This window comes from Rahnella laticis (assembly GCF_015644585.1).
Lineage (GTDB): Bacteria > Pseudomonadota > Gammaproteobacteria > Enterobacterales > Enterobacteriaceae > Rahnella > Rahnella laticis.
In genome coordinates, this window is sequence record NZ_JADOBI010000012.1 from 57,672 (window position 1) to 156,661 (window position 98,990).

86 protein-coding genes and 1 other RNA gene (1 of these 87 only partly in view) are annotated in these 98,990 nt (G+C 54.2%); 45 read left to right on the forward strand and 42 right to left on the reverse strand.

Features of this window, described 5'->3' with window-relative positions:
* Positions 1 to 558, forward strand: the 3' portion of a protein-coding gene (locus IV433_RS21270; RefSeq protein WP_195815815.1) for a LysR family transcriptional regulator. It extends 348 nt beyond the left edge of the window; only the last 558 of its 906 coding nucleotides appear in the window; its start codon lies beyond the left edge, outside the window; it ends in the stop codon at positions 556 to 558.
* A 795-nt stretch (positions 559 to 1,353) separates the two neighbouring features.
* On the opposite strand, the gene IV433_RS21275 is transcribed toward IV433_RS21270, so the two are convergent.
* The 6 genes from IV433_RS21275 to IV433_RS21300 form a co-directional block, all read right to left on the reverse strand.
* Positions 1,354 to 2,445: an iron-containing alcohol dehydrogenase family protein gene (locus IV433_RS21275; protein ID WP_195815816.1), complete on the reverse strand. Its 1,092-nt coding sequence runs from the start codon at positions 2,443 to 2,445 to the stop codon at positions 1,354 to 1,356.
* A 74-nt stretch (positions 2,446 to 2,519) separates the two neighbouring features.
* The gene (locus IV433_RS21280) at positions 2,520 to 3,368 is read right to left on the reverse strand and encodes a MurR/RpiR family transcriptional regulator (RefSeq protein WP_195815817.1); all 849 of its coding nucleotides are present in this window, start codon (positions 3,366 to 3,368) and stop codon (positions 2,520 to 2,522) included.
* A gap of 3 nt (positions 3,369 to 3,371) precedes the next feature.
* Positions 3,372 to 4,691, reverse strand: coding sequence for an MFS transporter (locus IV433_RS21285; RefSeq protein WP_195815889.1), 1,320 nt, complete (start codon positions 4,689 to 4,691; stop codon positions 3,372 to 3,374).
* Positions 4,692 to 4,902: 211 nt separating this feature from the next.
* Positions 4,903 to 5,241 carry a hypothetical protein gene (locus IV433_RS21290; protein ID WP_104922154.1) on the reverse strand — a complete coding sequence of 113 codons (339 nt, stop codon included), beginning with the start codon at positions 5,239 to 5,241 and terminating at the stop codon, positions 4,903 to 4,905.
* Positions 5,242 to 5,357: 116 nt separating this feature from the next.
* On the reverse strand, positions 5,358 to 6,122 hold the full coding sequence (fhuF, locus tag IV433_RS21295) for a siderophore-iron reductase FhuF (RefSeq protein WP_195815818.1): 765 nt from the start codon (positions 6,120 to 6,122) through the stop codon (positions 5,358 to 5,360).
* Between the two features lie 138 nt (positions 6,123 to 6,260).
* On the reverse strand, positions 6,261 to 7,169 hold the full coding sequence (locus IV433_RS21300; RefSeq protein ID WP_195815819.1) for a dihydrodipicolinate synthase family protein: 909 nt from the start codon (positions 7,167 to 7,169) through the stop codon (positions 6,261 to 6,263).
* On the opposite strand from IV433_RS21300, the gene IV433_RS21305 reads away from it, so the two are divergent.
* Complete coding sequence (locus IV433_RS21305) at positions 7,149 to 7,676, forward strand: hypothetical protein (RefSeq protein ID WP_195815820.1); 528 nt, start codon at positions 7,149 to 7,151, stop codon at positions 7,674 to 7,676. The two genes, IV433_RS21300 and IV433_RS21305, sit on opposite strands and share 21 nt — an antisense overlap.
* Positions 7,677 to 8,006: 330 nt before the next feature.
* On the opposite strand, the gene IV433_RS21310 is transcribed toward IV433_RS21305, so the two are convergent.
* The 4 genes from IV433_RS21310 to IV433_RS21325 all read right to left on the reverse strand — a co-directional run bounded on the left by IV433_RS21310 (position 8,007) and on the right by IV433_RS21325 (position 14,287).
* The gene (locus IV433_RS21310) at positions 8,007 to 9,614 is read right to left on the reverse strand and encodes a gamma-glutamyltransferase family protein (RefSeq protein ID WP_195815821.1); all 1,608 of its coding nucleotides are present in this window, start codon (positions 9,612 to 9,614) and stop codon (positions 8,007 to 8,009) included.
* A 785-nt stretch (positions 9,615 to 10,399) separates the two neighbouring features.
* Positions 10,400 to 12,484 (reverse strand): sensor domain-containing protein, encoded by a 2,085-nt coding sequence (locus tag IV433_RS21315; RefSeq protein WP_195815822.1) that lies wholly within the window; start codon positions 12,482 to 12,484, stop codon positions 10,400 to 10,402.
* A 351-nt stretch (positions 12,485 to 12,835) separates the two neighbouring features.
* Positions 12,836 to 13,069: a hypothetical protein gene (locus tag IV433_RS21320; protein WP_195815823.1), complete on the reverse strand. Its 234-nt coding sequence runs from the start codon at positions 13,067 to 13,069 to the stop codon at positions 12,836 to 12,838.
* Positions 13,070 to 13,264: 195 nt separating this feature from the next.
* Positions 13,265 to 14,287 (reverse strand): LacI family DNA-binding transcriptional regulator, encoded by a 1,023-nt coding sequence (locus tag IV433_RS21325; protein WP_195815824.1) that lies wholly within the window; start codon positions 14,285 to 14,287, stop codon positions 13,265 to 13,267.
* 260 nt (positions 14,288 to 14,547) lie between these two features.
* On the opposite strand from IV433_RS21325, the gene ascF reads away from it, so the two are divergent.
* Positions 14,548 to 16,023 (forward strand): PTS cellobiose/arbutin/salicin transporter subunit IIBC, encoded by a 1,476-nt coding sequence (ascF, locus tag IV433_RS21330; RefSeq protein ID WP_195815825.1) that lies wholly within the window; start codon positions 14,548 to 14,550, stop codon positions 16,021 to 16,023.
* 14 nt (positions 16,024 to 16,037) lie between these two features.
* Positions 16,038 to 17,468: a 6-phospho-beta-glucosidase gene (locus IV433_RS21335; protein WP_195815826.1), complete on the forward strand. Its 1,431-nt coding sequence runs from the start codon at positions 16,038 to 16,040 to the stop codon at positions 17,466 to 17,468.
* 26 nt (positions 17,469 to 17,494) lie between these two features.
* Here the strand turns inward: IV433_RS21335 and IV433_RS21340 are convergent, their stop codons facing one another.
* The gene (locus IV433_RS21340) at positions 17,495 to 18,502 is read right to left on the reverse strand and encodes a LacI family DNA-binding transcriptional regulator (RefSeq protein WP_195815890.1); all 1,008 of its coding nucleotides are present in this window, start codon (positions 18,500 to 18,502) and stop codon (positions 17,495 to 17,497) included.
* Between the two features lie 200 nt (positions 18,503 to 18,702).
* Here IV433_RS21340 and IV433_RS21345 point away from each other — a divergent pair, with 200 nt between their 5' ends.
* From IV433_RS21345 to IV433_RS21370, 6 genes are all read left to right on the forward strand, one after another.
* Entirely contained in the window at positions 18,703 to 19,782 is a 1,080-nt protein-coding gene (locus IV433_RS21345; RefSeq protein WP_195815827.1) for a cellulase family glycosylhydrolase, read from the forward strand.
* Positions 19,783 to 19,824: 42 nt separating this feature from the next.
* Positions 19,825 to 21,222, forward strand: coding sequence for an MFS transporter (locus tag IV433_RS21350; protein WP_195815828.1), 1,398 nt, complete (start codon positions 19,825 to 19,827; stop codon positions 21,220 to 21,222).
* A gap of 938 nt (positions 21,223 to 22,160) precedes the next feature.
* Complete coding sequence (locus IV433_RS21355) at positions 22,161 to 23,003, forward strand: ABC transporter substrate-binding protein (RefSeq protein WP_195815829.1); 843 nt, start codon at positions 22,161 to 22,163, stop codon at positions 23,001 to 23,003.
* A gap of 24 nt (positions 23,004 to 23,027) precedes the next feature.
* A complete protein-coding gene (locus IV433_RS21360; protein ID WP_195815830.1) occupies positions 23,028 to 23,858 on the forward strand; it encodes an amino acid ABC transporter ATP-binding protein in 831 nt (276 codons plus the stop codon).
* A complete protein-coding gene (locus IV433_RS21365; RefSeq protein ID WP_195815831.1) occupies positions 23,855 to 24,628 on the forward strand; it encodes an amino acid ABC transporter permease in 774 nt (257 codons plus the stop codon). Before IV433_RS21360 ends, IV433_RS21365 begins: the two co-directional genes overlap by 4 nt.
* Positions 24,618 to 25,310 carry an amino acid ABC transporter permease gene (locus tag IV433_RS21370; protein WP_195815832.1) on the forward strand — a complete coding sequence of 231 codons (693 nt, stop codon included), beginning with the start codon at positions 24,618 to 24,620 and terminating at the stop codon, positions 25,308 to 25,310. Before IV433_RS21365 ends, IV433_RS21370 begins: the two co-directional genes overlap by 11 nt.
* A gap of 26 nt (positions 25,311 to 25,336) precedes the next feature.
* Here the strand turns inward: IV433_RS21370 and arsH are convergent, their stop codons facing one another.
* Positions 25,337 to 26,041, reverse strand: coding sequence for an arsenical resistance protein ArsH (arsH, locus tag IV433_RS21375; protein WP_195815833.1), 705 nt, complete (start codon positions 26,039 to 26,041; stop codon positions 25,337 to 25,339).
* Between the two features lie 85 nt (positions 26,042 to 26,126).
* On the opposite strand from arsH, the gene IV433_RS21380 reads away from it, so the two are divergent.
* From IV433_RS21380 to arsC, 3 genes are read left to right on the forward strand one after another with little or no spacing between them, the layout of a single operon-like run.
* Positions 26,127 to 26,450 carry a metalloregulator ArsR/SmtB family transcription factor gene (locus IV433_RS21380; RefSeq protein WP_101076593.1) on the forward strand — a complete coding sequence of 108 codons (324 nt, stop codon included), beginning with the start codon at positions 26,127 to 26,129 and terminating at the stop codon, positions 26,448 to 26,450.
* A 41-nt stretch (positions 26,451 to 26,491) separates the two neighbouring features.
* A complete protein-coding gene (locus IV433_RS21385; RefSeq protein ID WP_195815834.1) occupies positions 26,492 to 27,784 on the forward strand; it encodes an arsenic transporter in 1,293 nt (430 codons plus the stop codon).
* Between the two features lie 10 nt (positions 27,785 to 27,794).
* A complete protein-coding gene (gene arsC / locus IV433_RS21390) occupies positions 27,795 to 28,220 on the forward strand; it encodes an arsenate reductase (glutaredoxin) (protein WP_195815835.1) in 426 nt (141 codons plus the stop codon).
* 7 nt (positions 28,221 to 28,227) lie between these two features.
* Here arsC and IV433_RS21395 read toward each other — a convergent pair whose 3' ends face one another.
* From IV433_RS21395 to IV433_RS21410, 4 genes are read right to left on the reverse strand one after another with little or no spacing between them, the layout of a single operon-like run.
* Positions 28,228 to 29,859 (reverse strand): dipeptide ABC transporter ATP-binding protein, encoded by a 1,632-nt coding sequence (locus IV433_RS21395; protein WP_195815836.1) that lies wholly within the window; start codon positions 29,857 to 29,859, stop codon positions 28,228 to 28,230.
* Positions 29,856 to 30,695, reverse strand: a complete 840-nt coding sequence (locus IV433_RS21400) for an ABC transporter permease (RefSeq protein WP_101076589.1) — start codon at positions 30,693 to 30,695, stop codon at positions 29,856 to 29,858. The genes IV433_RS21395 and IV433_RS21400 overlap by 4 nt, the downstream gene beginning before the upstream one ends.
* Positions 30,692 to 31,687 (reverse strand): ABC transporter permease, encoded by a 996-nt coding sequence (locus IV433_RS21405; RefSeq protein ID WP_195815837.1) that lies wholly within the window; start codon positions 31,685 to 31,687, stop codon positions 30,692 to 30,694. Before IV433_RS21405 ends, IV433_RS21400 begins: the two co-directional genes overlap by 4 nt.
* Before the next feature lie 21 nt (positions 31,688 to 31,708).
* Positions 31,709 to 33,331: an ABC transporter substrate-binding protein gene (locus tag IV433_RS21410; protein WP_195815838.1), complete on the reverse strand. Its 1,623-nt coding sequence runs from the start codon at positions 33,329 to 33,331 to the stop codon at positions 31,709 to 31,711.
* A gap of 310 nt (positions 33,332 to 33,641) precedes the next feature.
* Here IV433_RS21410 and IV433_RS21415 point away from each other — a divergent pair, with 310 nt between their 5' ends.
* On the forward strand, positions 33,642 to 34,934 hold the full coding sequence (locus IV433_RS21415; protein ID WP_195815839.1) for an NtaA/DmoA family FMN-dependent monooxygenase: 1,293 nt from the start codon (positions 33,642 to 33,644) through the stop codon (positions 34,932 to 34,934).
* Positions 34,935 to 35,780: 846 nt separating this feature from the next.
* Here the strand turns inward: IV433_RS21415 and IV433_RS21420 are convergent.
* The 3 genes from IV433_RS21420 to IV433_RS21430 all read right to left on the reverse strand — a co-directional run bounded on the left by IV433_RS21420 (position 35,781) and on the right by IV433_RS21430 (position 38,759).
* Positions 35,781 to 37,121 carry an LLM class flavin-dependent oxidoreductase gene (locus tag IV433_RS21420; protein WP_195815840.1) on the reverse strand — a complete coding sequence of 447 codons (1,341 nt, stop codon included), beginning with the start codon at positions 37,119 to 37,121 and terminating at the stop codon, positions 35,781 to 35,783.
* 68 nt (positions 37,122 to 37,189) lie between these two features.
* Positions 37,190 to 37,750, reverse strand: a complete 561-nt coding sequence (locus tag IV433_RS21425) for a GNAT family N-acetyltransferase (RefSeq protein ID WP_195815841.1) — start codon at positions 37,748 to 37,750, stop codon at positions 37,190 to 37,192.
* A gap of 10 nt (positions 37,751 to 37,760) precedes the next feature.
* Positions 37,761 to 38,759 (reverse strand): LLM class flavin-dependent oxidoreductase, encoded by a 999-nt coding sequence (locus IV433_RS21430; RefSeq protein WP_195815842.1) that lies wholly within the window; start codon positions 38,757 to 38,759, stop codon positions 37,761 to 37,763.
* A 483-nt stretch (positions 38,760 to 39,242) separates the two neighbouring features.
* Here IV433_RS21430 and IV433_RS21435 point away from each other — a divergent pair, with 483 nt between their 5' ends.
* The 7 genes from IV433_RS21435 (at position 39,243) to IV433_RS21465 (ending at position 47,329) form a co-directional block, all read left to right on the forward strand.
* A complete protein-coding gene (locus IV433_RS21435; RefSeq protein ID WP_195815843.1) occupies positions 39,243 to 40,676 on the forward strand; it encodes a hypothetical protein in 1,434 nt (477 codons plus the stop codon).
* A 9-nt stretch (positions 40,677 to 40,685) separates the two neighbouring features.
* Positions 40,686 to 41,501, forward strand: coding sequence for a hypothetical protein (locus tag IV433_RS21440; protein ID WP_195815844.1), 816 nt, complete (start codon positions 40,686 to 40,688; stop codon positions 41,499 to 41,501).
* On the forward strand, positions 41,502 to 43,004 hold the full coding sequence (locus IV433_RS21445; protein ID WP_195815845.1) for a hypothetical protein: 1,503 nt from the start codon (positions 41,502 to 41,504) through the stop codon (positions 43,002 to 43,004).
* A complete protein-coding gene (locus IV433_RS21450; RefSeq protein WP_195815846.1) occupies positions 43,004 to 44,056 on the forward strand; it encodes a hypothetical protein in 1,053 nt (350 codons plus the stop codon). Before IV433_RS21445 ends, IV433_RS21450 begins: the two co-directional genes overlap by 1 nt.
* A 687-nt stretch (positions 44,057 to 44,743) precedes the next feature.
* On the forward strand, positions 44,744 to 45,640 hold the full coding sequence (locus IV433_RS21455; RefSeq protein ID WP_195815847.1) for an ABC transporter substrate-binding protein: 897 nt from the start codon (positions 44,744 to 44,746) through the stop codon (positions 45,638 to 45,640).
* Positions 45,637 to 46,575 carry an amino acid ABC transporter permease gene (locus IV433_RS21460; RefSeq protein ID WP_228389045.1) on the forward strand — a complete coding sequence of 313 codons (939 nt, stop codon included), beginning with the start codon at positions 45,637 to 45,639 and terminating at the stop codon, positions 46,573 to 46,575. Before IV433_RS21455 ends, IV433_RS21460 begins: the two co-directional genes overlap by 4 nt.
* Positions 46,568 to 47,329 carry an amino acid ABC transporter ATP-binding protein gene (locus IV433_RS21465; RefSeq protein WP_195815848.1) on the forward strand — a complete coding sequence of 254 codons (762 nt, stop codon included), beginning with the start codon at positions 46,568 to 46,570 and terminating at the stop codon, positions 47,327 to 47,329. The genes IV433_RS21460 and IV433_RS21465 overlap by 8 nt, the downstream gene beginning before the upstream one ends.
* Here IV433_RS21465 and IV433_RS21470 read toward each other — a convergent pair.
* From IV433_RS21470 to purB, 4 genes are read right to left on the reverse strand one after another with little or no spacing between them, the layout of a single operon-like run.
* Complete coding sequence (locus IV433_RS21470; protein ID WP_195815849.1) at positions 47,316 to 48,653, reverse strand: MmgE/PrpD family protein; 1,338 nt, start codon at positions 48,651 to 48,653, stop codon at positions 47,316 to 47,318. The two genes, IV433_RS21465 and IV433_RS21470, sit on opposite strands and share 14 nt — an antisense overlap.
* Positions 48,654 to 48,667: 14 nt before the next feature.
* A complete protein-coding gene (locus tag IV433_RS21475) occupies positions 48,668 to 49,831 on the reverse strand; it encodes an amidohydrolase (protein WP_195815850.1) in 1,164 nt (387 codons plus the stop codon).
* Between the two features lie 10 nt (positions 49,832 to 49,841).
* The gene (locus IV433_RS21480) at positions 49,842 to 50,369 is read right to left on the reverse strand and encodes a GNAT family N-acetyltransferase (protein WP_195815851.1); all 528 of its coding nucleotides are present in this window, start codon (positions 50,367 to 50,369) and stop codon (positions 49,842 to 49,844) included.
* Positions 50,366 to 51,748 (reverse strand): adenylosuccinate lyase, encoded by a 1,383-nt coding sequence (purB, locus tag IV433_RS21485; RefSeq protein ID WP_195815852.1) that lies wholly within the window; start codon positions 51,746 to 51,748, stop codon positions 50,366 to 50,368. The genes IV433_RS21480 and purB overlap by 4 nt, the downstream gene beginning before the upstream one ends.
* Positions 51,749 to 52,094: 346 nt before the next feature.
* On the opposite strand from purB, the gene IV433_RS21490 reads away from it, so the two are divergent.
* The 8 genes from IV433_RS21490 (at position 52,095) to IV433_RS21525 (ending at position 61,743) form a co-directional block, all read left to right on the forward strand.
* Positions 52,095 to 53,174: an iron-containing alcohol dehydrogenase family protein gene (locus IV433_RS21490; RefSeq protein WP_195815853.1), complete on the forward strand. Its 1,080-nt coding sequence runs from the start codon at positions 52,095 to 52,097 to the stop codon at positions 53,172 to 53,174.
* Between the two features lie 9 nt (positions 53,175 to 53,183).
* Positions 53,184 to 54,488, forward strand: coding sequence for an LLM class flavin-dependent oxidoreductase (locus IV433_RS21495; protein ID WP_195815854.1), 1,305 nt, complete (start codon positions 53,184 to 53,186; stop codon positions 54,486 to 54,488).
* Positions 54,489 to 54,503: 15 nt separating this feature from the next.
* Complete coding sequence (locus IV433_RS21500) at positions 54,504 to 55,715, forward strand: aminotransferase class I/II-fold pyridoxal phosphate-dependent enzyme (RefSeq protein ID WP_195815855.1); 1,212 nt, start codon at positions 54,504 to 54,506, stop codon at positions 55,713 to 55,715.
* 841 nt (positions 55,716 to 56,556) lie between these two features.
* Entirely contained in the window at positions 56,557 to 57,660 is a 1,104-nt protein-coding gene (locus IV433_RS21505; RefSeq protein WP_195815856.1) for an ABC transporter ATP-binding protein, read from the forward strand.
* A gap of 64 nt (positions 57,661 to 57,724) precedes the next feature.
* Positions 57,725 to 59,005: an ABC transporter substrate-binding protein gene (locus IV433_RS21510; RefSeq protein WP_195815857.1), complete on the forward strand. Its 1,281-nt coding sequence runs from the start codon at positions 57,725 to 57,727 to the stop codon at positions 59,003 to 59,005.
* 9 nt (positions 59,006 to 59,014) lie between these two features.
* On the forward strand, positions 59,015 to 59,938 hold the full coding sequence (locus IV433_RS21515; RefSeq protein ID WP_195815858.1) for a carbohydrate ABC transporter permease: 924 nt from the start codon (positions 59,015 to 59,017) through the stop codon (positions 59,936 to 59,938).
* Positions 59,935 to 60,780, forward strand: a complete 846-nt coding sequence (locus IV433_RS21520) for a carbohydrate ABC transporter permease (protein WP_195815859.1) — start codon at positions 59,935 to 59,937, stop codon at positions 60,778 to 60,780. The genes IV433_RS21515 and IV433_RS21520 overlap by 4 nt, the downstream gene beginning before the upstream one ends.
* An 18-nt stretch (positions 60,781 to 60,798) precedes the next feature.
* On the forward strand, positions 60,799 to 61,743 hold the full coding sequence (locus tag IV433_RS21525) for a metallophosphoesterase (protein WP_195815860.1): 945 nt from the start codon (positions 60,799 to 60,801) through the stop codon (positions 61,741 to 61,743).
* A 45-nt stretch (positions 61,744 to 61,788) separates the two neighbouring features.
* On the opposite strand, the gene IV433_RS21530 is transcribed toward IV433_RS21525, so the two are convergent.
* Positions 61,789 to 62,781, reverse strand: a complete 993-nt coding sequence (locus IV433_RS21530) for a 2-hydroxyacid dehydrogenase (RefSeq protein WP_195815861.1) — start codon at positions 62,779 to 62,781, stop codon at positions 61,789 to 61,791.
* A gap of 237 nt (positions 62,782 to 63,018) precedes the next feature.
* Here IV433_RS21530 and IV433_RS21535 point away from each other — a divergent pair, with 237 nt between their 5' ends.
* From IV433_RS21535 to IV433_RS21545, 3 genes are read left to right on the forward strand one after another with little or no spacing between them, the layout of a single operon-like run.
* Complete coding sequence (locus tag IV433_RS21535) at positions 63,019 to 65,745, forward strand: YdbH family protein (protein WP_195815862.1); 2,727 nt, start codon at positions 63,019 to 63,021, stop codon at positions 65,743 to 65,745.
* On the forward strand, positions 65,742 to 65,936 hold the full coding sequence (locus IV433_RS21540; protein ID WP_152326108.1) for a YnbE family lipoprotein: 195 nt from the start codon (positions 65,742 to 65,744) through the stop codon (positions 65,934 to 65,936). The genes IV433_RS21535 and IV433_RS21540 overlap by 4 nt, the downstream gene beginning before the upstream one ends.
* Before the next feature lie 8 nt (positions 65,937 to 65,944).
* Positions 65,945 to 66,283, forward strand: a complete 339-nt coding sequence (locus IV433_RS21545) for a YdbL family protein (RefSeq protein ID WP_229893614.1) — start codon at positions 65,945 to 65,947, stop codon at positions 66,281 to 66,283.
* A gap of 121 nt (positions 66,284 to 66,404) precedes the next feature.
* Here IV433_RS21545 and IV433_RS21550 read toward each other — a convergent pair whose 3' ends face one another.
* The gene (locus IV433_RS21550; RefSeq protein ID WP_195815863.1) at positions 66,405 to 67,022 is read right to left on the reverse strand and encodes an FMN-dependent NADH-azoreductase; all 618 of its coding nucleotides are present in this window, start codon (positions 67,020 to 67,022) and stop codon (positions 66,405 to 66,407) included.
* Positions 67,023 to 67,446: 424 nt separating this feature from the next.
* Here IV433_RS21550 and hrpA point away from each other — a divergent pair, with 424 nt between their 5' ends.
* Together hrpA and IV433_RS21560 are read left to right on the forward strand one after the other, a co-directional pair.
* Positions 67,447 to 71,340, forward strand: a complete 3,894-nt coding sequence (gene hrpA / locus IV433_RS21555; RefSeq protein WP_195815864.1) for an ATP-dependent RNA helicase HrpA — start codon at positions 67,447 to 67,449, stop codon at positions 71,338 to 71,340.
* 140 nt (positions 71,341 to 71,480) lie between these two features.
* Positions 71,481 to 71,678 carry a hypothetical protein gene (locus IV433_RS21560; RefSeq protein WP_195815865.1) on the forward strand — a complete coding sequence of 66 codons (198 nt, stop codon included), beginning with the start codon at positions 71,481 to 71,483 and terminating at the stop codon, positions 71,676 to 71,678.
* A 218-nt stretch (positions 71,679 to 71,896) separates the two neighbouring features.
* Here the strand turns inward: IV433_RS21560 and IV433_RS21565 are convergent, their stop codons facing one another.
* From IV433_RS21565 to rstA, 7 genes are all read right to left on the reverse strand, one after another.
* On the reverse strand, positions 71,897 to 72,778 hold the full coding sequence (locus IV433_RS21565; RefSeq protein WP_195815866.1) for a trypsin-like serine peptidase: 882 nt from the start codon (positions 72,776 to 72,778) through the stop codon (positions 71,897 to 71,899).
* 150 nt (positions 72,779 to 72,928) lie between these two features.
* Complete coding sequence (ydgU, locus tag IV433_RS26480; protein ID WP_455567028.1) at positions 72,929 to 73,009, reverse strand: small membrane protein YdgU; 81 nt, start codon at positions 73,007 to 73,009, stop codon at positions 72,929 to 72,931.
* 116 nt (positions 73,010 to 73,125) lie between these two features.
* On the reverse strand, positions 73,126 to 73,605 hold the full coding sequence (gene asr / locus IV433_RS21570) for an acid resistance repetitive basic protein Asr (RefSeq protein ID WP_195815867.1): 480 nt from the start codon (positions 73,603 to 73,605) through the stop codon (positions 73,126 to 73,128).
* A 369-nt stretch (positions 73,606 to 73,974) separates the two neighbouring features.
* A non-coding RNA gene (locus IV433_RS21575) (RtT sRNA) lies at positions 73,975 to 74,055 on the reverse strand.
* A gap of 399 nt (positions 74,056 to 74,454) precedes the next feature.
* Positions 74,455 to 75,936, reverse strand: coding sequence for a carboxypeptidase M32 (locus IV433_RS21580; protein WP_195815868.1), 1,482 nt, complete (start codon positions 75,934 to 75,936; stop codon positions 74,455 to 74,457).
* A gap of 2 nt (positions 75,937 to 75,938) precedes the next feature.
* Complete coding sequence (gene rstB / locus IV433_RS21585; RefSeq protein ID WP_195815869.1) at positions 75,939 to 77,264, reverse strand: two-component system sensor histidine kinase RstB; 1,326 nt, start codon at positions 77,262 to 77,264, stop codon at positions 75,939 to 75,941.
* On the reverse strand, positions 77,261 to 77,992 hold the full coding sequence (gene rstA / locus IV433_RS21590) for a two-component system response regulator RstA (protein WP_152326119.1): 732 nt from the start codon (positions 77,990 to 77,992) through the stop codon (positions 77,261 to 77,263). The genes rstB and rstA overlap by 4 nt, the downstream gene beginning before the upstream one ends.
* A 360-nt stretch (positions 77,993 to 78,352) precedes the next feature.
* On the opposite strand from rstA, the gene IV433_RS21595 reads away from it, so the two are divergent.
* Complete coding sequence (locus IV433_RS21595) at positions 78,353 to 78,772, forward strand: hypothetical protein (RefSeq protein WP_104922006.1); 420 nt, start codon at positions 78,353 to 78,355, stop codon at positions 78,770 to 78,772.
* Between the two features lie 78 nt (positions 78,773 to 78,850).
* Here IV433_RS21595 and IV433_RS21600 read toward each other — a convergent pair whose 3' ends face one another.
* Genes IV433_RS21600 through IV433_RS21610 form a run of 3 tightly spaced genes read right to left on the reverse strand, consistent with a single transcriptional unit; the run spans position 78,851 to position 82,611 of the window.
* A complete protein-coding gene (locus tag IV433_RS21600; RefSeq protein WP_195815870.1) occupies positions 78,851 to 80,086 on the reverse strand; it encodes a cytochrome c in 1,236 nt (411 codons plus the stop codon).
* On the reverse strand, positions 80,083 to 81,846 hold the full coding sequence (locus IV433_RS21605) for a GMC family oxidoreductase (RefSeq protein ID WP_165057389.1): 1,764 nt from the start codon (positions 81,844 to 81,846) through the stop codon (positions 80,083 to 80,085). Before IV433_RS21605 ends, IV433_RS21600 begins: the two co-directional genes overlap by 4 nt.
* 15 nt (positions 81,847 to 81,861) lie before the next feature.
* Complete coding sequence (locus IV433_RS21610; protein ID WP_195815871.1) at positions 81,862 to 82,611, reverse strand: gluconate 2-dehydrogenase subunit 3 family protein; 750 nt, start codon at positions 82,609 to 82,611, stop codon at positions 81,862 to 81,864.
* A gap of 543 nt (positions 82,612 to 83,154) precedes the next feature.
* Between IV433_RS21610 and IV433_RS21615 the strand changes: the two genes are divergently transcribed.
* Positions 83,155 to 84,588 carry a YchO/YchP family invasin gene (locus IV433_RS21615; RefSeq protein WP_229893618.1) on the forward strand — a complete coding sequence of 478 codons (1,434 nt, stop codon included), beginning with the start codon at positions 83,155 to 83,157 and terminating at the stop codon, positions 84,586 to 84,588.
* A 3-nt stretch (positions 84,589 to 84,591) separates the two neighbouring features.
* Here IV433_RS21615 and narL read toward each other — a convergent pair whose 3' ends face one another.
* Entirely contained in the window at positions 84,592 to 85,242 is a 651-nt protein-coding gene (gene narL, locus IV433_RS21620; protein WP_195815873.1) for a two-component system response regulator NarL, read from the reverse strand.
* Positions 85,239 to 87,029, reverse strand: a complete 1,791-nt coding sequence (gene narX, locus IV433_RS21625) for a nitrate/nitrite two-component system sensor histidine kinase NarX (RefSeq protein ID WP_195815874.1) — start codon at positions 87,027 to 87,029, stop codon at positions 85,239 to 85,241. The genes narL and narX overlap by 4 nt, the downstream gene beginning before the upstream one ends.
* Positions 87,030 to 87,391: 362 nt before the next feature.
* Between narX and IV433_RS21630 the strand changes: the two genes are divergently transcribed.
* Positions 87,392 to 88,810 carry a NarK family nitrate/nitrite MFS transporter gene (locus IV433_RS21630; RefSeq protein WP_195815875.1) on the forward strand — a complete coding sequence of 473 codons (1,419 nt, stop codon included), beginning with the start codon at positions 87,392 to 87,394 and terminating at the stop codon, positions 88,808 to 88,810.
* Positions 88,811 to 88,865: 55 nt separating this feature from the next.
* On the opposite strand, the gene rcnR is transcribed toward IV433_RS21630, so the two are convergent.
* A complete protein-coding gene (rcnR, locus tag IV433_RS21635) occupies positions 88,866 to 89,138 on the reverse strand; it encodes a Ni(II)/Co(II)-binding transcriptional repressor RcnR (RefSeq protein ID WP_195815876.1) in 273 nt (90 codons plus the stop codon).
* A 169-nt stretch (positions 89,139 to 89,307) separates the two neighbouring features.
* On the opposite strand from rcnR, the gene IV433_RS21640 reads away from it, so the two are divergent.
* A complete protein-coding gene (locus tag IV433_RS21640; RefSeq protein WP_370530274.1) occupies positions 89,308 to 90,174 on the forward strand; it encodes a nickel/cobalt efflux transporter in 867 nt (288 codons plus the stop codon).
* A 96-nt stretch (positions 90,175 to 90,270) separates the two neighbouring features.
* On the opposite strand, the gene IV433_RS21645 is transcribed toward IV433_RS21640, so the two are convergent.
* The 3 genes from IV433_RS21645 to IV433_RS21655 all read right to left on the reverse strand — a co-directional run bounded on the left by IV433_RS21645 (position 90,271) and on the right by IV433_RS21655 (position 92,522).
* Entirely contained in the window at positions 90,271 to 90,543 is a 273-nt protein-coding gene (locus tag IV433_RS21645) for a DUF883 family protein (protein ID WP_101078878.1), read from the reverse strand.
* 114 nt (positions 90,544 to 90,657) lie between these two features.
* Entirely contained in the window at positions 90,658 to 91,461 is an 804-nt protein-coding gene (locus tag IV433_RS21650; protein ID WP_195815877.1) for a DeoR/GlpR family DNA-binding transcription regulator, read from the reverse strand.
* A 23-nt stretch (positions 91,462 to 91,484) separates the two neighbouring features.
* The gene (locus IV433_RS21655) at positions 91,485 to 92,522 is read right to left on the reverse strand and encodes an alcohol dehydrogenase catalytic domain-containing protein (RefSeq protein WP_195815878.1); all 1,038 of its coding nucleotides are present in this window, start codon (positions 92,520 to 92,522) and stop codon (positions 91,485 to 91,487) included.
* Between the two features lie 190 nt (positions 92,523 to 92,712).
* Here IV433_RS21655 and IV433_RS21660 point away from each other — a divergent pair, with 190 nt between their 5' ends.
* The 7 genes from IV433_RS21660 (at position 92,713) to IV433_RS21690 (ending at position 98,575) form a co-directional block, all read left to right on the forward strand.
* Positions 92,713 to 93,168, forward strand: coding sequence for a PTS sugar transporter subunit IIA (locus IV433_RS21660; RefSeq protein WP_195815879.1), 456 nt, complete (start codon positions 92,713 to 92,715; stop codon positions 93,166 to 93,168).
* A gap of 118 nt (positions 93,169 to 93,286) precedes the next feature.
* Positions 93,287 to 94,711, forward strand: a complete 1,425-nt coding sequence (locus IV433_RS21665) for a PTS fructose transporter subunit IIC (protein ID WP_195815880.1) — start codon at positions 93,287 to 93,289, stop codon at positions 94,709 to 94,711.
* Positions 94,712 to 94,737: 26 nt separating this feature from the next.
* On the forward strand, positions 94,738 to 95,007 hold the full coding sequence (locus IV433_RS21670) for an HPr family phosphocarrier protein (RefSeq protein WP_195815881.1): 270 nt from the start codon (positions 94,738 to 94,740) through the stop codon (positions 95,005 to 95,007).
* An 80-nt stretch (positions 95,008 to 95,087) separates the two neighbouring features.
* A complete protein-coding gene (gene deoC, locus IV433_RS21675) occupies positions 95,088 to 95,765 on the forward strand; it encodes a deoxyribose-phosphate aldolase (protein ID WP_195815882.1) in 678 nt (225 codons plus the stop codon).
* Positions 95,766 to 95,831: 66 nt separating this feature from the next.
* A complete protein-coding gene (locus IV433_RS21680; RefSeq protein WP_195815883.1) occupies positions 95,832 to 96,851 on the forward strand; it encodes a Gfo/Idh/MocA family oxidoreductase in 1,020 nt (339 codons plus the stop codon).
* A gap of 199 nt (positions 96,852 to 97,050) precedes the next feature.
* Positions 97,051 to 97,980 carry a LysR family transcriptional regulator gene (locus IV433_RS21685; RefSeq protein WP_195815884.1) on the forward strand — a complete coding sequence of 310 codons (930 nt, stop codon included), beginning with the start codon at positions 97,051 to 97,053 and terminating at the stop codon, positions 97,978 to 97,980.
* Positions 97,981 to 98,080: 100 nt separating this feature from the next.
* The gene (locus IV433_RS21690) at positions 98,081 to 98,575 is read left to right on the forward strand and encodes a DUF2501 domain-containing protein (protein WP_195815885.1); all 495 of its coding nucleotides are present in this window, start codon (positions 98,081 to 98,083) and stop codon (positions 98,573 to 98,575) included.
* Positions 98,576 to 98,775: 200 nt separating this feature from the next.
* Here the strand turns inward: IV433_RS21690 and IV433_RS26225 are convergent.
* Positions 98,776 to 98,990, reverse strand: a 215-nt coding sequence (locus tag IV433_RS26225) for a hypothetical protein (protein WP_229893620.1), incomplete at its 5' end; no start/stop codon positions are given.

Here is a 98,990-nt window from a genome sequence, read left to right on the forward strand (position 1 = left end):
ACGCCCGGCGGCAGCGTCGAACTGGTGACCGGGCATTTCAACACGCTGAGTCAGGATCTGCTGCAATACAAAATGGATTTCGCGCTGGCGTTCGGCGAGCAGGCCACGCAGGAACTGGTCGCCGAGTCGATTTATCAGGCCAACATGGTGGCGTTATTACCGAAGAATGCCGAAGTCGAAGGCCCGGTGTCGCTGGCGTGGCTGTGTGAAAACGATTTGCTGATGCTCCAGCAACAGGATCCGCTCGGGCAGGTGCTCAACCGCGTCCTGCGCGAGAATGGCCTGATGCCACATTCCGCGTTGTTCATCAAAACCTATTCCGTGATTGCCGACATGGTGCTGGCAGGCGGTGGTGTTGGCGTTGTTGATACGTTCACCGCCCGGCGGTACGTCGATCAGCTGAAGATTGTGCCCGTCGTGGAGGCATTGCCGTTTGAGGTGATCCTGCTGAGCAGGAAGGATCAGCCTGCTTCGCAGGCGGCGTTAAAGCTTAAGCAGCTGATTCGGAGGAAATTGTGGGAGTTGGGGGAGGACAAAAGGGGGCTTTTGAATCCCTGATTCGGAGTCGGCTTCAAATTCAAATTCAAATTCAAATTCAAATTCAAGGTCGTGGGCGTCGGCCCACACCGACCAAAGACCCGGTAACGCGCGGGTCTCTGGACTCTGCGCTTTTTTAACTGCGCGCTGCCGCTCGCTGGCTATGTTTCAGGTGCCACAGCTATTGCCGCAAAATCCCGCCGCTGCGCGGTTCCCTCCACTCGGGTTACAAACCGCGCGAACAGATACGCGGTTTTCCACCTCTCGCTTTGGCGCGATTTTTGAAAGCGGCCAGAAGCTATGTAATTCAAAAGATTGATGCTGGCTGGTTTTGATTTGCTCCTTCCCCTCTCACGAGGGGAAGGCCGGGATGGGGTGTTGGTTTTAGCGGCTCAGTTGCCTGCTAAACCCCCTCCCGGCCTCCCCCTTCGCAGGGGGAGGAGCAAACCAAACCACTGTAATAGGGTGAAAAAGCCTCCGGCCGCTTTCAGAAAGCTTGCTGAATGAGTGTTTCGAGACCGAAAGGCTCGAAGACCGAAATGAAGGTACCGCGCAGCGGCAAGTTTTCGCGGCAATAGCTGTGGCACCTGAAACATAGCCAGCCAGCGATAGCGCGTGTTGTAAAAAGACGCGGAGAGTCCAGAGAGGGCCCGTCCTGGCCCTCTCTGTTCGGTTTCGGCGCCAGCCGCTGAGTGATAGCTGTTATTGAAAAACCGAAATTTACTCGGTCAGCGGTCAGCCATCACGGCGAGTGAAAAACCGAAACTGTCTCGATCCCGTCAAAAACGAAGTCCCGTTTCGGTGACAACCCAAAATTTATCGACCCGTTTGGGCGGCGAGCCCTTCCACTCTCTCAATTGCACTTCTCACATCTGCGAAACAGACATCCCCCGGCATGTTCGCCATGTCCGGCGTGCTCAGACTCCGGTCGATAATCACTGCCAGATCCTGCTCCGTCAGGCCCGTCGCGATGTGCGAAAGCTGCGTCGGGACAGCGCTGGCACGCGCCAGGGCTAAGGCTATGTGCAGCTCTTCATCGCTGCGGCCTTCGAGTGCCAGCAGGCACAGATTCCCGTAGCCGACCAGCAAACCGTGGGCGACGTGGCGGGTTTTGGCGCAGGCGGTGAAACCTTCGTATAACGCGTGGGACGCGCCGGTGTGTGCGCCGTTGCTCATAATGGATGTCAGTCCTGCGTAGAGGAAAATCGCATCGAGAACCTGTTCGAGCGCGTTGTTGGCTTTGCCGTCCTGCACTGCGAAACAGGCGTCGGCGGCGAAGTGTTCGATGAGCGTATAGCAAAGTTCACTGTTGGTTCTCGCAACACCGGCAAGGCCGGTGAGCTGGGTCAGATCACTGATGGCGCGGTATTCGTACCATTTTGCCAGCGTGTCGCCGATACCGGCTGAGAGCCACGCCAGCGGAGAAGCGGCGAGCAAATCAGCGTCGATCACCGCCGCCGCCGGGCCGCAGGGGAGCGGAACCATGTCGCGGAACTCGCCGTCCTCATGATAACGAAACGCCAGCGAGGTGACGGCAGAGCAGGTACCCGCGATGCTCGGCAATGTGACGACCGGAATATTACAGGCGACGCCCGCCGCTTTGGCGGTATCCAGCGCCTTTCCGCCGCCGGTGGCGATAATCACTTCAACGCCCTGCGTGCGGAAAACGTCCGCCAGCCGGTTGATTTCCTGCTGGCAACATTCGCCGCTGAAGATTTCACTGCCAAGATAACTGACCATCTGTTGTTCGAGCTGATCGGCGACTTTGGCTTCCACGCTGGCAATTGCCCGTTTACCGCCGACCAATAACGCCCGCTGGCCGAGACGGCCGCACATTGCGCCTAAATGTTTAATCGCTCCGCGTCCGCGAAGTACGCTGGCAGGAAAAACCAAACGGTGGGTGAACATGGCTGCCCTCAGATAAACGCATAAAACGGAGTGTTTTATGAAGTATAGAAGGCGCGTTGTGAAGTGCCGGAATATCAGCGGCGGCGCTGGCGCACGGCGTCATGGGTTTTGCGTAAGGCATCCCGCGCGCCCGGAAAACGCTGCGCAACGCCGATATACAGGCAATCGATAATCAGTAACTGGCTGGTGCGGCTCGCCATCGCGGCGGCGCGAAAACCCAGTTCGCGGCTGCTGGTGAGCAGCACAATGTCGGCTTTGCGCGCCAGCGGTGACCGGCCACTGGCGGTGATGGCAAGCGTTGCCGCACCGGCATTTTTCGCGTGCAGGAGTGCATCCAGCACGCCCGCCGTTTCGCCGGAATGGGAAATCGCCAGCGCGACATCCGCCGCCGTTAACTGACAGGCGCTGACCAGGCTTTCATCGGTGCTGCCGAACGTCTGAGCGACAAAGCCGATGCGGCGCAGTTTCTGGCAAAAATCCTGTGCCACCAGCGAAGACGCGCCTGCGCCGTAGACGTCAATCCGACGCGCCTGAGCCAGCGCCGCAACGGCTTCTTCCAGCGATTCGCCTTTCAGCAACTGCGCCGTCGCCGTCGCGCCTTCCACCTCAAACGCCAGCAGTTTATGCAGGATTTGCTTCGGGGAGTCGGCTTCATTAATGTCTGCCGCCAGCGGCGATTCAGCGGGCGGCAGCGCAAGGGGCAATTCTGCCGCCAGCGCCAGCCGCAGCGCGGGATACCCCTCAAACCCTAACCGTTTGCTGGTTCGCACCACGGTGGCGGTGCTGGTTTCGGCAAGTTTCGCCAGTGCGGTGACGCTCAGTTTCGCGACATCCGGCGGGCTCAGCATGATGAGCGTAATAATCCGCTTTTCAGCCGGCGAAAAGCTGCCCTGCAAAGCCTGTAAGCGCGATTGCAGATTCATCGGTTATTTTTCCAGTTCGCGAAGATGGTCGTCTTTGCGCAGCGTCATCAGCGCAAACAAACTGACTACGCAGGTTGCCACCACGTAGTACGCCGGAATATCCAGATTCCCGGTTTCTTTAATAAGGCCGGTGATAATCAGCCCTGCGCAGCCGGAGAACACGGCGTTTGACAGCGAATACGACAGCCCGAGACCGGTATACCGCACGCGGGTCGGGAACATTTCCGCCAGCATTGCCGGGCCGGGGCCTGCAATCATGCCGATGGTTGCACCGGCAATCAGCACGGCGACGCCTTTTGCCAGCAGGCTGCTGTCCGGGTTTTGCAGCAGATGCAGCAGCGGGAAGCTGAGAATAATCACCGCCAGCACGGCAATCATCATCACTTTTTTGCGGCCGATTTTGTCACTCAGCCAGCCCGATGGCAGGATCGCAATCGCGAAACCGACGTTCGCCAGCACGGTCGCGACCAGTGCCTGTAAAAACGTGGCGTGAAGCGAGGTTTGCAGATAAGACGGCATCACCACCAGGAAGGTGTAACCGCCCGCCGACCAGCCCATCATGCGGCCAATCCCCAGCGTGATAGCTTTGGCGGTCGCCAGCGCTGAGGCTTTTTCTTCCGCCGTGCGCGGCGCGTTTTTTTCCGGTTTCTGGCTGGCAATAAAGGTCGGCGTTTCGTCGAGTTTCAGACGCAGATAAAGTGCCACCAGCCCCATCGGCAGGGCCAGCAGGAACGGAATGCGCCAACCCCAGGCTTTCATTTCAGTTTCCGGCAGCCACTGCACCAGAATGGCCACCAGCGCCACGCCGGTCAGCAGGCCGAGTGACACGGTGAACGACTGCCACGCGCCGTAAATTCCGCGTTTACCTTTCGGGGCGAATTCCGTCATCAGCGAAACCGCGCCGCCAAATTCACCGCCTGCAAACAGGCCCTGGAACATGCGCATCAGCGTCAGTAACAGCGGCGCGGCGACGCCAATTTGTGCGTAAGTCGGCAGGATACCGATGATGGCGGTGGCGATCGTCATCAGCAATACCACGGCAATCAGCGTGGGCTTACGGCCAATGCGGTCGCCGATGCGGCCAAAGATAATGGCGCCAATCGGGCGGCAGAAAAAGGCCAGCGCGAACGACGCGTACGTCAGAAGTAAACCGGTCATGCCGGTCTGGCCTTCGAGGGTGAAAAAGTTACCGGCGATCAGTGTCGCCAGATAGCCGTAAACGCCAAATTCGTACCATTCGATAAAGTTGCCCACCGAACCGGCGATTAACGCGCGGCGTGACTGGCTGGCAGAGGCAGGGGAAAGCTGTCCGGTGCGGGTCATCATTAACCTCATAAAAAGGAAAGAAACGGTGGGAATAAAATGTAAATAATTTTCTAAATTCAGGTGATTATTATGTCAATAATTTTCATGTGTTGAGCAAAATAAAAGCGAAATCTGTGGGGTAAGGCAGATTTTTTGGCAGAAACGGCAGAGTTCAGGGCATAAAAAAGGCTGCGCCCGTGAAGGTGCAGCCTGTTTAAAGAAGAGGGCGTTACAGCGTGTGGATATCGATACCGTCGCCGATATTACTTTTCTGGTAATAAGCCCGCGGGACTTCTACCTGATACTGTTTATCGGCGTAGGCGACTTCCAGAATAAAACGTTCGTTTTCATAAGATTCCACCGGAATAAACCCGAAGAACCCTTCCGTTACGCTGATGGTGCGGGTAGACGGAATCGCATAACGATGAACAATCCTTGCTCTGAGCGGCTGCTGATTGCCGGTTAACGTGTTCCATACGCGGTTAACGGGTTGCGCCAGAGTATCAATCACCTCTGAGGCCAGCGAGTTAAGAGCGGATGGCCAGCTCTTAGGTTTTTTCATAGTCATGATGAATGCCTCGTTGGTCTATATAACGTAATTCTTATAATTATATGAGACTAAGATCCAATCATTTTTTACGCTTAACTTATTACCGTTTGGTAAGTGGCTGGCGCATCAGCAAATTACTCCGCGACGGTTTTGCGTCTTTTGCCGGATTTACGCTCTGCTAGCAATAACGGGCAGGAAGGGCACATTGCGTGGTCTTCCAGATCGTAACGCAGGCAGCACTGTTTACGGTATTGCGGGCTGTCGGGATCCGCGGGGTTTTCTGCACGCATCGGCTGAAACAACGGATTTTTGCCACCGTAACGCAGCTCGCGCGATTCCATCAGCGTCATGCCGTCAGAAATATCAGCATCAACCAGTTCGGCCTGTTTCACACCCCAGCCGACGCGGATGGCCGCATTGCTCCAGTAAATACCCGGTTTCAGGCCGGAGAATTCTGCCAGTGCTTCGCAAATCGGGCGCAGCTGTTGTTCGATCATCACGTCAAACCGCGCCATCGGTTCCTGTGAAATCAGCGCTTCGCCTTCGCCATCCAGATAAATCTGCGCCGGTAAACCTTCTTCCTGCATGCAGAGGTAGACGTTTTCAGCCGCGATCGGCAGTTGCCAGCCGTGGCGCAACGACACAATCACCCAGCTTGGCAGCAGGGTGGCGAAATACCATTGTGACCACATCGAAATGCGCGCGCGGCGTTTGTCGCACTGCGCCGCGTCAGCGGCATTGGCATCCAGATAGCGTTTCAGCACGAGGCCACAGCCCTCGGCGGTGGTCAGCTGTGACATCGGCACCGCGTTGGTGACCAGCGGCGTCAGCGGCTTAAATGTATCGGCCACCCAGCTCACGGGCGTATCGCGGAAACTGTCGAGAAGTGTTTGCATCATGACGTTATGAAAGAGATTCGGTTCGGTAAATCATGCGGATAGAGTAGCGAATATTAAAGCGGAATAGTAATGATTTCGATTTAGATCTGTCAGGCGTTTTCCTCCCTCGTTGCGGAGGGAGGATGGCGGGGCGTGCAATCAGTTCAGGACGCCTGCCTGCCTGAGGATTTCACGGACGATCTTCTGTTTATCATTACTCAGCGGCAACGCCGGTTTCAGCGAATAAACAGGTACGTCGATACCGACCTGCGAGATGGCGTATTTGATGACGTTGTAAATCGGCGTATCCAGCGAATACAGCGGCGGCAGGAACGACAGGCGCTGTTGCAGTTCAATGGCGGTAGCGAAATCTTTCTCTCTGAACGCGCGGTAAATGCCGCAGGTGAGCTGTGGCGCAAAGTTCGCGCTGGCGGGGATAGCGCCGTCACCGCCGAGGATCAGCGTGCCGAACAGGTATTCGTCATAGCCGGAAAACACGGCGAAATCAGGTCGCAACGGCTTCACCGCCGCCAGCGTTTCGCGGATATGGTTCAGGCTGTCTACGGTATCTTTCAGGCCGACAATATTCGGGCAATCCACCGCCAGACGTTTAATCAGACTCACGGGGATCGGCTGACCGGTCAGCCCCGGATAGTTGTACATCACCACCGGCAGCCCGGCGTTTTCGGCAATGGTTTTGTAATGAAGATACAGCGCTTCTTCCGTGATCGGGTTGTAATACGGATTCACCACCACCACGCCGTCCGCGCCGACACTTCTGGCGTGCCGGGCAAACGCCAGCGTTTCTGCCGTGCCGGGATGCGCCGCGCCAATCAGCACCGGCACGCGTCCGGCGACGTGTCTGGTGCAGAATTCGGCGACTTCATACCGCAGTTCGCGGGACATATGCGCAAATTCCCCCGCGCTGCCGAGGAAAAACAGCCCGTTAACGCCGCCTTCAATGGCGAAATCAATCAGACGCGCCATTCCCTGGCGATCAAGCTGCTCATTCTCATTCAGGATGGTAGAAACCGGCGGGATCACGCCATGAAACAGTGGACGGCTCATAGATTTGTTCTCCATATGAAAGTGCGAAAAACTCAACACTCCATTTATAGAACGGTGTTTCAAATTTTTAAACGACCTGAGTCGAATTACATTTTTTTAGGTGAAATTTGGAAGGGGTGTCACAGAGGATGTGGGATGAAGGGGGAAATTCAACTTCAACTTCAACTTCAACTTCAACTCCAACTTCAAGGTCGTGGGCGTCGGCCCACACCGCTAAAACCTTGGGTTGCCACCCAAACTGGCTTCAAGGAGCGCCTATCGCCGCGCCCCTTGAAAATCCCGGGCTCTTTCACTGCGCGCTATCGCTTGCTGGCTATGTTTCAGCAGCCACATCTATTGCCGCAAAATCCCGCCGCTGCGCGGTTCCCTTCACTCGGGTTACAAACCGCGCGAACAGATACGCGGTTTTCCACCTCTCCTTACAGCGTGATTTTTGAAAGCGGCCATAGCCTGTTAGTTCACAACCTGGCCATACCATTCATTATTTTGAAAAACGAAGAAGCATGAATATTGATTCTCTTGAATGGTGGGATGGCGCGCTCAGAAATTTTGCTGACCGAGGGTTCGAGACCGCAAGGCTCGAAGCCCGTAGGGAAGGTACCGCGCAGCGGCGAGATTTCGCGCCACCCGCGGATGTGGCGGAACATGTCCATCGTCCCAGCGATAGCGCGCAGTAAAAGAGCCCGGGGGTCTTGGGGGCGGCGGCGATATGCCGCCCCCAAGTCGGTGTGGGCCGACGCCCACGACCTTGAATTTTATTTTGACCTGAGGACCGTTTGGGTGGCAACCCAAGGTGTTGACTTATATGAGCTCCTCACGGTAAGTGAAAAACTCAAATCACATCACCAGCGCCTGACCGTCTTTCCTTGATTCTGTCCCCGCCAGATATCCGCCCGCCGGATTCACGACAATCACCTGCGCGCCGCCGAACGAATGGCCGCCAAGCGGATCTTCGACAATCAGCTCATGCCCCATTGCGCGCAGTGCCGCCAGCGTATTGTGGTCGTAAGTGGCTTCCATCGCGACCTGACGGCCACCGTCAATCCGCCAGCGCGGCGCATCGATGGCGGCCTGCGGATTCTGTTTGTACAGCATAATGCGCAGCGCCAGTTGCAAATGCCCCTGCGCCTGCATCGGGCCGCCCATCAGGCCGAAGGACATCAGCGGTTTGCCTTCGCCGTCCTGCGCAAACGCCGGAATAATGGTGTGCAGCGTGCGTTTATTGGGCGCGACACAGTTGGCGTGCTGCGGATCGAGCGTGAAGCCGCAACCCCGGTTTTGCATACTGATACCGGTTCCCGGTACGACAACGCCGGAACCGAAACCCATGTAGTTAGACTGTATAAACGACACCATCATGCCGCTGGAATCGGCGGCGGTGAGGTAAACCGTGCCGCCCGGACGAGGTGCGCCGTAAGTCACGTCGCTGGCTTTCGCGCGGTCAATCAGGCGCGCACGTGCTTCCAGATACGCATCGTTCAGGAACAGTTGCGGGTCGAACTGCATATGGTCGTTGTCGGTGACGTGCTGATCCAAATCGGCCAGCGCCAGTTTCATTGCTTCGATGCACAGATGCGTGGTTTCGACGGAATCCACCGGTTTATCGCCGATATTAAGCTTCCCGAGAATGCCCAGCGCAATCAGCGTGGCGATGCCCTGACCGTTTGGCGGCAGTTCGTGAACCGAACCGCCAGCGAAGGATTGTTGCAGAGTTTCCACCCAGTCGGCTTTATGATTTGCGAGGTCATCGTGCGTCATCGCACCGCCAAATTCCCGGCTGTGAGCGATCATTTTATCGGCCAGTTCGCCGCGGTAGAACGCTTCGCCTTCGGTTCTGGCGATCAGCTCCAGCGTGTCGGCCAGCTGAGGATTACGGAAGAATTCGCCGGTTTTAGGCGCACGGCCTTCAGGCGCGAAACATGCGCTGAAACCCGGCTGATTGCTCAATTTTTTCACCGCGATTTCCCACAGGCGGCCAATCAGCGGCGACACCGGGAAACCGTTGCGGGCGTAATCGATCGCCGGTTGTGCCAGCGTAGTCAGTGGCAGGGTGCCAAAACGTTTTGCCACCGCCACCCAGCCTGAGACTGCGCCGGGCACGGTGACGGCGTCCCAGCCATAGGTCGGCACGGCTTCATGGCCTTTGGAGGCGAAATATTCCGGCGTCCACGCCGCCGGTGAGCGGCCCGACGCGTTCAGACCGTGGGCTTTCTTACCGTCCCAGATAATCGCAAAAGCGTCGCTCCCCACGCCGTTACCGCTGGGTTCCAGCACGGTCAGCGCGATGGCGGTGGCGATGGCCGCATCGGCCGCGTTTCCGCCGAGCATCAGCATTTTCATCCCGGCCTGCGCCGCCAGCGGTTGGGAAGCGCAGACCGCGTTGGCCCCCATCATCGTCGGGCGCAGGGTAGGATAAGCGACGTTAAAATCGTAATTCTCAGACATCTTTATTCCTTAAGAAGCGGTGAACGCATTACGCCCTCGCGGCGCCAGGCATTTTTGAACTCATTCAGACATTTGGAACATTCGGGAATGTCTTTGTCAAATTCAAAAAATGGGATGCGTTTGCCGCACGGGTCAAGACCTTGGGTTGCCACCCAAACCGGCCTTAAGGAGCGCCTGTAGCCGCGCCCCTTAAGAATCTCGGGCTCTTTCACTGCGCGCTATCGCTGGCTGGCACTGTTTCAGCAACGCCGGTTATTGCCGCAAAATCCCGCCGCTGCGCGGTGCCCTTCACCTCGGGTTACAAACCGCGCGAAAAGAGACGCGGTTTTCCACCTCTCGCTATGGCGTGATTTTTGAAAGCGGCCAATAACATTTTTAATTCAAAAGCGAGTGGGTTTTTATCTTTCAAATAGGTGAGATGGCGCGCTAAAAATACAGCTGAACGGAGCGGCTTCGAGACCCATGGCTCGAAGACCGAGTGAAGGCAGCACGAAGTGCCTGGATTTGCGCCACCCGGAGAAGCGACAGAAAACGTTCATCGAACCAGCGGCAGCGCGCAGTAAAAAAGACGCGGAGATTCAAAAGAGGGCTCGTCATAGCCCTCTTTTGTCGGTTTCGGCACAGCGAGTTATGTGAACGCTGCGATTGAGAAACCGAAATATTCTCGGTCAGATGTCAGATGTCCGCCTTCACGGCCAGTAAAAAACCCATCGCCAGAATTAGCCCAATAATGAAACCCTTATCCCCCGATTACTCCCCCCGCGAATCGTGTCTAATACCTATCATCAGAGAGGTGTAAACCCGGTCAGGCGAGATTCTGAGGGCTGAGGCCGTCCAAAATAATATCCCTGGAACAAACTACAACCTTCTTCTTTCAGACGCCTGAACTGCTCGGGGGTTTCGACGCCTTCTGCGGTGGTCTGAATATCCAGACTGCGGCTCATGCCGGTGATGGCGCGGATGATCGCCAGCGCTTCGCGGCTGTCCTGCATATCGTTGATGAACGACCGGTCGATTTTGATTTTGTCGAACGGGAACGAGCGCAGATAGCTCAGCGACGAATAGCCGGTGCCGAAATCATCCAGCGCGATACGCACGCCCAGCGCCTTCAGTTTTCGCAGGGTATCGATATTGCCCAGCGTATTGTCGAGCAGCACGGACTCGGTGATTTCCACTTCCAGCCGTGACGGATCCAGCCCGGACGCTTCCAGTGCGGATTCCACCACAGAAACCAGTCCGCTGTTTTTGAACTGAATCGGTGAGAGGTTCACGGCGACGGTCTGCGAGCCGGTCCAGGTTGTGGCTTCGCGGCAGGCTTCGTGCAGCGCAAAGGATCCAAGGCTGTGGATCAGGCCCGTTTCTTCGGCGATAGGGATGAAATCCACCGGCATAATCAGCCCGTTTTGCGGGTGATGCCAGCGCATCAGCGCCTCATAGCCGATGACCGCATCGTGTTTGGCGTCGGTAATTGGCTGGTAGTAAAGACGCAGCTGATTGCAGGTAATTGCGTCGCGCAAGTCCATTTCGACCACGCGGCGTTTACGGGCGGCGGCGTCCATTTCAATACGGAAATCTTCGTACCGGTTGCGGCCATTACGTTTGGCTTCGTAGAGCGCCATGTCCGCGCAACGCAGCAGCTGATCCGGTGTGTTCTCGATGGAATCCGCCAGCGCGATGCCGATACTCAGGCCGACCGAAAGCGAGTGACCGTCGATAATGACCGGCGGACGCACGGATTCAATCAGGCGTTTGGAAATCTGATGCGCAGCGGAGATATCTTTCAGGCCGGGCAGCACGACGGCAAACTCGTCGCCACCGATGCGCGCCAGCGTGTCGTCATCGCGCAGTGTCATCCGCAGACGTTTGGAAATCGCCCGCAGCAGCTCATCGCCGACCTGATGACCCAGCGCGTCATTCACGTTTTTGAAGTTATCCAGATCCAGGCACAACGTGGCAGTGTGGCTGTGCGTATAGCTGTCGCGCTGCAACGCTTCATTAAGGCGCTGGCTGAAAAGAATGCGGTTGGGCAGGCTGGTCAGATTATCGTGGTGCGCCATGTGATGAATGCGCGCATGCGCAGCCTGCTGATCGGTCACGTCATCAGCAATCATCATCACGTAACTGGTTTGCGGATCGTGTCCGCGGATCACCGAACTGGTGGTTTGCAGCGTACGGTCGCCGATGGCCGTCAGCAGCTGTTGCTCGCTTTTATGTACACCTTCAGCGCGCAGGCATTCGTCCGACTGCTTATTAATAAAGTTGCTGAGCCCGAATCCCATGCAATCCTGCGGGCGTTTGCCGAGCATTTTCTCGCGCGAAATCCCCAGCAGGCGTTCGGCCTGACGGTTCACCAGCAGAATTTCCCGCGAAACGGCATTTTCGACGATCACGGAAGAGGGAATATTTGCGATCACCGTGTTCAGAAATTGCGATAAAGAGGAGAGCTGTTCGCTGTTGGATTCGGCCAGTTCTTTGGCCTTCAGCAACTCCTTTTCAGTTTCACGCCTTTGCGTTACGTCACGGGTGATCTTGGCAAAACCAATGATTTCACCGGCTTCGCGCAGGGCTTCAATAATGATGTGCGCCCAAAAACGCGAGCCATCTTTGCGCTGTCGCCAGCCCTCAGATTCATAGCGGCCCGTTGAACGCGCGGTCTCCAGACCGTGCTGCGGCCAGCCACTCTTTTTGTCTTCTTCCGTGTAAAAGCATGAAAAATGCTTCCCCACGACTTCTTCAGGCGTATAGCCTTTTGCCCGCTGCGCACCGGCATTCCAGTTCGCAATGGTGCCGTCCGGTGTCAGCATATAGATGGCGTAATCTTCTACGCGTTGGACCAGCAACCGATACAGTACATCAGAATCTTCGCTCATTTTTTTTGCCTGGTAGCCTGCCGTCTCTGCCCGGATTCCGTCCAAATCAGAGTGCGGCTAAATAGTGCGCCTGTCCCGACGCATTTTTGCTGTGATGTGCTCATGAAACGTTAGCATAAGATAATTCTTAGTTCGCCAAATTTTGCTTCTAACATGCTTAAAATTAAGCGTTTTTAGCTAAAAGATCGGACTTAAGTTAAATTGCACTTTTGAGTTTTAGTGACCAAATCCGTTATCGGCACGGTAGGAATGAAACTTTAGTGGAATGGCATAAAAAGCTAAGGGAAATATGAGGGGATCCAATGTGTTAAATAAACAGGCCGCAAATTATTGCGGCCTGTTAAATTTTGGTTACGGACGCTGCGGTTTGGGTTCGTGCTTCACCGGTGGTTTTGGCTTCGCTTTATGATGAACCGGCGCAGGTTTAACCTGATGATGCGGTTTTTCGTGTTTCACGACAGGCTTGTGAACTTTATGAACCGGCTGCGGCTGAGTGACCGGCCCATTGTGCGGACCATCAGCGTAAGCACTCAGGCTGGCGGTCGCCAGCAACGCACACAGAACAACCATTCCTGACTTAATCATTGTATTCCTCGTTCCCGTTTTGACGGTGTTTTCTGATAACACACAGACTTTGCGGGGCAAACGGGAAAACGACAATTCGGATAAGGCTTAATAGAGGGGTTTTAACGGAAAATTTAAACTGCGTTTACGTAAAGCTGAGGGAAATGCAGGGCGCTTACGGTATTTCCTGTAAGCGCGCCGGAATATTCCTGTGAATTACTGCACAACTTTATAAGGGCCGTCGGTCACAGAATCGCGCAGAATAAGATCGGATGAAAATTTGTTCTGACCGGATAAATAACCGCCATCAAGCATGGCGATAATCTGGTTGATCACCTCGCTGACCATATCGCTCACCGGATCTTTCACGCTCGACAGTGCCGGAATAAGAAACGGTGCGGTCGGAATATTATCAAACCCGATCACCGAAACCTGCGCAGGCACGGCAATTCCGGCGGTGCTGAGCTGCTTCATTGCCCCAATCGCCATTTCGTCGTTACTGGTAAGCAGGGCGCTGAAAGGTTGCCCGGACGACAACAACGTTTCCACCGCCGCCGCACCGCTGGCCGGCGACCATTTTCCCTGCACGATCAGCGATTCCTTGACCGGCAAACCGGATGCCGTCAGCGCGTCGCGATAGCCGGAAAGCCGCTCAATGGCGGTCGGGGAATCCATCGACCCGGTGATAAACGCAATATCCCGATGTCCGCGTTCAATAAGCGCCTGCGTGGCATTAAAACTCGACCCTTTGTGATCGCAATAAATACAATGGCTCTGATGTTTGCGTAATTTGCGGTTCACGACCATCACCGGTTTCTTATATTTATCGATGAGCAAATCCATTTCATCGACCGATAAAAAGCGCGGATAAATAATAATGCCGTCGCAGCGCAAATCGTGCAAAAACTGAATGGCGTCCTGTTCTTCTTCGGCGCTGTGTTTGCCATCCACCAGAATCAGCTGGCGTCCGTTGGCGTCGAGTTTTTTCGCGGCCTGAGAAATTAACTCGCTGAAATAATGCCCGTTATACAGCGTATTCGTCACCACCAGCCCGATGCACATCGATTTGCTGGTCGCCAGATTTCTTGCCAGTAAATTGGGCCGGTAACCCGCTTCCTCAATGGCTTTATAGACCTGATCTTTGGTTTCCTGGCTTACATAACCCTTGCCGGAAAGCACACGGGAAACCGTGGCTTTCGAGACGCCCGCTTTGGCTGCCACTTCCTGCATTGTCGACATCAGGCACCTTCTGGATGAGAAAAATTATTCGTCATTCTACACATTCCACGCGTCCTGAGATGATTTCACTGCGCAGGGAGATCGTCATCACAAAAATGAAACGGTGTTGTATTTATTTGTTGAAGTCAGAAGAAGAACTGAACATTCTCGTGTGAAACCGGTTACCTACTGTTTCGGAAAAAGCCCGCTACGTTTCATAAAAAAGGCTCCCCGAAAAGATAATTATTCATAACCCTATGAATCCGAGAGAGTTATCACTCATGGCTAAGAATTTTGCAGCAATTTCCAGGTCAATCGTCGATGCCATCGGCGGCGCGGGCAACGTGGTTGCGGTGACGCATTGCATGACGCGCCTGCGCTTCGTGCTGAACGACGAATCCGTCGTGGACGCGGCGACGCTGAAATCCATCACCGGCGTGATGGGCGTGGTGCGCAATGAAAAACAGTGCCAGGTGATCATCGGCAATAACGTGTCGCAGGCTTACGCCGAAGTGCTGAAACTGCTGCCGGAAGGCTTTGCAGCGGCCAGCGATACCCCCGCCAAAAACAAAATTACGCTCAAACGGATTGGTGCAGGAATCCTCGATGCGCTGATTGGCACCATGTCGCCGCTGATCCCGGCGATTATCGGCGGTTCGATGGTCAAACTGCTGGCGATGATTCTGGATATGACCGGCGTGTTTGAAAAGGGCGCTTCCACGCTGGTGATCCTCAACACCATCGGCGACGGCGCGTTCTTCTTCCTGCCGGTGATGGTGGCCGCGTCGGCGGCGGTGAAATTCAAAACCAATATGTCGCTGGCGATTGCGATTGCCGGGATCCTGGTGCATCCGGCGTTTATCGACCTGATGGCGAAAGCCGCGCAGGGGCAGAAAGTCGAGTTCATCGGCATTTCCGTCACGGCGGTGAAATACACCTACACCGTGATCCCCGCATTGTGCATGACGTGGCTGCTGTCCTACATCGAAAAATGGGTGGATCGCATTACGCCGGTCGTCACCAAAAACTTCCTCAAGCCGATGCTGATCATGCTGATTGCGGCACCGATCGCCATCGTGCTGATCGGGCCGCTGGGCATCTGGATTGGTACCGGTATTTCCGCCGTGGTGTACACCGTTCACAGCTATCTCGGCTGGCTGTCGGTGGCGATTATGGGCGCGGCCTGGCCGCTGCTGGTGATGACCGGCATGCACCGTGTGTTCACGCCAACCATTATTCAGACCATTGCTGAAACCGGAAAAGAAGGCATGGTGATGCCGTCAGAAATCGGCGCAAACCTGTCGCTGGGCGGTTCATCGCTGGCGGTGGCGTGGCGGACGAAAAACCCGGAACTGCGCCAGACCGCACTGGCTGCGGCGGCTTCCGCGATTGTGGCCGGGATTTCAGAACCTGCGCTATACGGCGTGGCGCTGCGGCTTAAACGTCCGCTCATCGCCTGCTTAATCAGCGGTTTTATCTGCGGCGGTATTGCCGGTTTAGGCGGCCTCGCCAGCCATTCGATGGCGTCGCCGGGGCTGTTTACCAGCGTCCAATTCTTCGACCCGTCCAATCCGATGACCCTTGTCTGGGTGGCGGGCGTCATGATCCTCGCGGTGGTGCTTTCGTTTGTCATCACCCTGTTACTCGGATTTGAAGATATTCCCGTGGAAATCGTGACGCCGAAAGAGGGCAAAACGGCAGAGATCACCACGCCTGCGCCGTTGCCGGTGGCAGCCGACGCAGCGCGTTCACATTAAAGGAGACGTAATTCATGGCAGCATCTTTATTTCCTGACGGCTTTTTATGGGGCGGCGCGATTGCCGCAAACCAGGCCGAAGGTGCCAGTTTTGAAGGCGGCAAAGGCCTGACGACGGTCGACATGATCCCGCACGGCGCGCACCGTCTGGCGGTAAAAACCGGTCAGGAAAAGCGCTTCCGGCTCGATGCAACAGAGTTTTACCCGAGTCATCAGGCGATTGATTTCTATCATCGTTATAAAGAAGACATCGCGCTGATGGCCGAAATGGGCTTCACCGTATTCCGCACTTCAATCGCCTGGAGCCGTCTGTATCCCAACGGCGATGAGTTAACGCCGAATGCAGAGGGCATCGCGTTCTACCGTGACGTTTTTGCCGAGTGCAAAAAATACGGCATCGAACCGCTGGTTACGCTGTGCCATTTCGATGTGCCGATGCATCTGGTGATTGAATACGGTTCGTGGCGTAACCGCAAAATGGTCGAGTTTTTCGCCCGTTATGCGCGCACCTGTTTTGAGGCGTTCGACGGGCTGGTGAAATACTGGCTGACCTTTAATGAAATCAATATCCTGCTGCACAGCCCGTTCTCCGGCGCGGGTTTAGTGTTCGAAGAGGGCGAAAATCAGGAGCAGGTCAAATATCAGGCCGCGCATCATGAGCTGATTGCCAGCGCGCTGGCGACGAAAATTGCCCATGAAGTGAACCCGGAAAATCAGGTCGGCTGCATGCTGGCGGGCGGCAATTTCTATCCGCGCACCTGCAAGCCGGAAGATGTCTGGGCAGCGCTGCAAAAAGACCGCGAAAACTTGTTCTTCATCGACGTTCAGGCGCGCGGAGCTTATCCGTCCTACACCCGCCGCGTATTCGCTGAAAAAGGTATTGTCATCGATAAACAGCCGGGCGATGACGACATTCTTAAAAACACCGTCGATTTTGTGTCCTTCAGTTATTACGCCTCGCGCTGTGCGTCCGCTGACATGAACGACAACAACAGCAGCGCGGCGAACATCGTAAAATCACTGAAAAACCCGCATATTGAAGCCAGCGAATGGGGCTGGGGCATTGACCCGCTTGGCCTGCGCATCACCATGAACATGATGTACGACCGCTACCAGAAACCGTTATTCCTGGTGGAAAACGGCCTCGGCGCAAAAGATGAAATCAACGCGCAGGGCGAAATTGTCGATGATTACCGCATCAGTTATTTGCGTGAACACATCAAAGCAATGGGCGAAGCCATCGCCGACGGCATCCCGGTCATCGGCTACACCTCATGGGGCTGCATCGATCTGGTTTCCGCCTCCACCGGCGAAATGAGCAAGCGCTACGGCTTCGTCTACGTCGACCGCGACGACAGCGGCAACGGCACGCTGGAAAGAACCCGTAAGAAATCGTTTTACTGGTACAAAAAAGTAATAGCCAGTAACGGGGGGGATTTGGCGTAGTTTGTATTCAGGGCGGTCAGGTTGTATTACCTGACCGTACTCGCCCGAACCTTCAGTTTCCCCGCCATAATGACCCGCGTGGCGGCATCTTCGCCGGAGCACAAATATTCCACTGCCATCCGGCCTAATTCGTTATAGGGCAACTGGACGCTGGTGAGTTTTGGCGTCATCTGATCGGCGATGCGCTGATCGTCGTATCCGGCGACCAGAATGTCCTGCGGAATTCGCAGATGCAGTTCGGTCAGCGCCTGATAACAACCGATGGTCATCCAGTCGCTGGAGCAGAAAATCGCATCCGGCGGCTCGGGCTGATCCATCAGCTGTAACGTCGCGCGGTAGGTTTCATTGAGTGACCAGTTGGTGGCCTGCACCAGCTTGTCATCGGGCATCATTCCCGCCTGCGTCAGGGCTTCGCGGTAACCTTCGAGACGCTTTTCACATGCTTCCATCCAGTTATCACCCATGATGTGCGCAATTCGCGTCGCACCCTGATCGATAAGATGACGGGTAATTTGCAACGCATTTGCCCGGTCGTCAGGCAGGAAAGTGGGCAGCAGCGGATACGCGCGGTCGTACACATTCAGCAGAACGACAGGCAACGTGGTCTGGTTAACAAAAGGCGAGAAATCAATGGACTGAGTGACCGGCGACGCAATAATTATGCCTGCACAACGCCGCTGATTGAGTTGTGCGATGATCCGCACGGCAAGTTCGGCGTCGTCGCCGTAATCGTAGATCGTCAGAAGCGTATCATGCCGCCACGCTGCTTCCCGGGCTTCGCTGAGGGCATCAACAAACGGGTCATAGCTGGGCATCCCGTTGATCAGCAATGCAATTTCTTCCTGACCGTTGTCCCGGTGTGGAGCTGGCATTTTTTTGTAACCCAGCGAGAGCGCGGTATTGAACACGCGTTCACGGGTTTCTTCGCTGAGTTTAACGGAACGTGAATTGTTTAAAATCAGTGAAACGGTTGCCTGTGAAACCCCGGCTTCCCGCGCAATATCACTCATCGTGACTTTGTTTTTCTTCTCCATTTCCCTTTTCCCGTCTGCCATTTATCTCTCCTTTTTCACTATATCACAGCGATCTTTTTTGCCCGACCACCCCGCAGTCTGGCTAAAAAGAGTGTGATCTCACCAGCAGAACCCGCATGACGGATTTGCAGCAATGTCAGTCAGGTAATAAAAATTAGCTAATAATATTAGTCAATGAGCGATAACGCGAGGAGAAAACGATGAAAGAGCAATGGAATGAACAGCAGGCGGCACAGTGGAGCAAACAGCAGGGATGGATCTGCGGATTCAACTACTTACCGCGCACGGCGGTGAACTGGACGGAACTCTGGCAGCGTGAAACATTCGATGCGCCGACTATCGATCAGGAGCTGGGCTGGGCGCATGACGCCGGTTACAACCAGCTGCGCATTAATTTGCCGTTTATTGTCTGGCAGGTTGACCGCGAGGGTTTGCTGGCGCGTATCGGTCAGTTCCTGAGTATCGCGGCACGTCATCAGATTAAAGTGATGCTGACGCTGATGGACGATTGCGGTTTTTCCGGCGACGAGCCGTATCTCGGGCCGCAAAAAGCGCCTGAGCCGGGAAAACATAACAGCCAGGCGGCGGCAAGTCCGGGGCGCGATGTGGTGTGCAACCGCGAAATGTGGCCGCAGGTTGAGGATTATGTGCGCGACATCATCCGCCATTTCCGCACGGACGCGCGCATCGCTATCTGGGATTTGTACAACGAGCCGGGGAATCGCGGCACGTTTGCGACCGGGCTGGAAGAAGTGCTGTATGACGAAAAGCTGGAAGTTTTCGCGCTGGAACTGATGCAAAAGGCGTTTGTCTGGGCGCGTGAGGAAGACCCGCAGCAACCGCTGACCGTCGGTGCGTGGCATTTCTCGCAGGATCCGGATCAGCCGGAAAGTGAGTTTTTCACGCACCCGATTGATGTAGCAGCGGCAAAACTGTCTGATGTCATCAGCTTTCACGCCTACGTCGCCACACCAAAACTTTTGCAGGCGCTGCGTTTCTGGCAGAAATTCAACCGCCCGATGCTCTGTACCGAATGGCTGGCGCGTCACGTCGGCAGCGTTTTCGAAGAACAACTGCCGCTGTTCAGCGCGTTCAACGCCGGGTGCTATCAGTGGGGGCTGGTGCGCGGAAAAACCCAGACCACGCTGCCGTGGCCGGTAGTGCGCAAGGGCAATCATGATTACGCCCATTTGTGGTTCCACGATGTGCTGGACGAATACGGTATTCCGTTCCGTCGCGCTGAAATGGATCTGGTCCGCCGTTTAACGCGTATGAAATAACCCTTCAACATGCTGCACAGGGAAGTGCGAGGCTGAATAAAAATGACGATTTCAATGAAAATCCCGTCCAGGGAATTGTGGTCTTATTTTGGTTACGGGCTGGGGCAATGCTTCAGTTTCGGATTAGTGGGTTCATTTATTAACTATTTCTACACCGACGTATTGGGTATTTCCGCGCTGGCGGCGAGTACGATATTTCTGGTCGCCCGCGCGTGGGATGCCATACACGATCCGTTATTTGCCAGCGTCATGGATACCATCCAGACCCGCTTCGGGAAATTCCGTCACTTTATGTTGCTGGCGCCTTTCCTGATTACGCTGGTCACGCTGGCGTCGTTTTATAATATTGATGCGCCGATGGGGACGAAAATTCTTTATGCCGGGGCAACGTATATATTGTGGGGCACGCTGTACGCCATTTCGGATATTCCTTTCTGGTCGATGAGTTCGGTGATGAGTTCAGAGCCGAAAGAGCGTACCAAAGCGGTCACCGCCGCCGTGCTGGGCGTGAACGCCGGTATCGCGTGTGCGTCGATCTTCTTCCCGCGTCTGACGGCATTTTTCGCGCCGGGCTCCGGCGATCACGGTTACTTTATGGCGACCGTGGTGATGATGGTGATCGGGTTACTGCTGATGATTAACGGGTTCTGGAATATCAAAGAACGCGTACCGCCCAGCAGTGAAAAAGTCACCATGCGCGATACGTTCCATAACCTGAAAAATAACCGGCCACTGTTCTTTGTTCTGGCGGCATTCTTTTTCTGTGTCCTGCACAATATCGCCAACGGCATTTACATCTATTTCTTTATTTATAATATGGGCGATGGCGCATTACAGGCAGCGATTGGTGTAATGGGGATATTAGCGGCGATTGCCTGTCTGACCGCACCGTTATTAACGCGTCGATATAAAAAACGTTCTCTGTTTATTGTGCTTTGTATGCTGGATATTGTGGTGCGCGTTATCTTGTGGTTCAGCGGATATCACAATATGACCTGGCTGTTTATTCTGCTGGGGCTGAGCACGGTATTTGTCATGATGAGCAACCTGTTTACCTCGGCGATGATTGTCGACACCATCGAATATGCCGAATACAAAACCAATAAACGCTGTGCGGCGATCACGTTCTCCGGCCAGACGTTTACCGGGAAGATGTCCGTTGCGGTCGGCGGCGGGCTGGTCGGGATATTCCTGACCGCAATTCATTACGTCCCGCAGGCCGCCCACCAGACGGAAAGCGTGATGAACGGCTTGTTCTTCGGTATCAGCCTGTTGCCCGCCATCGGCTCATTAATCCGCATTGGCTTCATGTGGTTCTTTGATTTCACCGAAGATAAACACGCCGAGGTGCTGGCCATTCTCGAGCAGCGCCGCAAATCCGGTGAAGTGTTCGAAGAGCCGCAGCAGCCGGGGGAATTATTGCCTTCCGGCAGGGCATAACGGACATTTTTGGTGCAAAAAATCACCAGTATGAAAGTGTCTTCTGGCTAAGGTTCTGAATTTGTTATAGCTGTGAAGTTGGCATACAAGCTGCATTAGCTTTTATGACATGAGTGAAATACGTCAGTACAGAGAGATTACGGATGAAGGCGTCCGTTAGCGTTCAGGTTGCTGAGCGCTAACAGGACGCTTTTTTTTTGGTTTGTGGCCAACCAAACTGGCCTTCGGTCAAAATCAAGGTCGTGGGTGTCGGCCCACACCGACCAAAGACCCGGTAACGCGCGGGTCTCTGGACTCTGCGCTTTTCTAACTGCGCGCTGTCGCTCGCTGGCACTATTTCAGAGACTCCGGTTATTGCCGCAAAATCCCGCCGCTGCGCGGTTCCCTGCACTCGGGTTACAAACCACGCGAACAGATACGCGGTTTTCCACCTCTCGCTTTGGCGTGATTTTTGAAAGCGGCCAATAACTTTCTAATTCGTAACCTCACCACTAATTGTTATTCAAAATGCCTTTGAATTTAGATAAGCCTCCGGCCGCTTTCAAAATATAATTACGGTTTGGTGTGCTCCTCCCCCTGCGAAGGGGGAGGTCGGGAGGGGGTTTAGCAGACAACTCACCTTCAAAGTTGCCATTTCGAACCCCATCCCAGCCTTCCCCTTGCCAAGGGGAAGGAGCAAAAATACCAGCCTTCCGAATTACACAACCTCTGGGCCAGTTTGGCTGGCGAGCCCAAGCTTTGACCAGAGATGCGCCCCCGCATCCTGCCACTCAGATCCAACCCTTATGCATTAATCATCCATCTATATCCTTTTTTGTTAGTGGCAGCCGCCCGTTCCTATATGCAATTCTCTGACCTACAAAACAAAAACGTTATTTACCTGCCAGATTAAAAATTTAGGGCGCGAGCCTTCTTAAGATGACTTATAAGGAAAAACTATGGCTGCTTCTTCAGTAATCAAAAATAAATTCAATAAAAGCGTTGTTTCCGCCGGTCTGTTTTTGGCGCTCAGCGCAGTCTCAACTTTTGCAGCCCATGCAGATCAGCTGGCTGATATCAAGAAAGCCGGCGTGGTGAAAGTGGCCACGTTTGATTCCAATCCACCGTTCGGTTCTGTGGATGCCAAAACGCACGATATCGTCGGTTATGACGTTGATTTTGCGAAAGCGCTGGCGAAAACGCTGGGCGTGAAACTGCAACTGGTGCCGACGAATCCGGCGAACCGTATTCCGTTATTGCAGTCCGGAAAAGCCGATCTGATTGTGGCGGATATCACCATCACGCCGGAACGCGCGAAAGTGATCGATTTCTCCATACCTTATTTCGTGACCGGCCAGCAGTTCCTGGTGCCGGCCAATTCACCGGATAAACTCGACGCCTACGCCACGGCGCGTATCGGCGCAGTGAAAGGCACCACCGGCGAGCAGGAATTGCATAACCGCTTCCCGCAATCTCGCGTGTTGTCTTACGACGATATTCCTCTGGCGCTTTCTGCGCTGCGTAACGGCAACGTGCAGGCGATTACACAGGACAGCACCATTCTGGCCGGTTTGCTGGATGGCGCGCCGGACAAGGCAAAATACAAAGTTTTGCCTGAATTACTGAGCAAAGAAGAGATTGGCGTTGGCGTGAAAAAAGGCGAAACCAGCCTGCTGAAAGTGGTGAATGACGAGCTGCTGAATCTGGAGAAAAACGGTCAGGCGGTGAGCATTTATAACGTCTGGTTTGGCCCGCAGACAAAATCTCCGCAGCCACGTCTGTTCAAGATTGAAGCCAAATAATCCGCTTTATGCAAGGTAATGCACATGCAGCAAGACACCTTATCAACCGCAGCGACGTCTGCGGTTTTTTCGCATTCAAACGCCGCGAAAACCACGGCGGTCGAGTTTCGTCAGGTCAGTAAATCTTTCGGTCATCACCTTGTGATCCGGAATGTCAGTCTGAGCGTCGCCAGCGGTGATGTGGTGGCGGTCTGCGGGCCGTCCGGCTCAGGGAAATCCACGCTCATCCGCCTGATTAATCAGCTGGAAACCGTCACGGATGGCGAAATTCTAATTCACAACAAACCGACGCGGGGCCTGAACGGACCGGCGCTACGCGAGTTACGTACGCACATCGGTTTTGTGTTTCAGCAGTTCAACCTGTACGCCCATCTGACCGCGCAGGACAACGTCAGCCTCGCGCTGATTAAAGTCCACGGCTGGAAGAAAAGTGATGCGAGCGAGAAGGCGCTGGCGCTGCTGACCCGCGTCGGTTTGCAGGACAAAGCGCAGCATTATCCCGAGCAGCTTTCCGGCGGACAGCAGCAGCGCGTGGCGATTGCCCGGGCGCTGGTGACGGATCCGGACATCATTTTGTTCGATGAACCGACGTCGGCGCTGGATCCGGAGATGATTGGCGAAGTCCTGCTGGTGATGCAGGAACTGGCGAAAAGCGGCATCACGATGATTGTCGTGACGCACGAAATGAGTTTTGCCCGTGAAATTGCCGACCGGGTGATTTTCATGGACGGCGGCGAGGTCCTGGAACAGGCGGAACCGGAGGATTTCTTCCTGCGGCCGCAGCATCCGCGTGCGCAGCGTTTTCTGCAAAAAGTCCTGTTCCCGCTGCATCCTGAAACAGGAGCGGGGCAATGATCTGGCATCCCGACTGGGCTGGCGTGCTCACCGGCCAGCCTTTGCAGTGGATTATTTCCGGCTTTCTCACCACGCTTTACGTCAGTATTGCGGGCAGTGTGCTGGCGACGCTTCTGGTGGTGTTACTGATCGCGCTGCGCCTGAGTCAGTCGCGTCTGGCACGCGGTGCGGTAGCGGCGTTTGTGTCGGTTTTCCGCAACACGCCGCTGCTGGTTCAGCTGCTTTTCTGGTATTTCGCCGCGTACGGCGCGCTGCCGCAAAGCTGGCGTTTTTACATCGGCGATACCCACGCGTGGGCGGTTTTCCCCGGCAATATCGCGTGGCTCACACCGGAATTTCTGTGCGCTGCCTGGGGGCTGGGATTATTCACTGCCGCGTTTCTGGTGGAAGAAGTGCAGGCGGGGCTGAATTCGGTGCCGAAAGGCCAGACCGAAGCCGCGATTTCACAGGGTTTCAGCCGCAAAACGCTGCTGCTTTCGATCCTGTTACCGCAGGCGCTGACCAACGCGTGGCAGCCGATCACCGGGCAATATCTCAACCTGATGAAGCTTTCCTCACTGGCGACAGGCATCGGATTTTCCGAGCTGACGTATCAGGTCAGTCAGATTGAAAGTTACAACGCGCACGCCTTTGAAGGTTTTGCGGTCGGCACGTTGCTGTATCTGGCGCTGGGGATGATCCTTGGCGGGCTGATGACAATATTTGGTCCGAAACGCCCGCAGCAAAGGCCGCAGGCCGCGCAGAAGGCAGAGGTGAACGATGGAATTTGACTGGTCGGTTCTGCACGATAACTTCACCTACATGCTGTGGGGAAGGCTGGCCGACGGCGAACCGGGCGGCGTTTTACTTACGCTGATCATGGCCGTTTCTGCTGGCGTGCTGGCGTTAGTGCTGGGCGTCGCAATGGCGGCATTAGCCTGGCGTTTCGGTGGCTGGACGCGAAAATTACTTTTTCTGTGGGCGTCGTTTATACGCGGCATCCCGCTGATTTTTGTGATTTTCTGGCTGTATTTCCTGCTGCCGGTGGTGTTTGGCGGCTCGATCCCCGGCCCGCTGACGGTGATTATCGCACTTGCCTGGTTTACCTCGGCCGCGGTGATGCACTCCACGCTGGCCGGGCTGGAGTCACTGCCGCGCGGGCAAACCGAAGCGGGGATTGCGTCCGGCATGAGTTACAGCCAGGTTTTGCTCAATGTCCTGCTGCCGCAGGCGTGGCCGAACCTGTTGCCGTCGTACCTCGGGTTGCTGATCTCGCTGGTGAAAGACACCTCGCTGGCGTTTATCGTCAATGTGCCGGAGCTGACCACCGTCGCGGGGCAGGTGAATAACCGGGTGCAAATCTACCCGGCGGAAATCTTCCTGTTTATCGGCCTGATGTATTACCTGCTGTGCGCAACGCTGGCGTATGTTGCGGGCAAATCGATTAAACGCCGTCAGGCATTGCGGGCGTAACAGGCCATAAAGCCATCTGTGAAATCTCAGATTTTCGCCTGATTCACACGGGCAGAGAGTTCCTGATGGCTTTCCTTTCTTTCGCTGTAACGGTCAGCCAGATACGCCGTATGGGGTTTCAGAATTAACGTTATTTTGAACAACTCCTCGGTGATATCCACAATCCGGTCGTAAAGGGCAGAGGGCTTCATCCGGCCTGCATCGTCAAACTCCTGCCAGGCTTTGGGGACGGAGGACTGATTCGCAATAGTGAACATCCGCATCCAGCGACCCAGGATCCGCATCTGATTGACCGCATTGAAAGATTGCGAACCGCCGGAAACCTGCATAACGGCCAGTGTTTTCCCCTGAGACGGACGAACCGCGCCTTCACTCAACGGGAGCCAGTCTATCTGCGCCTTCATCACCGAACTCATGGCGCCATGTCTTTCCGGCGAACTCCAGATCATGCCATCACACCACCTCACCAGCTCGCGTAACTCCAGCACTTTGGGGTGCGTATCAGGTGCATCGTCCGGCAACGGCAAGCCGGAAGGGTTAAAAATTTTCACCTCTGCGCCCATTTTCGTCAGCAAACGACCGGCTTCCACTGCGGCAAACCGGCTGTAAGAACGCTCACGCACGGATCCATACAGGATCAGAAAACGTGGCATTGGCGAGGCGCCCTCCGAAAGATTACTGGCAATAGCATCATCGAAGTATTCGGGGTTAACCGCAGGTAAATCAGACATGGTGTTCATCCGTTGTAAAGAGGGAGATTGATTTAGATCATATATGAATTATCATATGTGTTGTCAATCACTATCGGAGTCACTGATGCAGCATCCTGTTCAGCTTTTTAAACTGCTCGCCGACGAAACCCGCTCAACCATTGTGATGCTGTTGAGAGAGGCCGGGGAGATGTGTATTTGCGATCTCTGCGCAGTAACGCAGGAGTCTCAGCCTAAAATATCCCGCCACATGGCGCTGTTACGCGAAGCAGAGCTGGTTATTGACCGCCGAGAAGGCAAATGGGTGTACTACCGTTTATCTCCGCATATGCCCGCCTGGGCAGCGGCTGTCATCGACACCGCGTGGAACTGCGAGCGTGAAGATATCCGGATTTCACTGAACAACAGTAAACTCTCGTCTTGTTCATGACAGAGATATATTCACCAATTCGAATGTGATTGAGGTGTGGAATGCTTCTGGCAGGGTCGATTTTTTTACTCACGCTTATTCTGGTCATCTGGCAGCCTCGCGGATTGAGCATTGGCTGGAGTGCCGGCGCTGGCGCTCTGTTAGCGCTTCTGAGCGGAGTCATTCATTTCAGTGATATTCCTGTCGTGTGGAATATTGTCTGGAACGCCACGGGGGCATTTATTGCGGTCATCATCATCAGCCTTTTGCTTGATGAGTCCGGCTTTTTCGAGTGGTGTGCCCTTCACGTTGCCCGCTGGGGTAAAGGTAACGGCAGGGTGCTTTTTACCTTCATTATTCTGCTTGGCGCTGCGGTTGCGGCTCTGTTTGCCAATGACGGCGCCGCGCTGATCCTGACGCCGATCGTCATCGCGATGCTGGTTGCCATGGGTTTCAGCCCGGCAACGACGCTGGCATTTATTATGGCAGCCGGATTTATCGCCGACTCCTCAAGCCTGCCGCTGGTGGTATCGAATCTGGTGAATATTGTTTCGGCAGACTATTTCAGCATCGGTTTTGACCGGTATGCAGCGGTGATGCTCCCGGTCAATCTGGCGGCAGTGGCCGCCTCGCTGGGGGTGCTGCATCTCTATTTCAGAAAGGATATTCCGACACGCTACGATATTACGAAAGTGAAAGAACCCGCGGGTGCGATTAAAGATCTGCTGACATTTCGTATCGGCTGGGGTGTCCTGATTTTGCTGCTCGCAGGCTTCTTCATTCTTGAACCTGCGGGCGTTCCTGTCAGTGCAATTGCTGCGGCCGGGGCGGTTGTTCTCCTGATTGCGGCAAGAAAAGGCCGGGTGATCAATGTCAGAAAAGTGATCAAAGGCGCACCGTGGCAGATTGTCGTATTTTCACTGGGGATGTATCTGGTGGTATACGGCCTGCGCAATGCCGGATTAACCAATGCCCTGACGGAGCTGCTCAATGTTTTTGCCGTTCAGGGGCTGTGGGCGGCAACGCTGGGAACGGGGCTGGTGACCGGTTTTCTTTCTTCCGTGATGAACAACATGCCCACCGTTCTGATTGGCGCGTTGTCCATTGATGCAAGTACGGCGCAGGGTGTTGTCAGGGAAGCGATGATTTATGCCAATATTATCGGTTGCGATCTGGGGCCGAAAATAACGCCAATCGGTAGTCTGGCGACCTTGTTGTGGCTGCACGTTTTGTCGCAAAAAAATATCAATATCGGATGGGGATATTATTTCCGCACAGGAATTGTATTGACCCTGCCGGTTCTGTTTATCACGCTCAGCGCGCTGGCGTTGCGTTTGTCGATTACTCTCCAATGAGTCCTGAAAAATGAGCAATATAACGATCTACCATAATCCGGCTTGCGGCACATCGCGTAATACGCTGGAACTGATCCGCAACAGCGGCGCTGAGCCTGAAATCATTTTGTATCTGGAAACATCGCCTTCGCGTGAAGAACTGGTGAAACTGATTGCCGCGATGGGCATTTCTGTCAGGGAACTGCTGCGCGTTAACACCGCGCCTTACGGCGAACTCGGGCTGGATAATCCGGACTTCACCGATGCGCAGCTTATTGACGCGATACTTTTGTATCCAATCCTGATGAACCGCCCGGTCGTGGTGACGCCGCTCGGGGCCGCGCTGTGCCGCCCGTCAGAGAAGGTTCTGGATATTCTTCCGGATGCGCAGAAAGGCGCGTTCACCAAAGAAGACGGCGAACGCGTGGTGGATAAAGACGGCAAGCGGCTTGTCTGAACGGTGTTTAAAACGCTGCCGCCGTTTGCCGGTTTGAACTCACCACCGGCAGGGCATTAATCAGCTTTTGGGTCCACGGATGAGCAGGGCGGTGGAAGACGTCATCGACCTGCCCGTGTTCGACCACGCTGCCGTCTTTCATCACCATCACCCTGTCCGCCAGGTGATGGACTACGCCGAGATCGTGCGAAATAAACAGCAGCGCGGTACGGTGTTCGGCCTGCATTTCGGCCAGCAGATCCAGCACCTGCGCCTGTACGGAAACGTCCAGCGCGCTCACCGGCTCGTCGGCCACGAGTAATGCAGGATTCGGGGCAAAAGCGCGGGCGATCGCAACACGCTGGCGCTGGCCGCCGGAAAGTTCACGCGGGTACCGCCGTAAAAATCCTTCGCCGAGCTGCACTTCATCGAGCAACTGAAGAATGCGGCGACGTCGTTCATCGCCAAAAATGCCCACGCTGTCGAGGCTTTCCCCGATGATTTTTTCCACGTTATAACGCGGATCAAAAGAGCTGAGCGGATCTTGAGCGATCAGCTGAATCCCGCGGCGTTGCAGCCTGCGGACGGATTCGTGGATCTGACACCAGCGCTGCCCCTGAATAGTAATCGTGCCGGAACCGGGTTCAGTCAGGCCGAGCACCATTCTGGCCAGCGTGGTTTTCCCCGAGCCGGACTCACCCACAATCCCCAACGTTTCGCCCGCCGCCAGCGTCAGGCTGACGTGGTTAACCACGGCTTTGTCCGCGTAATGCTTGCTCAGGTTGCGCACGTCCAGCACCGGTTCGCCAGTGGCGATATTTTTGGCAGGCAGCGGCCTGCCGCTCTCGCCGGAGAGTTTCAGCCCGCGCGTGGCAGGGCCGGGAATGGCGGCGAGCAGCTGGCGGGTATACGGGTGATCGGGCGTGCTCAGCAGTTTTTCGCCGGAGCCTTCTTCCACCACTTTGCCCTGATGCATAACCAGGATCCGGTCGGCGAGTTGCCCGACCACGGAAAGGTCGTGGCTGATCAGCAGCAGGCTTTCGCCCCGGTCGCGGCGCTGTTGCAGCAGATCCAGAATCTGCTTCTGCACCGTCATATCCAGCGCCGTGGTCGGTTCATCGGCAATCAGCAAACCGGGTTTCCCGGCCAGCGCGGTGGCAATCAGCACACGCTGACGAAGCCCGCCGGAAAGCTGATGCGGATACGCCGTCAGCCGGTTTTCAGCATCAGGAATACCCACCGATTTGAGCAACAAAATGCTTTGCGGATGCAGCTCGTGCGCATTACCGGCGCGGTTAGCCTGTAACGCATCGCGTAGCTGCTGGCTGATGCGGCGCAACGGGTCAAGCGACACCAGCGCATCCTGCAAGACATAGCCAATTTTGCTGCCACGAATTTTACGCCAGCGGCGCTGGCTGGCGCCGAGCATATTCTGCCCGTCGATCACAAAACGGTCGGCGGTGATACGCGCCTTGGCGTCCTGTAGCCCCAGCAAGCTGCGGGCGGTCACGGTTTTCCCTGAGCCGGATTCCCCGACGAACGCGATGGATTCCCCGCGTTTAAGCTGTAAGTTCAGGCCGCTGACGGCCGGTTTTTCGCCGTCGGCTGAGGGAAAGGAGATCGAAAGATTGCGGATATCAATAAACAGTTCGTCGCTCATGGCTGTTTCCCTTCAAAAGTGGCCTGCCAGTAGCGGCCAAGCGTGTTCACAGAAATTACCGTCAGGGTGATCGCCACGCCCGGCCAGACGCCAATCCACCACGCATTGCGCAGATAATTACGGCCTTCGGCCAGCATCAGCCCCCATTCAGCGGTCGGCGGTTGCGGCCCCATGCCGAGAAAACTTAAACCTGCCGTGCCGATAATTGCGGTGCCCAGCCCGAGCGTAGCCAGCGCCGGAACGTGCGCGATAGCGTGCGGAAGCACATGCCGCCAGACCAGAACGTGGCGTTTGAGGCCCAGAGTGCGCGCCTGCTCCACGTAACCGGAGGACATGACTACAAAAGTTTGCGCCCGCACCACGCGGGTGAATCGCGGCACGGAAGCGACGCCGAGCGCAAAGATCAGATTGGTGGTGCCGGGGCCGGTGAACGCAATCAGCATCAGTGCGAGCAGTAAATCCGGGAACGCGGAAACCACGTCCACGGCGCGGCTGATCAGTTCATCGAGCGGGCCTTTGAATAATCCGGCGAGTAAACCGAGCAGGCTGCCTATGCTGACCGCCACGGCCATCGCCGCGAGGCTGATCAGCAGGGAATACCGGCTGCCGTAAATGATGCGCGCCAGCACGTCGCGCCCCAGCTGGTCGGTCCCCAGCCAGTGTTCAGACGAAGGCGGAAGTTGCGCGTTAACCGGATCGGCGTTCAGCGGGTCGAAATGCGTCAGCCACGCGGGGAAAATCACCGCCAACGCGACCAGCAGCAAATACACGGCTGCGAGAATATAACCGGTGGAAAACCGGCGCTTCACGCCGCCTGAGATCAGTAACTGACTCATGCATTCTCTCCGTCATTCTGGCCGTTATCCCGCAGGCGCGGGTCGATAAACAGATACAAAATATCCACCAGCGTACTCAGCACGACGTACACCAGCGCGGAGAAAATCGCCACCGCCAGCACCACCGGCAGGTCTTTACCCAAAACCGCGTCGACGGTGATTTTGCCCAAACCCGGGCGGCCAAATACCTGCTCGGTGATCACCGCGCCGCTGAGCAAACCGCCAATCAGCCAGCCGGTCAGGGTGACGGCGGGCAGGGCGGCGTGGCGCAGCGCGTGGCGTAAACGGATAATGCGGTTGCCCAGCCCCCATGCGCGCAGCGTCAGCACAAAAGGTTCGTCGAGCGCATCTTCCAGTCCGCGCCGCAATACCTGAGAAACCACCGCGCCCTGCGCCAGTCCGAGGGATAACGCCGGTAAAACCAGCGAGGAAAAACTGCGGTCGCCCGCCACCGGGAACCAGCGCAGCGTAAAGCTGAAGATAAACAGCAGCACGATGCCGAGCCAGAAAGAGGGCGTCGAGGCCAGAATCAGCTCGATGCCGCCCGCAATGCGTTGCCCCCAACGACGGTGCGCGGTCGCGACGGCCATCACCACGGCAAATACCAGGCTGACGACCAGCGCCAGACCGGTGAGTTTAAGCGTTGGCCACAGCTGCGATAACACCAGCGAACTGACGTCGGTATTGAGCATATAAGAACGGCCAAAATCACCGTGCAAAACGCGCCAGAGATAGTGCAGATATTGCATGTACAGGGGCTGATCCAGCCCCCATTCCGCGCGGATCGCCGCTTCAATCGCCGGTGTTTGTACCTGTTCGCCCATCAGCAAACTGACGATATCGCCCGGCGCGAGATACACGCTGATAAAAGACAGCGTGACCGCGGCCCACAGCACCAGCACGCCGCTCAGCAACCGCCGGACAACGCGACCGCGCCATGACGGCGCTGACTTAGGCCGCTGCGGGGGAATAAAGGTACTTTCAGCCGACATAATAAAGCTCCTTACTTCTGATTAATGCTTGCTCAGCCAGACGTCGTAGGCGTTTTCCGGCATCTGTTTGAACGGCCTGAAACCGACGCCGTGAACGTAAGACGCCGCCGCAATCTGGTCTTCCGGCTCGTAAAGCGGGATCGCCAGCGCCTGCTGCAACACGGCAAAGTTCTGCAACTGGCCGTAGTAGGTTTTGCGTTCTGCGTTATCCAGCGTTTGCGACGCCCCTTTCAGCAGCGGAATAATTTCCGGTGCATCGGTGCGGCTGTAGTTGATCGCGCCACCGGCGTTGACCGGCAGGTAATGGTTCTCGATATCGATGCCGTCGGTGTCGGTATTGGAGTTGGCAATTGAGCCAAACTGACCGGTTTTTCTGACTTCGGTATAGGTCCCGGAATCGACGTAACGGATTTTCAGATCCACGCCCAGCCGCTGCCGTGCCTGTGCCTGCAAGGCCTGCAACAGGACATCACGCTGATCGCGCACGGTGGCCTGTGCCTGAATAATTTCGATGCTCAGCGGCTTGCCGTCTTTGGTGCGGATGCCGTCAGCGCCTTTGGTTTTCCAGCCTGCTTCGTCCAGAAGCTGGTTCGCAAGCTTTGGATTATTGCCGTATTTGCCGGTCAGGCTGGCGTCATACAGCGGGTCAACCGGCGACGTAATGCCCCAGACGCGCGTGCGTTCGCCGCGATAAATCGATTGCAGAATCGGAGAAATATCCAGCCCCTGTAAAATCGCCTGCCGCACTTTCACTTCCTGCGTCGGGCCATATTTCACATTCAGGAACAGCGAATACGGTGTGCCGGTGTTCAGCGCGTGCTGATAGCTGAAATCCGCGTTCTCCTTGAATTCGCCCGCATCGTTGCCGGACACGCCTTCTATCACATCCACCTGACCGGAAAGCAGCGCGCCGGTTCGCACGGAAGATTCCGGCAGGAAACGGTACGTTACGCTTTCGAGATACGCCGGGCCCTGATGTTTCGCATTCGCCGACGCCCAGTGATAATCCGGGTTGCGCACATATTCAATCTGCTGGCCTTTCTCATAACGCTTGAGAATGAACGGGCCGGTGCCTGCGATATCTGTGCCACCGGCTTTCAGCTGCGGCGATGTCCACGACGACGGTGAGATCAGTTTCAGGCCGGAAGCAAACGAGAGGAACGGGCTGTAAACCTGCTTCAGCGTGAGGATAACCGTGTGCTCGTCCGGTGTGGCGATGGTATCGATTCGCCCGGCCAGCGCACAAATACTCGAACCCGCGCAATACGCCGGGTCTTGTGCATGACGGAAGTTTTCTGCCACGGCGGCGGACGTCAGTTTTTCCCCGTTAGAAAACTTCACGTCATCGCGCAGGGTAAAGGTGTAAGTTTTGCCGTCATCGGAAACGTGATAACCGGTCGCCAGCCACGGGATATACGCGCCGTCCGGCTTGCGCGCCAGTAGTGATTCATAGGCAACACGCAGGATAAGCTCGGCTTTAGATTGCCCGTTTAACTGCGGATTCAGCGTATTGGGCTCGGTTTCGACGCCCCACGTCAGGCTTCCGCCTTGCTGAGGTTGTTCAGCGGCATACAGCGACTGCCCGGAGGAAAGCACCAGAAGTGTTAAAGCAGAAAGAGAACGCACACCAGCAAAAGATTTCATACATTTCCCGTCAGGTCATTAATCATGAATTATTTGAATAAGCGCATAAATAATAAGGATGCCGCGCTATTAACCGGCGGCTGAAAGGAATTATTAAGGGCTGGTTACTAAGTTGTAAAATCACAATATTTGCTTATCAGCGAAAATAAATGACTTAGCGGAAAATTATTTTTTTGATCAGTCACGGAATAATCAGGAAAACCCGGCTTATCTATATTCAGGGTTATGAAATGCTTTTTTCTTCGTGGCTTAATCACTTCTGTTCTCTATTTTTAACGCAGGTTTATCTTTCCCGTTAAAGGAGATCAGTTTGACCAGTTCATCCCGCAGACGTTTAAAAACCCTGGCCGGAGCAGGGAGCGCGATCTATGCCTCTGATGATCCGCGCCCGGATACCGGTATTTCCCGCGCTGTAGCGCTGGCCAAAAAAGCGGAGAAAGAGAAATTCACCGCGCTTTTTACCGCGGATTTATTGCAGGCGGATCCCGACGGGCTTTCCGGTTCAACCGGCAGTCAGGATCCGATTGTCACACTCGCCGCGCTCAGCCAGGTGACGTCACAAATCGGGCTAATCGCCACCGTTTCAACCACCTATCAGCATCCGTACAATCTGGCGCGACTGATTGGCATGCTTGATCACGTCAGCGGTGGTCGCGCGGGCTGGAACGCCGTGACGTCCTCGGTGGGTGAGGAAAACTTCGGTGACATACAGCTTCCGGCGCCGGAAGTGCGTTACGCCCGCGCGACGGAATTTATTCAGGTCATCAATGCTTTATTTGACGCCAATCAGCCGGACGCGGTGACGCGCGGTAAGAACGGTTCGGTGAAAATTGACCCGCGTAAACTGCACCCGATTAATCATCACGGGGATTTTTTCCGCGTACAGGGCCCGCTGAACGTACCGCCGCCGCCACAGCGCAGGCCGGTACAATTTCAGGCCGGGCAATCCGAAGAAGGCCTGAAACTCGGTGCGAAATACGCCGAAGTGATCTACACCTCGCAGCCGACGCTGGAAGATGCCAAAGCCTTTGTTGAGCGCGTGCATCATCACGCCGATGCGTCTGGCCGCCGCGAAAACCGGCCGCTGATCATGAACTCGTTCCATTCGATCATCGGCGAAAGCCCGTCAGACGTGGCGCGCCGTCTGTTCGAAAAGCACGAGCGGATTGATTATCAGCAGGGGCGGCTCAAGGTTGCGGACATGCTGGGCGGTGAAATAGACCTGCGCGATTCCCCGCTGGATCAGCCGATCCCGCTGCGGTTACTGCCGGACGTCGAACAGGTCAACCGCCGTCGCGGGCGTGCGGAAATCTTCAAACGTTTCGCCTTACAGGGGCTGACGCTGCGTGAACTGATCATCCAGGCACAGGAAACCGGCCACTGGTTTGTCGCCGGAACGCCGGAATCGCTGGCGGACGCCATAGAAGAGCGCTACCGCGCGGGTGTGCTGGATGTGATTTCATTGCATGGACTGGGGCAGGCGGATCAGGAGGATTTACTTCTGAACGGGTTATTACCGGAGTTGCGGAAACGGGAGCTAATCGACCGTGATTACAACGGGGGGGATTTTCGGGCAAATCTTGGTTTGCCCGGGCCGCTTTAAAACGGTTTTTCACTTGCAGTGAGGGGCTGACAGCTGATCGAGAAGATTTCGGTTTTTCACTTGCAGTGAGGGCTGGATCTAGATCGAGAAGATTTCGGTTTTTCAATAACTGTGATCACTTAACTCACTGCGCCGAAACCGACCAAGAGAGGGAAGTGCTTTCCCTCTCTTGGATCTCTCCCCGCTTTTTCAACAAGCGCTATCGCTCGCTGGCTATGTTTCAGATGCCGCAGCTATTGCCGCGAAAACTTGCCGCTGCGCGGTTCCCTTTCTCGGTTTCGAGCCACAGGTCTCGAAACACTTCGTTCGGCAAGCTTTCTGAAAGCGGCTGGAGGCTTTCTAAATGTGCAAACATTTGCGAACGGTTGGTTTGCTCCTCCCCCTGCGAAGGGGGAGGCCGGGAGGGGGTTTCGCAGGCCACCGAGTCGCTAAAACCAACACCCCATCCCGGCCTTCCCCTCGTGAGAGGGGAAGGAGAAAATCAACAATCAGCCTGCATCTATCTTCCGAATTACATAGCCTGTGGCCGCTTTCAAAATGACGGCGAGTGAGGAGTGAGAAACGGCGAGAGTCTGTTTTCTAGCAGGTTCGAACCCGAGGCGAGAGAACCGCGCAGCGGCGGCGTTTGCGGCACTAGCCGGAGTTGCTGAAACATAGCCAGCGAGCGGAGCGCTTGTTGAAAAAGACGCGGAGATTCCAAAGTGGGCTCGTCATAGCCCTCTTTGGTCGGTTTCGGCGCCAGCCGCTGAGCGATCACTGCAATTGAGAAACCGAAACTTTCTCGATCAATTTATTGCCCCTCACTGCAAGTGAAAAACCACCTTTTGCTGCGGTCTCAGCAAAAATTTAAACCGTCAGGGCATCGGCATGCACTACCTCAGCGAACTGATTCTCCGGCTCCCGTAACCCCAGATTCCCGCGAAGCGTCCCGTCTTCGTACTCGGTACGATACAACCCGCGTGCCTGCAAAATTGGAATGACGGAATCAATAAAGTCATCAAACGCCGTCGGCGTGCCGCCCCGCACGATAAAACCGTCTGTTGCGCCTGACGTAAACCAGTGCTCCAGCCCGTCGGCGACGTGCTCGGCGGTGCCGAAAAATGTCGGGCGCGGCGTGGCGGCTTCCAGCGCGGCTTGCCGTAATGTCAGCCCGTGCTCTTTAGCATTCCGTTTGATTTCATCGGTCGTGCTGCGGAAGCTGTTCTGGCCTAAATCGCCGATGTCCGGGAACGGCGCATCCGGGTCGTATTGCGCGAAATCGTGATGCTCAAAGTAACGGCCCAGATAATCGAGCGCGCTTTCCAGCGTTACCAGTTGCGCGGTTTCCTGGTATTTACGCTCGGCATCCGTGACGGTGTCACCGATAATCACGCTGATGCCCTGGAAGAGGCGGATGTCGTCAGCATTACGCCCATTTTCGACCAGCTGACGGCGGACGTCTTCGCGGAATTCGCGTGCCAGCTCCGGCGTTTCCTGACGGGTGTAAATCGCGTCGGCGGCTTCTGCTGCAAAGGCTTTTCCCTGTTCGGAAGCACCGGCCTGGAAGACGACCGGACGCCCCTGCGGAGAACGGCCGACGTTCAGCGGGCCCTGTACCGAGAAATATTTGCCGTGGTGATTAAGCGTATGCAGTTTGTCCGGCGCAAAGAACTGGCCGGTGGCTTTGTTGCGTACAAACGCATCTTTTTCCCAGGAATCCCATAAGCCTTTGACCACGCTGACGTATTCGCTGGCAATGCGGTAACGCTCGTCGTGTTCCGGGTGTTTGTCGCGTGAGAAGTTTTTGGCAGAACCTTCCAGCGGAGAAGTCACGACGTTCCAGCCTGCGCGGCCGCCGCTGAGATGATCGAGGCTGGCGAACTGGCGCGCGACGGTGAACGGCTCGCTGTACGAGGTGGAAAGCGTGGCGACCAGCCCGATTTTTTGTGTCACCAGCGACAGCGCGGAAAGCAGCGTAATCGGTTCAAAACGGTTAAGAAAATGCGGGATCGATTTCTCAGTAATAAACAAACCGTCGGCCACAAATAAAAAATCAAATTTAGCCTGTTCAGCTCTTTGCGCTAATTGCTGGCAGAACTGAATATTAATACTGGCGTCGGCAATGGCATCCGGGTGTCGCCATGCGGACATATTTCCCGATGCGCCCTGAATAATAGCGCCAAGACGTATCTTTTGTTTTTGAGTCATTTTCTTTCCCTTTAATGGACGGCTCTCAGAAATAAAGCATTCGTGAATTAAATAGCGCTGAAGCGTGGTCAAACCAGCGTGCGTAATTCCGCGATGGATCGCACCAGCGGGGCCTGTTCCTGCGCGTCGAAAGCCTGCTGAATCAGCACTTTTCGCAGATAAACCAGCTCGACGCCCAGCGGATTAGTCGCGGTATGAAACGGCTCGTAACCCCGGCGCTGATACAAATCCGTCAGCCACGGGTGTTTGATGGCGGTCGCCAGATACACGGCGGGGGATTTCAGCGTGTCGCGCAAAAACGTCTCTTCGACATAACGGATAATCTCGCCGCCAAAACCTTGCCCTTTGGCGTGTTCCGCCACGGCAAACCAGTGAACGAAAGGCCAGGGCGCGAGATGATTTTTCGCCGGTGTCCACAGAAAACGGGTGGTCAGCGTGGCCGTCAGCTCGCCGTCTTTTTCCAGCACATACGTGGTTTCATTGCGGATCACATCCCGCACATCCTCCACGCTGGCGCGGGTGATGGTGAAATGGATGCCGTGTTCGAGCAGCGGTTCATAGGCTTTTTGCAGCAGCGAATGCAGCGCAGCGGCTTCAGATTCCTGGGCAAGGCGGATCAGATGACTCATGTTCGGTTCCTTATGCCAGCGCCACGCTGGACGCGGCTAACAGTTCAAGTGAACGCAGGCGCGCCTTTGGCTGAGAGACCGGTGTGTCGATAATGAATTCTTCCACGCCGTAGCGGGCCTGCAACGCTTCCAGCTGGCGGTGAACGTCCTCGCCGGTGCCGTGCAACACGTCCGACTGGCGTTCTTCAATCTGATGAGACGCCGCGCCGGATTGCCGGATATACGTTTCTGCCTGTTCAAGACTGCCGACGTTTACGCTCTGGCCGTCGCTGCCGGTCACACGGTAACGCTGGGTGTTATCCACCAGCCGTGCGGCCTGAGCGGCGGTGTCGGCCACAATCACCGGCACGGCGAGCAGCGCGCGTCTGCCGTTGCTGTCGTAGGAATAAGCGGAAAGGGCGCTGGAAATATCGCGTTCGTCGGCATTAAGGTGCGCGGCAAAAACAAATTCCCAGCCGAGACTGGCCGCCAGCCGGGCGCTTTGTTCGCTCGCGCCAAGCAGAAAGCGTGATGCCGACTGCGGCGGTTGTGGCGTGGCCGAAAGAGAATCCACGCCGCGCCCGCGAACCGGCACAGAAAGCCAGTCATCGAGCTGACGCAGCTGATCCGCAAACTCACCTTTACGCGCCGGATCGACAGCGTATTGCAGCGCGTGGGTAGAAAGCGGCAATCCGCCCGGCGCTTTGCCGATACCGATATCGACACGACCGGGCGCGAGGGACGCCAGCTGATTAAAATTCTCGGCGACCTTATACGGGCTGTAATGTTGCAGCATCACGCCCCCCGAGCCGACCCGCAGTTTTTGCGTATGCGCGAGGATCCAGGCGATGACAATTTCCGGCGAGGAGATCGCGAGTTTGTCGGTGTTGTGATGTTCCGCCAGCCAGAACCGGTGATAACCCCAGCGCTCCGCCAGCTTCGCCAGTTCCAGCGTCCGGCGCAGCGCCCCGGCGGCATCCTCATGTTCATCCAGCGGACTTTTTTCCAGCAAACTTATGCGGTATCCCATCGTTTTCCCTTGTAATCGCAACACATCATTAACAACGATTATTAAAGTCAGGGGGAAGGGATGTAAAAGAACAATAGTAGCTATGGAGTTGCAGGAAATGAGATTGGCGCAGTGGAGGAGGGACACGCTACCTTTGATGTCGGACAGCGTTTGCTATGCGGTTCGTTTTTTGATCAATTTTAAGAAAAGCAGTACGGTTACTACTAATCCTATTTGTACAAATAGGGATTTTTATGGATTTTTCATAAAAATGCGGATGTTTGGAATTTTTATGAGTAGAATAAATCAGGCGAAAAATCCGAATCAAATTTGACTAAAAAGTAGTCATTTGCATTATAAAGAACAGAAAATCATTTTCATCAGCTTTTGTTTATTATTAAAAATAACTAGTCAGAAGTTATTATAAGCGTCTTAAACGCATAGATAGTTATAACTCACACAAAATTTATTAATTCAAACTACACAGCCTATGGATGTCATCTGATGCAATTTCTCAGAAAGATTCTCTCATGTATTACGGCCTTGTTCAAAACTGAAGACCAACTCCTTGATGTTGAAGTTTTTCCGAAGATTGAACCAGAAAAACTGAAAAAAAATCTACAAATTGCCGAGCAAGCGAAGCGTCATGGGGCGAACGGTTTACCCCATGAAACCGCTACGGAACTGACTGATACAGAACATAGTATACAGGCTACACTTGGTAAAATTAGGGAAGGGTTGGTTAAATGGGCGACTGCTGCGCTTAAGCAAAATCAAGACCGTCTTAATACGATCGATATCACCGGCAGAATCAATCGTACAATTCTCCTTGGAGAAGAATATGAACGTGATGCTGATCAATTGATCTCAAGTCAGTCTGCTATGCTTGCAGAGTTACGTGAAATTGCGATTTCGAAAGCGAATGAGTTAGATTTTTTTAAGAGTAAAAATAAACTAACAAGGACGGCACAACTAAGAAATAGGGGGGCTATTTTCCTTCATGGCACTCTTGTCTTAGCTTGTATAGCCATTGAAGGCATCATGAATTCTAGTTTCTTTGCAGAAGGTCTAAGTAGTGGTCTGGTTGGTGGTTTTCTATTTGCTGTCAGTCTCTCTGGTTTAAATGTTCTGACGTGCTTTATCATGGGACGTTTTGCTACCTTTAAGAATCATATAAGTTTATTCCAGCGCCTGTTTGGTCACGCAGCCATATTGACTATTTTAACTTTAACGATAATCCTTGGTTTAATTACTGCACACATTCGTGATGCATTGCCCCTGGTAACGGATACGACTGAATCAGCGTGGGTTATTGCTAAAGAAACACTTGTGTCGACGCCGTTTATTCTTCATGATATTAGCTCTTATATCCTGTGGGTTTTAACGATAGTATTTGGTTTAATTGCAGGGAGAGAAGGTTATACTTTTTCAGATCCCTATCCTGGCTATGCGAAATTGTATCGTACGTATGAAGAAATTCAGCGTGATTACATAAATGCCGTCGCAAGTTTGAACAATGATCTAGACATCCATAAAACTAAAATACTTGACAGTCTTGACTCTAATGTCACAGAAGCGACGAAAGATATAGCTAACTTCAAACGTAATATGAAAATGAAGTTAGTTACGAAAAAAAGACTTGATCAGGGTATGCTTTATGCTGACGAAACGCTTAAATCGCTCATAAAGATGTATAGAATGGAAAATATGATGGCCAGGATTGAAAAGAATACGTATCCGAAATATTTTGATGAGCCTGTTAATTTCGATTTAATTCAATACCCAAATTTTGGAATTAGCCAAGATGAGATCAAATTGAATGAACAGGAACAACTTATGGCGGAAATGATATCAAAAATTGAAACTATAAGAGCAAAAATACAGGCTTCATTTAACCAAAAGCATGATCAACTTCAGCCATTGCAACAACTCGTTTAAGGAGACGCCATGGTCATCCATTCGAAAAAAAAATCTAGCAATTACAGTGTCATCGTTGGGATTTTAATCATCCTGGTTGTTATTGCGTTATCTGCTGCGACTTTATATAGTTTAATGACTAAAGAATCATTAAACTCAGAAACGTTATGCCCAACAACCGGCCCTAAAGGGCATTATGTCATTTTAATTGATAACACATCTCCATTTCCCTACACTCAAAAAGCATCTTTATCTCAAGGTCTAAAAAATATTGTACGGAATGAATTACCAGAAGGCTACTTACTCTCTGTATTCCTGCTAGGTGAAGATGTAACTAAAAATGATAAACCTTTGTTCGAGCGTTGTAGTCCCGGTCAGTGGGGAAATAAAAGTCAACTTACATCGAATAAAAAATTCGTAGAAAGAGATTTTTACGAAAAATTCTCCAAACCTTTGGATGAGGTTGTTAAAAAAATATCACTTGAAGAGCATTCAAAAAAATCTCCGGTTTTTGAAATGTTGCAGTTAGTGGGTATCAATGGCTTTGAGCATTCTGATGTAATAGGAGAGAAAAAATTAATAATTTACTCCGACATGTTGGCTAATACTCAAGAATTCAGTATGTATAAGGAACATATTCCATCTTATGAGAACTTTAGCAAAGTACCATACGCGCAACGGGCATTAGCACCAGGTTTGAAAGATGTATCTGTTTCTTTAAATTTTATTTCAGACCAACAGCAAAGCGGAAAATCACAAAAAACAAGATTGATTTCGTTTTGGGAAAAATATTTTGATGCCTCAGGCGCGAGCATTGAAAGCGTTCAATTCCTTGAGGGATTATAGATGAGCCTAAAAGTTTTAATGAAAAAGGTTAGTACCTATTTTGTATTGGCAGTATTAATGAAAATTGGTCTTTCAGTTGCAGGGCTTGTGTTAAATGACCCTAAGTGGCTTGGGTTTATCTTGCCCATCACGGTGATGCTCATTTATTGGGTGGTGGGTTATCAAGTTCGTAAAAAATGGGACCATGAACTTACTAAAGCCAAATTTGCTGATTCAATGTATTATCTAGGTTTTCTTTTCACTGTAGCGAGTATCATAATCTGCTTAATTGATATCGCGCGTATCGGTGATAGCCTTAATTTCATGGCTATTCGTTTTGGTGCGGCTATGGTCAGTACCGCAATAGGCATGTTTGCAAGGGTTGTTCACACCGGTTTCCAGATAGATGCTAATGACGCGGTAATGAACATGGAAGAAAGGGTTCTGCATTCAGCTGAAAGTTTAGCCATTGCATTTGATAATGCCCATCATGATTTGGAGCTCTTTCGCGATAAAGTAACTAATGCTTCTCAGGAGGCTATTTTAGGCGTTCAGGAACAAATTGAACAGTTATATACCCATTGTATTAACACGATGGATACATATTTTGTTAATGCTACGCAAAGTAGTAATGATGCTTTTGCTTTAATCCTAGAAGATGCTAAATCGGCCAGCTTCGATCTATTGAAAATAATAAATACTATGTCAGATAAAAGTGCGACGACAATGTCAAAAATGGAATCAGACACAATAGAATTTGGCGAGAAAGCAAGAAAAAGGCTGGAGCAAACTATGTTCCCAGATGATATTTTTGTTAAAAAACTTAACCCATCGATAGACACTTTGTCAGGCACTACTGACAATATAAATCAGGGGATTGTGTCACTTGCAGATGACGTTAAAACGGCTACGCGTCAGATTGGAAATGCCATTAAAGGTATTAACACCAAGACCGCCCAACTTGAAGCAAGTCTTCTTCAGGTTAGTGAGATTGTAGTTACACAGGAAAAACTTGTTGAAACGCTTGATAAACAGAACCATACATTTATGCAACGTATCGAGCAGCAGCAAAACGACTTCCTGGATGCGTATGAAGAGATTAAAAATGATTCAGTAAGTGAAATAAAAATACAGCATCGGATGATTGACGAATTTATTAGTAAACTAGAAACCTTTAACCAGGGTTTAGAGAAAGTTGCATCAGTAGAGGGTGTGAATAATGAATTGCTCGATGCTGTGCGTAATTTTACTACATCGCAAAATGAAAATGCAAAGCTATTACATGATACGCTTTCGCCATTGACGCGAGCGGTTGAGAAAAGTAATGATGACAAAGAAATAAGGGTTTCTGATGCAGAGGATAAGGCATTCTCAATGCAATCAGTTAATAAAAATCTTATAAATATTATCGAAAAGATTGATACCATATATAAAGATAGTCAAATCAATTCGTCTCACGACGAGGAGCATGGTGTTGTTAAACATGGCACGCCGGAAAATGCTTCAGATGTGAGAGTGTCTTAATGAGTTCAAAAAACGATCAGGTGTTTCAACTTTCATTGACTGAAATATTTATCATAATCTGCTTTGTTCTCCTTTTGTTGATGGGATTTCAAATTTTTCAATTGACCCATAAAAACCAAGAGTTAGAACGGAAAGTGTCATTGTCTGTTGATTTAGGCGAAAGAGAACATGCCATTAAAGTCGCTACTGCAGATTTGAAAATTCAACTTTCTTTGCTGGGTGTAAAGAAAACGGATGAACTTATAACAAAACTCATCGATGCATCTAAGGCGAAGGAAGAGGTATCACGCTTAAAAGTATTACTTGAAAATAAGGACGAAAAAATAACAGCTTTGACTTCGATAGAAAAAGCCTTAGCGGAAGTAAATGGTAAAAAAAATGGTCCGGAAGCAAAACAGTTGTTATTGCAAACCATTATGACTTATGAGCAGTTAAAAAAACTTGTTATTGATAAAACGGATGATAAAGACTTAGAACCTTCCGAAGTCGTTAAAAGAGTCGGGGAGCTAAAAACGGAAGTTCAAACAATCAAAGATGCAGCAGGCACTACCGAAGATAGTTTCAAAGAGCAATTGGATGAAATTGTTAAAAATGCAAACGCATATACATCTGCTACTAAAAATGGCTCCAATCCAGTAGTGCTTGAGAAAAGTAACAAAGATTTACGTGTGCAGGTTCAATATTTGCAGAACAGATTAAACTCGGGAAGAGGTGTTGACTTACCCCCATGTTGGGTAAATGAAGAAACTGGAAAGATTGAAATGCTTTTTACGCTTTCACTTCGTGAAAATACAGTTTCATTAGCACCAGCATGGCCTGAGTCTCGTCAGGATGATGCAATGGCGCTGCCAGGTATCAATAATTTGCTGGCTAATACAAATCTTCCATATAATGAATTTATGCAATCTGTTAAAGCAATTAATGAACTAAGTAAAGAAAAGGAATGTCGTTTTTATATTAGACTTTCCAGTATGATACCTGACGCAGTGACGTCAGATAGACGTCGTTTACTTATCGAAACAGTATTTTATAAAACGGAAGTTCGTAGGTGATCTAATACTAATTTCTGACCTGTAATAAGCTACTGTATAGTTACAAGTCAGAAATTTATACCGTTAGTATGCAATCTTATTTAGTTTGTTGCGCACGATGCGAAAAGATATGCAGTCTTCTCGGTGACCCTACTGCATGCTTTCAAAAAACGGCCACTGGTGTCTTAATTCGAAATAATAATTAATCAGTATTGATCTTCCGAAATACATATCCCCCCGCCGCTTTCAAAACGACGTTGAGTGAGCGGTGAGAAACGGCGAGAGTCTGTTTTCGAGCGGGTTCGAACCCGAAGCGAAAGTACCGCGTAGCGGCAAGATTTCGCGGCAATAGCCGGAGTTGCTGAAACATACTTTACAAGCGGCAGCTCGCAGTTAAAAAGCGCGGGAGTCCAGAGGGCGCGCGCGTTAACGCGCCCTTTGGGCCAGTTTGGGCGGCGAGCCCAAGGTTTGTGTGGCAACCCAAGGTGTGAATTACCCACGCGCCAGCGTAATAACCATTCCCATATTTGTGAAATCCTTATCTCATTTTCTCATTTGTCACCAAAAGGTATATACCCGCAAAATCAGTTCTATCGGCAGAACAGGTGTTAATTCAGAGATGAAATATAAACAGCAAAAACTCTGCCGTTTTTACCACATTATATTTGTGGTTTTTCACAGGGTTTACACCAGGAAAAAGGTCCCGTCATGACATTATCCAAGTTATTGCTCCCGCTGCTGATTGCCGGGAATTTATCGACTGCGTGGGCAGCCGAGCAAATTGTTCCTTCCTCTACCACTTTCCATGTATCTGCCGATGAATCGCTGAAAAGTAAACTGCCAGCTGATATTGCTAAACGCGGATATATTGTCGCGGGCACCAACCCGAATACGCCGCCGACCACATTTTTCCAGGAAGACAATAAAACCCTCGCGGGCCGTGAAATTGATGTGATGAATGCCGTTGCGGCGCGTCTGGGCGTGGAAGTGCGCTGGCAGGATACCGGCGGTTTCGACAACATTATTCCGGGGCTGAAATCAGGCCGCTATGACGTGGCGCTTTCCAATATCAACGCCACCAAAAAACGCCTCGAGCAGGTCGATTTTGTCAGCTATTACGACGCGTCGCGTCTTGGCGTGATTTCCCGTAAAGACGCCAATATCGCGCCGTTTACGTCTTTTGATGCCGTTTGCGGGCAGGAAATCGGTGCCGGTGCGGGCACGACGCAAATCGGGCGTCTCGAAGCGGCCAGCAAAACCTGTACCGATGCGGGCAAGCAGCCGATCAAAATTTCCGTATTCCCGGACCGTCCGTCGGGCGTGCAGGCCGTGGTCAGTGGTCGCGTGCCGATGTTCTTTGGCCCGTATGAAGGCCTGACGTATCAGGTCAGCCAGGTGAAACCGCTGGCGCTGTCCGGCACGATTCATGTGGATGACGCACCGGTTTCGGTTGCGTTCCCGAAACAATCTGCGTTGGAAGAGGCCGTTCAGGCATCGCTTAACTCGCTGATTAAAGACGGAACTTATCAGAAGATCCTCGATAAATGGTCGATTGGCTTTGGCGCAGTGAAAGAATCCAAACGTAATGAAGAGATTTTCGGATGAGCACTGAAACACACGGTCAGCAGCCGGAAGAACTGCGGATCGTCGGTAAGAAATACATCGGGCGCTGGATAAGCGCCCTGATCGTCGTTCTGGTGCTGGGCGCCGCCGCCCATTCCATGCTCAATAACCCGCGTTTTGAATGGTCAGTGATTGCCGAAAACTTCACCGGCCCGTCGATTTTGCAGGGCGTTTTGATGACGTTGCAGCTGACTGCCATTTCGGTGATTTTCGGCTTTGCCGGTGGCACCGTGCTGGCGCTGATGCGGTTATCGTCCAATCCGGTGCTGGTCGCTGTGAGCTGGGGGTATACCTGGTTTTTCCGCGGCGTGCCGATGCTGGTTCAGCTGTTTCTCTGGTACAACATTGCCGCGCTGTATCCGACCATTTCGTTTTCGCTGCCGTGGGTAGGGGAAATCTGGAGTGCGTCGGCCAACTCATTAATCAGCCCGTTCAGCGCCGCCGTGATTGCGCTGGTGATGCACCAGTCGGCGTATGCCGCTGAGATTATCCGTGCGGGGATCCAGAGCGTGGGCACCGGCCAGATTGAAGCCGCGCGTGCCCTCGGTTACCGGCCTGCTTCCATATTCCGTCATACCGTGTTGCCGCAGGCGATGCGGGCGATTCTGCCGCCAGCCGGTAATGAAGTGATCGGTCAGCTGAAAACCACCGCGGTGGTGTCGGTGATTTCACTGCAAGACGTACTGTTTTCCGCGCAGATTATTTATCAGCGCACGTATGAAGTGATCCCGTTATTGCTGGTCGCGACGCTGTGGTATCTGGTGCTGACGTCGCTGCTTTCGGTGATTCAGTATTACGTCGAGCGTCATTTCAGCCGCAGCAGTTTGCGCAAGGTGAAGCGTAAATCCAAACCGCGTGACGAGACGCCGCGGGCGGTGAACACCGGCCTGAATGCAGGAGAAACCAGCCATGGGTGAGGCGATTGAATTCCGGAAAGTCACCAAACGTTTTTCAGGAAACACCATTCTCGATGAAATCAGCCTGGATATTCCGGCGGGTTCGGTGACGGTGATTTTAGGGCCATCCGGTTCCGGGAAATCCACGTTGCTGCGCTGTATTAATCATCTGGAAAAACTCGACGGCGGCACCATCCGTATCGGTGGCGAACTGGTCGGCTACCGGCAAAAAGGCAATGCGCTTTATGAACTGAGCAGCGGGAAAATCGCCGCTCAGCGCAGCCGTACCGGTATGGTGTTTCAGCAATTTAATCTGTTCCCGCACCGCACGGTGCTGCAAAACATTACCGATGCGCCGCTGCGCGTGAAAAAACAAAGCCGTCAGCAGGTGCTGACCAAAGCCCGCGCGCTGTTGCAGCAGGTGGGGTTAGCCAGCCGTGAAGATGACTGGCCGCAGCAGCTTTCCGGCGGTCAGCAGCAGCGCGTGGCGATTGCCCGTGCGCTGGCGATGGATCCGGAAGTGATGCTGTTTGATGAGCCGACATCGGCGCTCGATCCCGAACTGGTGGGCGAGGTGTTGCAGGTCATCAAAAAGCTGGCGCATTCGGGGATCACCATGGTGATCGTGACGCACGAAATTGGCTTTGCACGTGAAGTCGCCGATAACGTGATCTTTATGGAAGGCGGAAAAATCGTGGCGTCGGGGCCGGTGAAAACCGTGCTGGATGAAGCGGAGAACGTCCGTGTCCGCAATTTCCTGTCTACCGTGTTGTAGAATCTGCTCTGAAAAGTAAATCACACAGCTGCGGCAAACTGTCGCGGCTTTCCAGCCTGCTCAGCGCCACAATATTTGCCCGCTGTGCATCCGTCATATCCGGCAAACAGGCGCGCAATTTTCCCGGTAAATCGAATGCAATCGCCAGACTTTGCTGACGCGTAAAGCGTTTTTGCCGCGTTTCTCCGTTGCGTAAAAATACCGTCACCTGATGAAAACGCGCAGCCGGGTTTAGCTCGTCCGGCGGGGCGCTAAGATCCGGATGACGGGTGACACGGGCGGCCAGCGCGGCGATTTCGGCATCCGGCGGGTTTTCTGAGAAATCCTGTATCAGCAAGGCGTCGCGCAGCAGGCTGGCGGCAATTACGTATTCCAGGCTGAAACGCGCCTCAATACCGTTTGCCGGCACGCGCACCGAGGCCGCAATATCGCCGCCCGGCGGGAATGACACTTCAATCCTCTCCACCGCATTTTTCAGGTCACTGACCAGATTTCCCTGTTGCAGCCAGTCATGGCGGATTGCCCGCGCGGCATCGGCGGCGCTGTGCGTGCCGCCACAGGTCGGATAAGGTTTGAATTCCAGCCCCGGTGAGACGATACGCCACGGCGCGCCCCAGCTTTCGGTGAGTTTCTCAGGTTGCTGCTGACCGGCGCAGTAAGCAGTGAAAAAACTGTCGAGCACGTTTTCTGCCTGACCGTGAAAACCGGCCAGCGTCAGCAGGGTGGCCGTGACTGCAATCTGAGCCGCCAGCCCGGCGTGCAGCGGTTTAACCGCGCTGCCAAACTGCGCGCGTAACCCGCCCGCCTGCGTAGCCGCCGTCCCAAGAATAAGGGTTGTTTCCGGTTCGCTGGCGCCGACCAGCCGCGCACAGGCCGCCGCCGCGGCAATGGTGCCGAGCGTGGCGGTATTGTGGAAGCCCAGTTTGTAATGCTGCGAACCGGCAGCCAGCCCGAGGCGACCGGCGGTTTCCACGCCCGTCACCCACGCATTGAGAAACTGCTCGCCGCTGATGTCGGGGCGACCGGCTGCCAGCGCCAGCAAAGCAGGCAAAATCACCACGCCGGGATGACCGCGAAAATCCGGGTGAAAATCATCGAAATCCAGCGCATGACCGGCGTAACCGAGCAGTACGGCGCGCGTCTGTGCATCGTCAGCACGGTAAACCTGTTGCAAACTTTTCAGCCCGGAATCGCCGGCTTCGCCGCGAACAACGGGCAGGGTGACGGCCAGAAAATCGAGCAGCCCTTCGCGGGCATTTTCACGCGCTTCGGCGGAGGGACGCGCACTGACAATAAGCTTTGCCAGCGATGAAGTCAGTGTCATGTTTTTTTCCTGTTTCAGGCCTGCGGGCTGAGGTGTTCAAGGGCGTTAACGGCCAGCTGCGCGAGATAATGTGCTGTCGGGAAGAGCGCGCGGTCATCGACGCGAAATTCCGGGTGATGCAGCGCGAACGGGCCGCCCGAGCCGATCATCAGGAATGCGCCGGGCAGTTTTTGCTGATAGAAGGCGAAGTCTTCGCCAATCGGGCTGGCTTCCACGCGACGCGCTTCAAAGCCCGAACCGGCGGCCTGCGCCAGTGCAAAATCCACCCATTCAGCGGTATTCACCACCGACGGCGGGCCGGGCTGCCAGTCGAGTTCAATTTGCGTATCAAAGGCACCGGCGATGCCGTTGAGCACCTGACGGAAACGGCGTTCGATAAGCTCGCGGGTGTCCTGATTAAACGAGCGCACCGTGCCTTCGAGCCAGGCGGAATCGGGGATCACGTTCCACGTACTGCCGCTGTGCACCTGCGTGACGGACACCACCGCGTTGTGATCTGACTGCACGTTGCGCGCAATCAGCGTCTGTAATGCGCCGATGATTTGCCCGGCAATAATAATCGGGTCATTGCCTTCATGCGGGCGGGCGGCGTGGCTGCCCGTGCCTGAAATAGTGATGGCAAAACGGTCGACGCCTGCGGTGAGTGCGCCGTCTTTGCTGCCGATTACGCCAACCGGCAGCGTCGGATCGTTGTGAATACCAAAAATCACGGCGGCGTCGTGGAGCGCGCCGGTTTCTATCAGCGCCGGTGCGCCGTGGCCGGTTTCTTCCGCTGCCTGGAATAAAATGCGCACGGTGCCGGCAAGCGTTTCCTCACGTTCTTTGAGCAAAATCGCCGCACCAAGCGCCGCCGAAGTGTGGAAATCATGGCCGCAGGCGTGCATGACGCCGGGGTTTTCCGAGGTGTATTCCACGCCTGACTTTTCTTCGATCGGCAGGGCATCGATATCGGAACGTAACACCACCAGCTTACCGGCTTTCTGGCCGCCAATTTCGGCCACCAGACCGGTTTTCAGCGGCAGATTCAGAACGCGGATCTGATGACTTTCCAGCACGGCTTTAATGCGCGCCGTGGTCCCGAATTCCTGATTGGAAAGCTCAGGATGGCGGTGCATGTTATGGCGAAAATCCTCAATGAATTTCGCCAGCGCCTGATGTTCCTGACCGGTATTCAACATGTAAAACTCCTTAAGCGGGCTGACGCGCCAGCCATCCGGCATGGCGTTCTTCGTCGAGGATCTTTTTCAGATACAACGTGATATGGCCTTTGCCGAGGTCTCTTTCGAAGACCGGCTGAAAGCCCAGTTTGATGTACATTTCGCGCAGCCACGGATGGCTGGTGGCAGTGCCAAGCGAATACGCCGGGGCTTTGAGTTCGCCGATAAGAATGTGGTCTTCCAGCCATTCCAGCAGCCGTTTTCCGAGATTCTGGCCTGTGTAGTCCGGGTGCGTGCCGAACCAGCCAATATGCGGCAGGCCCATCGGGCCCGGCAGGGTGCCCCACGGGAAACGCAAAGTGACCGAGGCGGCCATGCGCTGGCCGTCAAACAGGCCAAATACCGCATGTTCATCGAGATGTTTCGTCACCCGCGCCAGATCGGCGGTGGCCGCATCAAACTGAATGCCGAGGGCTTTAATCGGTGCGTACGCGGCCAGCATGAGCGACAGATATTCGTGCCTGTCGTCTGAACTGAGCCGCCGGAAATGTGGGGTCATATCTCAGGTTTCTCCGGGGATGATAAATGACCGGACTGTTCGGCGAAGCGGATCACGTCATCCACTTTTTGCGGCGCACAGCCGATGTAATTTGCCGGATCCAGCCAGTGGTCCAGATCTTCTTCTGAGATGCTGGCGGCCAGAACCGGGTGTGCTAAAAGCACGGTTTTAAAAGATAGACGGTTCTCGAACGCCTGCATAGCGCACTCGTAAACCAGATGATGCGCCGTCTGTTTGCCGAGTTTTTTACCGGCTTCAAACATAACTTTTTCCGACAGCAGCAGGCCGTCCTGCATCTGCAAATTCGCCAGCATGCGGGCTTTATTGACCGTCAGGCCGGACAAAATAGCGCGGGCGTTTTGCAGCTGGGCAGAAAGGTAAATCGAGATTTCCGGCAGGGCGATCCACTCCGCGCGCCAGCTCATAGCATCGCGTTCGTGCTCGACGTGCATAGACTGATAAATCAGCGACGCGCTGTGTAAAAGCGGGGCGGTCAGGCTGGCTAAGCCTTCGATGGCGGCCGGATTACGTTTATGCGGCATGGTGGTCGAGCCGATTTTCCCCGCGCTGAACGGTTCTTCGACTTCATTAATTTCCGTGCGCATCAGGTTATAAAGTTCGTTGCCTATTTTGCCCAGCGTGCCGCTGATGAGCACCGCCGTGCTGGCGTATTCGGAGAAACGGTCGCGCGCTGCCTGCCAGCCGATATTCGGCGTGTTCAGATTCAGGCGTGCCAGCGTGCGGCGTTCGACTTCCGGGCCTGCTTCGCCGAGCGCGGCATAGGTGCTGATCGCACCGCTGAGATTGCCGGTCAGCAGACGCGGCGTGATGGCCTGAAGGCGGTCAAGATGGCGGATAAATTCATCCAGCCAGACGGCGACTTTAAAGCCGAACGTCGTCGGCAGCGCCTGCATTCCGTGGGTGCGGCCTGCCATCAGGGTGTACTGATGCTCGTGCGCCAGATTTTTCAGCACGTCCGCCAGCGCGGTGGCGTCACGCACGATCACTTTCATTGTCTGGGCGAGCTGTAAAACCGTGGCGGTATCGACGATATCCTGCGTGGTCGCGCCGTAATGAATGTATTCTCCGGCCTCACCGCACTGTTTTTGCAGCGCCGTCAGCACCGGCATCAGGGAATGTTTCATCTGCGCACCGGACGCCGCGATGTCGTCAATGTTCAGCTGGCTGGCGTCGGCCAGTTCCGCTATCGACAGTGCTGCCTGTTGCGGGATCACGCCGAGTTCGCCTTCGGCTAATGCCAGCGCCACTTCGACATTTATTTGCTGCGTCAGACGGTTTTTTTCTGACCAGATTTCCCGCATTTCCGGTGTGCCAAAATTATTGCCAAGTAAAAGAAAATCAATCGGATGTGAGGCCATAATAATCTCTGTTTTTCTGAGGGTTAATTAATGCGTTTCGCAAAAACAATAATAAAGACCGGGATAATACCGTTTCCGACATTTCTGTTTTTGTTCATTAAATTAACCCTTTACAACGCTATCATTTCTTTGATCCAGCACAGGATGCAAGGGGTTTTGATGCTATAGCTAAAATTCATCTATTCTATTGCGAATTAGTGAATAAGGATCCGTAATCAGAACTTTGTTTATTTTTTCAATTCTCGTACGATGTTTATATAACGACTTAATATATCCAATATCCGAATTCCTGTTTATTACGGGCAGGCAGTTTATTCAATTACTGACCAGAGAATAGGGCATCATCGTGTTCGCTATAAAATCACCGCAAACCTATCACCATCAGCCGGGGCTGCGTGCCCGCACCGGCGAACTTCTTGCCGTTCATTCGAATGAAATCGCCATTATCACCAGCCCGAAAGCCTGGCAGGCGGTGAATCCGCAGCTGGAAAACAGCCTGCGTGAGGCGGGGATCCGCTGGCAGGTGAATTTTCTGACCACCGAATGCACCGATGCCGCGATCGAAACACATCTCAACGCCGTGCGGGCGCAAAACGCCACGCTGGTGCTGGGTATCGGCGGCGGACGCGTGCTGGACTGCGCGAAAGCTATCGCGAATCTGATTGATGACATTGTGCTGGTGACGCTGCCGACAGTGGCCGCCACCTGCGCCGCCTGGTCGCCGGTCAGCATTATTTACAACGCGCACGGCGGACACGTCCGCAGCCAGCCGTTATCGCGTATGCCGCTGATGGTGCTGGTGGACAGCGAAGTCATCGCGCAAAACGACGTGCGTTATCTGAAAGCGGGCATCGTGGATGCACTGGCGAAATGGTACGAATTCCGGCCGTATAAACAGAAAAGCGACGACAGCCTGGCGCTGAATCTCAAGATTCAGGCGGCAAAACTGGCGGTGGAAACCTTTGAGAAATATGGCGCACAGGCATTGCTTGATAACGTCCGCCATGAAGTGACCCCGGCGCTGATTAAAGTGATCGACGCCAATATCGCGGCGGCGGGTATGGCCAACAGCATGCGCGATGAAACGCCTGCACCGGGCGTGGCGCACGCCATTCACAACCGTTTTACCCATCAGCCTGAACTGCACGACTGGCTGCACGGCGAGAAAGTCGGTTTCGGTTTGCTGGTGCAGTCGCTGATGGAAAGTGACAACGGCGAACCGGAGCCGGACCTGCTGGCGCTGCTGCGGCAGTACGATGCGCCGCTGGCGCTGCCGGAATTCAACGGTAACCGCGATGAAATCCTTTCATCTATTGCCCGTGAAGTGAAGTTCTCCGCCGAAAACGCGGCGCGCCTGCCGTTTTCCATGGCCGCTGAACACATCGAAAAAGCCCTGCGGGCGACAGAAAATCAACATTATTCTTAGGAACATTTCATGACTTCTTCTTCAGAAAACACCAGAAAGCTGCGCCTCGGCCTGTTTGTTCAACCGCTTGGGCATCACGTCAGCGGCTGGCGCTTAACCGAAAAGCTCGGTTCGCCAACGGACGTTGAATGGCTGACATGGATCGCCAAAAAAGCCGAAGAAGGCAAGTTCGATATGTTCTTCATCGGTGACGCGCTGGCGACCAGCGTTTACCGCCTGCCTTCTACCATGGCGCGCCTCGAGCCGCTGACGTTGCTGGCGGCGCTGGCAGTGCAGACCCGTCACATCGGGCTGGCGGCGACCGCATCGACCACATTTACCGATCCGTTTAATCTGGCGCGCAGCTTTTCGTCGCTGGATCACATCAGTCATGGCCGGGCGGCGTGGAACGTGGTGACGTCGTTTTCCACCGACGTGGCACGCAATTTCAGTCGTGAAGATATGCCGATGCACGCCGAGCGTTACGCCGTGGCGCACGAGTTTCTCGACGTGGCATTTAAGTTGTGGGAAGGCTGGCAGGAAGGCGCCGTCGCGCCGGATAAAGACAGCGGCCAGTATTTCGTGAATGAAAAAATTCAGCCGGTTAATCATCGCGGGAAATATTTCCAGGTGCAGGGGCCGCTGAATATCACCCGTTCACCGCAGGGACGTCCGGTGATTATCGAGGCCGGTTCTTCCGCTGACGGCCAGAAGCTGGCGGCCGCCACCGCTGAAGTGGTGTTTACCGCCGCCGCAACGTTGGAAGAAGCGCAGACGTTTTACCGTTCGCAGAAACAGCAGGTGAAAGACGCAGGGCGCAATCCGGATCATGTGCTGATCCTGCCTGGCGTGATGCCGATCGTGGGGCGCACGCGGGAAGAAGCGCGTGAAACCTGGCGTGAACTCAATTCACTGGTGGATATCGATAACGGCATTCGTCAGCTTTCGACCCGCTTTAATATGGATCTCAGCCCGTTCCCGCTCGACGGCCCGGTGCCGGATGTGCCAGCCGGAGAAGGCAATCAGAGCCGTGTGAAACTGCTGACGGATCTGGCATACCGCGAGAATCTGACCTTGCGTGAACTGGCTGCGATTGCTGCCGGTTCACGCGGGCATCGCGTGCTGGTGGGAACCGCTGAAGACATCGCCGATGATTTCCAGCACTGGCTGGAGCAGGGCGGTGCGGACGGTTTCAATATTATGCCCGCCATCATGCCGGAGCAGCTTTCGCTGTTTGTCGAGCTGGTGATCCCTGAATTACGCCGTCGCGGGTTGTTCCGCGAAGAGTATGAATTCAGCACATTGCGCGAAAACCTGGGTTTGCCCGCGCTCTGATATAAGGATAACGGTATGACGATTTCGTTGTCACAGCGCGTGCAACGCGTTTCGCTTTCCGCCAACGCGGCGGCAAAGCAGCGCACTAATGATCTGAAAAAGGCCGGTGTCGATATTCTGGATCTCACCACCGGTGAACCGGATTTCGATACGCCGGAGCACATCAAGCAGGCGGCGTATGAGGCGATTGCACGCGGCGAGACCAAATATACGCCAACGCCCGGAATACGGGCGCTGCGTGAGGCGGTACAGCGCAAATTGCAGCAGGAAAACCGCCTGGAATTTGGCATCGACAACCTGATGATTGCCAACGGCGCGAAGCAGGTCATTTTCAACGCGTTTGCGGCGACGTTAAACGACGGCGATGAAGTGATTGTGCCGGTGCCGTACTGGCCGACGTTCCCGGACAGCGTGCGTTTTAACGGCGGCACGCCGGTGTTTGTGGAATGCCATCTGGAGCAGGGTTATAAGCTTTCACCGGCGCAACTGGCGGCCAGCATTACGCCGCGCACGCGCTGGCTGGTGCTCAATCATCCGGGGAATCCGAGCGGTGCGGTGTATTCAGCGCAAGAATTACAGGTGCTGGCGGATGTGTTGCGCGCGCATCCGCAGGTGCTGGTGATGCTCGACGATTTGTATGAACACATTCTGTTTGATGGCCGCGAACACCGTAATTTGCTGAACGTGGCAGGCGATTTTCAGGCGCGCAGTTTGCTGGTCGGCGGCGTCTCTAAAACCTACGCCATGACCGGCTGGCGCATCGGTTTCGGGGCCGGGCCAAAAGAACTGATTACCGCGATGACCGTGGTGCAGTCGCAAATCAGTTCGGGCGCAAGTTCTGTCAGCCAGGCCGCGGCGCTGGCGGCGTACACCGGCGGGCTGGATTTCCTCGTCCCCCAGGTGGCGGCCTATCAGCAGCGGCGTGATGACATCACAGGCATCCTTTCCGCCGTTGACGGGCTGGAACTGTTACAGCCACAGGGCGGTTTCTTCGTCTTCTGCCGCTGTGCGGGGCTGATCGGGCGTTACCGTCCGGGCGGCGCGAAAATCGAAAATGAAGCCGACGTGATGGACTATCTGTTAGAAAACGGCGTCTCCGGCGTGGGCGGCAGTGCGTATGGTTTGTCGCCATACTTCCGGCTGTCGATTGCCACAGACAACGCCACGGTGATTGAGGCCGGGCGGCGTATTGCGGCGGCGTGCGGACGGTTAAGCCCGGTGTTTTAGCCCGGTAACCCTGTGGGTTGGCCGCCTGTGCGGGGGGGCGTCATGTTTAAGTTCAAGGTCAAGGTCAAGGTCGTGGGCGTCGGCCCACACCGACTTGGGGGGCGGCCTATCGCCGCCACCCCCCAAGACCCCCCGGGCTCTTAACTGCGCGCTGCCGCTGGCTGGCTAAGTTTCAGCAGCCACCGTTATTGCCGCGAAAACTTGCCGCTGCGCGGTTCCCTTGCTCGGTTTCGAGCCTCAGGTCTCGAAACACTTCGCTCGGCAAGCTTTCTGAAAGCGGCCACTGGCTATGTAATTCAGCAAGCTTTCTGAGAGTGGCTCGAGGCTTATCTGAATTCAACGGCATTATTTAACTAACAGTCAGCGGCAAGGTTGCGAACTAAAAAGCCTCTGGCCGCTTTCAAAACGACGTTGAGTGAGTGGTGAGAAACGGCGAGAGTCTGTTTTCGAGCAGGTTCGAGCCCGAAGCGAAAGTACCGCGCAGCGGCGGCGTTTGCGGCAATAGCCGGAGTTGCTGAAACATACTTTACAAGCGATAGCGCGCAGTTAAAAAGACGTGGAGATTCCAAAGAGGCCCCGTCCTGGGCCTCTTTGGTCGGTTTCGGCGCTGTGAGTTAAGCGATCACAGTTATTGAGAAACCGAAATTTTCTCGATCAAGCCATCAATGCAATTGAGAAACCGAAACTTTCTCGTTCTGAGAATTCAGCCCCTCACTGCTAGTGAGAAACCGAAACTTCCTCGATCCCGCCATCACTGCAAGTGAAAAAAACCAAATTTCATAAAAGCGTCACTTAACCCCGCTAGGTTATGCCCATCACCGGTCAGAGACGGGCAACGGACATGAGTTATTTATCACTCCATCACATACACAAAACCTGGGGCAATAAAGTTGCGCTCAATGACATCAGCTTTGATGTGGAAGAGGGCGAATTTATTGCACTGCTGGGCCCTTCCGGCTGCGGAAAATCCACCATGTTGCGCACGATTGCCGGGCTGGAATCGGCTGACAGCGGAGCGATTTATTTCCAGCAATCCGACGTCACCGCGCTGACGCCGTCACAACGTAAGTTGTCGATGGTGTTTCAGTCCTATGCGTTATTTCCACACATGAGCGTGCGGGAAAACCTGCTGTTCGGGCTGCGGGCGCGTGGCGAAGATAAGCGGCAATTTGCTTCGCGGCTGGCGGATGTCAGCCGGCTGATGGAGCTGGAGCCGCTGCTGGAGAGATTGCCTGCGCAGCTTTCCGGCGGTCAGCAACAGCGCGTGGCGCTCGGGCGGGCGGTGATCGCCAATAACCGGCTGTGCCTGATGGATGAGCCGCTGTCCAATCTCGACGCCAAACTACGCCAGAGCATGCGCCGCGAAATCCGGGCGATTCAGAAAAAACTCGGCCTGACGATGGTGTACGTCACCCACGATCAGACCGAAGCGATGAGCATGGCGGACAAAATCATTCTGCTTAATGACGGGCGCATCGAACAGCACGACACGCCGGACAATCTCTACAACAACCCGGAAAGCATTTTTGCGGCGCAATTTATCGGTGCGCCGCCGATGAATATCCTGCCGCTGTCGCGTCGCGGTGAACATCATTATCTCGCCGCTATGCCGGTTCCGGTGGTGGAAATGCCGGGTGACGCCTCGCTCAGCCTCGGGCTTCGCGCTGAAGATATTGAGCTGACCGATGCCACGCAGGCCGGGCTGACGGCGCAGGTGATCAGCCACGAATATATGGGTGCCGATACGCTGGTGGTGTGTTCCATCGCCGGTGCCGCAGAGCCGCTGACCGTAAAAGTGGCCGGTATGAAGCGTTTTGCCGAAGGCCAGCCGGTCGGGTTGCAATGGCTGACCAGCGCACAATATTTTTTCTTCACGACGGGCGGAAAACGCTGTTATGACGCGGAGGAATTTTGTTTGCCCTCCGGCCAGAGAGTCGCCGTCTGACGGCCATTTATCGTCGTGAATTCATTTTTCTACACTTACAACAACACTTGCCGAAGGGAAAATCATGTCAATTGTTCATCGCTTTTCACGCCTTGCTACCGCTGTTTTGCTGATCACCGGAACCTCTGCTTTTGCGGCGGATCCGGTGAAATTGCAGATGTACTACCCGATTGCCGTGGGCGGAAAAATCAGCCATACGGTCGATACGCTGGTGGAAGATTTTCAGAAAACGCACCCGGATATCAGTATTCAGCCGGTGTATACCGGGGATTATGCAACGACGGTAACGAAAGCGCTGACGGCGTTTCGCGGAGGCAACGCGCCGCAAATGGCGGTGATCGGTGACATTGAGGCCTATTCCCTGATTGATGCGGGCGCGATCGTGCCGGTGAGCGATCTCGCTAATGACGCGGAAGGGAAAAAGTGGATCGACGGCTTCTATCCGGCCTTTATCCGTCACATTCAGGACAAAGTCTGGAGCATTCCATTCCAGCGTTCGACGGTGGTGTTGTACTGGAACAAACAGGCGTTTGAGAAAGCGGGTCTGAACGGCGATACGCCTCCGGCCAACTGGCAGCAGGTAGTGGATTTCGGTAAAAAACTGGTGGTGCGTGACGGCAGCGACGTTAAACAATGGGGCATCGAAATCCCCTCCACACCAAACGGTTACTGGAATTTCCAGGGCATCGCCGCCACCAACGGCAGCCATCTCGATAACGGCAAAGGCACCGCCGTCACGTTTGACACGCCAGCCAACGTGGAAGCGCTGCAATGGCTGACGGATCTGGCGCAGAAAGACGCGGTTTCCCCGAAAGGCGCGATTGCCTGGGGCACCACGCCGCAGGATTTCATCGACGGCAAAACGGCCATGATGGTGACCACCACCGGCAACCTGACGACGGTGCGTGACAACGCGAAATTCCCGTTCGGCGTAGCGATGCTGCCGGAGAAAACCCAGCGCGGTAGCCCGACCGGCGGCGGCAATCTGTATGTGTTCAAAAACGCGACGCCTGAGCAGCAGAAAGCGGCGATGGAATTTATCCGCTGGGTTTCTGCTCCGGAACAGGCGGCGCGCTGGAGCATCGCGACCGGTTATGTTGCGACGTCGCCTGCCGCGTGGGAAACACCGGTGATGCAGGATTACGTGAAACAGGTTCCGCAGGCGCTGGTGGCGCGTGAGCAGCTGAAATACTCACAGCCGGAACTCTCGACGTACAACAGCGTGCAGATTCAGGAGCTGATGAACCATGCGATTGAAGCGGCGGTGACGCAGGCGAAAACGCCAGCCGACGCGCTCAGTTCTGCACAAAAACAGGCGGACCGTCTGTTGAAACCGTATCAGTAAGGCTCGCGGATGAGCATTCCTCACAGCACGCTTCACGCTGTTGCCCCGGCAGCCCGCACACGCGGGTTGTCTTTGCAGATTTACGGTTATCTGCTGATTTTGCCCGCGCTCTGTTTTTTGCTGCTGTTTACCCACTATCCGGCGCTGGCAACGATTTGGGAAAGCGTGTTCAGCGCCGCCCGTAACGGGCATCCGGCGCAGTTTGTCGGGCTGGATAACTACCGGGCGCTGCTTGATGACGACACGTTTATGCTGTCGCTGCGCAACAATCTGCTTTATGCGGTGATCACCATTCCGCTGTCGGTCGCGCTGGCGCTGATGATGGCGCTGGCGGTCAACCGCCGTTTGCGCGGTAACGCCATGGTTCGCGCAGCGTTTTTTATCCCTTCATTATTGCCAATGGTGGCGATCGCCAATCTCTGGCTGTTTTTCTATACACCGCAGCTCGGGTTGCTTAACAAACTGATGGCGCTGTTTTCGCTGCCCGCCGTGAACTGGCTCGGCGAACCGGGGACCGCGCTTTACAGCCTGATGGTGGTTTCCGTCTGGCGCGAAGCCGGGTTCTTTATGATTTTTTATCTCGCGGCGTTACAGCAAATCGATCCGCGTCTGGCTGAGGCGGCAGAAATAGAAGGGGCGTCGCGCCGCTACTTTTTCCGTCGCGTGCAGTGGCCGCTGCTGATGCCGACCACGCTGTTTATTCTGATCAATGCGTCTATGAACGCCTTCCGCATCGTCGATCAGGTGATTGCGATGACCAACGGCGGGCCAAATAACAGCACCAGTCTGCTGCTGTTTTATATCTACCGCACCGCGTTCAGCTACTGGGATTTGCCGTACGCCTCGGCGATGACCGTGGTGTTGCTGGCGATTCTTGCCACGATTGCGCTGATCAAATTCAATTTGCTGGATAAAAGGACGCACTATCAATGAGCAGCCTGACGATGACGTTAACGCCGGTGCGGACGTTTTCCGCAGGCCGTTTGTGCCTGAATATTGCCATCTGGCTGGCGGCGTTTTTGTGGTTTTTGCCGGTGCTGGTGTCAGTCTGGGTCGCGATTCATCCGGCATCTGAACAGGGGAGCTTTTCCCTGTTTGCGCCGCTGACTTTTCAGAATTTTATCAACGCCTGGCAAGCCGCGCCGTTCGGGCGCTATTTTCTCAATACCACGCTGCTGGTGCTGATGATTGTGGTGTGCCAGCTGGTTTTAGCGACGCTCGCCGCCTACGCGCTGGTACGGTTTAAACTTAAAGGCGCGGGGATCATTTTTGCGCTGGTGCTGTTGCAACTGATGATCAGCCCCGACGTTCTGATCCTCAATAACTACAAAACGATCGGCGCGTTCGGCCTGCGCGACAGTTTGCTCGGGATAGCGCTGCCGTATTTCGCCTCGGCGTTTGCCATTTTCCTGCTGCGCCAGACGTTCCGGAGCATTCCGCTGGTGCTCGAAGAAGCCGCGATTGTGGAAGGTGCCAGCCGTTTTTACATTCTGCGCAAAATCTATATCCCGCTGGCGAAACCGGTATACGTGGCGTTTGCGCTGGTGTCGGTAAGCTTTCACTGGAACGATTTCCTCTGGCCGCTGGTGATTACCGATTCGGTAAAAGTGCGGCCGATTACCGTCGGGCTTCAGCTGTTTTCCGCGCCGGAACAGGGCGTGCAGTGGGCGCTTATCGGCGCGGCAACGCTGATGACGGTGCTGCCGTTATTGGCTTTATTCCTTATTTTTCAACGTCAGTTCGTTCAATCCTTTATGCGGGCTGGGATTCGTTAAGAACAACCGGAGCATCTTATGACCGTCATCACCTCATCCCCTTTGTTATCGGAAGCGCAGGAACGGGCTCTGGGCAACGTGAATGCTTTGTATCAGTTGCCGGATATGCATGACGCGGCAGTTTCAGGCGTCAGGCTGCGTTTCGGGCTGATTGCTGACCCGCAATACGCCGATGCCGATGTACAAAAAGAGCGTCATTACCGCAACAGCCTGAATAAACTGGCGACCGCTATAAATGAGCTGAATGATTTAAAGCTCGATTTCGTGGTTACGCTGGGCGACCTGGTGGATCGCGACTGGAGCAGTTATCAGGCGGTGCTGGCGCGGTACGAGGCGTTGCGCCATCCGCACGCCGTGCTCATTGGTAACCACGATGCGCAGGTGATTTCCCAACATCTGGCGGCGCAGTCTCCAGCGCTGGGATTGCCGAAAAGCTATTACCAGTTCAGCCTGCCGGGCTTTCGTTTTCTGGTCATTGACGGCAACGACGTCAGTTTGTACTGCAATCATGCCAACGGCGAAGACCGTCAGCTGGCAGAATTTATGCTCGATGAACTGACTGAATGCCAGCAGTCGCAGGCGCAGCCGTGGAACGGCGCGGTAGGGCGTAAACAGCTGGAATGGATTGAGCAAAACCTGAAACAGGCGCGTGCGCAGGGCGAAACGGTGCTGGTGTTCGGCCATTACCCGCTGACGCCGGTGAACACGCATAACCTGTGGAACTGCGAAACGCTGGTGGAATTGCTATGCCGCTATAACGTGCGCGCGTATTTCGCCGGGCACGATCACCGCGGGGGGTATGACCGCGTGGAAAACACCGATTTTATTACGCTTAAAGGCATGGTGGACGGGGAAAGCAGCCTGCCATTTTCATCCGTCACGCTGACCGGCGAAGTGCTGACAATCACGGGATACGGGCCGGAAATCAGCAGGGTGTTGAGCCGCCAGGTTGAGTCTCTGTAACAAGCAAAAAGCCCGCCGTAGCGGGCTTTGAACATTATGACAGGGCTACGCCGTCAGCAGGTTCGGGCAGTTTTGCCCTTTGGTCAGCTGATCAATGTTCATCAGCGTGGTTTCAGAAATGCTGGTCAGCGCGTCACTGGTCAGGAATGCCTGATGGCCGGTGAACAGCACGTTGTGGCATGAAGACAGGCGGCGGAAAACGTCGTCGAGGATGACTTCGTTTGAGTTGTCCTCGAAGAACAAATCGCGCTCGTTTTCATACACGTCCATACCCAGCGCGCCGATTTTCTGTTTTTTCAGCGCGTCAATGGCGGCTGTCGCGTCCAGCAAAGCGCCGCGGCTGGTGTTCACGATCATCACGCCGTCTTTCATTTTGGCAAAGGACTGAGCGTTGAGCAGATGGTGGTTTTCCGGCGTCAGCGGGCAGTGCAGGGAAATTACGTCGGATTCTGCGTAAAGCGTATCCAGATCGACATATTCTGCGCCCAGTTCCAGCGCAAGCGGGCTTGGATACGGGTCAAAAGCCAGGATCCGCATTCCAAAACCTTTCAGAATACGCATCGTTGCCACGCCGATTTTACCGGTGCCGATGATACCGGCGGTGCGCTGGTACATGTTAAAACCAATCAGCCCTTCGAGTGAGAAGTTGGCTTCGCGGGTGCGCTGATAAGCACGGTGAATGTGGCGGTTAAGACACATCATCATGCCGACGGTGTGTTCTGCGACGGCTTCCGGTGAATAGGCCGGAACGCGCACAACGGAAATGCCCAGTTCTTTCGCCGCCTCAAGATCGACGTTGTTAAAGCCCGCGCAGCGCAACGCCAGCGTTTTTATCCCCAGAGAAGCCAGTTCCTGCAACACTTCGCGGCTGCCGTCATCATTGACGAAAATACAGACGGCATCTGCACCGGCTGCGGTTTTTGCAGTTTGCGGGGACAGCAGAAAATCGAAAAATTCCAGTTCATAGCCATAATGTTCATTGACCAGTTCCAGATATTTCCGGTCGTAATTTTTAGTACTGTAGACAGCCACTTTCATGGTGTTTCTCCGCAGTGAGTTTGAATCTCTGGCGAAATCGTTTCCGACTGTTTTATAAGGAATAAACATTTTCAGAAACAATTCGCAATATGCCACCAAACTAACAGAGCATCGGGGTGCCGACAATTTTTCCTGTGCTATTTGGGTGCCGGATACTGGTATTTCAACCATCAGTTGTTACGATAATTATGATATCTTGCGGGCGGTCAGACGATTAAGTGCAAAACAAGGCAAGTCATGAGGAACGGACTGAAGAGAAGCGCGCAAATTATCCTGAGTATAGTGGTGATTCTCGCGCTGCTGATGTGGGGGTTATGGAAAACGGTGCCGCGCTGGCTGCCACCGGTTGCCAGCCACTGGCTCCCGAAAGGAACACAACTGACGCTCAGCGGTGCGCCGCACTGGTCGGACGGCGTGTTGCAATTGCCGGGGCTGCGTTATTCCGCCGGTGAATGCCAGCTTGCGACTGCGGAAAATGCACGCCTGAGCAAAGAAGCCGGTCACTGGGCGCTCAATATTGATGCGCTGAAAGTCGATACTGCCTGTCTGGCGCAACTGCCAAAAAGTGACACCTCATCGCCGCTCTCCGTGGCGGATTTACAACATCTGCTGCCCGACGGGCGCGTCAACGTGACGCAACTTTCCGTTACGCCCTGGCAGCGTTATGCGGGGCAGGTTCAGCTCAGCAGCGAAGGCGGCGTACAGCATCTGACCGTGAGCGGCGACGCGCTGAAACTCGACGCCGTACTCGGTGCCGACCGTACGCTGGCGATCCATTCGTTCAGCCTGATCCCACCCGGCAGCGAACAACCTGTCACGCTCAGCGGCAAACTGCTTCTGCCCGCCACGTTCGATCAGCTGCCGGAGTCCGGCGAGCTTCATGCAGAAATTCAAACCGCGCAGGTTCCATCTCCGCTGGACATTATTCTCAGCTGGCAGGCAACGGAAGGCCAAATCACGCTGACGGAAAAAGACAGCGATAAGCCGCTGGCGATGCTGCCGTGGAAACTCAATGGCAATGCATTGCAGATTTCACAAGGGCAATGGCGCTGGCCGTATGCCGCGCAGCCGCTGGCCGGTGGTGTTAACCTGACGCTCAGCGACTGGTCACCGGCGTTTGATCAGACCAATATCACCGCACGTCTTAACGTACTGACGCAGGGCCACAACGGTAAAGCCAACGTGGTGCTGAGCATGGGGCCGGGGCGCATCGGGCTGCTCGACAGCAATTTAGGTTTCCGGCTGACCGGGCAGGCGAATTTGCAGGCCACTTCTCTGAGCGCCTCATTGCCCGGCGAACTGAGCGGTTCCGTGCTTAACCCGACGCTGTTACTGCGCAGCGGTTCACTGTTGCGCGCGTGGGGAAAACCGACGCCGGAGCTGACCATCACCGACGCACGCTGGCCGCTGGCGGGCGTGAAAGTGTCGGCGCAGGGCGTCAGCGGGCCGTTGCAGGCGATTCTGAAAGCCAGTCACCGCTTCTGGGGTAAATTCGATCTGCACCTCAGCGGCAAATCGCAGGAATTCTGGCCGGACGCCGGGCAGTGGGATTTCAACTACTGGGGTAACGGGCATCTGCCGCCGCTTAACGGCCGCTGGGATATGTCCGGCAAAGGGCAATGGCACGATAACCGGATCAGCATTAACAGCCTTTCGACCGGTTTCGACCGTCTGCACTATGGCCTGGTCGACGTGGAAGCGCCGCGCCTGACGCTGGATAAACCCCTGGTCTGGCTGCGCCCTCCGGCTGCGCGATTCAAACCGCAATATCCTGATTTACCGACAGTATTCAAAGGCGACATCAAATTGGTGGCGAAGAAAATTGCGCTCACCAACGGCGGTTATCTGCCGCCTGCGACGCTGGTATTGCAGCTCAGCGGCGACAGCCCGGATCGTTTTGGCATGCGCGGTATGCTGGACGCCAGACCGATTGGCCCTATCCGGCTGACCGGACGCTGGGACGGTGAGCGTCTGCGCGGCGAAGCCTGGTGGCCGAAGCAGCAACTGACGTCTTTCCAGACGCTGCTGACGCCAGATCTCAACATCAAACTGCGCGACGGGAGTTTCTACGCCCAGTCGGCGTTTTCCGCCGCACGGGGTCAGGGTTTTGTCGCCGGTGGTCACTGGGTGGTGAAAAATGGCGGGCTGTGGATGAAAGACGGCGACCTGAGCGGGCTGGATTTCAGTCTGCCGTATCGTTTGCAGGATTCCGTCTGGCAGCTCGGCGTGAAAAAGCCCGTTACGCTGCGTATTGGCGAGGTGAATAATCTGGTGGCGATGAAAAATATCACCGCCGATTTACAGGGACATTATCCGTGGAGCGAAAACAAACCGCTGACGCTCACCAATCTGGGCGTGGATATGCTACGCGGGCATCTGAGCCTGTCGGCGCTGAGAATGCCGCAACACGATGCGGCGGTGCTGAAACTGGAAAAAATCAATCTCAGCGAGCTGTTTACGGCGCTGAAACCCAAACAACTGGCGATGTCCGGCGTGATTTACGGCGAACTGCCGCTGTTTGTTGAGAATCCGAAATGGATCATTCAGAACGGGTGGATCAAAAATGACGGCGGCCTGACGCTGCGTCTGGATCCGCAATTTGCCGATGCAATGGCCAGCGGTAATTTCGCCAATAAAATGGTGGTGAGTCTGTTGCGTTACATGGAAATCAGCCGCTCCGACGCGCAGGTCAGCCTCGATAATCTGGGCATGCTGACGATGGCGGCGAAAGTCGACGGCGTGAATTACACCGACACGACTCACGGCGGCGATAAGGAAAAGCGCGAAATCGTGCTCAATTACACCCATCAGGAAAACATTTACCAGCTGTGGCGCAGTTTGCGTTTTGGCGACAACCTTCAGGACTGGCTGCAACAGGAGGTGTCATTGCCTGCTGATGCGCTGTCGAAAGGTCCGGTTTCTGCCGGACAGAAAAAGGAACAAACAGTGAGGAAGGAACAATGAAACTGCGACTCGTCGGGCCATCTCTGGCGCTCAGCGTGATGATGCTCAGCGGCTGTGTTCCGCGCATCGAACTGGCGGCGCCGAAAGAGCCGATCACGATAAACATGAACGTTAAAATCGAGCATGAAATTCATATCAAAGTTGACAAGGATGTCGAGAACCTGCTGAAAAATCAAAGCGATTTGTTCTAGGAGCCTGTATGTCCGGAGTATTGTTCAAAAGATTCAGCCTGATGATCCTGGCCAGCGGATTACTGTTTTGTAGCCAGGCTTTTGCGTTAACGCTCAATGAAGCCAAACAGCAGGGGCGCGTGGGCGAAACGCTTTCCGGCTATCTGGCGCCCGTGAAGCAGGATGCAGAAAGCGTCGCGCTGGCGGCAAAAATCAACGATGCGCGCAAACAGCAATATCAGCAGGTGGCGCAGGATAATAACGTCAGCACCGACGACGTCGCCAGGCTCGCCGGGCAAAAACTGGTCGCCAGAGCCGCAACAGGTGAGTACGTGCGCGGCATAAACGGGAAGTGGTTGCAGAAGTAACCCGGAAATTAAGGCATAAAAAAAGCGCGCCATTCGGCGCGCAAGTGCTTTATCACAACATCATCTGAGCGGGTCTGAAAGATTCTAAAGTGAATGATGGCTCAGATTGTGATAACAGATGTTACGCAGCAGCCAGTTCTTTGATGGCTGCATCGATCGCTGCTTTCGCGTCGGTTTGTGCTTTAGTCGCCACTTCCGGACCGTAAGCAATACCTTCCGCGTAAACGAATTCTACGTCGCTCATGCCCAGGAAGCCCAGGAACAGAGACAGGTAAGGGGCAACCAGATCGCTTGCGGTATCTTTATGGATGCCACCACGGCTGGTCAGAACGATAACGCGTTTGCCTTTCACCAGACCTTCAGGACCTTTCTCGGTGTATTTGAAGGTCACGCCAGCACGAGCAACCAGGTCAAAATAGTTTTTCAACTGAGTAGGGATGTTGAAGTTGTACATCGGTGCTGCGATAACGATCACGTCATGCGCTTGCAGTTCTTCAATCAGAGTGTTGGACAGTGCCAGTGCTTCTTCCTGACGTGGAGACAGCGGAGCATCGGATGGACGCAGTGCGCCAACCAGTTCGCCATCCAGTACAGGGATCGGATCAGCAGCCAGATCACGAACAGTTACGGTAGAACCGCTGTTAGCGGCCTGATACTGTGCAACCAGGTAATCGGCCAGTTGGTTAGACTGAGAGAAGTTAGCCAGAATGCTTGATTTCAGAACGAGTACTTTGCTCATTAGTGAGTTCCTTAACTGTGTGAACATAGGGGAGCAGATTTTATAACCAGAACATCCCCGGAATGGAACTTACTTTATTCACAAAGCTTATTCAGTGATAGCGCAATATTTAGAGACCTATCATCGATTTTTTTGAACAAGAGGATTCCTCGTCATCATTCGGGCTGCAACTTCATTGGCTTCCTTCAGGAACCCGAATCACTGACATGTGTCAGCTCATCGGGATCCCTTTCAGTTGCCGCTTTGCTGCAACCCGACTGATTTAGAGGACTCCTGAGTTCACTATCAACTTTCTTCATCCTCAATAGCTTGTGTTAACATATTGGCAAACAGGCTCGTATGAACCCGCCTCAAATCATTTCTAATTCAGATGACGGATGCTTTGCACATTCAGTCTGCTGACTTGCAACAAGGAATATCGAACGTGAAATCACCGCTCGCGGCATTATCAGCGCAGTTAGACGGGCTGATGCTACGTGACCGGCAACGCCTGCAACGTCGTTTGCAGGGTGCCAAAAAGACTTTTGATCAGAACACCAACCCTCAGGCCGTTGAAGCATTAACGGCTGAGCTTCAGAACGCCATTTCCGAAAGCCTGAAGAAAGTCACTGCCCGTGAAGCATCGCGGCCAAAAATCAGCTATCCGGCAAATCTGCCGGTCAGCCAGAAAAAAGATGACATCTTTAAGGCCATCCGCGACCACCAGGTGGTGATTGTCGCCGGTGAGACCGGTTCCGGTAAAACCACGCAGATCCCGAAAATCTGTATGGAACTCGGGCGCGGCATTAAAGGGGTGATCGGGCATACGCAGCCACGCCGTCTGGCGGCGCGTACTGTCGCCAACCGTATCGCCGATGAGCTGGATACCACGCTCGGCAATACCGTCGGTTATAAAGTCCGATTTAACGATCAGGTCAGCGATAACACGCTGGTGAAGCTGATGACCGACGGTATTCTGCTGGCGGAGATCCAGCAGGATCGCATGCTGATGCAGTACGACACGCTGATCATCGATGAAGCCCACGAACGTAGTCTCAACATCGACTTTATACTCGGTTATCTGCGCCAGTTGTTGCCAAAACGCCCGGATCTGAAAGTCATTATTACGTCTGCGACTATCGATCCGCAGCGGTTCTCCCGGCACTTTAATAATGCGCCGATCATTGAAGTTTCCGGCCGTACCTACCCGGTTGACGTGCGTTATCGCCCGATTGTGGATGATGCGGACGACGTTGACCGCGACCAGTTGCAGGCGATTTTCGACGCTGTGGATGAACTGGGTCGCGAAAGCATGGGCGATATCCTGATCTTCATGAGCGGTGAACGAGAGATTCGTGATACCGCCGATGCGCTGAACCGCCTGGACTTGCCGCATACCGAGATCTTACCGCTGTACGCGCGGCTGTCGAACAGCGAACAGAACCGCGTGTTCCAGTCACACGCCGGCCGCCGTATCGTTCTGGCGACCAACGTCGCGGAAACCTCGCTGACCGTGCCGGGCATCAAATATGTGATTGACCCCGGCACCGCGCGTATCAGCCGTTACAGTTTCCGTACCAAAGTGCAGCGCCTGCCGATTGAGCCGGTTTCTCAGGCTTCGGCTAATCAGCGTAAAGGCCGTTGCGGACGTGTTTCCGAAGGTATCTGTATCCGTCTGTATTCGGAGCAGGATTTCCTGTCGCGCCCTGAATTTACCGATCCAGAAATTCTGCGTACCAACTTAGCCTCCGTTATTTTGCAAATGACGTCGCTGGGGCTGGGCGATATCGCGGCATTCCCGTTTGTGGAAGCGCCGGACAAACGCAATATTCAGGACGGCGTGCGCCTGCTCGAAGAGCTGAACGCCATCAATAACGCGGTCGATGGCCGTTACTCGCTGACGCCGCTGGGCCGCCAGCTGGCGCAGTTGCCGGTCGATCCGCGTCTGGCGCGTATGGTGCTGGAAGCGCAGAAAAACGGCTGCGTGCGTGAAGTGATGATCATCACCGCCGCGCTGTCGATTCAGGATCCGCGTGAGCGTCCGATGGATAAACAGCAGGCGTCAGATGAAAAACATCGCCGGTTTGCGGATAAAGATTCTGATTTCCTGGCGTTCGTGAATTTGTGGGATCACCTGAAAGTGCAGCAAAAAGAGCTGTCTTCGGCGCAGTTCCGCAAGCTTTGCCGCAGTGACTTCCTCAACTATCTGCGCGTGCGTGAGTGGCAGGATATTTACACTCAGCTGCGTCAGGTGGTGAAAGAACTCGGGCTGCCGGTAAACAGTGAACCGGCGGAATACCGTGAGGTGCATTGTGCATTGCTGACCGGTTTGCTGTCGCATATCGGGCAGAAAGACGCGGATAAACAGGAATATACCGGCGCGCGTAACGCCCGTTTCGCGGTGTTCCCGGGTTCCGGTTTATTCAAAAAACCGCCGAAATGGGTGATGGTGGCCGAACTTGTCGAAACCAGCCGCCTGTGGGGGCGTATCGCCGCCCGCATTGAGCCGGAATGGATTGAGCCTCTGGCGCAACATCTGGCGAAAAGTAGTTACAGCGAACCGCACTGGGAAAAAGCTCAGGGTGCGGTGATGGCGACGGAAAAGGTCACGCTGTACGGCCTGCCGATTGTGGCTGCCCGCCGGGTGAATTACGGAACGATCGATCCGGTGGTCTCGCGCGAGCTGTTCATCCGCCATGCGCTGGTGGAAGGCGACTGGCAGACGCGTCATGCGTTTTTCCGCGCCAATTTGCGCCTGCGTACCGAAGTCGAAGAGCTGGAACACAAATCACGTCGCCGCGATATTCTGGTCGATGACGAGACGCTGTTCCTGTTCTACGAACAGCGCATCGGGCAGGAAGTGGTGTCGGCGAAGCACTTCGATACGTGGTGGAAAAAGCAGCCGCAGGACAGCCTGAATTTCGAAAAAAGCATGCTGATCAAAGAGGGCGCAGGCAACATCAGCGCCCATGATTACCCGAATTTCTGGCATCAGGGCAATCTCAAACTGCGCGTGACTTACCAGTTTGAGCCGGGCACCGACGCCGATGGCGTCACGGTGCATATCCCGTTGCCGCTGCTCAATCAGGTGAGCGAGGAAGGGTTCGACTGGCAGATCCCCGGCATTCGCCGTGAGCTGATTATGGCGCTGATCAAGTCATTGCCTAAACCGGTTCGCCGCAATTTTGTGCCTGCGCCAAATTATGCCGATGCGCTGCTCGGACGCATCAAACCGTTCGAAATGCCGCTGCTTGATGCGATGGAAAAAGAGCTGCGAAAGATGAGCGGTGTGACCATCGACCGCGAAGACTGGCATCTGGATCAGGTGCCCGATCATCTCAAAATGACGTTCCGCATTGTTGATGAGAAAAACAAAACGCTGCGCGAAAGCAAGGACCTGACAGCGCTGAAGTCTGGCCTGAAAGAGCAGGTTCAGCAGACGCTTTCTGCGGTGGCCGATGACGGTATCGAACAGCGAGATTTGCATGTCTGGAGTTTCGGCACGCTGCCGGAACGCTACGAGCAAAAGCGCGGCGGTTATGAAGTGAAAGCGTATCCGGCGATTGTCGATGAGAAAGACAGCGTGGCGATCCGCCTGTTTGACAGCGAACTTGAACAGCAACAGGCGATGCTTACCGGGATGCGGCGTTTACTGCTGCTGAATATTCCGTCGCCGGTGAAATACCTGCATGAAAAGCTGCCGAACAAAGCCAAGCTGGGGCTGTATTTCAACCCTTACGGCAAAGTGCTGGATCTGATTGACGACTGTATTTCCTGCGGTATCGATAAACTGATCGCGGAATCCGGCGGGCTGGTGTGGCGCGAGGAAGATTTCGCGAAGCTCCACGAGCATGTGCGCGCCAATCTCAATGACACCGTGGTGCAAATCGCGATTCAGGTTGAGCAGATCCTGACGACGGTCTTTAACATCAATAAACGGCTGAAAGGGCGGATTGATATCACGATGGCACTGGCGCTTTCTGATATTAAAGCGCAGATGTCCGGCCTGATTTATCGCGGGTTCGTCACACAAAACGGCTGGAAACGGCTGCCGGATACGTTGCGCTATTTGCAGGCTATCGAGCGGCGGATGGACAAGCTGGCGATGGACGCTCACCGCGACCGCGCGCAGATGCTGAAAGTCGAAAATATCCAGCAGCAGTGGCAGCAATGGCTGAACAAACTGCCGCCGGTTCGTCAGCAAAGCGAGGATGTGAAGGAAGTCCGCTGGATGATTGAAGAATTGCGCGTCAGTTATTTCGCCCAGCAGCTGGGCACGCCGTACCCGATTTCAGATAAACGAATCTTGCAGACGATGGAACAGCTAGTCGGTAATTAATTATATTTATTGGCTTTAAAATTACCGGTTTTCCCTTAGTGGCACTCTGGGGTTGATGCCTCATATTCGGAATGCAACCCTGGTGAAAAGCTTAAAATTTCTGCTAATTTTGAAACGGGCTTATTACTAGGATGAACATTGTGATCGATGAAAAAGAACAAACCGGATTAATTGGTCTGGCGATCGGCGCCGCTGTGATGGGGCTGATTTCCGGACAGAAACCCATAAACCGCGAAAGTCTGATTGAAGAACTGCAAAAACTTGGCCGTCAGAAAGGTGACGGCGTTGAGGATGAAGTCTTCGTCAAGGCCGCGCAGCTGGTGAGTAAAGGGCTTTAAACTGTATCAGATTGCAGGCGAAAAAAAGCCCGCAACCAGTGCGGGCAAGACGACATCAGTATTCGAAAACCTTGTTAGGGCAGAACAGAACCATCATACCCTCTGCGCAAAAATCTCATTCGTGAGTAAACTGCATAAATAGCGCGGTATTTAAGTGATTAGACCAGTTAAAAAATCAAAAAGGCCGCTTTTCAGCGATCGTTTTCGGATTCAATAAACTATTGCGCGGCAGAGGCAGCCGGGGAGCTGGCGCTGATCACACCGGAAGACAATGTGCTCAGGGCGTCGCGTATTGCCGGAACGGCCAGCGCGCGGTTGTCAGCCAGATAGCGATCCTGGGCTGCCGGTGCAGAGCTTTGAATCGCAATCAGCGACCAGCCTTCTGCATTTTTGATAAGCAACGGAGAACCGCTGTCGCCCGGCAGCGTGTCGCAACGGTGCGAAAGCACGCCAGGCTGCGCCCAGCCGGTGATCTGACAGTCCTGATGGACATACAAATCATCCAGATGATCTTCAGGATATCCTGCCTGCGTCACCTTTCTGCCTTCCTGTTTCAGCACGGCGGTCAGGTCGTCACGGGAGCCTTCCCAAAGTGGTAATGGCTTGATCGGCAATGCGATTTTTTCATCTGTCAGACGGATCAGCGCGAAATCAAACGGTGCTGCTTTCGGTGGCACAATCCAGCCTTCGCCGTCAGCTTTCAGTTTCTTACCCAATTTTGGGTCAACCAGCGTTTGTAATGCGGTGATCTGATAACGCCATTTCTGGTTGTGCGAAATGAAACGCAGGGCGATCACTTTGTCGATTTTTCCCGGCGGCGCCAGTACACAGTGGCCTGCGGTGAGAACCAGGTGTTTAGAAATTAAGGTTGCGGTACATAAATTGCCGCTTTCCGTTTCAATCTGACCGATCGCCTGCCACGGCCAGTGTGCGGCGGTGGCAACGGGAGTGCGCTGATCGTGTCCGAAGAACAGGGCGGTTTTTTCTTTAAGGCTGATAGCAGGTGCGTCGCTATCTGCATCATCCGGAGAATCTGCATGAACGAGAGGGCTGGCGGTAAAACAGAAAAAGCACAAAAACAGCGGTAACGCGATGCGCATAACATTCTGACCTTGAAAACAGGGAGAACCCGTGAACCAGTTATTATGGAACGATTATAGACGGTTATCTTTCGTGGTGGATATATTTGTCTGATAACTCAATCTTTTGAGCAGACGGCGGGCGCCATCTCAGGGTACATCACAATGACATCAGAAGTAGAAGAACAGGGTGATCAGACCGCAGAGGATCAGAGAGCACAGGGTGATTTCGAACAGGTAGCGGCGCAGCATCTTCCATCAGTACCTCAAGATAAAGAACCGGAGAAAAAAACACCCGGCGAACCGGGTGTTAAGTCATCAGTCTTGATAATGGTGAGTAGATACGCTCACAAAGACTTCTTTACGACTTATGCTGCTGGAGTTGCTTTTGCAGCTGGTGCAGCTTTCTTAGCATGTTTTACGTGTTTTTTAGCAGCCTGCGCTTTCTGAGCTACCGGAGCAGCTTTTTTAGCGTGTTTCACGTGTTTTTTAGCAGCCTGCGCTTTCTGAGCTACCGGAGCAGCTTTCTTAGCGTGTTTTACGTGTTTTTTAGCAGCCTGTGCTTTCTGAGCTACCGGAGCAGCTTTTTTAGCGTGTTTCACGTGTTTTTTAGCGGCTTGTGCTTTCTGAGCTACCGGAGCAGCTTTCTTAGCGGCTTTTTTGTGTTTTTTAGCAGCCTGAGCTTTCTGAGCTACTTTCTTATGAGTCTTGTGCTTAGCAGCATGCGCTGGAGCAGCAGTAGTCGTTGCAGCAGCGGCTGGCGCTGGAGTTGCTGTAGTTTCAGCAGCGAAAGCGACAGAAGACAGACCCATTGCAGCGGCTACAACCAGAGCTAATACTTTTTTCATCTTTAATTCCTCGGAATTTCGTTTAAGTGTCCACCCCACTGCGGGGCCGGTATGAAGAATACTAGGCGGGTTCACTCACGAAGTCCGTGAGTGATTGGTTTCGGCGTGTAACGGAATGTACAAACTGGGGATTTCAGGGAAATCAGTGAGTTATACGGTGGGGCTGCAGCATGATGGCCAATTTTGTACATTATGCAGTCAACTTCAAAACCTTGGGTTGCCACCCAAACCGGCTTCAAGGGGCGCCTATCGCCGCACCCCTTGAAAATCCCAGGCTCTTAACTGCGCGCTACCGCTGGCTGGCTATGTTTCAGGTGCCACAGCTATTGCCGCGAAAACTTGCCGCTGCGCGGTTCCCTCACTGGGTGTTACTCGGCCTGCGGCCTCACCCTTCGGGTCGTCACTTCGTGACGCTGTCTCGCTTCGCTCGGCTCGAGCCACAGGTCTTGAAACGCTTCGTTCGGCAAGCTTTCTGAAAGCGGCCGGTAACTTTCTAATTCGCAACCTCACTGCTGATTGTTATCTAAATAATGCAGTTGAATTTAGATAAGCCTCCAGCCGCTTTCAAAACGACGTTGAGGGAGTGGTGAGAAACAGTGAGAGTCTTTTTTCGAGCAGGTTCGAACCCGAAGCGAAAGTACCGCGCAGCGGCGGCGTTTGCGGCAATAAGGGGAGTTTCTGAAACATAGCCAGCCAGCGGAGCGCGTGTTGGGAAAAAGCGTGGGAGATCAAAGAGGGAGGCGCTTTCCTCCCTCTTTGGCGGTTTCGGCACAGCGAGTTAAGTAACCACTGCAATTGAGAAACCGAAATTTTCTCGATCAAGCCTCTGGTGCACCAGCTACTCAACCGTTAAAGGTATCTATTCTCCAGGTGCGCCCTGAAGAACCCCGGATTCAGCGTCTCTCCGGTTGCATTCGCCATCAGCTGGTCTGTGGTAAACCGGCTCCCGTGTTGCCAGATATTTTGCTGTAACCACTGGAACAACGCTGTCAGGTCGCCGCGTGCGATATCTTCCTGCAAGGTTGGGATCGCTTTGTTGGCGAACTGGAACAGTTGTGCGGCGTACATTGCGCCGAGCGTGTATGTCGGGAAGTAACCAAAACCGCCGTCGGTCCAGTGGATATCCTGCATGCAACCGTCGCGGTAATTCCCCACGGTATCGATGCCCAGATATTCCTTCATCTTGCTGTTCCACAAGGCCGGAATATCGTCGACTTCGATTTCGCCTTCCATCAGCGCTTTTTCAATTTCATAACGCAGGATGACGTGCGCCGGATAGCTGAGTTCATCGGCGTCAACGCGGATGAAGCCCGGCTGGACGCGCTGGTTCAGCTTGATGAAGTTGCTTTCATCCAGCCCCGGACGCTGACCGAATTGTTCGATAACCAGCGGATACACGGATTTCAGGAACGGTTCGCTGCAACCCAGTTGCATTTCAAACAGCAGGCTTTGCGATTCATGAACGCCCATCGAACGTGCGTTGGAAACCGGCTGACCCAGCCATTCTTTCGGCAGGTTTTGCTCATAACGTGCATGACCGGTTTCATGGATCACGCCCATCATGGCGCTGAGGAATTCATTTTCGTTGTAACGCGTGGTGATGCGCACGTCTTGCGGAACACCGCCGCAGAACGGGTGAGCGCTGACATCCAGACGCCCGGCATCGAAATTAAAGCCCAGACGGTCCATCACTTTCAGGCCGAGCTGACGCTGTTTTTCGATGTCAAACGGGCCTTGCGGCGCAATGCGCGATTCGGTTTTCTGCTTTTCCACTACGGTTTGCAGCAGATCCGGCAGCCAGGTTTTCAGGTCGCCGAACAGAACGTCGAGTTTCTGCGAGGTCATTCCCGGTTCATATAAATCGAGCAGGGCGTCATAACGGCTAATACCCGCGGCTTCGGCGCGCAGTTTGGCTTCTTCACGGCTCAGTTTTACGACTTCTTTCAGGTTATCGGAGAAACCTTCCCAGTCGTTGGATTTGCGCTGAATACGCCATGCCTGTTCGCAACGTGCGCCAGCCAGTGATTTTGCCTGTACCAGACTTTCCGGTAACAGCGCGGCCTGCTGATAATGACGGCGCATTTCGCGCAGGTTCGCCAGTTCCACATCGTTCAGCTGCTCGCCACCGGCCTGTTCCAGCCATTCGCCGACCTGTTTCGCAGTGAGGATCTGATGCGTCAGCACGCTCAGTTCAGCCAGCGCTTCGGAGCGCGCCTGGCCGCCTTGCGGGGGCATCATGGCCGCTGCATCCCAGCCTGCAATCGCCGATAAATGGCCGAAGCGGGATAAACGGGCGAAGGTGTCATGCAATTTTTTATACGCGATGGTCATTATTAGCTCCCTTCCTGGTTTTGGTCAGGCTGTTCAACAGCCAGATTGAATAGGGGTTTTACCGGCCAGCTGAAACGCATGCTGGCTCCGCCGAGTGAACTGCTTTCAACCGCAATACGGCCCTGATACGCCACGGCGATAGAGTGGACGATTGCCAGCCCGAGCCCGCAGCCGCCGGTTGCACGGTCGCGGCTTGGATCGAGGCGGACAAAGGGTTCGAAGATGCGTACACGTTCTTCTTCCGGAATGCCGGGGCCGTCGTCTTCGACCTGTAAATGGGCCATTTCGCCATCGAGCCACAGGCTGATGCGCAGCATTTCCTGAGAATAACGCAGGCCGTTGTTGACCAGATTGTCGAGTACGCGCTCCATCAGCCGTAAATCGACGCCGCCGAAATCGAGGTTTTCCGGCGCCTGATAAAGGATAGTGCGTTCAGCATTGATCAGGCGGAAATCCTCGACCTTGTCTTCCAGCCAGTGCGCCAGATTCACTTTTTCCAGATTCAGCGCCACCTGCGGGCGATCCAGCCGGGCGTAGGTCAGCAGTTCGTCGATCAAAGCTTCAAGTTGCCCGATGTCGCGGTTAATGGCGTTTTGTTCGGACTCCGGCAGGTTCTCGCTGATGGCCAGCCGGTAGCGCAGACGTACCAGCGGTGTGCGAAGTTCATGGGCTATGCCGTCAATCAGTTGTTTTTTACTGGCAACCAGCGTGCTGATGTTGTCCGCCATCTGGTTAAACGCGACGCCCAGCCGGTTGAGGCTGGAGGTCGAATCAAAATCGATGCGTTCGTCGAGGTGCCCGTTACCGAGGCGCAGCGCGGAGTTTTCCAGCCGCAGCAAATCCTGCCAGTGCGGGCGCATCCACAGGAAAACCGGCAGCGCGAGCGACAGACCGATGAAGATCAGCAATCCCAAATCGAGCAGCCGCATTTCGTGCATGTAAAACAGATACGGGATCGGGCCGACGACCAGCACGTAATGGCTGCGCGGAACACGCTGGATAAAGGTGTATTCGTCGTCGAGGGCAATAATCTCGCCGTCTTTCAGGCGCTGATCCAGCGCGGGGCTGAGTTTGCGTTTCCCGAGCGGTTCAATGTGGAGTTTGAAAGACAGGTTCAGATCCAGCGTATTAATGGTCTTGTTCCAGTCTTTAATCGGAATTTCCCTGAGCTCACTGCGCATCAGGTAAAGCGAACTTTTCATCAGGTCATTCATGGACTGACGGCCTGTGCGTTCGGCGGTGACTTTGTACACCAGGCCGACCAGCATCGCCATCACCAGGAAACAGACCAGCAGTAACAGAAAGAACTGGACGAAAAGCTTTCTCATTCCTGTAAAGACTCCCAGGCGTTCGGAGCAAACAAATACCCTTTATTGCGCACGGTTTTGATGCGGAAAGGTTCGAGGGTGTTGTCGTAGAGTTTTTTGCGCAGGCGCGAAATCGCCACGTCAATGCTGCGATCCAGCCCGTCGTAGCTCACGCCGCGCAGGTTTTTCAGCAACGCTTCGCGATCCATAATGCGGCCCGCGTGCGTCGCCAGCTCCCACAGCAAATCAAAGTCTGAGGTGGAAAGAATGATGGTTTCATCCACCAGCGTGACTTCGCGGTTCACCGGGTCAATACACAGCTGGCCGAAGTGCAGGGCGTTACCGCTTTTCAGCGTCTGAACCGGTTGCTCGTTTTGCGCGGATTGCACCGGGTTCTGGCGCAAATGCAGGCGTAATCGTGCCAGCAAAACGGCCGGTGGCGTGGTTTTCAGGATGTAATCGCTGGCGCCCATTTCGAGCGATAAAATGTGGTTCATGTCACTGTCGAGCGAGGTCAGCAGCACGATCGGGCCGGGGAAAATAGGGCGCAAATCGCGGCACAGTGTCATGCCATCTTTGCCCGGCAGCATGATATCCAGCAGGACAAGATCGGGTTTTTCTTTCTCAATACGCGCCTGCGCCGTGTCACCACGGGGCTCGACCAGCACGTCGATATCATGTTTACCCAGATAGGCGGCGATCAGGTTGCCGACTTCTGCATCATCTTCTACAAAAACGATTCTATTCATTGGCTTGCTGTTATAAGAAATCCGGTGAGTAGCATAGCGTGACACGTCTGCTGACGCCATCGCGGTAGCGTAATAGAACGTGACATTTTTGCGGCATAAATTCCATATCCGCTAAATACTTTGGCTAAATTCTGAAATGCTAGCAAAGTGCGTTTCAGTGACGGAAAGCGCCTGAACCGACTGGCAAAGTGTTGTTGAATTATGCCATTATACAGACGAATAAATTTAGCTTCATAAATTGATCTGCATTATCTATCTGCCGGCAGATTCTTTGTCAGCAGGCAGAGCACTGAGCACACCTTCGCACGTTCTGTACAGACGTTCAAATGAACAGGCCCTGACCAGGAAGAGGAAACGGGGATGAATGAAAATCGCCTGGTACCCGATGCGCGCAGTCAAAAAGCGTCCTTTGACTACATGGAATATTTGTCCGCATCCTGCAAAAAGAAATGGAGTTTTGTCGACGCTATTTATGGCGTGATGCCGTTCTTCGGCATGGTTCTGAAATCCCGTTCGAAAAAAGATAAATCGAAGCAGGAAGCCTTGCGTGCACTCGCTTTGCAGGTGGTTTCCACGCAGGTCAGCGACGAAACGAACATCGTCCGGCTGATTGAACTGGCAGAGCAGCAAAATATGTACAGCATAGATATCAACCTGCCGTACTCGCTGACCGACGACCAGCTCACCGCTATCAAAGTGGAATGCAAACATCTGGTGCAGCTGAGTCAGAACAACGATCACCTGTTAGTGCAGATTATGCAGATGCCTTCTCAGCACTGACCGTTCAGCACGAAAAGTCTTCAAACGTCTGTAAGATAAAAGGCCGCTTTCGCGGCCTTTGTCCTGTCTGGCGTCCGGTTATTTCTTCAGCTCTGCGCGTAAGTCTTTCACATCGCTTGCCGAAACCGGTGCCGCGGCATTTCCCCAGCTGTTACGGATGTAAGTCAGCACGTTTGCCACGTCCGCGTCACTCATATTGGCATCAAATGACGGCATAGACGGCGCGGTCGGTTTGCTGTCGGTCGCGACCGGACGGCTGCCCGCCAGCACAACGCGGATCAGGGATGTCGCGTTTGGCTGGTTGATTAGCGCGGAATCGGCGAGGCGCGGGAACAACCCTTCCTGGCCCATGCCGGACGGCGTGTGGCAGGCGGAACAGCGGTCGGCGTAGATATTTTTACCGGCCACCATCGCGCTGTCTTCGGCTTTAACCGGAGAAGGGGCAGTGCTGCCGCTGTCGTGACCGCTGTCTTTCAGGTAAACCGCGACGGCTTTGAGATCCGCATCCGTCCAGTGCTGCGACGAATTCGTCACTTCTTCTGCCATCGGGCCGGAGGCAATATCGAAACGGTTAGAACCGGTTTTCAGATATTGCATCAGATCTTCCTGCGTCCAGTTGCCGATACCCGTGTGTTTATTGCTGGTGATGTCCGGCGCAACCCAGTTTTCCACCACAGCGCCTTGCAGGAACTCGCTGTCTTTATCGCCGCCAATCATGTTTTTCGGCGTATGACAGGTGCCGCAGTGGCCGAGCCCTTCAACCAGATACGCGCCACGATTCCATTCCGCGGATTTATCCATCTGCGGTTTGAATTCGCCTTTTTTGAAGTTCAGCCAGTTCCAGCCCATCAGGCTGGCGCGCACGTTGAACGGGAACGGCAGCTGATTGGTTTCCACTTCGTGATGTACCGGTTGCAGGGTTTGCAGATACGCCCAGATGGCGGCGTTATCTTCGCGGGTCACTTTGGTGTAGGCCGTGAACGGCATCGCGCCATACAGACGTTTTCCGCCGTGGCCCACGCCTTCGGACATTGCGCGCTGGAAGTCATCGAAAGACCATTTACCGATACCCGTTTCCGGATCCGGCGTGATGTTGGCACCGACTAAACGGCCAAACGGCGTTTCGATCGGTACGCCACCGGCGAACGGTCTGGCGTCCGGTGTGGAAGCCGTGTGGCAGGCCGCGCAGTCGCCGACGGTGGCCAGATAGCGCCCCCGTTCAACCTGCTCGAAAGAGCCGTCACCTGCGGCGTGCGCCAGGCCGGAAACGCTGAGCGCCAGCAAGCCGAGTGAGAATGACGTTAACTTTTTCATGCGATCATCTCTCCCGGTTTTTTCAGGTAATAGTTACGGATCGCATGAGCGGCTTTAAACGCCAGTGCGCCGACGGTGCCGGTCGGGTTGTATCCCGGGTTCTGCGGGAAGGCCGATGCGCCGACCACAAACAGGTTAGGTACGTCCCAGACTTGCAGGTGTTTGTTCACTGAACTGGTGGACGGATCTGCACCCATCACAAATCCGCCGACGACGTGAGACGACTGATACGGCGTACCGTTCCAGTGGCCTTTCATCGGGTTGGCAACCAGCTGACGCGGGTTCATCGCTTTGGCAATTTCCGCCACTTTACCGGTGCAATACGCCGCCATTTTCAGATCGTTTTCCGGGAAATCGAACGTGACGCGCAACAGCGGGCGACCGAGACGATCTTTGTAGTTCGGATCGAGCGACAGATAGTTAGTTTTGGTGGTGTAGCTGCTGGCCTCGCAGCCGATGGACATCGAGCTGAGATAGTTGGCCACGGTGGCTTTTTTCCACTCGGAACCCCATTTTGGCGTTCCCGGCGGAACAGGGCGATAGCCGATCGGCGCACCACCGATTGGCGTGACGCGGATACTGCCGCCGCCAAAGAATCCGAGGCCGCTGTGGTCGAAGTTATCGTTGTTAAAATCATCAATGCCCATCCCGACCGCACCTGCGCCGATGAACGGGTTGAAGTTCTTGTCATCGAAGAACAGCTGCACGCCGTTGGCCGTCTGATACGCGTAATTACGGCCGGTGGTGCCCTCTAACGTGACAGGATCATAAGGTTTGCCGATGCCGGAAAGCAGCATCAGGCGGACGTTTTCAAAGGTGAAGGCGCTGACGATCACCAGATCGGCAGGCTGTTCCCATTCGTCGCCGGAAGAGTCGATGTAAACCACGCCGGTCGCGCGTTTGCCGGTGGAATCTTTCAGCACCTGCATCACTTCACAGTTGGTGCGGGCTTCGAAATTCTCTTTGCGGATCAGCGCCGGTAATACGGTGGTGATGGCGCTGGCTTTGGAGTAGTTGGCGCAACCGTAGTTGGTGCAGAAACCGCAGAATGTACACGGCCCCATTTTGACGCCGAGCGGGTTGGTGTAAGGCTCGGAAATCAGCGAAGAGGGCACCGGGAACGCTTTGTAACCCATGTTGCGCGCGGCTTCGGCAAACAGCGTCGGGCCGTAAGGCTGATCCATCGGGCGGGTCGGATATTCAATCGAGCGCATGCCTTCATACGGGTTACCGCCGTCGCGATGCTCGCCGTTCACGTTGCTGGCTTTACCGGAAACCCCGGCGATGCGTTCAAACGAGGCGTAGTGCGGCTCCATTTCTTCCCAGTCGGTTCCCCAGTCTTGCAGAACCAGTTCTTCAGGGATGGCTTTTGCGCCGTAACGTTCGGTCAGATGGCTTTTCAGGCGGAATTCGTCCGGCTGGAAGCGGAAGGTAATGCCCGCCCAGTGGTTGCCTGCGCCGCCGGTGCCGTTGCCCGGATGGAATGAGCCCCATTCACGCATCGGTAAGGCGGTTTGTGCCGGGTTGTTACGGATAGTTATGGTGTTCTGACGCGTGCGTAACATCAGTTCCTGGCGGGAGTTGTAACGCAGTTCGTCGGCGACGGTGGCCACGTTAAAATCGCGCGCCGTATCACGCCACGGGCCGCGTTCGATAGCCACGACGTTGAGGCCTTCGTCACACAGTTCATTAGCGATGATCGAGCCGGCCCAGCCGAGCCCGATAACCACCACGTCGGTTTTAGGTAATTTCTTTGCCATAATGTTTTTCTGCCCTTAGCTCTTCATTTTCCATGCGTCGCCGCCTGAAATGCTCAGCGGTTCCAGATCGAGTTTCTGGTTATGTTTGCCGACATATTCGCGGTAATCGTAGCGTGCGCCGGGGAAGCCCAGCATTTTCCACGACACCATATTGCGGTTACCGCCATAAATCGGATCAGCGAAGAAACCTTCCATGGTGTTCTTGAGCGCAATGGCGAAGAACAGTTTGGAATCGATCCCATCCAGAGCAATTTTTCCGCCTTCGAGGCCGGACAGGATTTGGTCCTGCTGGTCGCCGGGCAGATCTTTGAACAGTTTCTGATGCTGCGACTGGCTGTATGTATCCAGTGCGGCCAGGCCGAGACGATAACGCTGCTGAGGAACTAAAGGAGACTGGTCGCCCTGTTCCGGTGTGCCGTCCTGGAACGGGCCTTCCATGTAAAGGCGGGCGTAGGTGCCGTAGAAACCGGCCAGCTGGCGGTCGATAAACACTGCGCATCCGGCGTCTTTACCTCCGACGCTCAGATTGTCGGCGGGTACCAGCCGGTCAACAATGGCTTCCATGGCGGCGGCTTCGGCGTCGGTGAAGAAAGCCCAGCCATCGATATCAATTTGCGGAGGCGGGCTGGCGTCAAAGGGGCTCCACACGGGCGTTCCTTTGAGGGTTACCGCGTTTGCGGCCTTGGCCGCGCCCAATACTGCGGAGGCTGCCGTGAACGAGAGAATTTGCCTGCGGGTGACACCCGGTAACGTTTTTTTGCTCATTTATGTTCCCTGTTTTTTATGTAGCAAGTTGCAGCTATAAATGGCGCACATCCCGTCGTCTTCCGGGCGGAAGAAAAGGGGAGAGGGACGCGTGCAGAAGCATTTTTTACGGCCTGACGACTGCCATTAAAAATGCCGGTCTGAATTCCGGTGCGCTCTGCAAAAGCAGTCGGGTGGCACCGGAATAAATCGTTAACCTGCTAAGGATAAATGAAAATGACCTGTAAAGATAAATGGTTAATTTGTTAAAAATGTTATGAAATGTGTGCGAATGGTTTTTAATGTTGTAATTTTAGACGTTTTTTTGTGATGTGCGTGGATTTTAACCGCACGTATTGCAGGGAATACCCCCGCATAATTCCACTTTATGAAAAGGGGTATGTGGCCATTCATGGCATGAAGGTTGAAATATGTCGTTTGTCAGGTAAGATCAAACCTTACGTTTAAAATGTGTAAGGCATGACAAAGGTCACAGATTTTTTTTCTTATTTATTGAAGCGTTATGCGGGCTCAACCTGCTTCTCTCTGCTCGTGGCAGGGGGATTGGCTTTCTATGCTGGAAGTGCCTCTGCGCTGACGGCAGACCCTTCTGAAGTTGCTTCCGGCGCTCGCGGGCTTTCGTATGATCTCTCCGGTTTCCTGCCTGCGGGTGATGAACAGTCCGCGTTTAATACCGGAAACATCCGGCAATCCAATGTGTTACCCAGCCTCGGCAGTCAGTACATTAAAAATGACAATGCCCCGAGCGCGACGGAAAAACAGCTCGCCACCACGCTGAAAGAACTCGGCACGACCACATCAGACAGCGACGATCCGCTGCGCTTGCAGGCGGAAAATATCGCGCTCAGCCAGGCCGCCAAACTGGTGCAAAAAGAAACCAGCAGTTTGCTTTCGCCGCTGGGCACTGTCAGCACAACGCTGGATGTCACCGGTCATAATCTGGATGGCAGCTCCGGCCAGCTTTTCAGCCCGTTGTACAATTCAGAGAATAACCTGGTCTACAGCCAGATCGGCCTGCAAAGCGCGGCGGACGCCACGGTGGGGAATTTCGGTCTGGGCCAGCGTTTTAATACCGGCGCGTGGATGCTTGGCTACAACGCGTTTATCGATAATGATTTCGACCATCAGCTGACACGCGGAAGTTTGGGCGCGGAAGCCTGGACGGATTACCTGCGATTTTCCACCAACTATTATCATCCGCTGACCTCGTATCGCGCCGACAGCAGCACGTCTGCGCAACTGCGGCGTCAGGCGCGTGGTTACGACATCACCACCAAAGGCTATTTGCCGTTCTACCGCCAGCTGGGAGCGTCGCTGAGCTACGAGCAGTATTTTGGCAATCAGGTGGATTTGTTTGGTAACGGTACGCGTCAGAGCAATCCTTCGGCGGTTTCGTTCGGGCTGAATTATACGCCGGTGCCGCTGGTGACCGTGATGGCAGAACATCAGGCCGGGCAGGATGGCGATAATCAGGATGTGGTGAAACTGACGCTCAATTACCGTCTGGGCGTGCCGCTGGATCAGCAGTTATCATCGCGCAACGTTGCCGCAGCGCGTTCACTGCGCGGCAGCCGGTTTGATATGGTCGATCGCAATAACATGCCGGTGATGGAGTTTAAACAGCGGAAAACCCTGTCGGTATATCTGGCGACGCCGCCGTGGTCATTGCAACCGGGCGAGACGGTGCCGCTGAAACTGCAACTGCGGGCGCTCAATTCCGTTGTCGCGCTGAGCTGGCAGGGCGATACGCAGGCGCTGAGCCTGACGCCGCCGGCCAATAACCGTAACGCGGAAGGCTGGAGCGTGATCGTGCCGCAATGGGACAATTCGCCGGGCGCCTCCAACAGCTACCGTTTATCAGTGACGGTGGAAGACAGCAAATCGCAGAAAGTAACGTCAAACTGGATCACGCTGACCGTTTCCCCACCGCTGACGGCGCAACCGCAATACGGCGATGACGCCGGGCTGAATTTCTAAACGTTAAATCACGTTACTCTGCAACACCCAGACCGCAGCTTCGACGCGGGATTTCAGCTTCATCTTTTTAAGCAAATGCTTCACGTGAACTTTCACCGTGCTTTCGGTGATGTTCAGGCGGCGGGCAATCATCTTGTTCGGCAAACCTTCGGCAATCAGCTTGATGATGTCGCGTTCACGCGGCGTCAGGGATTGAATATCGCGATCGCCGCTCGGACGGCTTTCACGCAAACTTGCCGCCAGCACCGGCGTCAGTGCTTCGCTCAGCACCATTTTGCCCGCCGCGGCGTTGTGCAGGGCGGCCAGTAAATCTTCCGGCTCCATGTCTTTGAGCAGGTAGCCGTCCGCGCCGCGTTTTAACGCCGTCACCACGTCATCTTCATGATTGGATACGCTGAACACCACCACGCGGCCGGACAGTGAGGTCTGACGCATGCTGTCGAGCGTATCCAGCCCGTTCATGCCGGGCATATTCAGATCCAGCAGGATCAGATCCGGGTCGAGCTGTTTCGCGAGTTCGACACCCTGTTCGCCGTTGCTGGCTTCGCCAATGACTTGCAGACTGGCATCGAGCGCAATCAGCTGTTTCACGCCGTTGCGCAGCATAGGATGATCGTCAATCAGCAAAATGGTGGAAGGGGTGATGTCGTTCATACTTGCTCCTGGGGATTAATGGGTAACGCTTCCGGACGGAAACGGACCGTGACTTCTGTGCCGCCGTCCGGACGTCGGGCAACCCGACATTGGCCGTGTAATGTGCTGGCGCGATCCTGCATGATGATCAGGCCGTAATGATTTTGCCGCTCTGCGTCAGGGGAAATACCTTCGCCGTTGTCGCAGATGCTCATGGTGATTTCGCCTTCACTGGCGTGCAGTGAAAGGGAAACCTGCGTCGCTTTCGCGTGTTTATAGGCATTGTTCAGCGCCTCGCGGGCGATGTGTAACAGGTGAATGCCCTGATTCGCCGGAACCGATCGCGGCGGGATCTGATAATCGAAATCTATCGCCAGCCCCATGCGGCGCGAGAATTCGTCCACCGTATGTTGCAGCGCAGCCCGCAGGCCGGGTGTATTGATCGTCAGGCGGAACGTTGTCAGCAGTTCGCGCAGCTGGCGGTACGCGGTGCTCAGCTCCTCACGCATCTGCTGTAACAGTGCCGCATCTTCCTCACACAATCTTTCCTGATGCATCTGCAAACAGGCCACCTGAATTTTCAGGCAGGACAGCGACTGCGCCAGCGAATCGTGAAGCTCGCGGGCGATGGCCGAACGTTCTTCCATCAGCATCAGCTGCTGCTGATCCTCAGCCTGCCGCGCCAGCATTAAAGTGCTGGTCAGTTGCTCAAGCAGCGTATTCACCAGCTGTTGCTGATCGTCATTAAGATGTTGCCCCGACGGCAACTGCGCCAGCAGAACGCCGTAGTTTTCGCGCTCATCGCGCAGACTCCAGCTCAGGGATTCCCCGGTTTCACCCGCATGATCACCCACTTTCGGGCTGACCGGCTGGCGCGGCGACGCCTGACTGAATTCATTAAACACTTCCGCGCCGTTATTTTCGTATTGCCGCACCTGCACGCCACTGAGCGGCGTCAGTGACTGCAATTCTTTCAGTACCGGCTGCATCCGCATTTCCAGCGGTGCGCTGGTGTGCAGCTGGCGGCTGACGCGGTACAGGTAATCCAGCACCCGGTTTTTCTGTTGCAGATCGGCGGTTTTCTCCGCCACGCGCTGCGCCAGATTATCCACCATTTCACCCAGCGCCACTGACATGCTGTTGAGCGAATCGCCGAGAATATCCATCTCGTTATGCGCATTGCCGGTCGCCACGCGTTTGCGTTCATAGCGGCGGGTGAAGTCACCGGCGGTGATGGCGCTGGCCTGAGAAAGCAGGCTGCGCCACGGCGTCAGCAGATGACGACGGAGGAACCAGATGGTCAGCGCCAGCAGGATCAGGGTGAAAGACACCAGACCGCGCTGGATCAGCGCAATCTGCTGCAAATGGTATTCGGTTTTATGTTCCAGCTCGGCGACCAGCGTATCGAGCTGGCTGACAAACACCGCCATATTCGCGGAGACGTCCTGCGGATGTTTCGCTGCCAGAACCTGATCGCGCAAGGTGGTCTGCCAGTAATGGCGCAGGGCAAAAAATTGCGGCTGGAGATTTTCACGCTCAACGGCCTGCAACAAATCGGCGCTGTTCTGGTCAACTTCCATCTGGCGGATATATGCGGCGCTTTTGCCGTTCAGCGGCACTTCGGACAATAACCGGTAACTCTGCATGCGCAGCGAACCGGCTTTATTAATGGCGTGGGCGTTACCTTCAATACTTCCCGCCATCCACGCCGCCATGCTCATTCCGCCAATGCCCAGCAGGCCGAGCAGCAGCATCAGCAGGGTGATCTGACTGACCAGCGAAAGAGAAGGCAAAGCGCGTTTAAACATAACTGGGTTCCTGGACCTGTGTCGGGAGCGGTAAATACCGTGAAAAGCTGAAACGATATAATTACGGAGTGGCATTTTTTATGATCAGGGGGAGTTTCCCTATACCTCTTTGTGATTACTCCTTTATTTCCATCAGGTTGATACTCCTGATAATCACAGGGAGATTGAGTGACCAACTCAATGAATCTTAGCACTTTATCTGAAACCCGCCGGATACTCACAAAGGATTTGTGGTCTTTTTTTCGCCTTTTTACACCTGCCGTTGCGTTGATTTGCATCAACATGCGGAAGCGGTGCTCTACCTAGTGTGTGCGACATAACTCAGTCATTACAACTATAACGCGCTGCTACACGAGGTACTTATGTCACAAACATCTGCTCCATCAACGGAAAAGCCGTCACGCCTGCTACAGGACTGGCGGCCGGAAGATCCGGCATTTTGGGAAAAAACCGGGCATAAAGTGGCGAGCCGGAATCTCTGGATTTCAGTGCCTTGTCTGTTACTGGGTTTCTGCGTCTGGATGCTGTTCAGCCTGGTGTCGGTAAACCTGAACAAAGTCGGCTTTAACTTCACCACCGATCAGCTGTTCATGCTGACCGCCATTCCTTCCGTTTCCGGCGCACTGCTGCGCGTTCCTTACTCGTTCATGATCCCGCTGTTTGGCGGTCGTCGCTGGACGGCACTCAGCACCATCTTCCTGGTTCTGCCGTGCGCATGGCTGGGCTTCGCGGTGCAGGATGTCAGCACGTCTTACAACACGTTCCTGATTATCGCACTGCTGTGCGGTTTCGGCGGCGCAAACTTCGCGTCAAGCATGTCCAACATCAGCTTCTTCTTCCCGAAAACGAAGCAGGGCGGCGCACTGGGTATTAACGGCGGTCTGGGTAATCTGGGCGTCAGCGTAATGCAGCTGGTCGCTCCGCTGGTGATTTCCCTCGGCGTGTTTGCCGCGTTCAGTGACAAACAAACGCTGGCGAACGGAGCAGACATGTGGCTGCAAAATGCGGCGTGGATCTGGGTACCGTTCCTGATTATCGGCACGATTGCCGCATGGTTTGGCATGAATGACCTGGCGACGTCTAAAGCGTCTATCCGCCAGCAATTGCCGGTACTCAAACGTGGTCACCTGTGGATCATGAGCGTGCTGTATCTGGCGACATTCGGCTCGTTCATCGGCTTCTCTGCCGGTTTTGCGATGCTGACCAAAACCCAGTTCCCGGAAATAAGCATCATTTCGTACGCGTTCTTTGGTCCGTTTGTTGGCGCACTGGCTCGTTCTGCGGGCGGCATGTTATCCGACCGTCTGGGCGGTATCCGCGTGACGCTGGTGAACTACATTCTGATGGCTGTTTTTGCTGGTTTGTTGTTCCTGACCCTGCCGGTGAACGGCGCGGGCGGTAACTTCCCGGCCTTCTTCGCCGTCTTCATGGTGCTGTTCCTGACGGCCGGTCTGGGCAGTGGTTCGACTTACCAGATGATTGCGGTGATCTTCCGTAAAATCACCACCGATCAGGCGAAAGCGCGCGGTGCAACCGACGACGAAGCGCTGCGTGAAGCCGTCACGGACACGGCGGCGGCACTGGGCTTTATCTCTTCGATTGGTGCGATCGGCGGCTTCTTCATTCCTAAAGCCTTCGGGACTTCTCTGGCGCTGACCGGTTCACCGGCGGGTGCGATGAAAGTCTTCCTGGTGTTCTACGTGGTGTGTGCGCTGATCACCTGGCTGGTGTACTGGCGTAAGCTGAACAAAGGTTTTGCGACCAAACAGGTCAGAAAATAAAGTCTGACAGACAGTAACGAAAAGGGGCTCCGGTCCCTTTTTTCATGGGCGCAAATCACTTCACGTAAGAATTCAGCACATTCAGCACGACATCCAGATCGGCCTCGCGCTTCGCCACATCCTCTTCATGCACCAGATGATCGGTCAGATGTCCCTTGATCACTTCGCGCATCAGCCCGTTGACCGCACCCCGGATTGCGGCAATCTGCTGCAAAACCGCTGAACATTCGTGCGGCTCATCCAGCATTTTATTCAATGCCACAACCTGTCCCTGAATCTTGCTGGTACGCGCTTTCAGCTTCTGTTTATCGCGAATGGTATGTGACATGTTAACTCCCTGATGGCCGAAAATACGCGGACAGCATAACATCCTCAGGATACTGGGGGGTAGTATTTGATACTGGGGGGGAGTACAATCGTCCGCGCCACTTTCCTTGAGAATAATAATCATGAACGACTTTGCCACATTGTTGTAGCAGGGGAATGCCTGGGTATTTATTCCCAGCGCCATATTGTTAGGGGTTTTGCACGGCCTTGAGCCGGGGCATTCGAAAACGATGATGGCGGCATTCATCATCGCGATCAAAGGCACCGTCCGGCAGGCAGTGATGCTCGGGCTGGCGGCTACGGTTTCGCATACCGCCATCGTCTGGCTGATTGCGTTTGGCGGGATGGCTATCAGTAACCGTTTTACTGCCGAATCGGCGGAGCCCTGGCTTCAGCTGATCTCGGCCGTGATAATCGTCGGAACAGCCACGTGGATGTTCTGGCGGACTTATCGCGGAGAAAGCGCGTGGAAACAGCAGCAAAATGGCACGGGGCATACCCATGATCACGGCGCTCATGATCACCATCATGATCATCCGCATGACCATCATCACGGCCACGATCACGGGATTCTTCAGGCGGCCAGCGTGCCTCACGCCGTTAACGCCAGACCGGCGAGCCTGACAGGGTTTCGCGTTAACGTCGCTGCGCAGGAATATCAGGACGCACACGAAAGGGCGCATGCGGGGGATATCGCGCGGCGGTTTGCGACACAGGAAGTCACCAACTGGCAGATTCTGTTCTTCGGCCTGACCGGCGGGCTGATCCCGTGTCCGGCGGCGATTACCGTGCTGCTGATTTGCATCCAGCTGAAAGCGCTGGCGCTGGGTGCCGCGCTGGTGGTCTGTTTCAGCCTCGGGCTGGCGTTAACGCTGGTGACCGTGGGTGTGGGGGCGGCGGTGAGTGTCCGTCAGGTTGCCAAACGCTGGAGCGGATTCAACACGCTTGCCCGGCGCGCACCGTATTTTTCCAGCGTGCTGATTGGCGTTGTCGGAATTTATATGGGTGTACACGGTGTTATCGGGCTGACGTCGTAAGGAAGGAAACCGGCGGGGGATTCACGAGGCAATAAAAACAAAGAAAGCCCGGCGGGCTTTCTTTTGCTGAAGCTTAAAACTGATTAACCGTAAGGGTTATTTGCGGCCAAGCAGTAAACCGAGCACGACGCCGATAGCACCTGCGGCGATCAACCCTGACAGCGGATTTTCTTTAATCTTTTCTGCAACATCCGAAACCGCATCACTTGCCTGAGCAGAGTATTTGCGTGCCGCGCCTTTCAGCTGATGTTTCGGTGAATCCACAAAGTCCCCAAATTGCTTCTGCGCTTCGCCAGCAAACTCGTTTGCTTTGTTTTCGACCTTATCAGCCAGACGATCTGCATCGTTATCGAATTCTTGAGATGACATTTTAGTGCTCCTTTGTTTGTGTCAGCTGTTAAGCGTAGTCGGAAAACCTGATGTCTGCCGGTTTCCCGCACAACGGCATGGCACAATTAGGAGGATTACCTAATAGCAATAATATTACACGCGGCCTTTCGCTGAGCCGTCACACACCAGCATTCCCTGCGCTTCCAGCCCGGAACGGACGTCATCTTTAATGCTGTCGGTGATGAAAATATGGATATCGGAGATATCGGCAAATTTGGCGAATGCGTCACGGCCGATTTTGGTTGAATCCGCCAGCAAAATCACGCTGGTCGAGCAGGCAATCATCTTCTTTTTAAATGCCGCCTGCCGCACATCCGGCGTCGTCGCGCCATTTTTAAGCGTAAAACCGTTGGTGCCCATGATGGCTTTATCGATGATCAGATCAGACAAACTGTTGTCGTTACTGAACGGGATCACGCAGTGAAGTTGTTTGCGCACTGCGCCGCCGATAAAGAACAGATTCACCACGCCCGGCGAATCTTCCAGCGTCAGGGCAATTTTTAAATCGTTGGTGATCACCGTCAGTTGCTGGCGTTCACCCAGAGTTTTCGCCAGTTCCAGCGTGGTGGTGCCGGTATCGAGCAACAGCGTATCGCCGTCTTCAATCTGCTCAAGTGCGAGCTGCGCAACCATGACTTTCGCATCATGGTTGCAGACCTCTTTTTCCGTGGACATCATTTCCACGCCGGTTTTACTGCGGATCAGCACGCCGCCGTGCGTCCGCGTCACCAGCATGTTCTTTTCCATTTCACGAAGATCATTACGGATCGTGGAAGTCGAGACTTTGAATATTTGGCAAAGCTCGGCGACCGTGGCTTTCTTGTTTTCCTCCACAAACGCAAGAATGGCTTGCTGGCGTTCGAGCGAAAAAACTTTATCTTCCGAATGATCGTTCATGATTTTTCTCAGTGTCCGGCGGGTTATAAAACGAAGGCCACTTTCAGCGCCTGTCCTGAACGGGCGGCGCTGAAAGCCTCGTCATATTGTTCAAGAGTGTACTTGTGAGTCAAGATTTCTTTCAGATTAATCAGTCCATTGGAAATCATTCTCAGGCTTTCGCGATACTGACGTAAATTCTGCCCGCTCATGCCGGTCACCGTGATCTGCCGGTAATGAATAATGTTGGTATTCAGGCTGACCATTTCTTTACCGTGCGGCAAACCGCCGAAGAACAGCACGCGGCCATTTAACGCCGTCAGTTCAAAGGCCAGCGACTGAATTTCCGCAATCGACGCCGCCGTAATCACCACGTCACAGCCGCGATTTTGCGTAATGCGCATGACGTCCGCCAGCGTATCGGTGCCGCTTACCGGCACAAAGTCCGGGTCAAAATTACACGCCATCGCCAGCCGTTCCGGGTTGATGTCGCTGATCAGCACTTTTCCGGCACCCGCCGCTTTATGCAGCATGGCGTGCATCAGGCCAATCGGCCCCGCGCCAATCACCAGAACCGTGTCGCCGGCGCGGGTATGGCAGCGCTCAAAGGCATTATAGACACAGGAAAAAGGCTCAATCAGCGCGCCTTCTTCAAACGAAACGTGGTCCGGCAACGCCACGATATTTCCCTGCTGCACGGCGCGGGCGGGGATCACCACATAACGGGCAAACGCGCCGTTTTTCTGAATACCCAACGCCTGGAATTCCTTGCAGGTTTGCGTATTGCCGCTGATGCAGCTGTCGCAGGTGCCGCATCCGTAGTTGGGGGCGACTGCCACGCGCATTCCCACACGCCATTCCGGGCTGACGTTCGCCCCCACTTTCTCAATGACGCCCGATAATTCATGCCCCAGCGTTAACGCCTGCGGTGACTGGCGATGGCCGTTGGCGAACATCCGCAAATCGGTACCGCAAATCGCCCCGACTTTACAGGCCAGCAGCACTTCGTCTGGCGCGATTTCGGGTTCAGGCAGGTCGGTTAAACGGAGTTCACCTTTGGCAAATAACTGAATTGCTTTCATAACAGCCTCTCAATGGTTACAGGACGGAGCATCTTTTGCTGAACGGGGTGTTGATCAAAAAATCGACTCAATGTGAATTCTTGTGAGTTTAGTCATGTAATTACCGATGTCAATTGTTTACTATCGTTTTGCTCTTTATTCACTCATAAACGATAACAAACGATAATTAACAGCAAAAGGGAAAGCCAGTATGAGGATTTTTTCAGAAGACACCGTGATGTTGCGTCTGGACGCACAGGATAAAGACGACGTTCTGCGGCAAATGGGCAAAAAGATTGAAGCGACCGGGTGCCTGAACCCGGGTGGTTTCGAAGACTTCATGGCGGCCATCCGTAAAAGAGAAGTTGAGTTCTCAACGGCGGTCGGCCACGACTTCGCCATCCCGCACGGCAAGAGCGACGCGGTGGCGTTGCCGGTTGTCGCCTTTGCCCGGCTGGCGAAGCCGGTTTTATGGGATGCCGAAGAAGATGACCAGGCGCAGTACGTCTTCATGATTGCCGTGCCTGAAGAAAGCGCGGGTGATGAACACATCAGGATCCTGATGAAACTCGCGGGCGCGATTATGGAAGATGATTTCCGTGACCAGATTGCTGCGGCAAAGGATGAAGCGCAGGTCATTGAAATCATAACCCGTTACGTTGATTAACCTCTTCACGTTCTGTTCTGGCCTGAATTCATCTGATATCGATAGAAAACGATAATAAACAGAGTAGATCAGCAGTAAATGACAGGCCGGAAAAGTCACCCTTTATGGAGCCAGAATCATGTCGACCAGAGAAAAGTTTTTTGTCGCAGTAACGGGATGTCCGACGGGGATCGCCCATACGTTTATGGCGGAAGCCGCGCTGAAAAAGGCCGCTGAAAAAGCCGGTGCGGAGATCCGCGTTGAAACCAACGGGGCCGTGGGCATTGAAAACGCGCTGACGGCAGAAGAAATCGCCCGGGCCGATATGGTGATTCTGGCGTCCGACAAAGCGGTGGAAATGGCACGCTTCGACGGCAAGCCGTTGATCCGCGCATCGGTCGGGCACGGTGTCAAAAAAGCCACTGAACTGGTGGCCAGGGCGATGGCCGGTGAAGAAGACGTTTACCGGCACGAACAAATTGCAACGCCTGATCATGAAAAACCTGCTGCCGAAAAAGCAGAGCGTCAGGGCGCCGGACGGTCGGTTTATATCTCCCTGATGAACGGCGTGTCGAACATGTTGCCGTTCGTGGTCGCAGGCGGCGTCTTAATCGCCATTTCCTTCTTCTGGGGCATTTACTCTTTTGACCCGACCAGCGTGCAATACAACCCGATTGCCGCCAGCCTGTTTAAACTCGGCAAACTCTCGTTTTCATTAATGGTGCCGGTCTTCACCGCGTTTATCGCGTACTCCATTTCGAACCGCCCCGGTTTTGTGGCCGGATTCGTCGGCGGCCTGCTGGCGACTGACATCGGCGCGGGCTTTCTCGGTGGCATTATTGCGGGCTTTTTCGCCGGTTATTTCATGAAATGGATGCTGCACATCACCCGTTCATTTCCCCGTTCGCTGGAAGGTTTCAAGTCCATCTTCCTGATGCCGCTGATTGGCGTTCTGGTGGTCGGTACCTTCATGCTTTCTGCCGGTTCGACCATCGCGGCCTTAAATAAAGGCATGATGGTGTGGCTGGCCGGGCTGGAACACGCGAACCCGCTATTGCTTGGCATTGTGATTGGCTGTATGAGCGCGTTTGACCTCGGCGGCCCGGTGAACAAAGCCGCGTATGTTACCGGAACGATGTTGCTGGCTGAGCAGGGCAACGCATTATTTATGGCCGGCGTCATGACCGCCAGCATGGTGCCGCCGCTGGTGATTGCCTTTGCGACCGTGATGTTCAGAAAGTATTTCGAAAAAGAAGAGCAGGCCGCCGGGCTGGTGAACTTTATTCTCAGCGCGACGTTTATTGCCGAAGGCGCAATCCCCTTTGCCGCAAAAGATCCGCTGCGTGTGATCCCGATACTCATGCTGAGCGCGTCGATCGGTGCCACGCTGACGTTCTTCTTTAAAGTCGCGGTGCCAGCCCCGCACGGCGGGCTGATTATTCTTCCGCTCGTCACGCACGGTTTACTTTGGGTAATGGCTATTCTCAGCGGCGGACTGACCGGCGGCATTATTTACGGGTTATACCGCAAGGCTAAATTTAATAAATCCGCGCTGACTGTTTAAGCTAATTAATAAGGAAGCAGAACGTTATGATTGCATCAAAAATACGTTTTATTAACCCCATGGGATTTCACAGTCGTCCCTGTGCAACATTTTCGAAAATGGCGAAGAAATTCAACTGCAACGTCAGCCTGGTGAATAAAGAAAAAGCAGCCGATGGCAGAAGTATGCTTGCGCTGATGAAACTCGGCATCGTTCATGATTCGACGATTACTTTACTCTGCGAAGGCGAACAGGAAAAAGAGGCCAGTGAAATACTGAGTCATTATTTATCCACGCTGGTGGAAGAGGCGGGCTGAAATTATTGTCATCGTAACCCATAAATTTATTTGCCGGCAGGCAATTCCCTGAATACTAAAACCTGATTAAGGAATAGAAAATGAAATACTCTGCTGAAAAACTGGCTGCATTCTTTGACCATACCAATCTTCATGCGTTTGCGACCAAAGATGATTTCCAAAAACTGTGTGATGAAGCGAAAGAATACGGTTTTGCTTCTGTCGCCATCAACTCCTGGCCGGTCGCCACGTGCCGCGAAATGCTGAAAGGTTCACCGGTGCTGACCGGCGCGGCGATCGGTTTCCCGCTGGGCCAGATGACCATCGCCGCTAAAGTATTTGAAGCACAGGACGCCGTGAATAATGGCGCGCAGGAATTCGATTACCTGCTCAATGTCGGCAAAGTCAAAGAGCATGACTACGCCTATATCAGAGCGGAAATGGCGGCGCTGGTCGCTGTTGCCAATAAAGCCGGGATTGTGTCGAAAGTCATTTTCGAAACCTGTTACCTGACGACAGAAGAGATTATCAACGTGGCAAAAATCGCCTCAGAAGTGAAACCGGGCTTTGTTAAAACCTCCACAGGATTCGGCACGGCGGGCGCAACCACTGAACACGTCAGATTAATGAAAGAACACGCGGGCGAACACGTTCAGGTTAAAGCTGCGGGCGGAATTCGCACACTGAGCGATGCGCTTGCCATGATTGATGCGGGCGCAACGCGTCTGGGCAGTTCTGCCGGCATAAAAATCGTTAATGAACTCATCGCTGCGAAATAGCATTCAGAAAACTGGCCTGTGATGCAGGCCGGTAAATAACGAAACGTGCCCTGACTGAGGCTGAAAATGAATAAAATGATTAATGTGTGTCTGATTGGCTGTGGCCGCGCGGGGATGATCCATGCCCGGAATTATAACGGCAATCTTCGTCATGCGCGGTTAATGGCAATATGCGATCCCGACGCGGAAAATCTGGCGGAAGTACAGAAAGAACTTCAGGTGGAATATCAATACACCGATTATCGCGAAGCCCTGAATAACGAAAGCATCGACGCTATTGTGGTGGTGACACCCACACATTTACACCGGGATATTGTGGTTGCCGCCGCGAAAGCCGGAAAACATATTTTCTGCGAAAAGCCGATGGCCGGAACGGAAGAAGAATGCAACGACATGATCGACGCGTGCCGGGAATATAACGTCAAATTACAGTTGGGTTTTATGCGCCGTTTTGATGAGAATTTTAAAACGGGCAAAGAGGTGATTGAAAATAAAACCGTCGGCGAAGTGACGTTACTGAAATCACTGACGCATGGCCCGAGCGAGCCTAAAGAGTGGATGTTCGATATTTCCAAAAGTGGCGGGCCGGTTGCCGAAGTGAACAGCCACGATCTCGATACGCTCAGGTGGTACGCCGGAGCCGAAGTGAGCATGATCCACGTCATCGGCCATAATTTCCGTTCACCGGAAAAAGCCGTGGAATACCCCGATTATTACGACACCTGCGCGGTCATGATGCAGTTCACCAACGGTATCATCGGCATGATCGACGGCGCGCAGTACGTTCAGTACGGCTACGATGCCCGCGCGGAAATTCTCGGCACGCACGGCATTGTCAAAGTTGGCCGCCAGAACAGCAATAACGTGGAGGTGGTGACGCGCGACAAAACCATTCAGGCGCAATCCATGCCGTCCTGGACGAAGTTATATCAGGAAGCCTACGTACGCGAAGCCGAAGCCTTTATCGACGCCATCCGTCACGACACCGAAACGCAGGTCACCGGTCACGACGGGAAAATGGCGCTGATTCTGGTCAGGGAAGGGCTGAAGTCGCTGCGCGAAAAGCGCCCGGTCTTTATTGAATAATCTGCCCTTATGAATAAGCTGCGAGTTATAAAGTAATCAAATGTGATTCCGGCATGATTTCCCGCGTATCCCGAAAAACAAATTTCGTGAATGTGGGATATCATGCGGTATGCATCATCCGGGAAGTCGCTTTCCGCGGGCAATTCCGTTCACATTGTGTTCTGAATTAATCACTGTAACTCAATGAATATTCAATAAAATGGACATCAAACAGCTTATTTATCTCTGTAATCTTGAACGGGAACGTCATTTCGGTCGGGCGGCGGAAGCCAGTTTTGTCAGCCAGCCGACGCTGTCGATGCGGCTCAAAAACCTTGAAAAAGAACTCGGGCTGAACCTGATCAACCGGGGTAACAACTTTGAAGGATTCACCGCCGAAGGCCTGCGGGTGCTGAGCTGGGCGCGCGAAATCGTGGCGGTTTACGAAGGCCTTAAGCTGGAGGTGGAATCTCTCAAACAAGGCATGAGCGGGACGTTACGCATCGGCGTTATGCCGCAGTGCAGCGTTTCGCTGGCGCAGCTGATCAAAGCGGTGAGCCAGGCGCATCCGGGGCTGGATTACCGCGTCTCGGAAGTCAGCGCCGATCAGCTGATTGAAGCGCTGAGCAGCCATTCCGTGGATGTCGGTATCGGCTTTTTCGAATTTTCAACCCTCAATGAACTGCGTTTCCAACTGGTGTCGCTTGATGACGGCGGCGTGGACGTGGTGTATCACCCGGACCATTTCCCTGAGCTGGACAATGTCGGGCTGATGACCGCCGAACAGGCCGCGGCGTTGCCTTTGTGTCTTTCCGAGCCGAGCCGATATTTCCGCCGGTATCTGGATAATTTTTTCCGTCAGGCCGGGCTGGAACTGCATCCGCGTCTGGAAAGCACCTCAATATTTCAGCTGATGCAGGGCGTGTTTGTCGGCATTGGCTGCGCGCTGGTGCCGAGCGGGCATCTGATTGATGAAATGCATCCGGCACTGAAACGCTGCCCGCTGGACATCACGCCAATGACCCGCCACGCAGCATTGGTGGTTGCCGAACCGGGCAGGGCGACGGCGCTGGCACAGCATTTCTTCACCGCCGCCGGTCTGTGGCTGACGCAGCAACAACCGCTTAAACCCCCGTCGACGATCAAATAAAACCGGCATTGCCGGTTTATCTCCCATTTTCCTATTGATGAATTCATCATTTAAGACCAAGCTTTCCCGCAATATATAAGTGAAATGAATGGAGTAGCACATGAAAGCATTAAAAGCTGGCGTTCTGGCAATCGTCGCGGGCAGCCTGTTAGTGGCAGCCTCCGCACAGGCATCAAATAACCTGCTGGGACAACTGCAACAGGCAGCCACCGACGGCCTGAACAGTGCGGGAACAAACTCAGGGACGGGAACCACATCATCACTGACTTCACTGCTAAACGGCGGCGATAAAGCGCTGACCTCCACCAGCGCGACCAACGTCGCCGGTGTATTGCAGTATTGCGTGAAAAACAACGTACTTTCCAAAGCCAGCACAGAAAACGTGAAAGATCAGCTGCTGAACAAACTGGGGATCCAGAGTGCTTCCGGCGCTGAAAGCAAGGATTACCAGCAGGGGCTGGGGGGTTTGCTGAAAACCGGTAAAGATCAGAGCGTTGACCTGAATAATCTCGGGAGCGGGCTGACGCAGGTGAAAGAGAAAGTGAAAACCAAAGCATGTGATGTGGTGCTGAAGCAGGCAAAATCATTCATCTGATGATTGCAGAGGCCGCTGCAATGGCGGCTTTTTACTTCAAATTCAAATTCAAAATTAAGACCTTGGGTTGCCACCCAAACGGGATTTTAACGGGATCGAGAATATTTCGGTTTCTCACTTGCAGTGATCACTTAACTCACTGCGCCGAAACCGCCAAAGAGGGAGGAAAGCGCCTCCCTCTTTGATCTCCCACGCTTTTTTTACTCCGCGCTATCGCTGGGCCGATGGACATGTTCTGGCACATCAGCGTGTGGCGCGAAATCTTGCCGCTGCGCGGTGCCTTCCCTACGGGCTTCGAGCCTTGTATCTTGTTTTTCGTAGTGGTTAGCTACCATTACATGAAACAGAGTGAGCCTGATTCGAGCCTCATGAGAAAAACCTGGACCTAAGTAAAAGCCCTCTGTTTCACCTTTCA

What these genes read in the sequence shown, in the direction of transcription:
- IV433_RS21395 (WP_195815836.1), bottom strand. Translation starts at nt 29,859, where the DNA reads ATGAGCGACGAACTGTTTATTGATATCCGCAATCTTTCGATCTCCTTT.
- IV433_RS21315 (WP_195815822.1), bottom strand. Translation starts at nt 12,484, where the DNA reads ATGAGCGAAGATTCTGATGTACTGTATCGGTTGCTGGTCCAACGCGTA.
- ascF (WP_195815825.1), top strand. Translation starts at nt 14,548, where the DNA reads ATGGCTAAGAATTTTGCAGCAATTTCCAGGTCAATCGTCGATGCCATC.
- IV433_RS21515 (WP_195815858.1), top strand. Translation starts at nt 59,015, where the DNA reads ATGAGCATTCCTCACAGCACGCTTCACGCTGTTGCCCCGGCAGCCCGC.
- IV433_RS21655 (WP_195815878.1), bottom strand. Translation starts at nt 92,522, where the DNA reads ATGAAAGCAATTCAGTTATTTGCCAAAGGTGAACTCCGTTTAACCGAC.
- IV433_RS21355 (WP_195815829.1), top strand. Translation starts at nt 22,161, where the DNA reads ATGGCTGCTTCTTCAGTAATCAAAAATAAATTCAATAAAAGCGTTGTT.
- IV433_RS21470 (WP_195815849.1), bottom strand. Translation starts at nt 48,653, where the DNA reads ATGACACTGACTTCATCGCTGGCAAAGCTTATTGTCAGTGCGCGTCCC.
- arsC (WP_195815835.1), top strand. Translation starts at nt 27,795, where the DNA reads ATGAGCAATATAACGATCTACCATAATCCGGCTTGCGGCACATCGCGT.
- IV433_RS21280 (WP_195815817.1), bottom strand. Translation starts at nt 3,368, where the DNA reads ATGAATCTGCAATCGCGCTTACAGGCTTTGCAGGGCAGCTTTTCGCCG.
- IV433_RS21605 (WP_165057389.1), bottom strand. Translation starts at nt 81,846, where the DNA reads ATGGCAAAGAAATTACCTAAAACCGACGTGGTGGTTATCGGGCTCGGC.
- rstB (WP_195815869.1), bottom strand. Translation starts at nt 77,264, where the DNA reads ATGAGAAAGCTTTTCGTCCAGTTCTTTCTGTTACTGCTGGTCTGTTTC.
- deoC (WP_195815882.1), top strand. Translation starts at nt 95,088, where the DNA reads ATGAAATACTCTGCTGAAAAACTGGCTGCATTCTTTGACCATACCAAT.
- IV433_RS21520 (WP_195815859.1), top strand. Translation starts at nt 59,935, where the DNA reads ATGAGCAGCCTGACGATGACGTTAACGCCGGTGCGGACGTTTTCCGCA.
- IV433_RS21545 (WP_229893614.1), top strand. Translation starts at nt 65,945, where the DNA reads ATGTCCGGAGTATTGTTCAAAAGATTCAGCCTGATGATCCTGGCCAGC.
- IV433_RS21300 (WP_195815819.1), bottom strand. Translation starts at nt 7,169, where the DNA reads ATGAGCCGTCCACTGTTTCATGGCGTGATCCCGCCGGTTTCTACCATC.
- IV433_RS21475 (WP_195815850.1), bottom strand. Translation starts at nt 49,831, where the DNA reads ATGTTGAATACCGGTCAGGAACATCAGGCGCTGGCGAAATTCATTGAG.
- IV433_RS21365 (WP_195815831.1), top strand. Translation starts at nt 23,855, where the DNA reads ATGATCTGGCATCCCGACTGGGCTGGCGTGCTCACCGGCCAGCCTTTG.
- IV433_RS21325 (WP_195815824.1), bottom strand. Translation starts at nt 14,287, where the DNA reads ATGTCGACAATGCAGGAAGTGGCAGCCAAAGCGGGCGTCTCGAAAGCC.
- purB (WP_195815852.1), bottom strand. Translation starts at nt 51,748, where the DNA reads ATGGCCTCACATCCGATTGATTTTCTTTTACTTGGCAATAATTTTGGC.
- IV433_RS21425 (WP_195815841.1), bottom strand. Translation starts at nt 37,750, where the DNA reads ATGAGTCATCTGATCCGCCTTGCCCAGGAATCTGAAGCCGCTGCGCTG.
- IV433_RS21310 (WP_195815821.1), bottom strand. Translation starts at nt 9,614, where the DNA reads ATGTCTGAGAATTACGATTTTAACGTCGCTTATCCTACCCTGCGCCCG.
- IV433_RS21340 (WP_195815890.1), bottom strand. Translation starts at nt 18,502, where the DNA reads ATGGAGAAGAAAAACAAAGTCACGATGAGTGATATTGCGCGGGAAGCC.
- IV433_RS21440 (WP_195815844.1), top strand. Translation starts at nt 40,686, where the DNA reads ATGGTCATCCATTCGAAAAAAAAATCTAGCAATTACAGTGTCATCGTT.
- IV433_RS21370 (WP_195815832.1), top strand. Translation starts at nt 24,618, where the DNA reads ATGGAATTTGACTGGTCGGTTCTGCACGATAACTTCACCTACATGCTG.
- IV433_RS21510 (WP_195815857.1), top strand. Translation starts at nt 57,725, where the DNA reads ATGTCAATTGTTCATCGCTTTTCACGCCTTGCTACCGCTGTTTTGCTG.
- fhuF (WP_195815818.1), bottom strand. Translation starts at nt 6,122, where the DNA reads ATGATGCAAACACTTCTCGACAGTTTCCGCGATACGCCCGTGAGCTGG.
- IV433_RS21305 (WP_195815820.1), top strand. Translation starts at nt 7,149, where the DNA reads ATGAAACAGTGGACGGCTCATAGATTTGTTCTCCATATGAAAGTGCGA.
- IV433_RS21285 (WP_195815889.1), bottom strand. Translation starts at nt 4,691, where the DNA reads ATGACCCGCACCGGACAGCTTTCCCCTGCCTCTGCCAGCCAGTCACGC.
- IV433_RS21650 (WP_195815877.1), bottom strand. Translation starts at nt 91,461, where the DNA reads ATGAACGATCATTCGGAAGATAAAGTTTTTTCGCTCGAACGCCAGCAA.
- IV433_RS21665 (WP_195815880.1), top strand. Translation starts at nt 93,287, where the DNA reads ATGTCGACCAGAGAAAAGTTTTTTGTCGCAGTAACGGGATGTCCGACG.
- IV433_RS21495 (WP_195815854.1), top strand. Translation starts at nt 53,184, where the DNA reads ATGACTTCTTCTTCAGAAAACACCAGAAAGCTGCGCCTCGGCCTGTTT.
- IV433_RS21435 (WP_195815843.1), top strand. Translation starts at nt 39,243, where the DNA reads ATGCAATTTCTCAGAAAGATTCTCTCATGTATTACGGCCTTGTTCAAA.
- IV433_RS21630 (WP_195815875.1), top strand. Translation starts at nt 87,392, where the DNA reads ATGTCACAAACATCTGCTCCATCAACGGAAAAGCCGTCACGCCTGCTA.
- IV433_RS21345 (WP_195815827.1), top strand. Translation starts at nt 18,703, where the DNA reads ATGAAAGAGCAATGGAATGAACAGCAGGCGGCACAGTGGAGCAAACAG.
- IV433_RS21460 (WP_228389045.1), top strand. Translation starts at nt 45,637, where the DNA reads ATGAGCACTGAAACACACGGTCAGCAGCCGGAAGAACTGCGGATCGTC.
- rstA (WP_152326119.1), bottom strand. Translation starts at nt 77,992, where the DNA reads ATGAATAGAATCGTTTTTGTAGAAGATGATGCAGAAGTCGGCAACCTG.
- IV433_RS21530 (WP_195815861.1), bottom strand. Translation starts at nt 62,781, where the DNA reads ATGAAAGTGGCTGTCTACAGTACTAAAAATTACGACCGGAAATATCTG.
- IV433_RS21410 (WP_195815838.1), bottom strand. Translation starts at nt 33,331, where the DNA reads ATGAAATCTTTTGCTGGTGTGCGTTCTCTTTCTGCTTTAACACTTCTG.
- IV433_RS21335 (WP_195815826.1), top strand. Translation starts at nt 16,038, where the DNA reads ATGGCAGCATCTTTATTTCCTGACGGCTTTTTATGGGGCGGCGCGATT.
- IV433_RS21580 (WP_195815868.1), bottom strand. Translation starts at nt 75,936, where the DNA reads ATGACCATCGCGTATAAAAAATTGCATGACACCTTCGCCCGTTTATCC.
- IV433_RS21430 (WP_195815842.1), bottom strand. Translation starts at nt 38,759, where the DNA reads ATGGGATACCGCATAAGTTTGCTGGAAAAAAGTCCGCTGGATGAACAT.
- IV433_RS21320 (WP_195815823.1), bottom strand. Translation starts at nt 13,069, where the DNA reads ATGATTAAGTCAGGAATGGTTGTTCTGTGTGCGTTGCTGGCGACCGCC.
- IV433_RS21600 (WP_195815870.1), bottom strand. Translation starts at nt 80,086, where the DNA reads ATGAAAAAGTTAACGTCATTCTCACTCGGCTTGCTGGCGCTCAGCGTT.
- IV433_RS21385 (WP_195815834.1), top strand. Translation starts at nt 26,492, where the DNA reads ATGCTTCTGGCAGGGTCGATTTTTTTACTCACGCTTATTCTGGTCATC.
- IV433_RS21480 (WP_195815851.1), bottom strand. Translation starts at nt 50,369, where the DNA reads ATGACCCCACATTTCCGGCGGCTCAGTTCAGACGACAGGCACGAATAT.
- IV433_RS21540 (WP_152326108.1), top strand. Translation starts at nt 65,742, where the DNA reads ATGAAACTGCGACTCGTCGGGCCATCTCTGGCGCTCAGCGTGATGATG.
- IV433_RS21595 (WP_104922006.1), top strand. Translation starts at nt 78,353, where the DNA reads ATGAATGAAAATCGCCTGGTACCCGATGCGCGCAGTCAAAAAGCGTCC.
- IV433_RS21680 (WP_195815883.1), top strand. Translation starts at nt 95,832, where the DNA reads ATGAATAAAATGATTAATGTGTGTCTGATTGGCTGTGGCCGCGCGGGG.
- IV433_RS21690 (WP_195815885.1), top strand. Translation starts at nt 98,081, where the DNA reads ATGAAAGCATTAAAAGCTGGCGTTCTGGCAATCGTCGCGGGCAGCCTG.
- narX (WP_195815874.1), bottom strand. Translation starts at nt 87,029, where the DNA reads ATGTTTAAACGCGCTTTGCCTTCTCTTTCGCTGGTCAGTCAGATCACC.
- IV433_RS21535 (WP_195815862.1), top strand. Translation starts at nt 63,019, where the DNA reads ATGAGGAACGGACTGAAGAGAAGCGCGCAAATTATCCTGAGTATAGTG.
- IV433_RS21685 (WP_195815884.1), top strand. Translation starts at nt 97,051, where the DNA reads ATGGACATCAAACAGCTTATTTATCTCTGTAATCTTGAACGGGAACGT.
- IV433_RS21455 (WP_195815847.1), top strand. Translation starts at nt 44,744, where the DNA reads ATGACATTATCCAAGTTATTGCTCCCGCTGCTGATTGCCGGGAATTTA.
- IV433_RS21360 (WP_195815830.1), top strand. Translation starts at nt 23,028, where the DNA reads ATGCAGCAAGACACCTTATCAACCGCAGCGACGTCTGCGGTTTTTTCG.
- IV433_RS21420 (WP_195815840.1), bottom strand. Translation starts at nt 37,121, where the DNA reads ATGACTCAAAAACAAAAGATACGTCTTGGCGCTATTATTCAGGGCGCA.
- IV433_RS21380 (WP_101076593.1), top strand. Translation starts at nt 26,127, where the DNA reads ATGCAGCATCCTGTTCAGCTTTTTAAACTGCTCGCCGACGAAACCCGC.
- IV433_RS21275 (WP_195815816.1), bottom strand. Translation starts at nt 2,445, where the DNA reads ATGTTCACCCACCGTTTGGTTTTTCCTGCCAGCGTACTTCGCGGACGC.
- IV433_RS21405 (WP_195815837.1), bottom strand. Translation starts at nt 31,687, where the DNA reads ATGTCGGCTGAAAGTACCTTTATTCCCCCGCAGCGGCCTAAGTCAGCG.
- narL (WP_195815873.1), bottom strand. Translation starts at nt 85,242, where the DNA reads ATGAACGACATCACCCCTTCCACCATTTTGCTGATTGACGATCATCCT.
- IV433_RS21500 (WP_195815855.1), top strand. Translation starts at nt 54,504, where the DNA reads ATGACGATTTCGTTGTCACAGCGCGTGCAACGCGTTTCGCTTTCCGCC.
- IV433_RS21645 (WP_101078878.1), bottom strand. Translation starts at nt 90,543, where the DNA reads ATGTCATCTCAAGAATTCGATAACGATGCAGATCGTCTGGCTGATAAG.
- IV433_RS21450 (WP_195815846.1), top strand. Translation starts at nt 43,004, where the DNA reads ATGAGTTCAAAAAACGATCAGGTGTTTCAACTTTCATTGACTGAAATA.
- ydgU (WP_455567028.1), bottom strand. Translation starts at nt 73,009, where the DNA reads ATGCTGCGCCGCTACCTGTTCGAAATCACCCTGTGCTCTCTGATCCTC.
- IV433_RS21610 (WP_195815871.1), bottom strand. Translation starts at nt 82,611, where the DNA reads ATGAGCAAAAAAACGTTACCGGGTGTCACCCGCAGGCAAATTCTCTCG.
- IV433_RS21350 (WP_195815828.1), top strand. Translation starts at nt 19,825, where the DNA reads ATGACGATTTCAATGAAAATCCCGTCCAGGGAATTGTGGTCTTATTTT.
- IV433_RS21660 (WP_195815879.1), top strand. Translation starts at nt 92,713, where the DNA reads ATGAGGATTTTTTCAGAAGACACCGTGATGTTGCGTCTGGACGCACAG.
- IV433_RS21565 (WP_195815866.1), bottom strand. Translation starts at nt 72,778, where the DNA reads ATGCGCATCGCGTTACCGCTGTTTTTGTGCTTTTTCTGTTTTACCGCC.
- arsH (WP_195815833.1), bottom strand. Translation starts at nt 26,041, where the DNA reads ATGTCTGATTTACCTGCGGTTAACCCCGAATACTTCGATGATGCTATT.
- IV433_RS21445 (WP_195815845.1), top strand. Translation starts at nt 41,502, where the DNA reads ATGAGCCTAAAAGTTTTAATGAAAAAGGTTAGTACCTATTTTGTATTG.
- IV433_RS21505 (WP_195815856.1), top strand. Translation starts at nt 56,557, where the DNA reads ATGAGTTATTTATCACTCCATCACATACACAAAACCTGGGGCAATAAA.
- IV433_RS21400 (WP_101076589.1), bottom strand. Translation starts at nt 30,695, where the DNA reads ATGAGTCAGTTACTGATCTCAGGCGGCGTGAAGCGCCGGTTTTCCACC.
- IV433_RS21465 (WP_195815848.1), top strand. Translation starts at nt 46,568, where the DNA reads ATGGGTGAGGCGATTGAATTCCGGAAAGTCACCAAACGTTTTTCAGGA.
- IV433_RS21525 (WP_195815860.1), top strand. Translation starts at nt 60,799, where the DNA reads ATGACCGTCATCACCTCATCCCCTTTGTTATCGGAAGCGCAGGAACGG.
- asr (WP_195815867.1), bottom strand. Translation starts at nt 73,605, where the DNA reads ATGAAAAAAGTATTAGCTCTGGTTGTAGCCGCTGCAATGGGTCTGTCT.
- IV433_RS21550 (WP_195815863.1), bottom strand. Translation starts at nt 67,022, where the DNA reads ATGAGCAAAGTACTCGTTCTGAAATCAAGCATTCTGGCTAACTTCTCT.
- rcnR (WP_195815876.1), bottom strand. Translation starts at nt 89,138, where the DNA reads ATGTCACATACCATTCGCGATAAACAGAAGCTGAAAGCGCGTACCAGC.
- IV433_RS21290 (WP_104922154.1), bottom strand. Translation starts at nt 5,241, where the DNA reads ATGACTATGAAAAAACCTAAGAGCTGGCCATCCGCTCTTAACTCGCTG.
- IV433_RS21670 (WP_195815881.1), top strand. Translation starts at nt 94,738, where the DNA reads ATGATTGCATCAAAAATACGTTTTATTAACCCCATGGGATTTCACAGT.